Raw genomic sequence first — 111,006 nt, 5'->3', positions numbered from 1 at the left:
TCCAGTACGAGAAGAAGCTGCAATACCCCGTGCGCATCAAGACCCCCAACCCCAAGCTGGCCGCCTGGGTCATCAGCCAGTACGGCGGACCTGACGGCGAGCTGGGTGCCTCTCTGCGCTATCTGTCCCAGCGGTACGCCATGCCCTATCCCGAACTGAAGGGCCTGCTCACCGACATCGGTACCGAAGAACTGGGCCACCTGGAAATGATCGGTGCCATCGTCCATCAGCTCACCCGGGGGCTCACCCAGGAGCAGCTGAAGGAGGGGGGCTTCGCCCCCTACTTTGTGGACCACACCGCCGGGGTCTATCCCACCGCCGCCTCCGGCGCCCCCTGGAACGCCGCCAGCATCGGCGTCAAGGGGGATGTGATCTGCGACCTCACCGAGGATATGGCCGCCGAGCAGAAGGCCCGGGTCACCTATGACAACATCCTGCGCCTCAGCGACGACCCCGACGTCAGCGACGTGATCCGCTTCCTGCGGGAGCGGGAGATCGTCCACTTCCAGCGCTTCGGCGAGGCGGTGCGCCTGGCCAAGGAGAAGATGGACCAGAAGAACGTCTACTTCACCAACCCCGCCTTCGATACCGCCAAGAAATAACACAAGAGGCCGGCCCATCAGGGCCGGCCTCTTGTCATAGGAAGGGTGATTAGCCCACGCTCTCCAGGAAGCGCATCAGAATGGTAGCCACTTCCGCCCGGGTGGCGCTGCCCAGGGGATTGAGGGTGGTAGCGGTGCTGCCGGTGATCAGGCCCGCGCCGTTGGCCCACTGCATGGCCTCAACGGCATAGGAGCCGATCTGGCCGGCGTCGGTGTAGCTGCTCAGATCGTTGGACGCCGTCACATCATAGTTCTTGTAGGCGGCATAGCGATAGAGGATGGTGGCGATCTGCTCCCGGGTCATCATCTGATCGGGGGCAAAGGTGGTGTCGGACACACCGGTGACGATACCGGCGTCGGCAGCCCAGGCCACAGCATCGGCATACCAGGCATCCGCCGCAACGTCGGTGAAGGTGCAGTCGGCAGCCTCAGGCTTGCCCTCCAGGTTGTACAGTACCTGTACCAGCATGGCCCGGGACATCACGGTGTCGGGAGCGAAGGTGCCGTTGCCGGCGCCGTTCATGATGCCGTTTTCTGCCACATAGGACACCGCGTCGGCATACCAGGCGGAGGAGTCCACATCGTCAAAGCTGTAGGCCATATCCATGGAGTAGGTGGGCATTTTGTTCTCGGTCAGAACAGAGGGGGTAAACACGTCCTCCTCGGTCAGCTCACCGGCCTGGTCAGCCTTGACAAAGGCCCACAGTTCAGTGAGGATGGTCTTGGCGTTGGCAAAGGCCTCCTCGGAGACGCCCTTGGCCAGGGCAGTAGCGGCCTGCTCGGCCAGCTCCGGGTTCTTCTCATAGAGGGCGGTCATGGCCTCATCCACTGCCTCCTGCTGCTCGATGAGGGCCTTCTGGTAGTTCTCCCAGTAGAGCTTCACGTTGGCGCCATAGCGCTCCCGGTCATTGTCGCACAGGTCGTTGATGGCGGTAAATACCCAGTAGGCGGAAGTCTCAGCAGGGAAGTCCTCATCATCCAGCACTTCCTCGATGTCCTTGATGCTGGGGCTGTACTCGGTCTGGAAGATGTCGGAGGTGTCGGTCAGCAGGTTGCTGTAGTAGGGCAGGTAGACGGAGAACTCAGCCCGGGACATGGTCTGCCACTGGATGGTGGCCAGAGCCTCGGGCATATCGCTGCGGATCTCGAACACATGGCACTCGGCCTGGCGCTCGTTGCCGATGGCGGTGCCGTTGGGATTCTTCTCCGGGTTATTGTCGGCGGCATACTCAGTACCCTCGCCGCGGCAGGCCAGCAGCCGCAGCACCTCGTAGGTGGTCAGCTGATGATCGGCCTCAAAGAGCATATTGAAGGGGCCCTCGGGGGCAGCCTCACCGTCCCGCTCCACGGAAACGGACTGGGACAGCTCTTCGTTCAGGTAGTTGACGCCCTGCCAGTAACGGAAGTACTGGCCGTTGCCGAAGTCTTCGGAGCCGTAGGTCTTCTGGATGTCGATCTTGGTGATCTGGTCATCGGCCACCTTGCCCTGCTGAGAGGACACCAGGAAGCCGTTCTCCAGAGGCAGGGAGATCAGGTCGGCGGAGGCCACCACGTTCTCGGTGTCGGAGACGTCGATCTCGTTCATCACCACCATGTTGGGGTTGACGGACACCTTGTCGTCGGGCATCTTCATGGCCACATACTGGTGGCCGGACAGGGTCTCAAAGTCCCACACCTCGTTGGCATCGCTGATGGTGAAGGAGTTGCACTCGCCGGAGCCGTAGGTATCGATGATGGCGGCCAGCTTCTCCACGCCGTCCCGAGCGGAGTCTGCCGACATCAGGATCACGGAGGTGAGGGAGATCTCGCAGATGCCGGTATCCACCAGGGGATCGGCGGCTTTGGCATTGGCGTTATAGGAAGTGGACACGGTGGCGCTGACGGAGACGCCCTTTTCGTTCATGCCCACCTCGCCGTAGGCCTCACGCACCAGGTTGCCGTCCTCATCCACCACAGACTCGCCCTGCTCGATGGAGTCCCGCAGCACGGTATAGCGATAGGTATGGGAGGGATAGGGCATAGAGAAGCCGTATGTATCTTCATACATCTCTCCCTCGGCGTGATCGGCCGCCGGGCGCACCTCAAACACTTTGTCGTACAGCTTGCCGATGTCTTCCGAGCGGCCCACATAGGTAGAGCCGTTTTCTGACTGCTGGCTGCCTACATACAGACCACAGCAGGCACTGGCGCTGACGCCGCTGCTTACCACCAGGGAACCGGCCAGCAGTGCCGCTCCAAGCTGTTTCAACCGTTTCTGTTTCATTTGCTTCATCCCTTTTACAGATTTGCCATCGTCTCTTGGACGCGTTTCTGAGTATAGCACCACCCGCTGCATAAATCAAATATTATTTCATTAAATATTGCATAAAATTTCATACCACATCCAGGGCGTTTATCAGCTGAGGCATAAAAAAAGACCGCCCAGGTGATGAGGGCGGTCCTTTTTTGCCGGTCAGGAGAGCTTTACCTTGGCCACAATGACCTTCACAGGCACGGGGGACTCCAGGGCCACACGGGGGGCGTGGAGGTCCTGGGGCCAGACGATGTAGAAGGTGCCGGGCCGGACGGTGAGGGTGTCCCAGTCGGTGGTAAAGAACTGGATATCAGGGGTGTACTCGCTGAGCTGCTTCAAGGGGGCGTCGGGCAGGGAGTAGCCCATGCCCTCGGTGCCGGATACCACATACTGAATATCGGCGTAGTCCCGGTGGCACTCCAGTTTGCAGTCGGCGGGGAGCTTGGTGTCCACGTCAAACCGGGTGGCGTACACGTTGTCGCCGTCGATGTCCACTCTCTGGCCGGGGGTCAGGGTATCCGGGTCCACCTTGGCCAGCCACTCCAGGGCCTGCTGGAACCGCTGGCCCAGACCGTAATACAGGGGCGCGTTTTTCATTTTATCAATGACCATTGGGCTCACCTCCATGGTTGTTGTTTCCATCTTAGCCCCTGGGCGGCAAAAAGGCAACAGAAATTTGGACAAGCCGGGCGCTTCATGGTAGAATAGCAGGGACGGTTTCTTCTATCCCGCCCCGCCGCCGCATATTCTTCCTTGAAAAGGGGGGAGCGGTATGAAGCGGATCGGACAGTGGGCCCTGCTGTGGGTGCTGGCTCTGGCCACCGCCGGTTATCTGGTGTTCTGGCCGGGAGGCACGGTACAGACCGCGGGGCCTATGGACAGTGGACGGCCTGTTCTGGTGCTGGACGCCGGCCACGGCGGGGAGGACGGGGGCGCGGTGTCTCTCACCGGCGTGCCGGAGAGCCAGATCAATCTGGCCATCGTCCAGAAGCTGGACCTGCTGCTGGGGCTGTGCGGCCGGGCGCCGGTGGTGCTGCGGCAGGAGGACGTGTCTCTCCACGACTCGGAAGCGGATACATTAAGAGAGAAGAAGGTCTCTGACCTGAAAAACCGGGTGGCGATGGTGGAGGGGACGGAAAACGGGGTGCTGCTGAGCATCCATCAGAATATGTTCACCAACGCCAAGTACCACGGGGCACAGGTGTTTTACGCCCCCACCCAGGGGAGTCAGGAGTTTGCCGTCCACACCCAGGAGGTGCTGCGGCAGACGGTGGACCAAACCAATGAGCGCCAGGCCAAGCCCATTCCGGACACGGTCTACCTCATGAACCATATCACACGCCCCGCCATTCTGGTGGAGTGTGGCTTTCTGTCCAACCCGGAGGAGGAGGGCAAGCTGCGCTCGGAGGGCTATCAGCTCCAGCTGGCCGCCGCTCTCACCGGGGCGTGGCTGCAATATGAGGGCAATTTTACATCGTAACGCCGCCGTACAGGGCGGCTACACCAAAGAATAAAGGGAGGATCATCCACCCATGAAAGCAAAGACCATGTTTTACTGTACCGAATGCGGCAACGAGCTGCCCAAGTGGGCGGGCCAGTGCCCCGCCTGCAAGGCGTGGAACACCATTGTGGAGCAGCCCGCCGAGACCAAGCGGAAGAGCGCCGCGGCCGTGGCCACGGTGGGGGAGCGGCGGGGCAGCATCAAACCCCGGCTCATGGACGAGGTGGAGACCACCCGGGAGCTGCGGTTCCAGACCGGCATGAACGAGCTGGACCGGGTGCTGGGCGGCGGCGCCGTTCAGGGCTCCCTGGTGCTGGTGGGCGGCGCCCCGGGCATCGGCAAGTCCACCCTCATGCTCCAGATCTGCCAGAACCTATGTAAGTTTGCCAAGGTGCTCTACGTCTCCGGCGAGGAGTCCGAGCGGCAGATCAAGCTGCGTGCCGAGCGGCTGGGGGTGCGGGGGCAGGAGCTCTATCTGCTGGCGGAAACCAACCTGGACGACGTGGTGGAGGCGGTGACCGCCCTCCAGCCCGACGTGCTCATCGTGGACTCCATCCAGACCATGTACAACGGAGAGCTGTCCGCCGCCCCCGGCAGCATCGGCCAGGTGAAGGACTGCACCATGGCCCTGATGAATCTGGCCAAGGGCAGGGGGGTGACGGTGTTTGTCATCGGCCACGTCAATAAGGAGGGCTCCATTGCCGGACCCAAGGTGCTGGAGCACATGGTGGACTGCGTGCTCTACTTCGAGGGGGAGCAGCAGAACTCCTACCGCATCCTGCGGGCGGCCAAGAACCGCTTCGGCGCCACCAACGAGATCGGGGTCTTCGAAATGGGGGACGCCGGTCTCACCGAGGTACCCAACCCCTCGGAGATGCTGCTGGCCGGGCGCCCCCAGGACACCCCCGGCACCTGCGTCACCTGCGTCATGGAGGGGGTGCGGCCGGTGCTGGCGGAGGTCCAGGCCCTGCTGGCCCCCACCAGCTTCAACGTGCCCCGGCGCACCTGCAACGGCTTCGACTTCAACCGGGCCAACCTGCTGCTGGCGGTGCTGGAGAAGCGGGGCGGGCTGATGGTCAGCTCCTGCGACGCCTACATCAACGTCATCGGCGGCCTCAACCTGGACGAGCCCGCCGCGGACCTGGCTATGGTGGTGGCTCTGGCCTCCTCCTTCCGGGACCGGCCGGTGCCCGGCGACCTGGCCGCCATCGGGGAGGTGGGCCTCACCGGCGAGCTGCGGTCGGTAAACGCCCTGGGCCAGCGGCTCAGCGAGGTCCACCGGCTGGGCTTCACCAAATGCCTGGTGCCCCAGCGCACCGGGGCCAAGCTGGAGGTCCCCGATGGGCTCCAGCTCATCAAGGTCCGCAACATCCGGGAGGCCCTGGCCTTTTTATAAGGTAGGGGAGCCGCCCAGAATTTTTGGATAAAAAGCAAGTCTCTCTTGCAAAAAGGGAGAAAATCGGATATACTACCAATATCCTAGAAATTTGGAGGTATTCCCTTTATGGCTCAGATTACCAAAGATACCATCATCGGCGATATCCTGGACATCGCTCCCGAGACCGCTCCCATCTTCCTGTCCATCGGTATGCACTGCCTGGGCTGCCCCTCTTCCCGCGGCGAGACCGTGGAGGAGGCCTGCATGGTCCACGGCGTGGACGTGGACGAGCTGCTGGCCAAGATCAACGCCAGCGTGGGCGCTGCTCAGTAACAACCGTAAAAAAGGAGCGGTCAGACCGCTCCTTTTTTCGTAGGAGGTGAAGGGATGCGTCCCATGGAACTGACTCCCCGGCTGCGCTCGGTGGCCCAGCTGGTGCCCCAGGGGGCCAAATTTGCCGACATCGGCACCGACCACGCCTATCTGCCGGTGTGGCTCCTTCAGCGGGGGATCATCACAAAGGCTCTGGCCTGCGACCTGCGGCAGGGGCCTCTGGACCGTGCCCGGGCCACGGCGGAGAAATACGGCCTGACGGAGCAGATGGACTTCCGGCTGTGCGACGGCCTGGCGGGGGTGCGCCCCGGCGAGGCCGACACCATCGCCATCGCCGGCATGGGGGGCGAGACCATCGCCGCCATCCTGTCCGCCGCGCCCTGGACGTGGCGGGAGGACTGTCTGCTGCTCCTCCAGCCCATGAGCGCCCAGCCCCAGCTGCGGCTGTGGCTCCAGGAGCACGGCTACACCATTGCCCGGGAAATCCTGACCCGGGAAGGGGATACCATTTATACGACCTTCCAGGTAAAGGCCGGACCCATGCCGGAGCTCACCGCCGGTGAGCTGTGGGCGGGCCGGCAGAGCAGGGGGGAGGCCGACCCTCTGCGGAGCGAATACTTAAACCGGCTCATTGACCAGACCGGCCGGGCGGTGGAGGGGCTGCGCCGCTCCACCCGGAGCGCCGACGCCGGGCGTCTGGACGAAATGGAGCGGGCCCACCGGGGCCTGCTGGAACTGCGAGAGGAGTGGCTGTCATGGCAACCGTAAGAGAGATCTATCAGTATCTGGATGGGCTGGCCCCTTTTTCCCTCCAGATGGACTTTGACAACGCAGGCTTTCTGGTGGGCCGGGGGGACCGGACCGTTGACAAGGTGCTGGTGAGCCTGGACATCACCGAAGAGGTGGTGGCTGAGGCCGCTCAGCTGGGGTGCCAGCTCATTGTGTCCCACCATCCGGTGATCTTTTTCCCCGCCAAGTCGGTGACTGACGCCACCCCTGACGGGCGTATCCTACTCTCCCTGGTGGAGCACAACATCGCCGCCGTGTGCGCCCACACCAACCTGGACGCGGTGTGTGGGGGTGTCAACGACGCCTTGGCCCGCAAGCTGGGTCTTACCAACATTGAGCAGCTCAAGCAGGACGGGGTGGATTCCTCCGGCCGGCCCTACGGCATCGGCCGGGTGGGCAACACCGCCGGAGTGCCCATGTACGCCCCCGCCTTCGCCGCCTTCGTGAAGGAGACGCTGGGGGCAAACGGGGTGCGCTTTGTGGATGCACGCCGCCCGGTGCGCCGGGTGGCCGTGGGCGGCGGTGCCTGCGCCGATATGCTCAAGGACGCTCTGGCTCTGGGCTGCGACACCTTTGTCACCGCCGATGTGAAGTACAACGGCTTCCTGGACGCCAAGGCTCTGGGGGTCAACCTCATCGACGCCGGCCACTATCCCACCGAGCAGGTGGTGGTGCCTGTGCTGGCCAAGTGGCTGACTGACGGCTTCCCCAAGGTGGAGGTGCTCACCACCCAGACCCATAAAGAGGTGTTTTCCTACCTGTGAGGGCTTGTCAAGCCACAGAAAAAGTGATAAACTAGATGCGCTGATTTTCGACGAGAAGGGAACGAGTACCAATGTCAGGACATTCCAAGTGGCATAATATTCAGAAGACCAAGGGCGCGGCCGACGCCAAGCGCTCCCAGATCTTCACCAAGATCGCCCGCGAGATGATCGTGGCCGTCAAGACCGGCGGCAGCGGCGACCCCAACAACAACTCCCGCCTGGCCACCGTTATCGCCAAGGCCAAGGCGGCCAATATGCCCAACGACAACATCAAGCGCACCATCGATAAGGCTCTGGGCTCCGGCAACACCGACAGCTACGAGAACGTGGTGTATGAGGGCTACGGTCCCTCCGGCGTGGCCGTCATCGTGGACGCCCTCACCGACAACCGTAACCGCACCGCCCCTGAGGTCCGTCACCTGCTGGACAAGTACGGCAAGGGCCTGGGTGCCACCGGCTGCGTGTCCTGGTCCTTTGACCGCAAGGGCGTCATCATCATCGAGAAAGAGGACCTGGACGAGGACACCGTCATGATGGACGCTCTGGACTGCGGCGCCGACGATATGCAGGTGGAGGACGAGGTCTTTGAGGTGTACACCGACCCCGATTCCTTCGGCACTGTGCTGGCCGCCATGGAGGAGAAGGGCTACACCTTCGTTCAGGCCGCCGTGGAGATGGTGCCCCAGAACTACGTCAAGCTGGAAAATGAGGACGACATCAAGAACATGGAGAAGCTCATTGACCTGCTGGAGGACAACGACGACGTTCAGAACGTCTGGCACAACTGGGATCAGGGCTGAGTTTATAAAAAAGGAGCCTGCCGCATTTGCGGCAGGCTCCTTTTCTCATGGAATATATTCCAAATGCCGGCAGATCCATTTGCCCGCCTTGCTGCCCAGCACCAGGGCGATGGGCAGGGGAATGACTGCAAAGAGCAGAAGAAAAACCAGCGGATTCCAGGAGGCGGCATACAGCAGGACGGAGTAGTCGGAGAAGTGTTCCAGCAAAAAGACGTAAAACCGAAACATGAAATATACCGCCCACACCATGCAGAAGGCCTCCAGCTTGGAACTGTCCATTCCGGTGTGGACCCGGTCGGACTCCGGGATGGGACGGCCCTTGACCTCCCGCTCCAGCAGGGCGGCGTAATCCTCCAGGCCGCTGGCCTGGGCGGTGTCGGTGAAGCGCAGCTTGTCGTAGGCGTCTATGGCCGCCTGGAGCCGCTGCCGGAGGGAAAAGGCCGCCCTGGAGGCGTTCTTCTGAAAATCCTCGATCATGGCGCGGATCTCCTCCAGGGTGAAGCCCGCCTTCCGCAGGGTGGAGATGGCTTTCAGCCGGTCCACGTCGGCGGGGGAGAAGTCCAGCCAGGTCCGTCCGCCCCGGCGCTGGGCCAGGGGAACCACCAGTTTTTCCTGCACATAGAACCGCACCGCCCGCTCTGTCAGACCGGTCTGGGCGCATACTTCCTTCATTTTCATGGGCCATCCCTCCTTGGGTAAGGACAGTGTACCATCTGACGTAAGGGAAGAGTCAAGGGATTTTGCAAAAAAAGATGGCCCGGAGCTGCACGCTCCGGGCCATCATATCTGCAAGTAAGCCTGTAAGCCGGGTTCTGTCCTTTAAGACAGCCATCTATCTCGACGCACCGTTGCCGGTACGCTCAAGCCGCCTCCCCGGGACGGCCGGGCCGGCCTGTTGTCCCTCCACGGCGTTGCTCCGGATAGAGTTTACAGCGATGGACGCTTGGCACGCCATCGGGTGAGCTCTTACCTCGCCTTTCCACCCTTACTGGCCGGTCGCCTCCATCTGAAGGCGGTCCTGTTCCTAGTTTCGGAAAATGGGTGTATCACGTCGGCCTGCGGCCGCCGTGATGCATCCGCCTCCACATGGAGGCAACCGGCCAGCGGTCTATTTCTGTTGCACTTTTCCTAGGGTCGCCCCCGGCGGGTGTTACCCGTTATCCTTGCCCTATGGAGCCCGGACTTTCCTCACCCACGGGCCTTTCGCCCCGCAGGCGCGGCTGTCCAGCTTGCTTGCCCGACTATTTTACGCTATCTTGCCCGGATTGTCAAATCAAAAGCGCTCAGCGTTTGCATTTTCTCTTCAGGTGGGATATAATAAATTGGTTAAACTATGAAAAGGGAGGAACTGTTATGAAGCGTTCCACCATACAGGAATATCTGGCGGGTCTGAAGGGCAAGCGGGTGGCCGTCATCGGCATCGGCGTGTCCAACACCCCCCTGATCAAAATGCTGCTGCGGGCGGGTGTGAAGGTCACCGCCTGCGACAAAAAGCCCATGAGCGCCTTCGCCGGTCTGGCCGAGGAGCTGGAGAGCCTGGGCGCCACCCTGAAGCTGGGGGAGGACTACCTGGAGGACCTGGACTTTGAGGTCATCTTCCGCACACCCGGTATGCGGCCCGACCTGCCCCAGCTGGTGGCTGCCCAGCAGAAGGGGGCCATCCTCACCTCTGAGATGGAGGTCTTTTTCCAGGTCTGCCCCTGCCGCACCATCGCTGTCACCGGCAGCGACGGAAAAACCACCACCACCACCATCATCGCCGAGCTGCTCAAGGCGGCGGGAGAGACCGTCTATGTGGGCGGCAACATCGGCAAGCCCCTGCTGCCCGACGTGGACGGCATGGAGCCGGGGGACATCGCTGTGCTGGAGCTGTCCTCCTTCCAGCTGATGACCATGGACCGGAGCCCCAACATCGCCGTGGTCACCAACCTGGCCCCCAACCACCTGGACGTCCACAAGTCCATGGAGGAGTACATTGAGGCCAAGGAGAACATCTTCCTCCATCAGAGCGAACAGGATCTGCTGGTGGTCAACGCCGACAACGAGATCACCCACGGCTTTGCCGGGGAGGCTCAGGGCCGGGTGGCCATGTTCAGCCGCCTGTCCGAGCCCGCCCGGGGCGCCTTCCTGCGGGATGGGGCGATCTGGGTCCGCAACGAGATGCACGAGCGCCCGGTGCTGCCGGTAGCCGACATCCTGCTCCCCGGCACCCACAACGTGGAGAACTATATGGCGGCTATTACCGCCCTGGACGGCCTGGTGCCCGATCCGGTGGTGCGGGACTTCGCCCAGAAGTTTGCCGGAGTGGAGCACCGCATTGAGCTGGTGCGCACCCTGAACGGTGTGAAGTACTACAACGACTCCATCGCCTCCAGCCCCTCCCGTACCATTGCCGGCCTGCGCTCCTTCCACCAGAAGGTGATCCTCATCGCCGGCGGCTACGACAAGCACATCCCCTTCGACGTGCTTGGCCCTGAGATCATCGGCCATGTAAAGGAATTGTTCCTCACAGGTGATACCGCGGAGAAGATCAAGGCCGCCGTGGAGAACTGCCCTGATTACCTCCCCGCCGCCCTGCCCATCACCGTCATCGACGGCTTTGAGGAGGCGGTACTGGCCGCCCACAAGGCTGCCAAGCCGGGTGACGTGGTGATCCTGTCTCCCGCCTGCGCCTCCTTTGACAAGTTCAAGAACTTTATGGAGCGTGGCGCCGCCTTCAAGAAGATCATTTATGGATTGTCATAAATAGCCTCATAAGGAGGAGTTACATTTGGATATGAAAATTGTGCTGGAGACCCTGTGCGGCTGCACGGCGCCCTCCGGCTTTGAGACCCCGGCGGCACAGGCCGCCCAGGCCCTGCTGGCCCCCCTGGTGGATGAGACCAGCATCGACCGCATGGGCAACCTGATTGGTGTGCGCCGCTGCGGCAAACCGGACGCCGGGAAGGTTCTGCTGGACGCCCATCTGGATGAGATCGGCCTCATCGTCACCGGGGCGGAGGAGGGTTACCTCCGGTTCCGCACCATCGGCGGGGTGGACCCCCGGATGCTGCCCGGCCGGGAGGTGACCATTCTGACTCAGCCCCCCATGGTAGGCATGGTGGCCAGCCCCGGCCCCGAGCAGGATGACGAGAGCAAGTCCGTGCCCATCGCTGAACTGGTGATAGACGCCGGTCTGACCCAGGAGCAGGCGGAACAGCTGGTGGGCACCCCCATGGTGTACCGGGGCTCCTGCTTCCCTCTGGGGGAGGACCAGATGTGCGGCAAGGCCATGGACGACCGGTCCTGCTTCGCCATTCTGCTGCGCTGCATGGAGCTGCTGAAGGATAAGGAACTGGACATGGATGTGTACGTCATGGGCTCCACCCGGGAGGAGGTCTCCGGTGTGGGCGCCACCGTGGGCACCTGGGCGGTGCAGCCCGACTGCTGCATCGCCGTGGACGTGACCCACGGCCGCACCCCTGACGGCCCCGCTGACAAGACCTTTGTGCTGGGAGGGGGACCCGCCATCGGTGTGGGCCCCAACATGGCCCGCTGGATGACTCAAAGGCTGCTGGACAAGGCACAGGAAAGGGAAATTCCTTTCCAGCAGGAGGTCATGAGCGGCCACACCGGCACCAACGGCTGGGAGATGCAGATCAGCCGGGAGGGCGTGGCCACGGCGGTGCTGTCCCTGCCCCTGAAATATATGCACAGCCCCATTGAGGTGCTGTCTCTCACCGATCTGGAGCACACCGCGGCCCTGCTGGCCGCCTTTGTGGAGGATCTGGGAAAGGAGGGGCAGCTGTGAAGGAACTGCTGAGAAAACTGTGCGCTCTGCCCGGCGTGTCCAGCTGGGAGGACCAGGTGCGGGACTGCGTGATGGAGGTGGCCGGTCAGTACGCCACCGAGCTGCGTGTGGACGCCATGGGCAATGTCATTGCCTTCAAGGAGGGCGCCAAGGCCACCGGCAACAAGCTGCTGCTCACCGCCCATATGGACGAGGTGGGCCTGATGGTGCGCGCCATCACCGACGAGGGCTACCTGAAATTCGACACGGTGGGCCACATTGACCGCCGGGTACTGCTGGGCAAGCGAGTGCTGGTTGGGCCCAGGCTGCTGCCCGCCGTGGTGGGCTTGAAGGCCTACCATCTGGTGAGCCGGGACGAGGAGAAGAACGTCCCCAAGCTGGACGAATTCTACCTGGACATTGGAGCCAAGAGCAAGGAAGAGGCGGAAAAGCTGGTCCGTCTGGGAGACGTGGCCGCCTTTGACAGCACTCCTGAGCTTTTTGGAAACGGCCTGCTGAAGGGCCGGGCCCTGGACAGCCGCATCGGCTGCGCCGTGCTGCTGTGGCTTATGCGGGAGGAGCTGCCCATGGACTGCACCTTCGTGTTCACCGCCCAGCAGGAGGTGGGGGCAAGAGGTGCCTTCGGCGCCGCCTTCTCGGTGCAGCCGGAGATTGCTCTGGTGCTGGAGGGAGCCTCCGCCGCCGATCTGGCCGGGGTGTCCGCCCACAAAAAGGCCTGCGCCCTGGGCAGGGGCGCTGTGCTCCCCATTATGGACAAGGGCGTTATCGTGGACCGGAAGCTCTTTGAGACCCTGCGGAAGCTGGCGGAGGAACAGAACATCCCCTGGCAGCTCCGGGAGGCCACCACCGGCTCCGGCGACGCCATGGCGGTCCAGCGGGCCGCTTCCGGCGTGCGTACGGCGGTGATTGCCGCCCCCGTGCGCTACCCCCACACCCCTGCCACCCTGGCCAGCGCCGAGGATATCGAGGCCATGCTCCAGCTGACCCGGGCATTCATCAACCATCTGTCCAAGGAGGACTGACCATATGGATATTTTAGAGATCATGCAGGCCCTCAACGCCTGCCACGGCCCCTCCGGCAACGAGGGCCAGGTGGCTGCCGCCATCCGGACCCTGGCCGCCCCCTATGTGGACGAGATCACCACTGACGCTCTGGGCAACCTGATCTGCCACAAGCAGGGCACCGGCCCCCGGGTGATGTTTGCCGCCCACATGGACTCCATCGGCTTCATCATCACCCACATCGACGAGCATGGCTACCTGCGCTTCGGCCAGGTGGGCGGCCTGTCCGCCCACGACCTGCCCGGCACCCCCGTCCGGTTCCGCAACGGCACCCGGGGCGTGGTGGCGGTCCAGGGAAAGGTGGAGCCCAAGGACTGGAAACTGGATCACCTTTACATTGATATCGGCGCCAAGGATCAGGCCGATGCCAAGACCATGGTGCAGGTGGGGGACACCGCCGTATTTGACACCACTCCCTTTGTCAGCGGCCGCAAGATTTTCTCCCCCTATCTGGATGACCGCATCGCCTGTGCCATCCTGCTCTCAGCCATGGAGCGCATCAAGCACGCCGGCAACGACCTGTACTTTGTCTTTACCGTTCAGGAGGAGGTGGGCCTGCGGGGCGCCCGCACCGCCGCCTACGGCATTGCCCCTGACTACGGCATCGCCGTGGACGTGACCGACTCCGACGACATCCCCGACGCTCCCCACGAGTGCTCCAGCGTGGCGGGGAAGGGCGCCGCCATCAAAGTGATGGACAGCTCGGTCATCTGCCACCCGGCGGTGGTGAAAACCCTGGAGGATCTGGCACAGGCAAGGAATATTCCTTACCAGCGGGACATCCTCCGCTTCGGCGGTACCGATGCCGGCGCCATCCATCAGAGCCGCTCCGGCGTATACACCGGCGGCATCTCGGTGGCCACCCGGTACGTTCACACCCCCATGGAGGTGGCCGACCTGGACGACATCGAGGCCTGCGTGGCCCTGACCGCCGCCTTCGCTCAGGCCAAGCTGGAGGCGTAATTTCTCTGAAAATGGTGGGGCGTCTCCGACGTCCCGCCAAACCCACAAACCATAGATAGAACAGGATGGATCAAGGAAAATGTCTTTACAGATCAGCGACAAAGTAAAAGCCCTGGCGGCGCAGGCCCAGGCCGACCTGGCGGAGCAGTTTGCCCGCATCGACGCCATCGCCGAGGAGAACACCCAGAAGGTGCTGGCTGCCTTCCAGAAGCACCGGGTGGCTGAGGCCCACTTCGCCGGTACCACCGGCTACGGCTACGACGATCTGGGCCGGGATACCCTGGACCTGATCTACGCCGACCTCTTCCACACCGAGGACGCTCTGGTGCGGGTGCAGTTTGTCAACGGCACCCACGCCATCTCCTGCGCCCTCTTCGGCGCCCTCAAGCCCGGCGACATTCTGGTGTCCGCCGTGGGCGCCCCCTACGACACCATGCTGGGGGTTATCGGCGTGGTGGACAAGGGCCCCGGTTCCCTGAAAAGCTACGGCATCGAATACAGGCAAGTAGATCTGGTTGACAACGCCCCCGACCCGGTGGGGCTGGCGGAGGCCGTACGTGACCCCCGGGTGAAGGCGGTGCTCATCCAGCGGTCCCGCGGCTACGCCACCCGTGCCTCTCTGTCGGTGGCCGAGATCGGCGCACTGGCCAAGGTGGTCAAGGACAATAACCCCAACGCTGCCGTGTTGGTAGACAACTGCTACGGCGAGTTCGTGGAGACCATCGAGCCCACCCAGGTGGGTGCCGATCTGGTGGTGGGCTCCCTCATCAAGAACCCGGGCGGCGGTCTGGCTCCCACCGGCGGCTACATCGCCGGACGCCATGACCTCATTGAGGGTGCCGCCATGCGGCTCACCACCCCCGGCATCGGCAAGGAGTGCGGCTCCACCTTCGGGGCCAACCGCAGCCTCTATCAAGGACTTTTCCTTGCCCCCCACACCACCGCCCAGGCCGTCAAGACCGCCGTCTTTGCCGCCCGGATCATGGAGCTGCTGGGCTACCAGGTGGAGCCCGCCTCTGACGCGGTGCGCCACGACATCATCCAGATGGTCCATTTCGGCTCTCCCGAGCCCCTGAAGAAGTTCTGCAAGGGCATCCAGTTCGGCGCTCCCGTGGACTCCTACGTCACCCCCGAGCCCTGGGATATGCCGGGCTACGACTGCCCGGTCATCATGGCCGCCGGCGCCTTCATCCAGGGCGCTTCCATCGAGCTGTCCTGCGACGCCCCCATGCGGGAGCCCTACACCGCCTACTTCCAGGGCGGCCTCACCTATGAGAGCGGCAAGGCCGGCGTTATGCTGGCGGTAGAGGAACTGCTCAAGGATTAAGGCATAGGACGAACCGGCCCCCGCATAGCCTGCCCTGAGGGGGTGAGGCCATGAGGCGGTCCTTGCGGATGTGGTCCCCCCGCCGCAGATTCCATGTCCGGCGGCGGGGGGGAGGCCTGCTGCTGGCGGCTGCGGTGGGAATCGGTCTGGCGCTGCTGGTGATCTGGCTGCTGGACGCCGCCCTGCGGCCCGCCGTCACCACCCTGGCCACCGTTCAGGCCCAGAACAAGATCACCGGCATCGTCAACGACGCGGTGACCGCCACCCTGGCCGACCAGGGGGTGGCCTATGCCGACCTGGTGACGGTGGAGCGGGACGAGAGCGGCAAGGTATCCCTGCTGGCGGTGGACTCTGTCAAGCTGAATACCTTGCGTACGCAGATTCTGCAAGAGGTTCTGGAACAGGTGGAGGGACTGGACGCCCAGGAGCTGGGGGTGCCGCTGGGCAGCCTCACCGGCTTCTCCACCGCCTCCGACTGGGGGCCCACGCTGCCAGTGGGTGTACTGACGGCGGCGGTACCCAAAGCGGAGTTCTCCAACCGGTTTACCGCCCAGGGCATCAACCAGACCCTGCACCAGATCATGCTGGACATTACAGTGGAGGTCACCCTCCTCATCCCCGGCGGGCGGGCAGAGACCAGCGTCACCGCTCAGGTGTGTGTGGCCGAGACCCTGCTGGTGGGGGAGGTGCCAGACACCTATCTGGGGCTGCCCGCTGCCGGTTCGTAAGAAAAGCGTAAGACACGGCCTCTTTTCCCTGTGGTATGATAAGGGAAAAGGAGGCGATTGTATGGACGACCTGCTGTGGTATCTGGAGATTACGCTGGATTATATCAAACAGATGCTGCCCTGTATGGCCATAGCCGCGGGCTGTTTTCTGGCCCTGCTGCATCACAGAAGGCGGGGGCTGTACCGCCGGGGGCTGCAAAGCGGCGTGGTGCGGGAGATCGGCCTCTTGGCGTTTGTGCTCTTTTGCGCCGGACTGGCGGCCCTGACGGTCTTTCCCGCAAACTTCTGGACGGTATCCCACTGGCAGGAGGCCTTTCAGGGGCTGCGGCCCTTTTTCCCCATCACGCCCCTGAGCGAATCGGTGCAGTATATTGGATGGACACCCTATTTTCTGGATAGTTTCCAGACCATTGGCAGCTGGACCTTCTATATGGCGGCGGCCAACGCCCTGATCTTTGTGCCCATAGGCTTCTTTGCCAACCTGCTGTGGCGGAAACCCCGGTGGTGGAAGGGGCTGGTGGTGGGCTTCTGCGTGTCCCTTACCATCGAGTTTTTACAGCTGTTCGTCAACCGCTCCACCGATGTGGACGACCTGATCCTCAACACCACGGGGGCTTTCCTGGGCGGGCTCATTGCTCTGCTGCTGGGCAAGCTGGCCCCCAAACTCACCCGAAAATTCCAAGTGGAGGTCCGCCATGGACGAGAAACAGGAGATCCAAAGCCTGCGCCGGGAGCTGGAGCAGGCCAACTATGAATATTACGTGCTGGACAACCCCAGCATGAGCGACTACGACTTCGACCACAAGCTGCGCCGCCTGGAGGAGCTGGAGGCCAAGTACCCCGAGCTGGTGACCCCCGATTCGCCCACCCAGCGGGTGGGTGGCAAGGTAGCCGACGGCTTCGCCGAGGTCCACCACCGGGTCCCCCTGGAGAGCCTCCAGGACGTGTTCTCCTTTGAGGAGCTGGCCGACTTCGGCCAGCGGGTCCAGGACGCCCTGACAGGCGGGGTGGAGTACGACGTGGAGCCCAAGGTGGACGGGTTGTCGGTGGCGCTGGAGTACGAGAACGGCCTCTTTGTCCGGGGCGCCACCCGTGGTGACGGCCAGGTGGGGGAGGACGTGACCGAGAACCTCAAGACCATCCCCTCCATCCCCCTGCGTCTGCCTGAGGCCCTGCCCTCCCTCATCGTCCGGGGCGAGGTGTTCATGCCCAAGAAGAGCTTTGAGCAGCTCAATGCCGACCGGGAGCTGCGGGGCGAGGCCCTCTTTGCCAACCCCCGCAACGCCGCCGCCGGTTCTCTGCGGCAGCTGGACCCCAGGATCGCCGCCTCCCGCAAGCTGGACATCCGGGTGTTCAACGTCCAGTGGGCCGAAGGGAAGTCCTTCACCACCCACACCGAAACCCTGGAATACTTGGGGGAACAGCGCTTTAAAGTAATTCCCCATTACACCTGTCATTCCATCCAGGAGGCGGCGGAGCGCATTGCCGCCCTGGGGGACGGCCGGGAGGAGTTCCCCTTTGACATCGACGGCGCGGTTGTAAAGGTAAATAACCTTGCAGACCGAACCACCCTGGGTTCCACCGCCAAATTCCCCCGGTGGGCCGCTGCCTACAAGTATCCCCCCGAGCAGAAGGAGAGCGTGGTGGAGGACATTGTGGTGCAGGTGGGACGGACCGGTGTCCTTACGCCCAAGGCGGTTGTAAAGGCGGTGCGCCTTGCAGGTACTACCGTCACCAATGCCACCCTTCACAACCAGGACTTCATCACCGAGAAGGACATCCGCATTGGGGACACGGTGCTGGTTCAGAAGGCGGGAGAGATCATCCCCGAGATTGTGTCGGTCATTAAGGACAAGCGCCCTGAGGGCACGGTACCTTATCATCTGCCCGACCACTGCCCGGTGTGCGGGGCTCCCGTGGCCCGGGATGAGGACGGGGCCCACATCCGCTGCACCGGCGCCGAGTGCCCCGCCCAGCGGCTGCGGCACATCGTCCACTTCGCCAGCCGGGACGCCATGGACATCGAAGGTCTGGGCCCCGCCGTGGTGGAGAGCCTGGTGGGTGCGGGACTGGTGAAGGGTCCCGGCGACCTGTACAGCCTTACCGCCGACCAGGTGGAGCCTCTGGAGCGGATGGGAAAGAAGAGTGCGGAAAACCTGATGGCCGCCATCGAGAAGTCCAAATCCGCCGGGCTGGGGCGGCTGCTCTTTGCCTTCGGCATCCGGCAGGTAGGGCAGAAGGCGGGCAAGGTGCTGGCCGCCCGGTTTGGCACTCTGGACGCCCTCATGAACGCCGGTGAAGAGGAGCTCACCGCCGTGCCCGATATCGGCGGCATTACGGCCCAAAGCCTGCTGGACTGGTTTGCCAATGACCAGAGCCGCCACCTCATCGAGGCCCTGCGGCAGGCGGGGGTGTCCTTCGACAGCACCGAGGCCCCGGTGGGGGACAAGCTGGCGGGCAAGACCTTCGTACTCACCGGCACCCTGCCCACCATGGACCGGAAGGAGGCCGCCGCCCTCATCGAGGCCCAGGGGGGCAAGGTGAGCGGCTCGGTGTCCAAAAAGACCAGCTATGTGGTGGCGGGGGAGGCCGCCGGGTCCAAGCTGCAAAAGGCCAACGACCTGGGCATCCCGGTGCTCACCGAGGAGGAGCTGCTGGCTCTGCTGGGACAGGAATAAGACAGAAAAGGGTTCCGCCCGTACTAAATTTAGTACAGGCGGAACCCTTTTTTCAGGCCTTGTAACGCCAGTTTAGGAGCTTGTTCGGTTCTGCTTCTTCTTTTCTCTGATCAGCGCAGCCAGCAGAATTATGACACCAAACAAGTATCCGAAGGACAACGCACCGATCGATACCATTCCGAGACTCAATTGGTAAAAACAAAAAACCATAAGAATCATGCTTCCAACAATAACAACTGCCGGGAAGATAAGCGTGCCAACAGGTCCCAGACGTCTGGTTCCGGCATAACAGAACAAGCAATAAACGAGAAACCGACGCAAAAACATCCAGGTAAAGTATTGTTCATATGCAGTGTTGAAATAATGGAGGATTTCTGCGGGCATTCCTTGTTCCATAGCAAGCATATGCCCCGGCACCATGTGCGTAAGCACCAAAGACCAAATGACAAGTCCAATCCCAACGATTAAGTAATGGATTCCTTTTTGTCTTACCGTATTGCTGCGAAGAAGCAGAAACCATATCAACAGTCCCCAAAGCCACAATGCGTTTGCTCCATAGGTGTTTTCGATAGAAGGAAAAACAGACGAAGCATAGAAAGACGATATGGCACCATATTGTCCCATAAATCGTTCTGCGAAAATGAAAACAACCCCAAATCCCAGATTTCTCAGCCCTTCCAATAGCAGAACTGCTATGGGAATACATAATGCACTAAGCTCTATTCTCTCTGGCTTGATGCACTTTGTGATCCATAAAACGAAAACCACAGCCAATCCCAGACCAGCAAATGCCCAGGAGACGAGTGCTCCCGTGATATTACTGACTGCAAAAAACAGCAATAGTGTGATAGGGAGCGCCCACGAATTTCTCCCTTTGGCTGGTAACTGCTTCCCACATTTTCCGCAAAATACTGCATCTAATCCGGCGGGAGCACCGCACTGTGGGCAAAACCCCCCTGTTTGTTCTCGCATCTCTTTATTTCCTCCATCTCTCATATCGATTGAATGGGCACCTTTTAATATCCACAAACTTACACAATTACCCTTATATAGGATACTCTTAAAGTGCGAATGAATCAAGTATATTGCTGAATTCCTTCCTGTTTCGCTAAGCATATTGACCCGTGGGGCTCCGGCGGCGGTTTTGTTCGCCAACCGCCGCCCTTGACGCTCCGGCCCAAAACTGCTACAATATTTTGGATCCTGATCACCAAGGAATAGAAGGGAGCGGGCGGCATGGTGCTGGCGGTAGACGTAGGTAATTCCACCACCACGGTAGGTCTGTTTAACGGGGAGGGCAAGCTGCTCTTCCGGGCCACCCTGGAGACCTCCCGGAACAAGACCCGGGACCAGTGTGCCATTGACCTGCTGGGCGTGTTCGGACTCTACGGCGCCGACGTGAAGGCGGTGGATGGGACCATCCTGTCCAGCGTGGTGCCTCCGCTCACCGCCGTCTTTACCGATGCCCTCACCCGGCTCACCGGCAAGACGCCCATGGTGGTGGGGCCCGGCATCAAGACCGGGCTTAACATCAAAGCCGAGATCCACAATCAGCTGGGCAGCGACATCGTGGCCTCGGCGGTGGCGGCCATTGCCGCCTATCCCAGCCCCATCGTCATGGTGGACCTGGGTACCGCCACCTCGGCCTCCCTGATCGTGGGCAGCGTGTATGAGGGATGCGTCATTATGCCGGGCCTGACCCTGGCGCTGGAGGCCATGTGGGACCGGGCGGACGCCCTGCCTCCCATTTCTTTGGAGACCACCGCCCCGGTGGAGCTGCTGGGCCGCACCACCGAGGAGGCCATGCGCTCCGGCGCTCTCTACGGCCACGCCGCCATGCTGGACGGCGTCATCGACCGGATGGAGGCGGCGGCGGGCAGCCCCGTTACCGTGGTGGCCACCGGCGGCAGCGCGCCCCGTATCCTGCGCTACTGCAAGCGCACCGTCCACTACGACGCCGACCTGGTGATGCGGGGGCTCTACCTGCTCCACCAGAAGAACAGCCGGAAGCCCAGGAGGGCCTGACCTGGTACTCAACGGCACATTGCCGTGGGTAAATAAACGTGCGCTGCATCCTCAGACAGGAGCGGCAGCAGGAGGGAAGTAACCATGAGAGCAAACGAAAAAACCAGACGCCTGACCGGACTGGCCTTAATGACGGCCATTATCGTGGTCCTGCAGGTAGTCGCCAGCTTTGTCAAGTTCGGCCCCTTCTCCATCACCCTGGCCCTGGCCCCCATCATCATCGGCGCGGCCCTGTACGGCGCGGGCGCAGGCGCCTGGCTGGGCGCTGTGTTCGGTGTGGTGGTGCTCATCGCCTGTATTGCAGGCTGGGACTACGGCGGAAACGTCCTCTTTACCGCCAACCCGCTGCTCACCGCCGCCCTGTGTATTGTCAAGGGCGCTGCCGCCGGCTTTGTGTCCGGCCTGGTGTTCCGGGGCCTGTCCCGCCGCTCCCCCATGGGAGCCGCCATCACCGCCGGTATCGTCTGCCCGGTGGTGAATACCGGCATCTTCTGTGTGGGTCTGGCCGTGTTCTTCTACGACATCCTGGTGGCCTGGGCCGGTGGTACTGACTTGATCTACTACATCATCTTTATCATGACCGGCGTCAACTTCCTGCTGGAGCTGGCCATCAACCTGGTCCTCAGCACGGTGATCGTCCGGGTGGTGGGGGCCAGAAAGCGGTCCTGACATCCCAATATGCCAGCGGGCGGCCTTCGGGCCGCCCGCTTTTTCTGCTTGTCGGTAGTCCATTTTGCATTTTGAGGCTTGTGCTCATTCAAAAACCAGGAAGTTTTTCAAATAAGGACTTGCAATTCTGCAAGTCGACGCATATAATATGTCAAGAAAACGGATACAAGGGAGAGATTCCATTGAAAGAGCTGTCCAGGATCGCGGAGGCCGTCCAGGCGTCCACCACCATGGCCATTGACGCCATGTTCAAGCAGATGAAGGCCGACGGCATCGACGTCATCGGTTTCGGCGCCGGTGAGCCCGACTTTGATACCCCCGACGCCATCAAGGAGGCGGGTATTGCCGCCATCCAGAACAATGTGACCCGCTACACCCCCGCAGCCGGTACCGTGGAGCTGCGTCAGGCGGTGTGCGACCGCATGAAGGCCGACTACGGCCTGGACTACAAGCCCGCCCAGGTGGTGGTGAGCAGCGGCGCCAAGCACCTGGTGTACCTGGCTCTGCGTGCCATCGTCAACCCCGGCGACGAGGTCATTCTGCCCGCGCCCTACTGGGTCAGCTACATTGAGCTCATCAAGATGGTGGGCGGCGTGCCCGTGGTGGTCACCGCCACCGAGGCCGAGCACTTCAAGCTCACCGCCGACAAGCTGGAGGGGGCCATCACCGACAAGACCAAGGCCATCATCCTCAACAACCCCTCCAACCCCACCGGCATGATGTACAGCAGGGAGGAGTTGGAGGCTCTGGAGGCGGTGTGCGCCAAGGCCGACCTGTACGTCATCTCCGACGAGATCTACGCCTGCCTGGTGTACGACGGCCGGGAGTTTACCAGCTTCGCCTCCCTCAGCGAGGACGCCAAGGAGCGCACCATCCTCATCAATGGCGTGTCCAAGGCCTACGCCATGACCGGCTGGCGCATCGGCTACGCCTGCGCCAACGCCAAGATCGCCAAGATCATGGCCAACTACGTCAGCCACTCCACCGGCTCCCCGGTGGCCATCTCCCAGAAGGCCTCTGCCGCCGCCCTCAGCGGTCCCCAGGATGAGGTGCTCACCATGAAGAAGGCCTTTGAGGAGCGCCGCAACTTCATCGTCAAGGAGATGAACGCCATCCCCGGCGTCAGCTGCATCATGCCTGAGGGCGCCTTCTATGTGATGATGAACCTGAATGAGCTCATCGGCAAGACCATCCACGGCGTGGAGATCACCAACGACGACGTGTTTGCCGACGCCTTCCTGAAGTACGGCCTGGTGGCCGTGGTGCCCGGCTCCGGCTTCGGCGCCCCCAACTTCGTCCGCTGGTCCTACGCCACCTCTATGGACAACATCAAGGAGGGCCTGGCCCGTCTGAAGAAGTTCCTGGCGGAGTAAGTTCCGCCCTGTGAAAAGAGACCGCCGTCGGCGGTCTCTTTTTTATCGGCCCGGCGGGGAATCGGGGAATGACAAAATCCCCGCCAATCCGCCTCAGGCCGTTGACTTCCTGCCATAGGGGTGGGTATAATGTAAGGTACGCATTCAATAAGGAGTGAACTGTCCATGAGAATGGTGCTGGCCATCATTTTGTGCAAGATCCTGCGCTTCGTGGGCAAGCTGGTAGGGAAGGGCAGCAGCCTGCCCGGCCAATTTGCCTTAAAACTGTGCCCTGACGTACTGCGGCGGGTAAAGCTGCCCTCCTACGTCATCGCCGTCACCGGCTCCAACGGCAAGACCTCCACCGTGGAGATGATCGCCTCGGTGCTGCATGCGGCGGGGAAGGACGTGGTGTACAACGCCGAGGGCTCCAACCAGATCGAGGGCGTCACCACCCTCATCCTCACCCACTGCACCCTGGGCGGGAAGATGAAGGGGGACGTGCTGCTGCTGGAGAGCGACGAGCGCTACGCCCGCTACAGCTTCAAGTGGTTCCATCCCACCCACTTTGTCATCACCAACCTGTACCGGGATCAGCTTACCCGCAACGGCCATCCAGAGTGGGTGTACGACGCCATCCTGCCCGCCATCCACGACGACACCACCCTGGTGCTCAACGCCGACGACCCCCTGGTGTCCTGCTTCGCCCAGGGCCACGACAAGGTGAAGTGGTTCGGTCTGGAGGCCTGGGAGGGGGCTACCAAGGAGCATCACGGCGTGTACCATGACGGCGCCCGGTGTCCGGTGTGTAAAGGGAAAATGGAGTATACCCTTTACCATTACAATCAGGTGGGCCATTACCGCTGCACCGCCTGCGGCCACCACCGCCACGAGCCCGACTTTGCCGCCACCGGCCTGGACCTGAAGGAGGGCAAGCTGGTGCTGGACGGGGATACCGAGATTGCCCTCAGCTTCCGCAGCATCTACAACGTGTACAACATCCTGGCGGCCTGGTCCCTGTGCCGGCTGTGCGGGGTGGACAAGGCCACCATCGCCAGTGTGCTGGGCAGCTACATCCTGAAGAACGGCCGGATGGTCACCTTCACTCTGGGGGGGCACCACGGCACCCTGCTCACCAGCAAGCACGAGAACTCGGTGGCCTACGACACTAACCTGCGGTATATCAAGGACACCGGCAAGGACTGCTCGGTACTGGTCATCGTGGACGCCATCAGCCGCAAATACTTCACCGGCGAGACCAGTTGGCTGTGGGACATCGACTTCGACCAGCTTTCCGCCCCTCATGTGAAGCGTGTGGTGCTGTGCGGCAAGTATGTCAACGACTTGGCCCTGCGGTTTGACTGCTCGGCGGTGCCCCAGGACAAGATCACCTGCCTGGACACCGTGGCCCAGGCAGCGGAGCTGCTGGAGCAGGACGGGGAAGAGGACCTGTATGTGGTCACCTGCTTCTCCGACCGGGACAAGCTGCTCAGCCGGGTCCAGCGGACGGAATAAGGAGGGGTGGATATGAATATCAAACTGCTGCATCTCTACCCCGAGGCCATGAGCCTGTACGGGGAGTACGCCAATCTCACGCTGCTGTCCCGCTATCTCACCTGGCGGGGCGCTGAGGTGGAGGTCAAGGCCGTGGGCTGTGACGAGGCTCCCGACTTTACCGGGGCCGACCTCATTTACATGGGGGCTGGCACCGAGCGCACCCAGAAGGCCGCTCTGGGCTGGCTGACGCCTTATAAAGACGCTCTGAAAGAGGCGGCGGAGGGTTCTCAGGTGCTCTTCACCGGCAACGCCATGGAGCTGCTGGGTGCCTCCATCACCGACCAGAAGGGGACGGTGTATGAGGGCCTGGGCTTTGGGGGCTTTGCCACCGTGGAGACCGACAAGCGGGTGCCCCACGACGCCATCGCCAAGACCGACCTGTTCCCGGAGCCGGTGGTGGGCTTTATGAACAAGTGCTCCCACACCAGTGGGGTAGAGACCCCGATCTTTGAGGCCATGACCATGGGCATGGGCAATGAGAAGGAGGTTGGCCCTGAGGGTTTCCGCCACGGCAACGTGGTGGGCACCCACATCACCGGGCCGGTGCTGGTGAAGAATCCGGCCTTCCTGGCCTGGATTGCGGAGCGCATCCTGGAAAACAGGGGAGAGACCCTGCCGGTGCCGGCGGACAAGCCGGACTGGCTGATCCATGCTGAAAAGGCCTACCAGGTCACCCTGGAGGAGCTGTCCGCGCTGGCGAACAAGTGAAGATAGAAAAAATGGCCGCCATTTGGCGGCCATTTTTTGTTGTAAAGCTCTCCTCATAAGGAAGCAGAGGGCTGGATTAGGTTTACAAATTTGGACTAATGTGATAGAGTGTTTTTGGTTCTCACCAGAACTAAATTTTCTAGCAGGTTTTCTTTATATAAAGGAAAATTACAAAACTGTAATAAAAGAATGGAGGCGTTACATGAGTATCGAAGGTTTTGATCTTGTTACTGATACAACAAGATTAAGCATTTTTATGGTTGCTGCTGCTGTTGCAGCGGTAATATTGTTTATTATTTCAATAAAGAACGATGAAAAAATAAAACTTAGATTTGTTTTTTCAGTAATATCATTTTCTTTATCAATAACTCTTATAATTTTCTGCTATTCATTGGGAAAGCAAACAGAAACAGCTATTGCAAAAACAGAGAGTGAATTAAATGATGCAAGATTAAAATACGATAATTTGCTTAATAGGAAAAACGAAATTGAGCAAGATCGAGATGGAATAAAGGAAGAACTAGAAGAACAAAACACAGAATTATTTTTTTGGAGAGAAAACGCGGTTATAGTTACTACTACAGGAGAAAAATACCATAGATTTGACTGTAAATATGTAAGAGATAGACCGATATATATTTATAACGTAGAGAATGCAATATACAAAGGGTATACAGCTTGCATGATATGTGATCCTCCAACGAGGTGATTTTCTGTCAGGTGATGGTGAACGGCCAGCGGGTCAGCAAAGGGCACACGCACAGAGGGCGGGTCTCAGACCCGCCCTCTGTTATTCACTCTTTTTGATCTTTTTTCGCGCCTTTCCAAGGGGATTGGCCTTGGCGGCGGCACGGAGGTTCTCGTTGTCCACGTGGGTATAGATCTGGGTGGTGTTCAGGTTCTCGTGGCCCAGCACCTCCTGCAAGGTCCGCACGTCCACGCCGTTTTGCAGCATCAGGGTGGCGGCGGTGTGGCGCAGCTTGTGGCTGGAGTAGAGAGACGGGTCCAGGCCCGCCTTCAAAAGCCGCTGTTTTACCATATAATGGACAGCAGCCGTGGTCATGCGGGTGTGGGAGCGGGTGAGGAAGAGGGCGTTTTTGTCCGCCGCCGCCTGGTTGTTGCGCTCGGCCAGCCAGTCGTCCAGAGCGTCCCGGCAGGCCTCGTTGAGGAAAATCATCCGTTCTTTGTTGCCTTTGCCCAGCACACGGAGCTGCTCCTGCCGTACATCGGTCAAGTTAAGGCCGACTAACTCTGAAATGCGCAGCCCACAGTTAAGAAACAGGATCAAAATGCAGTAATCTCTGGCCCGGTTGGGCTCGTCCACGGCCTCCAGCAGCATAATGGACTCGTCCAGGGACAGATACCGGGGCAGGGATTTCTTCAGCCGGGGGGAATCCAGGTCCTGCATGGGATTTTCGCCGATCAGTTTGGCCTTGCTGGAGAGATACTTATAAAAGGAGCGGATGGCGGCGATCTTGCGGGCCCGGGCGGAGGGCTCCAGGCCGTAGCCGGAAGTGGGGCTGTTGGCGTGCTTGACCCGGTCACGGCTGAGGTAGCTCATGTAGCTGTACACGTCACTGAGATTCACCGAACGGGCCAGATCCAGATCCAGGTCGTCAATGTCGATCTGATCCAGCGGCGTGTCACGGGGCACCCGGCCTTTTTCCAGCTTGATGTAGCGGAAGAAGTTGCGCAGATCCAGATAGTATTCGTCCACGGTTTTCTTGGAGTGGCCCTGAATGGTCTCGTGGTAGACCAGGAAGTTGCGGAGCAGCTCAGGAGCGGTCAATTTGTAGTCATTGTGGTCCATGGGGGCTTTCCCCCTCCTCTCAACTCAACAAAATTTTTATTTTGTTGAGTTCGTAGTTGAGGTCCGGAGGGGTCCCTCCAGCCGGCCCCGGCCAGGCCTCAGACGGCCCGGCTCCGCCGGCGGCTGCTGCAACAAAATAAAAAATGCTGTTGTATGTGTTTTGTTTGTCAGTTCCGAACAGACACGCCCGGTTCAGGCGGGCCGATGTGGGCATCTGCCCCTACGGCGATTGTGGGCCTGTTCGGTTTATGACAACGATACCATCCCGGCGGACCTTTGTCAATCCGCCGGACTGCCGCCGGTCAGCAGCGTCTGCATCCGTTTGACTCGCTCCGCTGTTTTTTCCTGCCGCAGACTGGTTCCGTCAAAGCAAACCGGCACGCACCGCTCCAGCACCCGGTCATGAATACGGCTGTCGTCCCGGTCGGCGTTTTTCAGCTCCTCCAGCGTCAGATTGGTGGTCACCACCATGGGCCGCCCGGACAGATACCGGCGGTTGACGATCTCGTACACCTGTTCCCGGGCGTAGGGCGTCCGGCGCTCCACGCCGAAGTCGTCCAAAATGAGCAGCCCACAGGTGGTCAGCGAGTTCAGATACCGCACCCGCTCCTCGCCGCTCATGCCGAACAACTGTACCAGCGCGTCCCCCAAGGTAATCATCTGCACCACCACCGCCTGCTCTGTCAGGGCGTTGGCAATGCAGGCGGCGGCGTAGGTCTTGCCCGTCCCCGACGGGCCCCAGAACAGCAGGCCCATGTTCTCCCGGCACATCTCGTCCCAGTGCTCCACATACTGCCTGGCCCAGGCCAGCTGAGGCACCGCCCCGCAGTCCCGTTCAAAGGTGGCTTGTTTCAGCTCCTGAGCGGACTGGAACATCTGCTCCCGCCGCTTGGCGGCCCACCTGATCCTGCTCTGCTCCAGTGCCTCACGTTTCAGCGCCTCCCGATCCCATGTCTCCATTATAAACTCTCCCCCTCTCTATATTGATAAGAATAGTTGTTCTCTTTTTGTGGTTCCCTCAGGTTGTTAGGGGACGCTTTTCCGCCCTGGTCATGGTCCGGTTTCCGACCGGGACCCGGTCGGTTTTTCGGCCCGCTCCCGGTCAAAAAAGTGTCCTCGGGCAGGGACAAAAAAATTTGGCTGGCCCCCCCCCTCCTTGGCGTCACCCGCCGGATCAGGCCCGCCTGTTCCAGTTCCCTCAGCCGCTTCTTGACCACTGTGGTTCCCCGCCCCAGCGCCGACGCCAGCCTGGCGATGGGATAGCGCACATACACCCACCCCTCCTCTGACCACCAGCCGTTCTTCTGGGACAGGGTTGCCCGGTCCAGCAGCAGAGCGTAGAGCAGCAGGGCCGTCCCCGACAGATCCAGCTCCAGCAGCGGCCTGGGCAGGGGCAGATAGTTGGTCAGCGCCCCCTCCCTGCCGTAGCGTACCAGCTTCATGGACCTCCCCCCTTTCACCTGTAGTGTGTTTGGGGGGATTTGTTGTATGTTTTGGTACATCCAGCGGCAAAAAAAGACCTTCCCCACAGGGAAGGTCTTTGAAATAGCTATGAGATTACCCCTCCAGGGCAAAGAGGGCGGCGCCCAGAGCGCCGTTGAGCTGGGCCCGGTCGGAGACGATGAGCTCCACCCCCAGCTCCCGCTGGATGGCCTCCACCACGCCCCGGTTCTTGGACACGCCGCCGGTCATCATATAGTTGGGCTCGCCCCCCAGGCGGCGGCACAGGGCGGCGGTGCGGGAGGCCACCGACTGGTTCAGGCCGTGGATGATGTCCCCCCGGTCCTTGTTCTGGGCGATGAGGGACACCACCTCCGACTCGGCAAAGACGGTGCACATGGAGGAAATGGCGATGTCCTCCTTCCACTCCAGCCCGGCCCAGCTCATCTCCTCCATGGACAGCTCCAGGGTGCGGGCCATCAGCTCCAGGAACCGTCCGGTACCGGCGGCACACTTGTCGTTCATCAGGAAGTTGACCACGTTGCCCTGGCCGTCCAGCCGGATCACCTTGCTGTCCTGGCCGCCGATGTCGATGATGGTGCGGACGGAGGCGTCCAGGAAGTAGGCCCCCTTGGCGTGGCAGGTGATCTCGGTGATGGACTTGTCCCCCATCTGGATGGCGGAGCGGCCGTAGCCGGTGGTGACGGTGGCGGCAATGTCCGCCTCGGTGAGCCCCGCCTGTTTGAGGGCCTGCTCCAGGGCACGCTCCGCCCCCGCCGAGGCCCCCGCCCCGGTGGGCAGGATCACCCCCGCCACCAGCTGGCGGTTGCGGTCCAGAATGGCCACATCCGTGCTGGTGGACCCGCTGTCGATGCCCACATAATACAGTCCGCCGCTCATGGCGTTGCCTCCTTTTTTCGCCGTGGTTTGTGCCGGGACCATGGTCTCGGCAAAGGCCTCCAGCCGGGTACTGAGCTGTCCGCTGCTCCCCGCCGTATAGTCCGACTCCAGCTTGAGCATGGGCACGGTGAGCTCATGGCGCAGGCCGGAGTATTCAAAGCCGTAGTAGTCGCAGAATTTTACCGTGTGGTACACCACACCCTTGAGATGGGGATCGTTCACCAGCTGCCGCCGCCCGGCGGCGTCGGTCATCCGCATACAGGGGATCTGCTCCAGCAGAGCCCCGGCGTACCAGCCCATCAGGGAATCAAAGTCCCCGCCCTCCGGCGGCGTGGCCACGCTGCGGTTGTGAACGCAGGTGTCGTTGCGTACCGGCAGGGGGAGCGCTTCCTCCATGGCCTCAAAGAGCTTGTCCCCTACCCTGCCTCCCAGCACGCTGAGGTAGGGCTCCGTGGGCCGGTCCAGAGGCTGGAAGGCCGCCCGGAAGGCGGTTTCGTCAAACTTGGTGCCCTTGTAGGCCCCGTAGGCCTTCGCCAGGGCCAGCAGCTCCCCTTTCATCCGGGTTTTGGCGCAGTCGCCCCCGCAGTGGAGCAGGTCCATCAGGTAGAGGAAGTCCAGCTTGCCGTGCTGGAGCAGGATGTCGTACACGCTGCGGATCACGTCGCAGCAGTTGACCAGCACCAGCTCTCGTACCTGCCCGGACAGGCAGGCCTCCAGCACCGCCTTGCCGAAGCCGCACAGGTTGGGATGGCCCAGCTGGTCGCTGAGGGGAAAGGAGTCGGGCATCTGGTCCAGCACCACGCACTCGCCCCCCAGGGCGCGCAAAAGTTCCACCGGGGTGTATTTACAGATATAGTGGGTCATGCCTGTCCCCCCTTTCCCTGCTTGAGCAGCTCCACAAAGGCCTCCATGCGGGTGGCCAGCTGGCCCTCGCCGCCGTGGCTGCGGTCGCAGCCGTCGCCGTCCAGTACCAGGGTAGGGATGCCGGCGGCCTCAAAGGTCTCCTTAGCCAGCTGCGCCCCGCCCAGGGTGTGCTTGCAGCCCCAGTGGCAGAACCACACCGTACCGTCGGCCTTGAGCTGGCGGGCGGCCTCCACCCCCTTCTCGATGCGCCGGGACACCGGGCCGTTGAAGGCGGAGTACACCACCCGCTGGGCCATAGCCTCATAGGGATCGGATGAAAAGGTGGGCTGGATGCCCTCAAAGCACATATCGCACCCCACGATCTGCACGTCCCGGTTGAAGTCGGTGACCTGCCGCAGGGGGGCCACCCAGAAGGGGGTGGTGTGGTGCCACAGCAGCCGCACCCCCTCCGCCGGTCCCGCCTGCTCCACATCCTTCAGGCACTGGAGGGTGAAGGCCTCGGTCTCCGGGGTACCCAGCAGAATATGGAGGGCGAAGGCGGCGAACATCTCCCCTGTCATCTCGCAGGGGATGCACTTGTCCGCCTTCAGGGTCATATAGCGGTGGTAGTTGGCAAGGCTCCGGTTGCTGCGCTCCACCGTCTCCTCCAGCGCGGACTGACTCAGTTTTTGGCCGGTCTGCTGCTCCAGAAAGGCCGTCATGTCCCGCAGCTGGCCGGCCACATAGTCCACGGCGCTCTGGTCGGTGCGGTAGGGCACGTCCACCATGAAGTGGGGCACGTCAAAGTACTCCGCCAGCCGCCGGAAGGTGAGCAGATTGGCGTCGCAGGCCAGGGTGGTGGACAGAATGAACCGGGGCTTGGGCATCAGGCCCTTCTCCGCCGCCCCGATGAAGATCTTATGATAGGAGCAGAAGGTCTCGGGCAGGCCCTCGCTCTCAGCGTAGCGGAGGAAGGCCCCCTCCGCCTGGGTGCCGGACAGGAAGCAGCCGAAGCCCTCGCAGGAGTAGGGGGACAGCCCCAGCACCTGGATGGGCTCACAGGGCAGAAACAGGCTGACCATGGCCGCCTTGTCCGGGTGGGCCAGGGGCGCGATCATGGAGTTCATGGTCTGGACTGCCACCATCTGGGCGGATTTGGCGGTCAGCTTGCCGGGGGCCAGCTTTAATTGCAGGTTTTTGGCCCGGTAGCCGGTGGTGAGCCATTTCCGGGCCTTTTCCGGGTTTTTGTCGCACAGGGCCTGGATCCAGGCCCCGAAGGATGTGACGATGTCTTTCATGGGAAACCTCGCTTGGGAAGAAATGAATGGGGGCTGGCGCTCCCTCAGGGTTTGCAGATGCCGCAGGGAGCATACCCCTGATCGATGAGATCCTGCCGGGAGCCGGTGTAGTCCTGGCGGTTGGCATCGCTCATGGAGGCCACCCCAGAGCAGTCGGGCTCATGGAACTTCATGGAGTTGGTGTTGAGTACATAGGTCCCCTGCTCCTCCGCCGAGCCGCTGGTGGTCTGAGCGGGAATGGAGGGCTGGGGCACCTCCTCACCGCCGGCGGCGCTGGCTCCGGTGGCGTAGTCGATGGTAATGCCGGGCTGCACGTTGTAGGCGTACACGCAGAAGGTGACCCCTTCCCCGCTGTCCTCCACGCTGTAGGCCTCCATCAGCACCCCGGAGGCCACCAGGTTGTCCCCCTCAAAGACGGGGGTCACCCGGTAGAGCACATGGTTGTCGGTCTCCTTCACATAGTCGGCCACCATGTTCTCAAAGGGCAGCATCCCGTCCACGTTCATGTACCGGGTGCCGGTGATGAGGTTCTTCTCGTTGGCGTTCTCGCCGGTGAGCTGAAAGCCGATCAGGTGGCAGCGGTTATAGAGGTACTGCCCGTCATACTCCACGTTGATCCAGCCGCTGGGCTTCACCGAGCTGATGCTCTCCCGGTCCTCGGTGGGCATGAGATCGGACCCCACGCAGGCGTAGGCCACCCCGCACCGGCCCAGCTCGTCCAGGTCGCTGTAGGACTCAAAGGAGTTGGTGGTGTAGTCGTCCTCTGTAAAGTAAGGAACATTGTCATTGACCGCCACATAGGGATCGCCGCTGTAATCGGGCAGGCTGGTCAGGTCGTAAGAAGCGGCGGGGGCGGAACTGGGGACAGGTTCATTCCCTTTACAACCACTGAGGGTCAAGGCACACAGCAGAGTCAGCGCCAGCAGAGCGGCAGAAATTCGTTTCATTTGGTGTAGACCTCCTTGGTCAGGTTTTTGTGGGAGGAGCCGGAAAAGTCGGCGGTGGAGACCAGCCGGAACCCTGCCGCCGCCGGGTCAAAATCCAGATACTGGTCTGCGGGATAGGTCCGATTCCATCTGTAAAGGAGAATCCCCTCCGCCCTGTCCAGCACCTGGGCCAGAGGGGGAAACTCGGCAAAGCAGATCTCGCCCGGGCCCGCCCGGAGCAGAAAGTCCTCCGCCGGGCACAGGTTTGCAGGGGCGGGATCGAACTGTTTGGCGGTGTAGGGGCTCACCCACAGAGGGCTCTCCCCCGCCGCCGTCAGTAAATCGGCCCGCAGCAGCCGGTCCATGCTCTGCCGGCGGCCGTTGAAGGCCATGCCGTTTTTGTCGTCCACGCACAATGCCAGGATCATGGCGGTCCCTCCTTCCAAAAAGGCAGAGAGCGGAGCCCCGCTCCGCTCTCCGTTTCTGTGGGTTGGCTTACTGCACGCCGGTGAGGGCGCGCATGACAGTGTAGGTCTGCTGATCCAGACCCTTCTTCATCTGCAGGGCCTCGTGGATGTCGTAGTCCACATAGGACTCGCCGTCCATGGCCACCACCCGGCAGGTCTTGCCCTCGGCCAGCAGCCGCACGGCCTCATAGCCCATGTAGGTGGCCGCCACCCGGTCCCGGAGGGAGGGCGCGCCGCCCCGCTGGACGTGGCCCAGGATGGTGACGCGGGTGTCCAGAGCGGTGGCCTCGTGGATATGCTGGGCGATGTCGTAGGCGCCGCCCTTCACGCCCTCGGCCACGATGATCATGAAGTGGGTGCGGCCCGCCAGACGGGCCCGGCGGATGGGCTCGATCAGGTCCTCCTCGTAGTTGACCACCTGCTCGGGCACCACCACGGCGGTGGCGCCGCAGGCCACGCCCACGTTGAGGGCCACATGGCCGGCGTGACGGCCCATGACCTCCACCACGGAGCAGCGCTCATGGGACTGCATGGTGTCCCGCAGCTTGTCGATGGACTCCAGGGCGGTGTTGCAGGCGGTGTCAAAACCGATGGTGTAAGTAGAGCAGGCGATGTCGTTGTCGATGGTGCCGGGGATGCCGATGACGCTCAGGCCCTTGTCGGCCAGGGTGAGCAGGCCCCGGAAGGTACCGTCGCCGCCGATGCCCACCAGGGCGTCCAGACCCAGCAGCTTGCAGGTGGCAGCCGCCCGCTCCCGGCCCACCTCGGACTTGAAGTCCTCGCTGCGGGCGGAGTAGAGCATGGTGCCGCCCCGGCGGGACAGGCCGCTGACGCTGTCAAAGTCCAGGGGAACAAAGTCGCCGTTGATGAGGCCGTGATAGCCACGGCGGATGCCGATACACTCAATACCCATATGGATGGCGGTACGAACCACCGAACGGATGGCTGCGTTCATGCCGGGGGCGTCGCCGCCGCTGGTAAATACGCCGATACGCCGAACTGCCTTTTCCATGACAATTTCCTCCTTAAATTCCCGTTTGGTCCCTGTTTATACCTTCAATTCCGCGGTCTTGCCCTCCAGGGCGTGGGGATAGCGCTCCAGCACCGGCTCCACCTCTTCCTTGAGGAACTCCTCCACCTGCTCCGGGCAGCGGCCGATGTAGCGGCTGGGCTCCAGATGGGCGGTAAGCTCCTCCCGGCTGAGCATGGCGAAGGCCGGATCGGCAGCAATGAGGTCGATCAGGTTGTTGGACAGGCCCAGGTCCTTCACGTTGGCGCCGGCCTGCTGGCTGAGGACGCGGATACGCTCGTGGAGATCCTGCCGGTTACCGCCCTTCTTGACGGCGTCCATCATAATGTTCTCGCTGGCCATGAAGGGCAGCTCCTCCAGCACGTGCTTCTCGATGACTTTCTCATGGACCACCAGGCCGTCGGCCACGTTGGCCCAGATGTTGAGGATGGCGTCCACCGCCAGGAAGGCCTCGGGCACGCTGAGGCGCTTGTTGGCGGAGTCGTCCAGGGTGCGCTCGAACCACTGGCTGGCGGCGGTAACAGCGGGGTTGACCGCGTCGGCCATGACGTACCGGGCCAGGGCGCAGATACGCTCGCAGCGCATGGGGTTGCGCTTATAGGGCATGGCGGAGGAACCGATCTGGTTCTTCTCAAAGGGTTCCTCCACCTCCTTCAGGTGGCAGAGCAGCCGCAGGTCGGTGGCGAACTTGCTGGCGGACTGGGCAATGCCGGACAGGGTGGAAACCACCTGATAGTCCACCTTCCGGGAGTAGGTCTGGCCGGACACGGCGGCGGTGGCGTCAAAGCCCATCTCGGCGGCGATCTTGCGGTCCAGCTCACGGCACTTGGCGTGGTCGCCGTCGAAGAGCTCCAGGAAGGAGGCCTGGGTGCCGGTGGTGCCCTTGCAGCCCAGCAGCTTCAGGTTGGCGATGCGGTACTCCACGTCGGCCAGATCCAGCAGCAGCTCGTTCATCCACAGGGTGGCCCGCTTGCCCACGGTGACCAGCTGGGCGGGCTGGAAGTGGGTGAAGCCCAGGGTGGGCAGGGCCTTGTACTGCCGGGCAAACCTGGCCAGCTTGTCCAGCACCCGCACCAGCTCATCCCGGATCAGGCACAGGCCCTCCCGCATGAGGATCACGTCGGTGTTGTCGCCCACATAGCAGCTGGTGGCGCCCAGGTGGATGATGGGCATGGCCTTGGGGCAGGCCTCGCCGTAGGTGTGGACGTGGGCCATCACGTCGTGGCGCAGCTTCTTTTCGTACTGGGCGGCCTTGTCGTAGTCAATGTCGGTGAGGTGAGCCTCCAGTTCGGCCACCTGCTCCGCAGTCACCGGCAGGCCCAGCTCCATCTCGGCCCGGGCCAGGGCGACCCACAGCCGCCGCCAGGTGGAGAACTTCTTGTCCGGGGAGAAAATATACTGCATCTGGTCGCTGGCGTAGCGGGAAGAGAGGGGACTTTCATAACGGGCGTGATCCATGCAAAAAACCTCTTTTTCGTAAAATCGACTCTACATAGTATACTATAAAACCGCCGCCGCCACAAGAAAAACTTCCTGGGGCGGTAAGGCTTGTCAGCGGCGGTATTCGGGTGTAAACTGAGGACAAAACCACACGAAGGAGGCACAAGCCATGCTCAGTGACTTTGCGTTTCACACCGAGCGGCGGACCCAGGCCGAGTGCAAGGCCCTGCTGAAGGCCCGCAGGACCCAGCTGGCGGGCTTGCAGCAGCGGCTGCAGCAGGCGGGCCTGCCGGTGATCGTTCTGCTGGAGGGCTGGAGCGCCGCGGGCAAGGGCCGCACCATTCAGTCTTTGATCCGGGAGCTGGACCCCCGGTTCTTCAAGGTGATCAGCGTCAATTCCCCCACCGATACCGAGAAGCGCTGGCCCTTCCTCAAGCGCCACTTTGAGACCATCCCCGCCCAGGGCAAGGTGCTCTTTCTGGATACCGGCTGGATGGAGGAGACTGTCCGGGCCTATTTGCACGGGGAGCTGTCGGAGGACGAGTACCAGGCCCGGCTGGAGAGCATCAACATTTTTGAGCGGCAGCTGGCCGCCGGAGGGTATCTGCTGGTGAAGCTCTTCCTCCACATCGACGCCCAGAGCCAGAAGGAGCGGCTGGACAACCTGGCCGCCGACAAGGACACCGCCTGGCGGGCCACCGAGGCCGACCGGCGGCAGAACAAGAATTACGACAAGCAGCTGGCGGTCTTTGACGGCTATCTGGCTGCCACCGACAAGCCCTGGGCCCCCTGGAAGATCATCGACAGCACCCAGGCCGTCCAGGCCAACCTGGCGGCGGCAGACTGGCTCCACGACCAGATCTGCGCCGCTCTGGAGGCCCGGCCCGTCCCCGTCCACCCCTCCTATCAGTGGCCTCTGGCCCCCACCCTGCCCCTGGCCCAGGTAGACCTGGACAAGGAGTTGGAGGAGAAGGACTACCGCAAGCAGCTGAAAAAGTGCCGCAAGAAGCTGGCCGCCCTCCACAACGAGCTCTACCGGAAGAAGGTGCCGGTGGTGGTGGTGTACGAGGGCTGGGACGCCGCCGGCAAGGGGGGCAACATCAAGCGGCTGGCCTCCGCCCTGGACCCCCGTGGGTATGAGGTCCTCCCCATCGCCGCCCCCACCAAGGACGAGCTGGCCCGCCACTACCTGTGGCGGTTCTGGACCCGGCTGCCCAAGACGGGGCACATCGCCATCTTTGACCGCAGCTGGTACGGCCGGGTGATGGTGGAGCGGCTGGAGGGCTTCTGCACCACCGACGACTGGCAGCGGGCCTTTGACGAGATCAACGAGTTCGAGCAGGAACTGGTGAGCTCCGGCATGGTGGTCATCAAGTTCTGGGTGCAGATCGACAAGGACACCCAGCTGGAGCGGTTCAATGAGCGGCAGGCCGACCCGGCCAAGCAGTGGAAGATCACCGAGGAGGACTGGCGCAACCGGGACAAGTGGGACGCCTACGAGGTGGCGGTGAACGAGATGCTCCAGCGCACCAGCACCACCTTCGCCCCCTGGCACATCCTGGAGTCGGTGGACAAGAAATACGCCCGCATCAAGGCCATGAAGATCGTCATTGAGGCCCTGGAGCGGGCTCTGGAGCAGCCGTAACAACAAAACGGGAACCGCAAAAGCGGTTCCCGTTTTTTCTGTCAAAATGGGGGCAGCTGGATCTGATAGCCGCCGCACCGGACATAGGCCACCTGTTCCAGATCCAGAGGTGTGTCAAAAACCTGCACCGCGCAGCCGTTCATGTCGGGTGCACCTTTATTCAGGGCAGAGACGGTACTCCCGTCCTTGAGCACCACCTCCATAGGTCCCACACCGGGCCATATCCTGGGGTCATTGGACTGGGTGGCAGTATAGCGGGCGGTGAGGCTCAGTGGGGTAAGGGTCATTTCCTCCAGCGTAATGGTAAAGTCGTAGGTCTCGTTGGTCCAGGTCATCCCAGCCACGTCCAGCTCCAGGCTGGTCCCCTGACCGCACAGCCCAAGGTCCAGTACGAACTCGCCCTCAAAGATGGAGGTATAGTCCTTGTCCGGCGTCTGAAGCCACAGCCCGTGGAGGGTGAGATACAGGGGCTGATCCCCGTTAAAGACGGTGCCGTCCGGGTCGGAGGCCAGCCACAGCACCAGGTCCTTTTCGTTGTCAGTAGGATCGTCGTCGGGCAGCACGTCCAGCGAGGATGTGTAGTCCAGCTTGGTGCCGTCAGCCGCCTTCAGGGAGAGGAAGTGCTCCTGTTCTGGGCTAAACAGCTGATAGTAGCCCTCCTCCTCGGTGTAGTCGGGCAGGACTACCCCCTCCGGGGCCTGGATGTGCAGGCGCAGATAGCAGAATTGCCGGTCCGCCAGGATGGCCACCGGGGTAATGGTGGCTCCGTTGCTGGTGACCCCGCCCTCAAAGGCGGCCCCCATCTGGTCCACTGCCTCCAGCTGGGCGGAGGTGAGGGGCTGGGCGTCGTCGGTAAAGTAGTCCTGGAACATCTCCCCCGCCCCCAGGACGCGGCTTACCGCCAGGGCAGACACGGTGAGGACCGCCGCCACGGCGGCCGCCGTCAGCAGCCGCACCGGCAGCCGGCGCCGTTTGGTTTTCTTGTCTGTCATTCGTTTCATGGTCATCTCCCTGATTCGAGACGAGGAATAGGGGTTCTCTTCGTCCAGGTCCAGAGGCTGGGCTTGGTAATCCTCCAGCAGGTCGAACCAGTCACGCTTCATGTACATATCCCTCCCTCGTCAACTGTTCCTTCAGCTTCATTCGTCCCCGCCGCAGCTTGGTCTTGACGGTGGACAGATTCAAGTCCATCCGTTGGGCGATCTCCGGCATGGTCTGGGCGTAATAGTAATAGCGGAGAAAGATCTCCCGCTCCTGGTGGGGCAGGGCGTCCACCGCCGCCCGCACCAGCTGCCCCTCCTCCGCCCGGGCCAGCTGATCTGCCGGGTCGGCCTGGCCGGGGATCTCCAGAGCCTCCCCCTCCAGGGGCAGGGTCCGCCCCGTCTGACGCAGCCTGTTGCGGGCCTTGTGCCGGGCCACGGCGGCCAGCCATACCTTGATCTGGCCGGGCCGCAGGTCCTCCGCCTGGTCCCAGGCAGCCAAAAATACGTCGGACACCACCTCTTCCCCGTCCTCCAGCGGCATGGCGCGGCCCAGAATGTGCCACACCACGGCAGAGACATAGGGCAGATAGGCGTCCATCAGGGCCTCCAGCCCCGCCGGGTCTCCCGCCCGCAGTTGTCTGATGATGGTCGTCTCTCTCATAAGGTCACTCCTTCGGGAAGTGGAAAGCGCTTTCGTCTATCATATCACCACAGAGTCCGGAAAAGTTTCAGCAAATTTGGTTGACAACTGTCTACCATTGTGTTATGCTCCAATCAGAAGAGGTAGACAACTGTGCACCAATGGAGGGATGCCCTATGAAGATCCACCTGTCCGACGGCGAATGGAAGCTGATGGACCGCCTGTGGGAGGACGGTCCGGCCACCATCACCCAGCTGACCCACGCGCTGGAGGGGGAGACCGGCTGGTCCAAGCACACCATCATCACCATGCTCTCCCGGCTGGAGGCCAAGGGGGCGGTGACCCACCATGAGGAGGGCCGGGCCAAGGAGTATACCCCCCTGCTCCCCCGCCAGCAGGCGGAGGAGACCGCCACCCGCCACTTCCTGGACAAGGTGTACGGCGGCAGCCTGGGGTTGATGATGAGCGCCCTGGTGGACAGCCGGGCGCTGACCCAGGAGGACATTGACCAGCTCTCCGCCATTCTGGAGCAGGCAAAGGAGGAGTCGTCATGAAAGAAGTGATCCTCACCGCGTCGGTGTTGATCCTGGCCCTGATCCTCTTCCGGTTTCTTTTCCGCACCGCCATCCCCCGCCGGGTACAGTACGCCCTGTGGGCGCTGGTGCTGGTGCGGCTGCTGGTGCCGGTACAGCTGCCAGCCCTGCCCGTTGTTTCGGTGCTGGATGTGAGCCAGCAGGCCGGGCAGCAGCTCACCGCCGTATTGGAGCGGCCGGTGGAGGTCCCCACCCAACCGGCCGCCGAACCGATTCCGGATAACACCCAGACCCAGGTGATCCAGGACATCCCCACCGCCGGAGAGAGCAACGCCGTTCTCCCCGCTCCCACCGTCTCCCTGGCCCAGGTGCTGGATGTGGTGTGGAAGGTGGGCATGGCCGCCATGGCCGCCTTCTTCCTCCTTGCCAACCTGCGGTTCCGGCTGAACCTGCGCAAGAGCCGGGTGCCCTTCCCGGTGGAGGGCTGTCCCCTGCCGGTGTATCTCAGCGACCGGCTCTCCTCCCCCTGTCTGGTGGGGCTGGCGCGGCCCGCCATCTACCTGACCCCCACCGCCGTCCAGTCGGACCGTCTGGACTATGTGCTCCTCCATGAGCGCACCCACGCCAAACATCTGGACCCCCTGTGGGCCCTGCTGCGGTGTGTGTGCCTCACCATCTACTGGTTCCACCCCCTGGTGTGGGCGGCGGCCCTTCTGTCCCGCACCGACTGCGAACTGGCCTGCGACGAGGGAGCCATGGCGGAGCTGGACCACAGCGGGCGGCTGGCCTATGGCCGCACCCTGCTGGCCCTGGTGCCGGTGCGGGGCAGACCGACCAATCCCCTGCTGGCCGCCACCACCATGACCTCCGGCAAGCGGCAGATGAAGGACCGCATCACCCGCATCGCCCACCAAAAGCGCCCCATCCTGGCCGCTGTGCTGGCGGCGGTGCTGCTGGCAGGTCTGGCGGCGGCCTGTACCTTCTCGGGACCCCGGACCGCTGTATATGAGGATGGGATCTTCACCCTGTCCCTTTCCGACCTGTCCCCCTATTCCGCCCCCGCCGTGCCCCAAAATCCCACCGTCGAGCAGCACTTCGACCTGGACTCCTATGGTGAGGACGGCGAAACCCCACCCTGGACCATGCGGGAGGGTCCCAGGAGCGAAAACGCCGGCGCCATGCTCTTCCTACAGCGCAAGCAGTCCGGAAGCATGGATGGGCTGCAGGAGACCTACCAGCTGTTTTACTACCTGGACCTGATGGGCACCGACGGTTTCATCACCTCCTACCCCGGCGTGCCGTCGGAGCGGCAGGATGAATGGTTCTACGACCTGTTTGCCGTGGACGAGGAAGGAAACCGGTCCCTGCTGGCGGAGACCTACGGCAGCGCCGGCGGTCAGCTGCTGACCCAGGACCTGAACGGGGACGGGAAGGAGGAGCTGATCACCGACCGGCAGCTTCTCCTCCAGTGGGAGGATACCCTCTATGCCGTGAACTACGCCGACCTGCTGGCCCAGCGCTGGCCCGCCTTCCGCACCCTGGAGGGGGCCAGACTGTCCGCCAGAGGCAGCTGTATCCTGCTTTCCGGCACGATGGAGGATGAAACCGGCACCACCACCTCCTTCCTGCGCACCCTCACCTTCAGCGGTGACACCCTCACGGTGGACCAGCCTGCCGCCGGGAACGGGGAGCCTGTCGCCGTTCCCCTGGAGGAGCTGACGGTGTATGAAGAACTCAGCGATCCCCAACCCGAGCCCTGGAGGGAGTCCACCCGGTTCGGCTCCAATTTCGACGACCAGTTCTACTTCGGCATCTACACCCTGGAGGACGGCACCTGCGTCCCCCGGATCACCCTGGAGAATGATGACGTGGTGCCCTCCTTTGACCGTCTCCCCCTGGGGGTTGTGTCCGGCAACCGGTGGCTGGACGACTTTCCCGCCCTGCTGGGCTACCAGGGCCTGCTGGCGGGCTGGAGCAATGACTCCAAGGAGGTCAACTGGACCATCGACCTGTACCGGTGGAACCAGGAGGAAGGTCTGGTCCGTTTCCTGCGGGCAGAGAGTACCCTCCTGGGAAATGTCCGCATCCTGGACCTGAACGGGGACGGAGACTGTGAGCTGATCACCGACAAGCAGCTCTTCTTCCGCCAGGACGGGACCATCTACACCGTCACCTATGCGGACTTTTTAAAGGAGCACTGGCCTGCCTTCCGCAGTCTGGACACCGCCGCCGCCGACCCGCTGGAGGGCTGCGTGGTGCTGGCGGGCACCTGCCAGGACGAAAACGGCCAGACCGTCTCCTTCTTCCGGCAGCTCTATCTGGAGGACTCCGGCCTGATCCTGGGGGATTGACCCCAATGAGAAAAGGCGGGCGGCCATGTGGCCGCCCGCCTCTTTGCGTCTCTATGAAACGCCCTATGTCTCCCGCCAGCCCCCCAGCACATGGAGGTACCGGATGGCCCGAAAGGCGTAATTCCCCAGGGGCTTCCGGTCCACGTCGTAGGAGTGGGCGGCCACCAGGGTATTGCGCAGGGTGGGCCGTGCCCCCACCTGGACCACCACGGCGGTATGGGTGAATACGTCCCCCTGGGGGCTGAGCTGGACGATATCCCCCGGCAGCAGCAGGTCAAGACCGGTCTCCACGGCGTAGGGGCCGGGGCGCGCCTGGGTCTGGGTCAGGTAGCGGTAGAGAAACTCCACTCCGGTCCAGGCCGGGGCCTTGTTGTTGGCGTCCAGGTAATACCATCCGTATTCCGGGGTATAGTCCATCACCCCGATGCCGGCGTACAGGCACTGGGAGGCGAAGCTGGTGCAGTCGCCCCCCACCTCCTCATAGTCGTAGTAGGCCGGGTTGCGGCCAAAGGCCCAGCGGTGGGCGTAGCGCACGGCGGCACGGCGGTCGTATGGAACAGGCTCCCACATAACAATTCTCTCCCTTCCCGCTATTCTATGCGGCAGCGGGTCAGGGTGCAAAAAAAGGAGAGGGTCTCCCCTCTCCTTTTCTGTGGTGATTTTGTTGGATCAGGCCTTGCCGTCGCAGCCCAGAACGTAAACCAGCTTGTGCTTCACCAGCTCCTTGATGGCGGCACGGGCGGGCTTCAGGTACTCACGGGGGTCGAACTTGTCGGGATGATCGTTGAAGAACTTGCGGATGGTGCCGGTCATGGCCAGGCGCAGGTCGGAGTCGATGTTGATCTTACACACAGCGCCCCGGGCGGCCTGACGCAGCTGCTCCTCGGGGATACCCACGGCGTCGGGCATCTTGCCGCCGTTCTCGTTGATCATCTTCACGAATTCCTGAGGCACGGAAGAGGAGCCATGGAGCACGATGGGGAAGCCGGGCAGACGCTTCACGACCTCGTCCAGGATGTCGAAGCGCAGGGGCGGGGGAACCAGCTCGCCCTTCTCATTGCGGGTGCACTGAGCGGCGGTGAACTTGTAAGCGCCGTGGCTGGTGCCGATGGCAATGGCCAGGGAGTCACAGTTGGTCTTGGAGACAAACTCCTCCACCTCTTCGGGACGGGTGTAGTGGGAGTCGGCGGCGGACACGTTGACCTCGTCCTCCACGCCGGCCAGAGCGCCCAGCTCGGCCTCGACGACGACGCCGTGATCGTGGGCGTACTCAACCACCTTCTTGGTGATCTCGATGTTCTCAGCGAAGGGCTTGGAGGAGGCGTCGATCATGACGGAGGTAAAGCCGCCGTCGATGCAGCTCTTGCAGGTCTCGAAGCTGTCGCCGTGGTCCAGATGCAGGCAGATGGGCAGGCCGGTCTCAATGATGGCGGCCTCAACCAGCTTCACCAGATAGGTGTGGTTGGCGTAGGCGCGGGCGCCCTTGGAAACCTGGAGGATCAGGGGGGCGTTGACTTCCTTGGCAGCCTCGGTGATGCCCTGGACAATCTCCATGTTATTGACATTGAAGGCGCCGATGGCGTAGCCGCCGTTGTAGGCCTTCTGGAACATTTCCTTAGTAGTTACGAGAGGCATAGTTGTCATCTCCTTTTCTTGATGCACCATGATTTTAACAGGTCTCCTTGATAATTTCAAGAGGACGTGGTATGATATTCCCGCAAAATCTAAATTTGTAAAAAATTTTTCATTCAACAGGAGGCAACTTTCATGAGTGAACTGAGAGGCGCTTGCATCATCGGCCAGTCCGGCGGCCCCACCGCCGTCATCAACGCCAGCGCTCTGGGCGTGATCCGTACCGCCCTGGACACCGACTGCATCACCCGGGTGCTGGGCGCCGCCCACGGCATCAAGGGCGTGCTGGACGATAAGCTGTATGATATGGGCCAGGAGGACGCCGCTGAGCTGGATCTGCTCAAGTACACCCCCTCCTCCGCCCTGGGTTCCTGCCGCTATAAGCTGGCCGACCCCGACAAGGACGACACCGACTATAAGCGTATCCTTGAGATCTTCAAGAAGTACGACGTGCGCTACTTCTTCTATAACGGCGGCAACGACTCCATGGACACCTGCAACAAGATCTCCAAGTATATGCAGAAGGTGGGCTATGAGTGCCGCATCATGGGCGTGCCCAAGACCATCGACAACGACCTGAACGGCACCGACCACTGCCCCGGCTTCGCTTCCGCCGCCAAGTATATCGCCACTTCCTGCGCCGAAGTGTGGCAGGACGCCCACGTCTATGATACCGGCATGGTCACCGTCATCGAGATCATGGGCCGTCACGCCGGCTGGCTGGCCGGCTCCGCCGCCCTGGCCTCCCTCACCGGCTGCGGCCCCGACCTGGTCTACCTGCCTGAGACCGACTTCGACATGGATCAGTTCGTCAAGGACGTGACCGACATCTACAACAAGACCGGCAAGTGCATGGTGGCCGTGTCCGAGGGCATCCACTATGCCGACGGCCGCTTCGTGTCCGAGGCTGAGACCTCCGCCACCGACGGCTTCGGCCACGCTCAGCTGGGCGGCCTGGCTGTCAAGCTGGCCGACATCATCAAGAACAAGACCGGCGCCAAGGTCCGCGGCATCGAGCTGTCCCTGCTGCAGCGCTGCGGCTCTCACGTGGGCTCCAAGACCGACATCGACGAGGCCTTCCTGGCCGGTAAGACCGCCGTGGAGGCCGCTGTGGCCGGCACCACCGACAAGATGGTGGCCTTCCAGTGCACCCGCGACGGCGGCTACAAGTGCGAGACCGTGCTGCAGCCCCTGGACATCGTGGCCAACTTCGAGAAGAAGGTGCCCCGCGAGTGGATCAACGAGGCCGGCAACGGCGTGAAGCAGGAATTCATCGACTACGTCCTGCCCCTCATCCAGGGCGAGGCCAACGGCCCCAAGGAGCACTCTCTGCCCCGCTTTGCCCGCCTGAAGAAGGTCCTGACCGTCGATATGTAATCCAACGACAGAAAAGAGCCGTTCCCACCATGGGAACGGCTCTTTTTATATACTGATAAAAAAGAAGAGGCGGCAGTGCCGCCTCTTCCCTGTTTTCCTTAAATCTTGGCGCAGATGAGATCGCCCATCTGCCTGGTGCCGATGGGGGTGACACCCGGCTCGGCGATGTCGGCGGTGCGCCAGCCCTCGGCCAGCACAGCGTCCACAGCGGCCTCCACCGCATCGGCCTCGGCGGCCAGGTGGAAGGAGTAGCGGAACATCATGGCCACCGACAGAATGGTGGCGATGGGGTTGGCCTTGTCCTGACCGGCGATGTCGGGGGCGGAGCCGTGGATGGGCTCGTAGAGGCCGGGAGCGGTGTCGCCGATGGAGGCGGAGGGCAGCAGGCCGATGGAGCCGGTGACCATGCTTGCCTCGTCGGACAGGATGTCGCCGAACATATTCTCGGTGACCACCACGTCAAACTGGCCGGGATCACGGACCAGCTGCATGGCGCAGTTGTCCACCAGCACGTCCTCGTACTGAACGTCGGAATACTCCTCCGCCAGACGGTGCATGACAGAGCGCCACAGGCGGGAGGTTTCCAGCACGTTGGCCTTGTCCACGGAGGACACCTTCTTGCGGCGGAGCCGGGCCAGCTCAAAGGCACGGCGGCCGATGCGCTCGATCTCCTTCTCGGAATAGGCCATCCGGTCGGCACACTCCACGCCCCGGTCGGGGGTGTCGTACTTCTCCCGCCGGCCGAAGTAGATGCCGCCGGTGAGCTCACGGACCATCATCAGGTCGATGCCCTTCTCGGCGGTCTCCTTCTTCAGGGGGCAGGCGTCCGCCATGGCAGGCCGCAGGGCGGCGGGGCGCAGGTTGGCGTACAGGCCCAGGTCCTTGCGGATGGCCAGCAGGGCGGTCTCGGGCCGCTGCTCGGCAGGCTTATCGCTCCCCCACTTGGGGCCGCCCACCGCGCCCAGCAGCACGGCGTCGCAGGCCTTGCACTTCTCAGCGGTGCCGTCGGGGTAGCTCTTCCCCACCGCGTCGGTGGCGCAGCCGCCCAGCAGCACGTCCTCATAGGTAAAGGTATGGCCGAATTTCCTGCCCACGGCCTCCAGCACCTTGACGGCCTCACCCACTACCTCGGGGCCGATGCCGTCGCCCCGGATCAAAGCGATTTTGTAATTCATTTCGCCACACCTCGCGCTTTCAGGGAGTTAAGCAGGCCGCCGGCCTGGATGATGTTGTCCACGAAGGCCGGGAAGGGCGCGGCCTGCCAGGTCTTGCCCTGGGTCTCGTCGGTGATGGTGCCGGTGGCAAAGTCCACGCTAACGGTGTCCCCCGCCTGGATGGCGGCGGCAGCCTCGGGGCTCTCCATGATGGGCAGACCGATGTTGATGGCGTTGCGGTAGAAGATGCGGGCGAAGGAGGGGGCAATGACGCACTTCACGCCGCAGGCCTTGATGGACAGGGGCGCGTGCTCCCGGGAGGAGCCGCAGCCGAAGTTGGCTCCGGCCACGATGATGTCGCCCTGCTCCACGGTGGAGGCGAAGTTGGCGTCAATGTCCTCCATGCAGTGGGAGGCCAGGGATTTCTCGTCGGGGGCGTTGAGGTACCGGGCGGGAATGATCACGTCGGTATCCACGTTGTCGCCGTACTTATATACTTTCAAGGATGTCACCCTTTCTTATTTGGTGCCTTGGGACCCGCCGCAGGCGGGACGCGCCAAGTGGCGCGTGCAAGCGTTTTGCTCTGCAAAACCTTGCCGCAGGGGCAATTCACTTGCCCCGAGGAAGAAAAATATGGGGGCCCGAACGCTGTTTACAGCGTTCGGGGATCGGCGACCACGCCCGCCACCGCGGAAGCGGCGGCCACGGCGGGGCTGGCCAGAATGATCTCGGAGGACACGGGGCCCATGCGGCCCACGAAGTTGCGGTTGGTGGTGGAGATGGCCCGCTCGTTGTCGGAGAGCACGCCCATATGGCCGCCCAGGCAGGGGCCGCAGGTGGGGGTGGACACGGCGCAGCCCGCCTCGATGAAGGTCTGGATCAGGCCCTCGGCCATGGCGTCCAGGGTGATCTGCTGGGTGGCGGGGATGACGATGCACCGCACCCCGCCGGCCACCTTACGGCCCTTGAGCACCGCTGCCGCCTGCCGCAGGTCGTCCAGACGGCCGTTGGTGCAGGAGCCGATCACCACCTGGTCGATGTGGGTGCCCTCCACCTGGTCGATGGTGCGGGTGTTGGAGGGCAGATGGGGCAGGGCCACCGTGGGCTGGAGGGTGTTCAGGTCAATGACGATCTCCTGGTCGTACACGGCGTCGGGGTCGGCCTCCACCGCCTCCCACTCACGGGTGACACGGCCCTTCAGGTAGGCACGGGTCTTGTCGTCCACCGGGAAGATGCCGTTCTTGGCGCCCGCCTCAATGGCCATGTTGGCGATGGTGAAGCGGTCGTCCATGGATAGCTCCCCTACCCCTTCCCCGGCGAACTCCAGGGACTTGTACAGAGCGCCGTCCACGCCGATCATACCGATCAGGTGGAGGATCACGTCTTTACCGGACACATAGGGCTGGAACTTGCCGGTGAGGGTGACCTTGATGGCGGCGGGCACCTTGAACCAGGCAAGGCCGGTGGCCATGCCGGCGGCCATGTCGGTGGAGCCCACGCCGGTGGAGAACATACCCACCGCGCCGTAAGTACAGGTGTGGGAGTCGGCGCCGATCATGCACTCACCGGGGGCGGTGAGGCCCTTTTCCGGCAGCAGAGCGTGCTCCACACCCATGCAGCCCACGTCATAGAAGTGGGTGATGTCAAATTCCTTGGCAAATTCCCGGGCCTGGGCGCACAGCTGGGCGGACTTGATGTCCTTGCAGGGGGTGGAGTGGTCCAGCACCAGGGCGATCTTGTCTTGATCAAATACCTGAGTCAGTCCCGCCTTGCGGAACTCGGTGATGGCGACGGGCGCGGTGATGTCGTTGCCCAGCACCAGGTCCAGCTTGGCCTCCACCAGCTGGCCGGGTACCACCTGGTCCAGTCCGGCGTGGCGGGCCAGGATCTTTTGGGTCATGGTCATTCCCATACGAGGGCGCCTCCTTATTTCTTGTTGGTATCAGCATACCATACCCCCTTGCCAGAAGAATGTAAACCATGCTACAATCTTACCGTAAGGGCAGGGCTTGTCCCCGTCCGCCCGAAAGGAGGAAACCGCCATGCTGCGCAACATCTGGACGCCTCTGGCCGACGGCCAGCCCATTCTGCACAAGGAGCCGGGAGAGCTGATCTATCTCCAGGACACCCGGGCGGATTGCTTTTATTATATTGTATCGGGCACCGCCAAGTGCTTCATCAGTTCCCCCGAGGGCGAGGAGCGTATCCTCACCCTCCCCCATGCCGGCGAGCTGATGGGCGAGGCCGCCTTCTTTGACGGCCAGCCCCGGGTATCCTCCGCCATGGCGGTGACCAGATGCCAGCTGGTGGCGGTGGACCGGCAGCACCTGACCCAGGTCTTTGCCGCCCATCCCGATCTGGCCATCGCCATGCTGGAGGACCTGGCCCGCCGTGTGCGGATGCTGTCGGGCCATGTGGACGGGGACTTTCTCCAGGCAGACAAGCGCATCGCCCGCCACCTGCTGACCATCCTGCCCTGGCCGGAGGATACGGTGCGCTGCACCCATGAGGAGATCGGCGCCTCCGTGGGCGTGAGCCGGGTAACGGTAAGCCGGGTGCTGGGCGAGTTCGATAAAAAGGGCTGGATCAGGACGGGCTACAAGAGCCTGAAGCTGACAGACCGCCGGGGCCTGGAGGGCTTTTTGCAGGATGAACACTGAAAAACGAAACGCGTGGGTCTCCGTAATGGGAGTCCCACGCGTTTCGTCGTAAGAGGGAATGGAAAGGTATCTTTACCAGTGGGCCTGGACCTCTTCCGCGTACTTGTCGCTGAAGATGGCCATGGCCGAGAGAATGGTGTCGTAGATCAGCACCGCAAGGAAGACGATCATACAAATGGCTTCCACATAGTAGAAGGGGGCCAGGGGGAAATGCAGGATGTCGGATACCGCGCCCTTGGTCACCTGCCGGGCTGCCCGGAAGAAGGTGGCGTAGGTCATCAGGCCGGCCAGCACGGTGGAGAGCACATTGCACAGGAAAAAGGGAATGAACTTGCTGCGGCCGGGAAAACGCTCGATGAGCAGCGTCATATGGATGTGGGTCTTATGGACCTGGCCGTAGGCGAAAGAGGCGAACACGGTACACATCAGGGTACACTGAGAGATCTCGTAGGCGCCCAGGATGGACTGACCGGTGATCTTGTTCATGATCACGTCCGCCACGTTGAGCAGCATCAGGAAGGCCACGCCGATGAAGCTGACCACGGCAAAGCCGTTGGCGGTCTTGTTCAATACCAAACCAAATTTTTTCATCACAATACCTCCCTACCCTGCCAGCAGACTCGGCACAAAGGTGGCGATACTGGGGAAGATCACCAGCAGGATGATGGTGACAAACAAGGTTCCGATGAAGGGCAGGATGCCTTTGAACACCGTGCCCAGGGATATCTTCTTGTCGATGCCCTTTACCACAAAGCAGCACATACCAACCGGCGGCGAGATGGAGCCGAAGTTCATAACCAGGATCACATAGATGCCGAACCAGATGGCGTCGAAGCCCAGGGCGGTGACGATGGGGTAGAAAATGGGCACGGTCATCATCATCATGGCCATTGCGTCCATGATCATGCCCAGGAACACATAGATCAGGGTGATGAGCAGCAGGATCAGATACTTGGAGACGTGCATACTCTCGATGGTGGAGGCCAGGGTCATGGGCAGCTGGGTGATGGCCAGGAAGCTGCTGAACACGCTGGCGCCAATGACGATGAGGAAGGTCATGGCGAAGGTGCGGGTGCATTCCTGGAGGGCGCTGAAAATGTTCTCCTTATTAAAGGTACGGCCGGGGAAGATCATCATCAGCATGGCCAGGAAGGAGCCGATGGCGGCGGACTGGGCCACGGAGAACCAGCCGGAGAACATACCGCCCAGCACGATGCCGAACAGGAACACCACGCCCAGGATCTCCTTCAGGGAGCAGATGCGCTCCTTCCAGGAGCACTTGGAGGTGGCGGGGGCCAGACCGGGGCAGATCTTGCACCAGATCACGATGGTGACCACGCCCAGGGCGGCCTGGAGGATGCCGGGCAGGATACCGGCGGAGAACAGGGCGTTGACCGACGTGGTGGTGAGCACCGCGTACAGGATCATGGGGGTGCTGGGGGGAATCAGAATACCAAGGGTGCCGCCGAAGGCGATGGAACCGGCGGAGAGGCGGTCGTCATACCCGGCCTTCCGCATTTCGGGCAGAGCCACGGTGCCCATGGTGGCGCAGGTGGCGGGGGTGGAGCCGCAGATGGCGCCGAAACCGGCACAGGCGGCCACAGTGGCGCCGGCCAGGTTGCCCGGCACACGGGAGAGCCACTTTTTACTGAAGTCGAACAGGCCTGAGGACAGCCTGGCCCGGTAGGCAAAGTTGCCCATGAGGATAAACAGGGGTACGACGATCATGCTGTAGCTGCCCGCCTGGGTGGAGGGCACAGTGGAAAGAACGGAGATGGCTGCCTTCACGTTGGTCATGGCCGCAAAGCCGATGAAGCCTACGGACATGAGCGCCATGCCGATGTTCATTCCCATGAAGATCAGCACCAGCAAAGCCGCAATGCCGATCAAACCGACGATGGTTGCATCCACAGGGAAATCCTCCTATCTTCGTAGTTGATACCCAAGGGGTCTGCCCTACTCGGCATATCTGTCATAAGCTGCCTGGCAGGACTCATAGTATTCGTAGGCGTCAAAGCTGTCGGTGGAATACTGCTCCGCCCAGCTGGACGCATAGGCGCCGGCCACCTGCTGGAAGCGCTCACGGTCCTCCTCGGGGATCTCAGCCATGACGCAGCCGCTGTCCAGCAGATCCTGCATATTCCCCTCCGCCGTGGCGTCCCACATCTCGGCAAACTTGAGGGAGGCATCCAGACCGGACCACTCCTCAAAGACCGCCTGATACTCCGGGGGCAGGGAGTTCCAGGTATCCTTGTTCATAATGGTCACAAAGGGAGCCTGGAACATCTCCACATCCAGCACGGACTTGGTCACCTCGCCCAGGCTGTAGTCGGCCACGCCGGTGGGCTCCAGCGCATAGCCCTGGATGTTGTTCTTGGAGATACCGTCGTAGATGTCGTTGGGAGACATGGAAATCACATTGCAGCCCAGGTCGCCCAGCACCTCGGCGATGCCGCCGCTGGGAGAGCGGATGGACAGGCCGTTCAGGTCGTCCAGGGAGTCGATTTCGGTGTTGGTGTACACGTAGTTCACCGGGTTGGGGAACATGACCAGGACCTTATAGTTGGACCACTCATCCCGCATCTCGGGGTACTGCTCCCACAGGTCCCACAGAACCTTGGTGCCCTGGACGCAGCTCTGGGCGCCCTGGCCGGGCACGGAGATCACGTCGGTCAGGGGGTACTGTCCGTAATAGAAAGAGGTAAACAGCCAGCCGATGTCGCAGGCGCCGTCGGACACCATGTCAGCCACGTCGGTGGAGGAAGCCAGAGTGCCGGAGCCGAAGAGGCTGATCTTCACATGGCCGTCGGTTTTGGCTTCGATATCGTCAAACATGGCCTGGAACTGGCGGCCGATGGGGGTGTCGGCAGCCGTGTGCATGGAGAAGGTCAGATGATAGTAATCTTCTGTACTTCCCTGCTCCTTGCTTCCGCAGGAGGCCAGGGCAAAGGTCAGCGCGAGGGCGAGGATCAGTGCAGATATTCGTTTCATATCATTTCTCCTGTCTGAGCTGTTCGTCTGGCGGCGGGCCGGTTTACTCGATGGTCAGCAGTACCGCGCCGGATTTCACCTTGTCGCCCACCGCAACCTTGACTTCCTTGACGGTGCCCTCCTTGGGGCAGGGAATGGGCTGCTCCATCTTCATGGCCTCCATAGTGCCCAGGATATCGCGGACTTTCACGGCGTCGCCGGCCTTGACGTTGAGGGCGATGATGGTACCGGGAATACGAGCTTTCACATCCATGATTGATTCCTCCTGAATAATTATTCATATTGTACTGTAACTGTCAATGGTAACCTATACCAGGTGAATGGTGGTGACGAAGATACCGGCGGCAATGGCCGAGGTGATGACGCCGGAGATGTTGGCGCCCATGGCCACCGGCAGAATGATGGCGAAGGGGTTTTCATCCTGGGCGGCGTGCTGGGCCAGCTTGGCGGTGGTAGGCACGCAGGACACGCCTGCGATGCCGATGGTGGGGTTGAAGTCCTCCTTCCTGGCCTTGTGGACCAGGTAGACGATCCAGCCGCCGATGAGGCCGCCCACGGCGGACACCGCCAGGGCCAGGATACCGATGACCAGGATCACGATGACCGTGGGGTTGAGGATGGTGGACGCCTCGCACAGCACGCCCAGGATCAGCCCCAGGAAGAAGGTACCGAAGTAGGACAGGCCCTCCTCCAGCAGCTCGGTATATTTGTTGATCTTGGCCTCCTTGACGGCCATACCGATGAAGAAGGACAGGATCAGGGGGGCGGCCACCGGCAGCAGCAGGCAGAGCACCGCACAGGTGATGATGATGAACAGGAACTTGGACTTGCGGGAGACCTCGGGCACGTCCACGTACATATCGATGCCCCGGTACTTTTTGGGCACCAGCGCCTTGATGATGTAGGGATAACCGCCGTAGGTCAGGCTCAGATAGAGGTATGCGATGATGGAGATGGGAACGAAGAGTTCAGGGGCCATCATCAGCGAGGAGAAGAGCACCATGGGGCCGTCTGCGCCGCCAATGGTGGCCATGGCGGCGGACTGCTCAGGGGTCAGGCCGAAGCCCATAACGCCCACCAGCAGGGCCACGAAGGTGCCCATCTCGGCGAAGATGGCGATGATCATGGAGCTCCAGGGCTTGGCCAGCAGGAAGCTGATCTCACTGCGGGCGCCGATGCCCATAAACACCAGACAGGCGATGAGGCCGTTGGAGAAGGTCAGGTTGTAGATGGGCTGCAGGAAGTTGATCTGCATGGTGTCCACAATGGCGGCCGCGTCGGAGACCAGGGGGTCCAGCAGCAGGTTGCCCACCGACCCGGAGGTCAGGAACATGGTGCCGCAGTTGACGGCGATCATGCCCAGGCCCATAGGCACCATGATGAGGGGTTCCAGGGTGCGCTTGAAGCCCAGCACCGCCAGCACCACGCCGAAAATGATCAGCACGATACGGGCCACGGCAATGGTGGGATCTACGGCAAAGAAGGTCCCAATACCGGGAAACAGCTGTAAAAAGAATTCCATGTTAGCCTTCCTCCTCCCCTTCGTCCTCCGCGCCCTCTGAGCGCCCGGTCAGTTTGCTGATGCCCACGATGATGGCCACCACCAGCAGCGAGATCACTGCGGTCAGACCGTATGTCATTAAGGTATAAGGGATAATGCCCATACTTCTCCACCTCTCACAGCGGCATATTGCCGCGGGGGTGCGGCTGCCGTTCCTTCTGCTCCAGCAGTTCCAGCGCCTCCATCAGGAAAGCGCGGGTCTGGGCGGGGTGGATCACCAGATCCACAAAGCCACGGGCGGCCGCCATATAGGGGGTTGCAAACTGCCGGGAATAGAGTTCGATCTTCTCCGCACGGGCGGCCTCCGGGTCCTCCGCGGCCTGGATCTCCTTGCGGAACACCACATTGGCGGCGCCGGCGGCCCCCATCACCGCGATCTCGGCGGTGGGCCAGGCGTAGACAAAGTCGGCGCCCAGGTCCTTGGAACACATGGCCAGGTAGGAGCCGCCGTAGGCCTTGCGGAGCACCACCGTCAGCTTGGGCACCTCGGCCACCGAGTAGACGTACAGCAGCTTGGCTCCGTGGCGGATGATGCCGGCGTGCTCCTGGTCGGCGCCGGGCAGGAAGCCGGGCACATCCACCAGGTTGACCAGCGGCACATCAAAGGCGTCGCACAGCTGGATGAACCGGGCCGCCTTGTCCGAGGCGTTGATGTCCAGGCTGCCGCCCATGGAGAAGGGCTGGTTTGCGATGACCCCCACGCTGCGCCCGCCGATGCGGCCGAAGCAGGTGACGATGTTGTCGGCGTACCAGGGCTGCAGCTCCATGCAGCTGTCCGGGTCCAGAATGGCGTCGATGACGTCGTGAACGTCGTAGGGCAGATTGGAGTGGTCGGGAATCACCCCGTCCAGCTCCGGGCGGTTCTCATCTCCCGGCACATAGGGCATCCGGGGGGGCTTCTCCCCCGCCCTGGAGGGCAGGTAGCCCAGCAGCTTCCGCACCGCCTGGAGGGCCTCCTCCTCGCTTCCGGCAGCCAGGTGGGCCACGCCGGAGACCGTGGTGTGGGTGTCGGCTCCGCCCAGCTCCTCGCCGGAGATTTCCTCGCCGGTGGTGGCGGCAATGACGGAGGGGCCGGTGATGAACATCTGGCTCTCCTTGTCCACCATGATGATGAAGTCGGTAAGCGCCGGAGAGTAGACCGCGCCGCCGGCGCAGGGGCCCATGATCACCGAGATCTGGGGGATGCGGCCGGAGCAGCGGGCATTGCGGTAGAAGATCTGGCCATAGCCGGACAGGGCGTCCACCGCCTCCTGGATACGGGCTCCCCCCGAGTCGCACAGGCCCACCACCGGACAGCCGGCGGCCAGGGCCATATCCATGATCTTGCAGATCTTGGCGGCGTGCATCTCACCCAGAGAGCCGCCCTGGGCGGTGAAGTCCTGGGCGTACACAAACACGGTGCGTCCGTCCACCTTGCCGTAGCCGGTGACCACGCCGTCGGCGGGGATGTCCTTCTCCCCCATGCCGAAGGCGGTGCAGCGGTGGCGCACAAAGCGGTCCACCTCCGTGAAGGTGCCCTTGTCCAGCAGCATCTCAATGCGCTCCCGGGCGGTCTGTTTGCCTAGCTTATGCTGCTTGTCCACGGCCTTGGGGCCGCCGCAGGCCAGCACTCTGGCGCTCTCCGCCTCCAGCTGGGCGATCTTTTCCGATGTGGTCATGGGCTCACTTCCTTTCGCACAGTTCCAGCAGTACGCCGTGGGTGGCCTTGGGATGGAGGAAGGCGATGCGGGCGCCGCCGGCGCCATAGCGGGGAGTCTGATCAATCAGGCGGACCCCTTTCTCCTTCAATTCCGCCAGGGCGGCGTCAATGTCGTCCACCCGGATGGCGATGTGCTGGATGCCCTCGCCGTTCTTCTCGATGAAGCGGGCAATGGGGCCGTCGGGAGAGGTACTCTCCAGCAGCTCCAGCTCACTGTCGCCGCAGGGGAGGAAAGCAACCGTTACCTTCTGCTCCTCCACCACCTCTGTACCCTTGCTCACAAGGCCCAGGGTCTGCTCGTACCACTGGATGGCCGCCTCCAGATCCTTGACCGCAACGCCTACATGATCAACTCTCGTGCATTCCATAACCGGAACCTCCCATGTTTATCTGCCGTACAAACTCCTCTGCCCACTGATAGGGGCTTCCCTTTCGCGCTTGAAAGGTCTCCATGGCCTGCCGGAAATCCGCCCCCTCCAACAGGGGCGCCAGCAGCCGTCGTTCCATACCGTCCCGGATCTGGGTGAGCAGCTCGCTTTGCAGCCGAATTGTCCGGCGGCGTGCCAACTCGCCGGAGTCCTCCAGCTGCCGGAACCGCTCCTCCATGGCCCGGCACAGCTCTGCAACGCCCTGATTCTGGGCGGCGGACACCAGAAGCACAGGCAGTTCCTGCTTGTCCTCCTCGCCCAGACTGAGCATGGTCCGCAGTTCATTTGCGGTGCGGTCCGCCCCGGGCCGGTCGGCCTTGTTCACCGCGAACAGGTCGCCGATCTCCAGGATGCCCGCCTTGATGGCCTGAACGTCGTCCCCCAGGCCGGAGACCGTCAGCACCAGCACCACGTCGGCGGTCTCCACCACCGCCACCTCGGACTGGCCTACGCCCACCGTCTCCACCAGGATCAGGTCAAAGCCGCAGGCGTCCAGCACATGGATGGCACCGGAGCTGGCGGGCGACAGGCCGCCCAGCCTGCCCCGGGTACCCATGGAGCGGATGAACACGCCCTCGTCCAGGGTCAGCTCCCCCATCCGCACCCGGTCGCCCAGGATGGCTCCTCCGGTGAAGGGACTGGTGGGGTCCACCGCCAGGATGCCCACCCGCAGGCCGGCCTGCCGCCAGCACTTGGTCAGGGCGTTGGTCAGGGTGCTCTTTCCGGCCCCCGGCGGGCCGGTGATGCCGAATACCCGGGCGCGCCCCGTCCGGGGCCAGACCTGGTCCAGCACCGCCCGGGCAGTGCCTCCCCCCTCCTCTACTCCGCTGATGAGTCGGGCTGTTGCCCGCTTGTCACCGGCGCGGGCCCGGGTCAGGAGGGCATCCCAGTCCCGGGTCATTCCTTGGCTCCGCAGCGCTCCCGCAGGAAGTCCACCGTCTCGGAGGTGGGGGTGCCGGGGGTAAAGACCTCGGCCACACCGGCCTGCTTCAGGCCGGGAATGTCCTCCTCGGGGATCACGCCGCCGCCAAAGACCAGAATATCGTCCGCGCCCTGCTCCCGCAGCAGCTCAATGACCCGGGGAAACAGGTAGTTGTGGGCGCCGGAGAGCAGAGACAGCCCCACGGCGTCCACATCCTCGGCGATGGCCGCCGCCACGATCTGCTCGGGACTCTGGCGCAGGCCGGTGTAAATGACCTCAAACCCGGCGTCCCGCAGCGCGCGGGCTACTACCTTGGCCCCCCGGTCATGGCCGTCCAGACCGGGCTTGGCAATCAAAACGCGGATCTTCTTCTCACTCATCTCAAAGCACCTCCATGGGGCGATACTCCCCAAATACCTTCCGCAGTTCTCCACAGATCTCGCCTTCGGTGCAGTACACCCGGGCGCAGTCCAGAATGTAGGGCATCAGGTTGCCGGTGCCCTGGGCGGCGGTACGCAGGGCCTCCAGGCGCTGACGCACCAGCACGTTGTCACGGCCCGCCTTCATGGCCTGAAGCTTTTTGATCTGGTTTTCGGCCACCGAGGAATCGATGTGCATCAGGCCCTTGACCGGAGGCTCTTCGATGGTGAATTTGTTGACGCCCACCACGATCTGCCGGCCGGATTCCACCTGCCGCTGATACTGGTAGGAGCTTTCGGCGATCTCCCGCTGGATGTAGCCCTGCTCCACCGCCTTCACCGCGCCGCCCATCTCGTCGATCTTGGCGATATAGGCCTCGGCGGCGGCCTGGAGCTCATCGGTCATGTGCTCCACATAGTAGCTGCCGGCCAGAGGGTCGATGGTGTCGGCCACGCCGCTTTCGTAGGCCACGATCTGCTGGGTCCGCAGGGCGATGCGCACCGAGTCCTCCGTGGGCAGGGCCAGGGCCTCGTCCCGGCTGTTGGTGTGCAGGGACTGGGTGCCGCCCAGTACGGCGGCCAGGGTCTGGATGGCCACACGCACGATGTTGTTGTCGGGCTGCTGGGCGGTGAGGGTGGAGCCGCCTGTCTGGGTGTGGAAGCGGAGCATCATGGACCGGTCCTTCTTGGCGTGGAAGCGATCCTTCATGATCTTGGCCCACAGCCGGCGGGCGGCCCGGTACTTGGCCACCTCCTCCAGCAGGTTGTTGTGGGCGTTGAAGAAGAAGGACAGCCGTCCGGCGAAGTCGTCCACGTCCATGCCGGCCTCCAGGGCAGCCTCCACATAGGCAATGCCGTCGGCCAGGGTGAAGGCGATCTCCTGAGCGGCGGTAGCCCCCGCCTCCCGGATATGGTAGCCGGAGATGGAGATGGTGTTCCACTTGGGTACGTTCTGGGCACAGAACGCAAAGGTGTTGGTGATCAGCCGCATGGAGGGGGCCGGAGGGAAAATATAGGTGCCCCGGGCGGCGTACTCCTTGAGGATATCGTTCTGGATGGTGCCCTTCAGGGCGGAGGCGGGTACTCCCTGCTTCTCCGCCGCGGCGATGTAAAAGGCCAGCAGCACCGCAGCAGGGGCGTTGATAGTCATGGAGGAGCTCACCTTATCCAGGGGGATGCCCTGGAACAGCGTCTCCATATCCGCCAGAGAGTCGATGGCCACGCCCACCTTGCCCACCTCGCCGTGGGCCATGGGGTCGTCCGAGTCGTAGCCGATCTGGGTGGGCAGGTCAAAGGCGATGGAAAGCCCCGTCTGTCCCTGCTCCAGCAGATACTGGTAGCGCTTGTTGGATTCCTCCGCCGTGGCAAAACCGGCGTACTGGCGCATGGTCCAGAAGCGGCCCCGATACATGGTGGGCTGGATGCCCCGGGTAAAGGGGTACTGGCCGGGGTAGCCCAGCTTCTCCTCATAGCTGCCCGCCGCATCTTCCGGCGTGTACAGCCGCTCCACCGGGATGCCGCTGCTGGTCTCGAAGTCAGTCCGGCGTTCCGGGTTCTTTTCCAAAGCCTTTGCCACGGTCCCGGCTTCCCACTGTTGCTTCCCGTTCATTTCATACACTCCTTCTGCTCTGCTGGTAGTCCGGCTCAGGCCAGGAACGAGATGACCAGCATCTTGGCCACAATGTCGCCGGTGTTCTTGCTCTCACGGCCCTGTTCAGGGCTGAAATGGATGGAGTCGCCGGCGTGGAGAACGTGCCGGGCGCCGTCGTCGGTGGTGACGGTCATCTCCCCTTCCACGATGTAGTACAGCAGCTCCTTGGGGGACTTGGCCATCTTGGCGCCGCCGCCGGGCTGGAAGTGGGACAGGCCCAGGGTGATGTGGCCGTCCACATCGGCGGCGTCGTGGAGCCGGGTGGCCAGCATATCATAATGACCGGCAGCCTCATAGGGCTTGGCCTGATCGGCCATTGTCACAAAATAACTCATGTTGTATTCCTCCTGTTATTGAATGGTCTCCACGACCGTGGCCATGCCCATGCCGCCGGCAATGCAGAGGGTGGCAAGGCCATAGCGCAGGCCGCGCTTGTTCAGTTCGTGCACCAGCGTCACCAGGATGCGGCTGCCCGAGGAGCCGATGGGATGGCCCAGGGCGATGGCGCCGCCGTTGACGTTGATGATGTCGGTCCGGTTCTCCAGCCCCAGCTGGCGGATACAGCCCAGAGACTGGGCGGCAAAGGCCTCGTTGAGCTCGATGAGCTGGATGTCATCCAGGGTCAGCCCGGCCATCTCCAGAGCCTTCCGGGTGGCAGGCACGGGGCCCAGTCCCATAAAGCGGGGGTCCACACCGGCGGAGGCCACGCTGACGATGCGGGCCAGAGGTTTGAGCCCCAGCTCACCGGCCAGCTGGGCGTCCATCAGCACCAGCATGGAGGCGCCGTCGTTGCGCCCGGAGGAGTTGCCCGCCGTCACGGTGCCTTCGGGCGGAAGGAAGGCGGGTTTCAGCCGGGAGAGGGCCTTCATAGAGGTCTCCCGGGGAAATTCGTCGGTATCGAAGGTGATATCGGGCTTTTTGCGGCCCTGGGGCACCGTCAGGGGAACGATCTCATCCCGGAATCGGCCGGAGGCGATGGCGGCCCGGGCCTTCTCCTGGGAAGCCAGGGCAAAGCGGTCCTGCTCCTCCCGGCTGATGTTCATTTTGGCGGCAATGTTCTCCGCCGTGATGCCCATGTTGAACCGTCCGTAGATGTCCTGGGGCTGGGAACAGAACTGGGCCTCGGTGAGGGAGTCCTTCAGCTGGGTATTTCCCGTCCCCACGCCCCAGCGGGCGTCGGACAGATAGAAGATGGCGTTGGACATACTCTCGGTGCCGCCGGCCAGTACCACCCGGTCCTGTCCGGTGCGTATGGCGTTAAAGCCGCAGTTCACCGCCAGCATACCGGAGGCGCAGGCACACATGACGGTGCTGGCCGGTACCGACTCGGGAATGCCCGCCTGGAGGGCGGCCACCCGGGCGGTGTTGGAGCAGTCGGAGGACTGGCGGCAGTGGCCCAGAAAGACCTCGTCCACCTGCCCCGGCTCCAGGCCGGTGCGCTCCAGGGCGGCGGTCATCACCGCTCTGGCCAGCGCGTCGGCCTTCAGGGGCTTCAGGCTGCTTCCAAAGGAGCCTACCGCCGTGCGGCAGGCGTCTACGATCACCACATCTCTCATGGCGGACCTCCTAAATGGTGGTATCGATTAGATCGCCGGTGGCCCGCAGCACCTGGAACAGCAGGTGATCCCGCCTGGCGCACAGCTCTTCCCGGCTGCGTCCGGCATAGTCGTAAAAGCCCTTGCCGGTCTTGACCCCCAGCTCCCCCTTGTCCACATGGTCAAAGAGGGCCGCCGGGTGCTTGCTGGTCTCGGGCATGACATAGCTGCCGTTGACGATATTGCTGGCGCTGATGTCCAGGCCGGTAAAGTCGTACCGCTGCACCAGGCCCAGCACCATGCCGCGGGGCATCAGAGAGGCCTTGACCGCCAGATCCAGCTGCTCGGGGGTGCAGACGCCCTGCTCCAGCAGGTAGAACACCTCGGTGTTCAGCAGAATCTGGAGCCGGTTGATGATGTAGCCGGGCACATATTTCTCCAGCCGGACCGGCTTTTTGCCGCAGGCGCGCAGCAGGGCCAGAATGGTCTCCATGGTCTCCTCGGAGGTCTCCTCCCCTTTTGCCACCTCCACCAGAGGCAGGATCTGGGGGGGCGCGAACCAGTGGGCGGCGGCAAAGTTGGCTTTGCGGCCCTCAGGGGCCAGCTTGAAGGGGTCCAGCGAGGAGGCGTTGGACACCAGGATACCCTCCGGGGGCAGCAGCTCGTCCACCTGGGCAAAGACGGAGCGCTTGATCTCCGGTTTTTCCGCCACGGTCTCCTGGACGAACTGAACTCCGTCCAGGGCCTCGGCCAGCACATCGGTAAAGCTGACCCGGCGGTATACGGCGTCTGCCTCCTCCACGGAGAGCAGATCTTCCCGCACATAGGTGTCCAGATTGGCCAGCAGCATCTCCCGTGCCTTGTCCAGAGCGGGCTTGCTGATGTCGTACAGGCGCACTTCCCGGCCGCTCATGGCGTAGCTCTGGGCGATGCCGGGACCCATGGTGCCCGCGCCCAGTACCGCGATGCGCTTGATATCTTCCAGTTTCATTGCCGGTATCCTCCCCTGTACATCAGACGTGCTTGGTCAGACCCAGAATGGACCGGGCCTCGTCGGGCGTTGCAATGCTCCGGCCGGCCAGCTCGCCCAGCTTAATGGCACGCTCCACCAGGGAGACGTTGGTGGCCAGCACGCCCTTCTCCATAAGGATGTTGTCCTCCAGGCCCACCCGCAGGCCGTCGCAGCCCTCGGCCAGGCCGATGAGCATACAGGGCATATGGTCCCGGCCGATGCCGGTGATGGACCAGGTGGAGCCGGGCTGCATCTTGGGCAGCAGGTAGGCCAGGGAATCGGCGTTGCCCCGCATACCGCCCGCCACGCCCAGCACGAACTGGTAGTGGATGGGGCCCTTGAGCACGCCCTTCTTCACGTAGTAGTCCACGTTGCCCATCATGCCGCCGTCGAAGATCTCGCATTCGGGCTTGATGCCCAGCTCCTGCACGTCATGGCCCAGCTGCTCCAGGAAGGCGGGGGTGTTGGTGAACACATAGCTGTTGGCCCAGTTCATGGTGCCGGGGTCGTAGGAGCACATCTCGGGCTTGAGGATGGGCAGGTGGGCCCGCCGTACGTCCTCGGGCCACTTGGAGCCGGAGGTGGTCAGGTTGAGCACCGGGTCCACCCCGGCCTTGGCGCACTCCTCCCGGACCAGATCCACCACCTGGCAGAAGCGCTTGGTGTCCATGGAGTTGATGCCGTTCTCGTCCCGGACGTGGATGTGGATCACCGCGGCGCCGGCCTTGGCGCAGGCCACGGCGTCCGCTGCGATCTCCTCCGGGGTGATGGGCACATAGGGGGTCTGGGCCTTGGTGGTGCCCGCGCCGCACAGAGCAGCGGTAATGATCAGTTTCTTTCCCATGTCGGCTGCCTCTTCTCTGTTAGCCGACCGCGGTCAGGCCGCCGTCGGGATAGATAATATTGCCGGTCACAAAGTCGGAGGCGGGGCTGGCCAGGAACACGGCAGGACCCACGCAGTCCCGAGGCACGGCCATCCGGCGCATGGGCAGGGCTTCGGCCTGCTGCTTGCGGTAGGCGTCGCCGCCCCGCTGCTCGATGACGGCGGTCATCATGGGGGTCTCGGTAACGGTGGGGGCAATGGCGTTGACGGTGATGCCGTGGGGGCCGAACTCGGAAGCCAGCTGACGGGTCATCATGTCCACGGCGCCCTTGGTGCTGCAATAGGCGGCGTTGCCGGGGGCGCGGGTGGCGATCTTGCCGCGGACGGAGGAAACATTGATGATCTTGCCGTAGCCATGCTCCATCATCTGCTTGCCGAAGTGCTTGCAGCACATCATGACGCCGGCCACGTTGACGCTGAGCATCTGCTGGAACACCGCCATGTCAAAGTCCTGGGCGGGGAACTTCTTGTTCAGGCCCTGGGAGTTGACCAGGATATCCACCTGGCCCATGTCCTTGACGGTGGCGGCCACCAGCGCCTGCACGCTCTCCTCGTTGGAGGCGTCCACGGTGTACCAGCTCACGTCCTTGCCGCAGGCTTCCTTGATCTCGGCGGCGGCCCGGATCAGGGACTCCTCCTTCCGGCTGGCGATGGCCACCTTGGCGCCGGCCTCGGCCAGACCCTGGGCGATGGCCTGGCCCAAGCCGCCGGCGCCGCCCACCACTACTGCGTTTTTACCCGCGAGAGAAAACAGTTCCATGTTCATTCTCCTCCTCAATCGTTGCCGCTCTCAAAGCGGAAGTCGCCGTCGGGATCGGTGATGGCCAGCACACGGACGATACATCCGTCGCCGCCCTTCCACCGCCAGGGGAAGGCCATGAAGAAGCACCGCTTGCCGGTGATCTCATCCAGCTGGCCGCCCACGTTCTCGATGCCGGGGATGTGGCCCTTGACCATCAGGTTCTTGTGGGCGTCCTCCCACAGGGGGAAGTCCACCTTGGGGTCCCGGCCGTAGGTCTGCTTCCACTCCTCAATCAGGTGGGGCTGGGTGGGGCCAAGGCCGTGGTCCACCAGCTTGGTGGCGATGGGGTGGTCGTTGGCCTGGCAGCCGTAGCCCACCAGCTTGACCTTGTGCTCCACCAGCCAGTTGGCGCCGGCGCCGTTAATGCCGCAGCCGTAGGCGAAGTAGTCGTCACAGTCGGCCCACTTGTGATGGAAGCCGGTGTTGATCATCACGATGTCCCCTTCCTGGATCTTGGGGGTGGCGGCCTCCAGATCCTCGGGAGTGATGATGCCCCACTTCTCTTTGGGGATGGAGACGCACACGCCGGTGCCGCACAGCTGCCACAGGGGGTAGTCCATGATGTCGGGGGTGTTCTCGGTCACATGGAGGGGGGCGTCCATGTGGGTGCCCCGGTGCATGATTCCTTCCCAGTTGACCTCGTAAACGCCGTCCTTGGCGTGGAACTTCAGGACGTCGATATCAACGCCGGGATGGGAGGGCCACTCCGGCATGAACTGTCCGTAAGTATGGGTCAGATCGTAAACTTTCAGGCTCATAATTTCACTCCTTCCTCCCTCAGGCCTCGCCGGAGTCGATCCGGCAGGTACCATTGGGGTCGATCATTGCCACGAACCGGACGATGCAGGCGTCGCCGTGTTCAAACTTCCAGGGGGTAGCCACGAAGGTAGCCCGCTTGCCGGCGATCTCGTCGAGATCGCCGCCGGCCTGGATGATTAGGGGAATACCGGCGCCCAGCAGGGTCTTGCCGGCGATGTTCCACTTGCCGTGTTCCTTCTTGGGGTCCAGCCCGGTGGCCTTCTCGTACTCCCCCGCCAGCCGCTTCATCTGGGGGCCGCCCCGGTGGGGACCCATGGAGGTGGCCAGGGGGCAATCAACGAAGGGGGTGTCCACCGCTACCATGCGGCACTTCTTGTCCACCAGATACTGAGCGGCGTCCTCGGTGAGGCCGGGGGCCTCGCCGAAGTATTCCAGAGCGTCGGAATACTTGCGGTGCCAGCCGGTGTTGATGACCACGATGTCCCCTTCCCGCACAATACCGGCCTCTTCCAGGTCCCGGGCGGTGATGGTCTCATAGCTGCCCTTGGGTACGTCCAGCACCACGCCGTTGCCGAAGAAGCGGTCGGGCGAGATGGAGGCCAGGTCCGCCCCCCGCTGGATCAGGTGAATGGGAGCTACCATGTGGGTGCCGGTGTGCATGGAGGTGCTGGTCTTCCAGGCCAGCACGCCGTGCTGGGCGTGCTTGACGGCACGGACCATTTTCACATCCTCCTGGCCGGGATAAGACGGCACGCCGTGTCCCCAGACGTGGGAGAGTTCCAGCAGCTTCAGGCCGGTCCTCGGGTCAGTAACGAACGACATGAACACATTCCTCCTATTCGTTTGATGATGGATTTCGCACTAGTTCTCATGGACTATGGCCCTATCTTAACACCCTCACCACTGGGTCACTACGGAGAGTTGCTACAGTCGAAGCCTGTCGGTTTTGAGCATTTCCTACGAGAGCGGGCCGCTTTCCGCCGCTGTATCCGTCACAATCACAAAATGCTTGTGCTTTTTTTCACAAACTGCTATAATACCCCTCAGTACGTTTAACCGGTGTATGCAGGGAGGTGTGTGATCCATGAAACTGAGTATGTGGACCCTCTACGACTGGCTGGAAAAGAAGGGTTTCCAGCCTACCGCAGCCATTTCCGACGGAAAACCGCACATTGAGGGACTGCGCTTTCCCCAGAATGGACAGGAGTACGACCCTACCGGCGATTTTGCACAAATCGTCCCGGGCCGGGCCGCCTCGGGGGGCGGTTCCTTCCAGACCGCACTGGTGTGCGGGGTGGATATGGTGCTTCTGCCCTCGGCCAACGCCCAGCAGCTGTGCAACGAGGTCCTGGAGGCCTTCTCCTTTTTTGACCGGTGGGAGCGCCGTCTGCTGATGGCTCTGCTGGAGGGACGGAGCCTGCAGGATCTGCTGGACATTGCCCATCAGGTCTTTCAGCGGCCCATGTTCATCAAAAGCGACAGCAGCTGGGTGTTTGCCATCACCGGCGGCTATGACATCAGCGTCCACCCCGACTGGGCCCGGCTGGAGGACAGCGCGGTTACCAAGCAGTCGGATTTCAACGCGGTCAAGGCGGTGAGCCTGGACCCGGAGTTCCAGATGACCTTTTTGCAGCACTACCCCGCCATCCTCATGTCCCCCTTCTACCAGGGCAACGTGCTCCACGCCAACGTGTGGCTGGAGGACCGGCGGGTGTGCGAGATCGTGGCAGTGGAGAACGGCCGTCCCTTCGTCCAGGGGGATGTACACCTGATGTACCAGTTCTCCGCCATCGTGGAGCGGTATATGAAGTCCAACCGTCCCCTCTACCTCTCCCTGTCCGGCCTGTCCGCCTTCTTCGTGGATCTGATCGACGGCCAGCCGGTGACCCCCCTCAACTTCGATGTGGCCCGGAAAACCGCCAACTGGGGGGAGCGGGACGACCTGACGGTGGTGTGCATCGGCGGATGCAGCCAGTGCGAAACCCCCATTATGAGCGTGCTGCGGGAGCGGCTGATGGACACCCTGCGCTACAGCTGCACCTTCTCCTACAACAGCCAGATTGTCTGTGTGGTGGACGTGAGCAAAAATGACGGCTACGACGCCCTCATTCAGTTTCTCAGCGAGCTGATCCCTCAGGACGCCTTCCGCTGGGGAGTGAGCTATGAATTTACCGGCATCGAACAGGTTCCCGATCACTACCGGCAGGCCGCCCAGCTGCTCCAGCGGGCCTGCGCCGCCGGCAAAACCAGCCTGACCATGTATGAGGCGGTGCTCTCCCTGATGGAGGAGCGGCTCAACAGCCTGCCTGAGCTGCAAAGCCTGGTCCATCCCGACGTGCGGCGGCTCCAGCAGATCGACCGGCAGAGCGAGTCCCAGTACGTCAAGACCCTGCTGGAATATCTGATCTGCGGCGGCAACTACACCGACACCGCCCAGCGGCTGGGCCTGCACCGCAACAGTCTGATCTACCGCATGACCCGCATTCAGGAGATCATCCACTGCAATCTGGACGACCTGCACACCCGGAAAGTGCTCCTCTTTTCCCTGCTCATCTCCAACAACATTGGTGTTTAACCACAAAAGGGGCTTCCCCCACAGCCGCAGCTGTGGGGGAAGCCCCTGAATTTGTTGGAAGGCCTGAAAAAAGCGCGGTTCCCCCTGTACATTTCTGGCAGAAGCCGGTATAATATCATGTCTGCAAAACGCGAAATGACCCGAACTATGGGGAGGAATTGGATTTGTTCACCATCAAGAGCTACGTGTTTCCCGAGACCCTGGAGGAAGCTGACGAGCTGCTCCAGCGGGACACCCGGACCAGCGTCATCCTGGGTGGCTGCTGCTGGCTGAAAATGGGCCGCCGCCGCATTGGCCGCGCCATCGACCTGACCCGGCTGGGGCTGGACCAGATCGAAGTGAAGGACGGCTATCTGGAGCTGGGGGCCTCGGTCACCCTCCATCAGCTGGAGACCCAACCCGCCGTCACCTCCCGCTTTGACGGCATTCTGGGGGACTGTGTATCCCACATCGTGGGGGTACCCTTCCGCAACTGCGCCACCGTGGGAGGCTCTGTGTTCTCCCGGTTCGGCTTCTCCGACCTGACCTGCGCCCTGCTGGCGCTGGACGCCACCGTGGTGCTCCATCGGGGCGGCGAGCTCCCCCTGGCGGAGTTCATGGCCTCCCCCATCGCCTTCAACGATATCCTGCTGAAGGTACGCATCAAGGACGACGGCCGCCGGGCCGCCTATCAGAGCGTCCGCCGCTCCACCACCGACTTCCCCACCCTGGCGGCGGCGGTGAGCTGCCGGGGCGGCCAGTGGACCGTGTCGGTGGGCGCCCGTCCCGCCCGGGCAGTGCGGTGCGAAAGTGCCGCCGCCTGCCTCAACGAGGGCAAGGGGGCCGCAGCTGCCGGACAGGCCGCCGCTGAGGAGCTGACCTACGGCACCGACCTGCGGGCCGGGGCGGACTACCGGAAGAAGCTGGCCGCTGTACTGGTGCGCCGGGCGGCAGAGCAGTGCATGGAGGAGAACAAGGGATGAAAGTCAAGATCACCGTCAACGGGATGCTGTATAACAAGCACATCCCCAACGATATGATGCTGCTGGAGTTTCTGCGCAAGTACGGCTACGTCAGCGTGAAGCGGGGCTGCGACACCAGCAACTGCGGCCTGTGTACCGTTTGGGTGGAGGGCAAGCCGGTGCTGTCCTGCTCCTACCCCGCCGCCCGGGCCGACGGCCTTAACGTCACCACCCTGGAGGGCGTGAAGGAGGAGGCCACCTCCTTCGGTCGGTACATGACCGCCCAGGGCGCCGAGCAGTGCGGCTATTGCAGCCCCGGCTTCATCATGGCTGTGCTGGCCATGCGCCGGGAGCTCACCGACCCCACCGAGGAGGAAATCTCCAACTATCTGGCGGGCAACCTGTGCCGCTGCTCCGGCTACGCCGGTCAGACCCGGGCCCTGCGGGCCTGGCTCCACGACAAGCCCTGGGAGAAGGAGGGTCAGGCATGAATCTGAAATTCGTCAATCAGGCCATCCCCAAGCTGGACGGCGCCGCCCTCACCGGCGGCAAGGGCGTGTACACCGAGGACATGGTGCCCCGTGACTGCCTGGTGGTCCAGGTGCTCCGCAGCCCCCACGCCCACGCCCGCATCAAGTCCATCCGCAAGGACGCCGCCAGCCGGGTGCCCGGCATTGCCTGCATCCTGACCTGGGAGGACGTGCCCCAGATCCGCTATACCCTGGCAGGCCAGTCCTACCCGGAGCCCTCCCCCTACGACCGCTACATCCTGGAGCGCACCGTCCGCTATGTGGGCGACCCGGTGGCCATTGTGGCCGGTCGGGACAAGGACTGCGTGGCCAAGGCTATGGGCATGATCCAGGTGAAGTACGACATCCTGGAGCCGGTGCTGGACTTTGAGACCGCTCTGGACAACCCCATTGTGGTCCATTCGGAGGATGACTACTTCCATCACTTCGACATCGGCGGCGACCAGAAGCGCAACCTGGTGTCCAGCGGCTGCGACGCCGACGGCGACGTGGATGCCGCCATGGCCGCCTGCGACGTGGTGGTGGATCAGACCTACTACACCAAGGCCAACGCCCAGGCCATGATGGAGACCTTCCGCACCTATACCTATCTGGACCATAACCGGCGGCTCAACGTGGTATCCTCCACCCAGGTGCCCTTCCACTGCCGCCGTACCATTGCCCGGGCCCTGGGTCTGCCCAAGAACATGGTGCGGGTGGTGAAGCCCCGCATCGGCGGCGGCTTCGGCGCCAAGCAGACCCTGGTCAGCGAGCTCTTCCCCGCCCTGGTCACCCTCCGCACCGGCAAGCCCGCCAAGATCGTGTATACCCGGAAGGAGTCCTTCCAGGCCTCCAACAGCCGCCACCAGATGCGGGTCCACGTGAAAGTGGGCGCCATGAAGGACGGCACCATCAAAGCGGTGGATATGCACGCCCTGTCCAACGCCGGCGCTTACGGCGAGCACGCCTCCACCACCATCGGCCTGGTGGGCCATAAGAGCATCCCCCTCTACGCCCGGCAGGCCGCCTTCCGCTTCTCCTGGGACGTGGTGTACACCAACACCATGGCCGCCGGCGCGTTCCGTGGTTACGGCGCCACCCAGGGCTGCTTTGCCATGGAGTCCGCCATGAACGAGCTGGCGGAGAAGCTGAACATGGACCCGGCCCAGCTGCGGCTTATGAACCTGCCCCATGTGGGGGAAAATATGGCCGCCTACTACAACGAGCCCCTCACCAGCTGCAAGCTGCCCCAGTGCATTGAGCGGGGCATGGAGATGATCGGCTGGAAGGAGAAGTATCCCTGCGTCAAGGTGGACGACCACCGCGTCCGGGGCGTGGGTATGGCGGTGACCATGCAGGGCTCCGGCATCTCCGCCATCGACACCGCGTCAGTGACCATCAAGCTCAACGACGACGGCTACTACACCCTGATGACCGGCGCCACCGACATGGGCACCGGCTGCGACACCATCCTGGCCCAGATGGCCGCCGAGATTTTGAACTGCCCCATGGACCGCATTACCGTGGACGGGGTGGATACCGACCACTCCCCCTTCGATACCGGCTCCTACGCCTCCAGCACCACCTATGTCACCGGCATGGCGGTGGTGAAGGCCTGCACCGAGCTCAACGAGAAGATCGCCGCCGAGGGGGCCCGCCGTCTCAACATCCACCCCGAGCGGGCGGAGTTTGACGGGGACAAGGTGTACGACCGCACCAATCCGGAGATCTCCATCACCCTGGACAAGCTGGCCCAGGACCTGGTGGTGGGCGAGGGCACCCAGTGGCTCACCGCCACCGCCAGCCACTGCAGCCCCACCTCTCCCCCGCCCTTCATGGCGGGCTTTGCCGAGGTGGAGGTGGACCTGGAGACCGGCGAGACCAAGGTTGTGGACTATGTAGGCGTGGTGGACTGCGGCACCGTCATCAACAAGAACCTGGCCCGTGTCCAGGCCGAGGGCGGCATCGCCCAGGGCATCGGCATGGCCCTGCTGGAGGACATCAACTACGACCCCAAGGGCCAGATGGTCAACTCCACCTTCATGACCTACAAGATCCCCAGCCGCACCGACCTGCCGGAGATCCGGGTGGAGTTCCAGGAGAGCTACGAGCCCAACGGCCCCTTCGGCGCCAAATCCATCGGTGAGGTGGTCATCAACACCCCCTCCCCCGCCATCGCCCAGGCAGTATACAACGCCACCGGCGTGCGGGTGCGCTCTCTGCCCATCACCGCCGAGAAGATCCTCATGGGCATGGAACCCTGATCCAAGACACAAAAAACCGCTGCAATCCCTGTGGATTGCAGCGGTTTTTCTCTTGTGCTCAATGGACCGTGATGGACTGAGCAATGTCCTCGAAGTCGTCGTCATAGTCGCCGGATACGCTGGTGAAGGTAATGACATCCGTAAAGTCCTTGCCGAACAGATAGTACTGGGTGCCTATCATGTCCACGCCGTTCATGCCGACGCCATAGGAACAGATGATGGCGTCAACGCCCCCCACCGTGGTTTTCTCAAAGGACAGCATCCCGCTGTACCCGTTCAGGGAGGTGGCGTAGTAGTTGTCGATCACGTCCTCGTCGTAGTTGTCGATGCTGTCCGCTGAGGTTTTGAGGATGTTGATGTTGTCGGTCCGCGCCGGGTAGTCGGGGCAGTAGATGATGGGGAAGGAACCGCTCTCATCCACCTCATAGCCCTCCGGCAGCTCAATGGACACATGGTCGTAGGTATAGATATTTCCCACCAGACCGTCGCCGCCGGAGCAGCCGGCCAGCGCCGCCAGGCACACCAGCACGGCGGCCAACACACACAGGGTACGTCGTTTCATCGGGATCTCTCCTTTTCTCTTTCTGGGTCCTCTCTGCCTGATATGATACAACATTTCCCAACCCGAAGCAAGATGTACCGGCCATCCTCCCGCCTTTTCTTACAGGATGATGCAGATCAGCCCGCCGGAGCCCTCGTTGATGATGCGCTGGAGGGTCTCCTGCAGCTTGGACCGGGCGTCCTCCGGCATCCGCTTGAGCTTGGCGTTGAGGTCCTCGCTGACCAGCTCGTGGAAGGACTTGCCGAAGATGTTGGACTGCCAGATGGCCTTGGTGTCCCCCTCGAACTCCTGAAGCAGGAAGTTGACCATCTCTTCGCTCTGCTTCTCGTTGCCCACGATGGGAGAGACTTCGGTCTCGATATCAGCCCTTATCATATGTATGGAGGGGGCCGATGCTTTGAGACGCACCCCGTACCGGCCGCCCTGGCGGACGATCTCCGGCTCCTCCAGCACCAGCTCGTCGGTGCCGGGCACCACGATGCCGTAGCCGGTAGCCTTCACCTCCTCCAGAGCGCCCGCCACCTTGTCGTACTCGGCCTTGATCCGGGACAGGCGGCTCAAAAGCTCCAGCAGGTCCCCATCGTCGTGGATGGTGAAGCCGGACTGCTGGGACAGGGTGTCGTAGAAGAGACTGCGGGGCAGCTCCAGGTCGGCGGCGGCCAGACCGGTGCCCAGATTCATGGAGGTGACCTGGGCACGGCTCACCGTGTCGCACTCCCCCATGGCGGCCACCGTGCCCTCCACGTCCCGGATGCGGCGCATCCCCTTGGCGCTCTCCCGGATAGCGGCGTACAGTCCGTGTTTGATAGGGTGATCCCAGGGCAGGGCATCCACCCAGGGGGGCAGAAACAGATCCAGCTCCTTCACCGGGAACTCGTACAGCACCCCCTTGATGATGCCGGTCACTGCCTCCTCCTCCAGCTCCAGGCAGTTGACGCACACACAGGTCACATCGTACCGGGAGGCGATGTCCGCCCGGATGGCCTGAGCCCGCTCAGACCGGGGCTGGGCGGAGTTGAGCACCACCAGGAAGGGCTTACCCAGCTCCTTCAGCTCGGTGATGACCCGCTCCTCCGCCTCCAGGTAGTCCTCCCGGGGGATGTCGGTGATGGTGCCGTCGGTGGTGACCACGATGCCGATGGTGGAGTGCTCGGCAATGACCTTCCTGGTACCGATCTCGGCGGCCTCCGTCATGGGGATGGGCTCGGGGAACCAGGGTGTGGTCACCATCCGGGGCACGTCGTCCTCCAGAGAGCCCACCGCCCCGGGCACCAGATAGCCCACGCAGTCGATGAGCCGCACTTTGAAGGTGGCCCCGCTGTCCATGGTGACCTCCACCGCCTCCTCGGGGACGAATTTGGGCTCGGCGGTCATGATGGTGCGGCCCGAGCCGCTCTGGGGCAGCTCATCCTTGGCCCGCTCCCGGCGGTAGACGTTTTCGATGCCCGGAATGACCATGGTCTCCATGAACCGCTTGATGAACGTGGATTTTCCAGTCCGCACCGGCCCCACCACGCCGATATAGATATCTCCCTCGGTCCGCAGGGCGATATCCTCATAGAGCTTGCGTTGTTCCACTGGCAATTCCTCCTTCGGCCATGTTAAGCCGGCGTTTTCTCTACATAGGTATGGGGATAAGCCGTGGATTATTCATGGCGGACGGAAAAGGACCCCGCCGAAGCGGGGTCCTGAACGGTTACTGCATGGATTCCACGATGGCGTCGGCCAGGGACTCCAGCTCGGCGGCCTTGTCGGCGTGGAGCGAGGAGGCGATGGACAGCCGGTCGCCCAGAACAGTCATGTTCTTCAGTTCCTCATCCACGAACTTCTGCATCAGATCGCCGGACTTGGGGGCCCAGGAGCCGTTCTCAATGAGGGCGAAGGTGCGGTTCTGGAGGTTGAGGCCCTTCAGGTGCATGAGATAGTCGTGCATCACGGGGTAGATGCCCAGGTTGTAGGTGACGCTGGCCAGCACGATGTGGCTCAGCCGGAAGGACTCGCTGACCAGATAGGACACATGGGTATTGGACACGTCGTACACCCACACGTTGGTGACGCCCTTCTCGCACAGCTTGGCGGCCAGAGCCTGGGCGGCGGCCTCGGTGTTGCCGTACATGGAGGCGTAGGCGATCATGACGCCCTTTTCCTCCGGCTCGTAGCGGCTCCACTTATCGTACTTGTCGATGAAGTAGCCCAGATCCTTCCGCCATACGGGACCGTGGAGGGGGCAGATGTACTTGATCTGGTCCAGAATGGTGCCGGCCTTCTTGAGCAGCAGCTGGATGTGGGGGCCGTACTTGCCCACGATGTTGGTGAGGTAGCGGCGGGCGTCGTCGATCCAATCCCGGTCGAAGTTGACCTCGTCGGCAAACAGCTTGCCGTCCAGGGCCCCGAAGGAGCCGAAGGCATCGGCAGAGAACAGCACGCCGTTGGTGGTGTCGAAGGTAACCATGGCCTCGGGCCAGTGGACCATGGGGGCCGCCACGAAGGTGACGGTGTGTTTGCCGAAGGTCTGGGTGTCCCCCTCCTTCACCTCAATAAGCTCATGGCCGTCGATCTGGAAGCCGAACTGGCGCATGAAGAGGAAGGACTTCTCAGTGGAGATCACCTTCACCTCCGGCCAGCGCAGCAGGATCTCCTCGATGGAGGCCCCGTGGTCGGGCTCCATATGGTTGATGACCAGGTAGTCCAGGGGCCGCTCCCCCAGCAGGTGCTCCACGTTCTCCAGCAGCTGGCGGCAGGCGGACCAGTCCACGGTGTCAAACAGGACGGTCTTTTCGTCCAGCAGCAGATAGGCGTTGTAGCTGACGCCCCGGGGAATGGGATGGATGTTTTCAAACAGGTGGAGCCGGTGGTCGTTGGCGCCCACCCAGTACAGATCTTCCGTCACATTGCGGACACAATACATGATAGTCCCTCCTTCTTACTCAGGCTTCAATGAACATATCCTTGCCCTCGGCGCACTCGGGGCACACCCACTCCTGGGGCAGATTCTCAAACAGGGTGCCGGGAGCCACCTCGGCGTCGGGGTCCCCCAGCTCGGGGACGTACTCGTAGCCGCAGCCACCGCAGACATACCGCTTGCCGATGGGCTCGGGCTTGGGAGGCGCGGGGCGCTTCATCTTCACCATGGGAGGCGCGGGCTGCTTCTCCCCGGTGTCCAGGGCGGCGGCCAGCAGAGGCAGGATCTCGTTGACATCGCCCACAATGCCGTAGTCGCAGTTCTTGAAGATGGGGGCGTTGCCGTTCTTGTTGATGGCCACGATGGTGGAGGCATCCTTGATGCCCTTCAGGTGCTGGATCGCGCCGGAGATGCCGCAGGCGATGTACAGGTTACCCTTGAACTTCTGGCCGGACATACCCACATACCGGTCCAGGGGCACATACTTCAGAGTCTCAGCCACCGGGCGGGAGGAGCCAATGGCGGCGCCGGCAGCCTTGGCCAGATTCTCCACCAGCTTCATGTTCTTCTTGTCCCCGATGCCCTGACCGGCGGAAACCACACGCTCGGCCTGGCTGATGGGGGTATCCATGGGGATACCCACGGTAAAGTCGTGGCCGTCCTTCTTCAGGTGCTCCACCAGAGCGTTGACCTGATCGGCGGCGCTCCCCTCCTTCAGCAGGATGCGCTTGCGCACGCCGGTGACAGGGGCAGGCTTCTTGGGCCGGCTGGAGGAGCCGCCCTCGCTTTTGGGGGGCTTGCCCATGATGGCGGAGGAGATGACCACCCGCTGGATCTCGTTGGTGCCCTCGTAGATGGTGGTGATCTTGGCGTCCCGGTACATCCGCTCCACGTCCATGCCTTTGAGGAAGCCGGTGCCGCCGAAGATCTGGACGGCGTCGTTGGTGACCTCCAGGGCGATGTCGGAGGCATACATCTTGGCCATGGCGGACTCGGTGCCGTAGGGCTCGTGATGCTCCTTCAGGTCGGCGGCGGAGTAGACCAGCATACGGGCACAGCGGATTTTGGTTGCCATATCGGCCAGCTTGAAGCCGATGGACTGGTTGAAACCGATGGGCTTGCCGAACTGGACCCGCTCCTTGGCGTACTCCACGGCGGCCTCATAGGCCCCCTGGGCGATGCCCAGCGCCTGAGCCGCGATGCCGATACGTCCGCCGTCCAGGGTGGACATGGCGATCTTGAAGCCCTGGCCCTCCTTGCCCAGCAGGTTCTCCTTAGGCACCTTCACATCGTTGAAGATGAGCTCGGCGGTGGAGGAGGAGCGAATGCCCATCTTGTCGTAGTGGTCGCCGAAGGTGAAGCCCTCCCAGCCCTTCTCCACGATGAAGGCGGAGATGCCACGGGTGCCGATGTCGGGGGTGGTGACGGCGAAGACCACATAGGTGTCCGCCTTGGGCGCGTTGGTAATGAAGATCTTGCCGCCGTTAAGGAGCCAGTGGTCCCCCTTGTCCACGGCGGTGGTCTCGGTGCCGCCGGCGTCTGAGCCGGCGTTGGGCTCGGTGAGGCCGAAGGCGCCGATCTTCTCGCCGCGGGCCAACGGCACCAGATACTTCTGCTTCTGCTCTTCGGTGCCGTAGGCAAAGATGGGCCAGGAGCCCAGAGACACATGGGCCGACAGGATGACGCCGGTGCCGCCGTCCACCCTGGACAGCTCCTCCACCGCGATCGCGTAGCTCAGGGCGTCCAGCCCGGCGCCGCCGTACTCCTTGGGATAGGGGATGCCCATGAGCCCCATCTCCCCCAGCTTCTTAATGGCCTCGTCAGGGAATTGGTTCTCCTTGTCCATCAAGAAGGCCTGAGGTTTCACCTCCGCCTCGGCGAAGGCCCGGATCTTGGCCCGCAGGGCTTCGTGTTGCTCCGTGGTCTTGAACAGCATGGTGTCGTCCTCCTTATCTGTATTTAAAATCAATAATGAGAATCATTATCTTGTGAGACCATCCTAACACAGTGGAGTAAAGTATGTCAATAGGAATTATGGCATTTTAACAAAATATTTCCCATATGAGAACCAGGAATTAGAAGAACAGACAGCGCATCCCACATCAAATGGGACGCGCTGTCTGTTCATTGGGCGCAATATTGTTCTTTCAGCACCGCCATCAGGGCCCGAAGGCGGCTGTCTTTTATGGAATAGATGACGAATTGACCGTGCTTCTCCGCCTGGACCAGCCCCCCGTCCTTCAGTTTATGCAGGTGCTGGGACAGGGCGGGGCCGGTGATGTTGGGCACGCTCTCCCCCAGTTCCCCCACTGTCCTGGGACCGTCCAGCAGGGCGCACAGGATGAGCAGCCGGTTCTCATTGGCCATCTGGGTCATAAGTGAAGCGATGGTTTGGGCCTTTTCCCGCAGTTGTTCGTCCATATGCTTACCTCCGGCAGCCGGAGCAGGAGGCGCAGCCCTCCGAAGGAGCCTTGCCTGCCCGCAGGGTGCAGATCAGCTGGGTCATGGTGCCCATGGGGCAGAACACGCACCAGGTCCGGGGCTTAAACAATACCATGACAATGAGGCCTATGAGGGTAGAGGTGAGCATGACGGAGTAGAATCCGAAGGCGAACTGGGCCACCCAGGGAGCAAAGAGGGTACCGTGATAGGCCCAGTGCCAGGGCACCTGGACGGTCCAGAACAGCTTGACAAATTCTCCAATGTCTCTGGCCCCCGCCCCCACCAGGTAGGTGGTAAAGAGCATCTGGAAGAACATGAGAAAGAAAAAGATGAGAAAGCCATACCGAAAGGCTTTGGTCCGCATCCACCGGGGGGTGGGTTTATTCCGGGACAGTTTCAGCCGCCCGCCCAGCAGGGACAGAAACTGGCCCCGGTCGCAGTAGCGGTTGCAGTACAGCTTGCTGCCGCCAAAGATGGCGATGAGCAGGGGCAGACAGAAGAAGATCATGCCCAGCCAGGCAAAGAGAATGTTGAAGAACCCCAGTCCCAGATAGATGGGGGTGACGATCCACAGATAGTCGTACCAGTGTTTTTTCCTGTTCATGCGCCCACCTCCCGGTCCCGCAGTTCAATGGTACCTGCCGGGCACTCTTTGGCGCACTTGCCGCAGCCCACGCACTTGTCCCGGTCCACCTGGGCGACTACCCCATACCAGATGGAGATGGCCGACAGGGGGCATACCTTTACACAGCAGCCGCAGGCTACACAGTGGTTCCCCACAGCCGCGTAACGCTTGGATGCCATAGATCGTCCTCCCATTTAATTAAGTAATTAAGCAATTGCTAATATAGCAGAATCTCAACCAAAATGCAAGAGGAAAACAATATCCTGCTCTCTCCATGAAAAATGGCCGCCAATGGCGGCCATTTTCTCAGCTTATCGTTTTCTTGGGATGAGCAGCAGCTGTCCATCGGGCAGCTCCTCCTCTTCCAGGGCATTGGCCTGCATCACGTCCCGGGCGGTGGTGCCGTAGGCCTTGGCGATGTCCCACAGCCGCTCTCCCCCGCTCACCATCCGCAGCACGATGGAGGGCTGACCGGCGTGGTCAATGGGGGCATTCTCATCGAAGGACACGGCACTGACGGCGGCAGCCTTGCTGCCTGTAAGGGCCAGCCAGGCAAAGCGTACCGGGAACCGGACCTCCGCGCCCCCGGAGGCGGGAGCCCCGTACACCGGGGCGGTGCAGGAACACCGGCAGGAGCACCGTGCGCCCTCCGGCAGGTCCACCGGGCAGGACACGGGTATGGTGCGGGTGACAGCCACCGTCTCCCCCGACTCGGTGCGGCAGAGCAGATGGACATTGGCCTGAACGGTGAGGGATACCCGCTCTCCCTCCCGATTCTGGGTCACGTCCCCCATGGTCACATAGGCGTCCAGCACATCCTGGGGGGCCACGCCGGTCTCCAGCAGCTCCCGGACGGCCACCTCCCGCTCTCCCCGGTCGGCCACCCGGCTCAGGTCCATGGTCCGGGTCTGGGCATCCAGCTGATAGAGGGTGGAGTACACGTCGGTGAGCAGGGTGAGGCTCCGCTCCTCCCGGATCACCGCCTGGGCCAGCAGGCCCATGGACACGCTGATGGTGCGGCCGTCCCCGTCGTCCAGCTCACAGCTCAGGTCGGTGAGGATCAGCCCCACCTGACACATGGCCTCCTCCCCGGCGCCGTTCACCTCCATCAGCTGGGAGATGGGCAGCTCGAACTCCCCGGTGCTCAGCCCGCCGTCGGCACAGCGGAAGAGCACCTGGAGCCGGGCGGAGCCTTTGAAGATCAGCTTGCTGCCGATGACCTTGGCCTCCCCGCACTCCAGGGATACCCGCCACTTCAGCAGTGCTTCCGCCTCGGGGCGGCTGCCCGCCAGGGTAAGCTCGTCGCTGAATGGGAAGGGTTTTTCCTGTACACACACTGTCACACAGGTGTCACAGCTCTGACTGAGCTGCTCCACCCCCGCCTGCTCCGGGTCCAGCACCGAGGCGGGGGCCCAGTCAGCCACCGGTGCAAACACCTGTACGTCCACCACCAGGTCGGCCCGCACCAGCACCTTCCGGGGGTTGACCAGCCGGGCGTCCGCCCCCCGCAGCCGGGGCTGGGCCACCACCTTGCAGCCGGGGGTGATGTCGGGGGAATCGGCGGTGCAGGTGAAAGGCAGATCCACCTCCAGCCGCCGCAGACCCACCTCCCCGTCGGGCTGGCAGAGCAGCAGGGCGTGGATGGTGCCGGACAGCTCCACCCGGCCCTCCATGGCCTCCTTCCTATGGAGGCACACCACACCTTCGGTATCGCAGACCTCCAGCAGGTCCGGGCAGGCGTCGGGCACGATGCTCTCTACCGTCTCCTCCTGTGCCACAGCGGCGTCCAGCACCGTTTGAAACCCGTCCAGCGCCGTCCGTTCCAGTTCCAGTTCCATAGCGTTCCACTCCTTGTACGGGCCATTGCCCAGACTGATTGCTGCTAGGGCAATATATGTACAAGGTGGTCCGGCTATGACCGGCTTTCCGGCGCCAGGTCGGATTTTTTGATGCCGAATACCAGCCTCAGCAGGCTGCTGAGGGCTTTGGGGGACTTCACTACCACGATCTTCATACCTTATGCCTCCCTGTCAAGCCAATATCGTTTGAGCCAGCCAAAGCCCCGGCGGCCCATCCAGGCCCCGGCCACAAAGACCGCCAGAGTGCCCGGACGAAACAGCAGCACCGCGCCCGCACCGCACAGCGCCGCCGCGGCAAGGGCCTTCTTGCCCTCCAACGTCAAAACAGCCGCCTCCCTTCACTGGTTCTGTCCCAGTATACGCGCAGGAAGGCGGTTGTGTTCATGCCTCAAAGGCGGACGATAAAACAGGGGGCGGCTTTTGCCGCCCCACATGAGGTATTCAGTATGCTTTTATGGTTCCCGCTGGCTGCGGATCACCAGCACTGCCCCCTCCTCCACAGAAATCTCCATCACCGGCGCGGCGGGTTCGTTGCTGACGGTCAAAGTGTCCCCCCGGGTGATGAGCGCACTCTCCAGGGGGTATTTTACCCCACGCAGGGTAACGCCCTTTACAATCTTGTCCAGGGGAATGATAGACAGATAGTGATAGTGGGGCGTATCTTCCAGCGTAAGGCTGCCGTTTTCCAGAAAACGCACCTCGTTGTCCCCGTCGGCCATGACGGCTTTGCCGCCCCGGCGGGCGATCCACTCCAGCAGCACCAGATTGGAGGCGGTGTGGTCCAGCCGCCCGCCGGTGCAGCCACACAGCAGCAGCTCTTTGCATCCCTGTTCCAGGGCCCAGTGAGCCGCCGCCTGGAGGTCGGTAAAGTCCTTCTCCACCGGCAGGGTGGCATAAGGCACGTCCCCGGCGGGGCCGCCGCCGGAGTCCCAGTCCCCGATGAGGTAGTCCGGTTTCAGCCCGGCGGCCAGAGCGGTTTGCAGCCCGCCGTCGGCGCAGATCACCGTCCAGTCCTTTCCCTCCAGATACGCCCCCAGAAAAGCCAGGTCGGCGCAGGGGGCTGCGCCGACGATGAGGGCCTGTTTGGTTATTTTCTCTGCCATTCCGGCACTTCCTTTGCCTGCTGGTACAGCCGCACATAGCTCTGGTGACGGCTGGCCGGGATCTCCCCCGCTTTTACCGCCGCAAGGACTGCACAGCCTTTTTCCTTTACATGGGCGCAGCCGGTAAACCGGCACTGGTCCAGATAGGGAGCGAACTCCCGGAAGGTGTATTGCAGCTCCTCCGGCCGCCGCAGCTCCATCTCCTCGGTATCAAAGGAGGAGAAGCCGGGGGTGTCGGCCACGATGGCCCCGCTGTCCAGCCGGAACAACTCCACATGGCGGGTGGTGTGGCGGCCACGGCCCAGCTTGTCGGACACCTCGCCCACCCGAATATGGAAGTCGGGCTGGAGGGCGTTGAGAATGGAGGACTTGCCCACGCCGGAGTTTCCTGTAAAGGCAGAAACCTTTCCTGCGATTGCGGCAGAAAGGGCGTCGATGCCCTCCCCTGTCTCGGCACTCACCCGCAGGGTAGTGAAGCCCGCCCTGGTATAGGTGTCGTACAGGCTGTCCGCCCCGTCCAGGTCGCACTTGTTGAGGACGATGATGCTCTCGCAGTCCCGCCCCTCGGCGATGGACACCACCCGGTCGATGAGGAAGGGGTCGGTGACCGGAATGGCCCCGGAGGCCACCACCACCAGCTGGTCGATGTTGGCCACCGCCGGGCGCTGGAACTCATTTTTCCGGGGCAGAATGGCGTCCAGGATACCGCTCTCCCCTTCCAGGGGGGTGAACTCCACCCGGTCCCCCACCAGGGGGCTCACCTTCTGGTGGCGGAATTTGCCGCGACCCCGGCAGGCGGTGAGCCTGCCGGAGCCGTCGTCCACATAGTAGAAGCCGCTGAGGGCTTTTAAAATGATCCCTTCCATATCAGCCGAAGTCTTTGGGCTCGCTCAGGCTGAGCTGGCCGTCGAAGTAGACGCCGACGGTCTGGGTGCCGCTGCCCTTCAGGGGCACCGTCACCAGCTGCTGAACCGTATCCAGGGTCTTGCGGTACTGCTCCTGTCCGTCCACCGTGATCACCACCTCCACGCTGTCCCGATCCCGGGGCAGATTGACGGTGTAGGAGATGGTTTTCAGCTGGCTGCTGGGGGACTCGGTGGGCTGGTCGGTGGGCGGAGTGGACTCATTGGGATCGGTGCTGGGCTGGGTGGTGGGTTCGCCGACGGAGGGGTCGGAACCCTTGCTCACCCGCAGGCGGATGGTCTGGCCCTTCTCCACCTGGGTATTAGGATCGATGCTCTGCCAGCATACCCGGCCTGCCTCCACAGAGTCGTCATATACCTCCTCCACGGAGACCATCAGCCCCAGCTTGTCGGCGGCATCCCGGGCTTCCTGCTCCGTCATGGTCACAAAGTTGATGACGGTGGCCGTTTCCTCGTCCGGGCCGGTGCTCACTACCAGGGTCACCTTGTCCACGCCCTCCAGGCTGGCGTCGGCCTTGGGATCGGTGGAGATGACGTAATCCTTGGTCACGTCCTCGCTGGCCTCCTCCTGGATCACCAGGTTGCCCTTCTCCTCGCTGTAGCCCAGGGCGTTAAGCTCGCTGATGGCGATCCGCTTGTCGCGGTCCACCAGGTTGGGCATGACGCCCTCCTCCAGCTCGTCGGAGTCGCTGCCGTTACTCAGATCCACGGTAATGGTAGCGCCCGCCTGGGCGTTACGGCCGCTCTCCGGGTCCTGAGATACGATTTGACCGGCAGGCAGACTGCTGTCCACCGTATTGCCGACCACGATATGGAAGCCAGCCTCCACCACGTCGGAGTGCTGCTCGGCCTCCTCCACGGTCATGCCAATGAGCTTGGGCACATTATACTGGGTGGAACTGCCGCCGCCCAGGCCATTGAAGAAGGAGAACCACAGGAACACACCCATGCCCACCAGGAACAGAGCCACCGCACCGATGGCCAGGAAGATGGGCAGACGGCTGTTGGCACCCCGGACCTCCTCATAGTCATCCTCGTACCGCTTATTTTTGGTACGGCTGCGGGGGTCCTCCTCCCGCCGGGGACCTCTGGACCGGGTCCAGGTATCCTCCTCATAGCGGTCGGCGTGGGCGGGCTGGGTCCGCACATTGCTGGGGGTATTGGCCCCCAGCACCTGGGTAGGCTCATCCCCTTCGGTGACCAGCAGATCCGCCGGGGTATAGTCAAAGTTGATGGAGGGATTCTTGCGGAACTCCTCCAGGTCGGCCAGCATGGCGTCGGCGGAGATATACCGCTGGTTCACGTCGGAGGCCATGGCCTTCATGGTGATGGCTTCCAGAGCCTCGGGGATCTCCGGATCGATCTCTCTGGGAGACAGGGGGATGGAATTGATGTGCTGAATGGCCACTGCCACAGGGGAATCTCCCTCATAGGGCAGGCGGCCGGTGATCATCTCATAGAGCACCACACCGGCGGAGTAGATGTCGCTGCGGGCATCGATGTGGCTGCCCCGGGCCTGCTCGGGGGAGATATAGTGGACCGAGCCCAGGGCCTCCTGGGTCAGGGTAGCCTGTGCCGAGGAGGTGAGCCGGGCGATGCCGAAGTCGGCCACCTTCAGGGATCCGTCCCGCAGCACCATCACATTGTGGGGCTTGATGTCCCGGTGGATAATGCCCCGGCTGTGGGCGTGGGACAGGGCCTTCATGATCTGGGTGATGAAGTGAAGGGCCTCCCGCCAGGCCAGCTTGCCGCCCTTCTTCTGCATATACTGCTTGAGGGTGATGCCGTCCAGCAGTTCCATGACGATATAGTCCAGCTCGGGCGTGTGGGACACGTCGTACACCGCCATGATATTGGGATGGGACAGCATGGCAACGGCCTGAGACTCATCGTGGAAGCGGCGGCGGAACTCGGCGTCGGAGGCCAGCTCCTCCTTCAGGATCTTGATGGCCACCAGCCGGTTGAGCCGGTGATCCCGGCCCTTGTACACCACGGCCATGCCGCCGATGCCGATGCGCTCCAGAATTTCATATCGGTTGTCGAGTAATTTCCCTATGTACTGATCCATAGTTCATTACCCCCTTTTCAAAGGATCTGGAAGAGGACCGCCGTCACGTTGTCCGGCGCACCTCTTGAGATGGTGATGTCCAGCAGCCGCTGACAGCAGTCAGCCGGATCTCCCCCGTGGATGACCTCGTAGAGCAGCTCCTGGTCGGAGAGAATGTTGCTCAGCCCGTCGGAGCACAGCAGCAGGTAGTCTCCGCTGACCAGCTCCCGCTCATACAGGTCGGCCCGGATGCGCTCCTCCGCGCCCAGCGCCCGGGTGATCAGGTTCTTTCGGGGATGAGTGCGGGCCTGTTCCGGGGTGATATCTCCCCGGGCCACCATGTCCTCCACCACCGAGTGGTCCCGGGTGAGCCGGGTGATCCCCTCTTCGTTGATGTGGTAGGCCCGGCTGTCTCCGATGTTCAGCAGGTAGGCGGTGTTCTCCACCACCATCACCGCCACCATGGTGGTGCCCATACCGAAGCAGTCGGGATCGGAACTGGCCCGGCGGTATACCGCGCCGTTGGCCTCCTCCGCCGCACGGGCCAGCACCGCCGGCGGCGGGGTATCCGGCTCGCCCTGGGCGTGCTGGAGGGTATCCACGAAGGTCTCCACGGCAATGAGGCTGGCGATGTTGCCCGCCTTGGCGCCGCCCATACCGTCGCACACCACGCCCACAGCCAGGTGTTCCGACGGCACATCTAAGTAATACCCGTCCTGATTCTGGGTACGCACCACGCCTTTATCGGTGATGCCCCACGCTTTGATCATAGTGAATCAGCCTCTTTTCCAGCCGGTCGGCCCTGCTGCCCGGGCCTGCGGCAAAACAATGGAACTGGCGTTTAGCCAGTGCAGCTTAATCATCGGTATGCAGCATGGCCTTCCTGCGGAGCTGACCGCAGGAGGCGTCGATGTCCCCGCCCAGCTTGCGCCGCACCGTAGCAGTAATGCCGTGGGACTCCAGGCGCTTCTGGAACTGGGCCACCCGGCGGCTGGGCTTGAGAGGGCTCTCCGCCACATGGTTCAGGGGGATCAGGTTCACATGGCCCGGGGTGCCCTTCAGGTGACTGGCCAGCAGGTCAGCCTGCCAGTCGGAATCGTTCACCCCGTCCACCATGGCGTACTCATAGGAGATCCGCCGCCCGGTCTTTTCAAAATACCGGCGGCAGGTGTCAAAGAGCTTCTCCACGCCTACGCTTCTGTTCACCGGCATGAGCTTGCTGCGGGTCTCGTCGTCGGGGGCATGGAGGGATACCGATAGGGTTAATTGTAACTGATGTTCGGCCAGTTTGTCAATTTTTTCGACCAGACCGCAGGTGGACAGAGAGATGTGGCGCATCCCAATGTTGAGCCCGTCGGGGCTGTTGACCAGGGAGAGGAACCGCAGCACCGTATCGAAGTTGTCCAGGGGTTCACCGATGCCCATGAGCACAATATTGCTGATGGTGTGGCCGGAATCGATCTGCGTAAAGAGCACCTGGTCCAGCATCTCAGCAGGTGTCAAGTCTCTTACCTTGCCACCAAGAGTGGAGGCACAGAAGGCGCACCCCATGCGGCAGCCCACCTGAGAGGAGATACACACAGTATTCCCATGATGGTAGCGCATCAAAACGGTTTCAATGCAGTTTCCGTCGGATAAGCGCCATAAATATTTGATGGTGCCATCCAGAGCGGACACCTGCTTGCGCTCCACCTCCGGCGGACACAGGAGGCAGTCGGCCTTCAGCTTCTCCCGCAGGGCCTTGGACAGGTTGGTCATCTCATCGAAGGAGCGCACCCCCCGGTGGAGCCACTGAAAGACCTGTTTGGCCCGAAAGGCGGGCTCCCCCAACTCCTTCAAATAGGCGGTCATCTCCGCCAGATCCATAGATTTGATGTCAGTCATGCCTTCCTCCTCAGCTTGGCGAAGAAAAAGCCGTCGGTGCCGTGGCGGTGGGGCCAGCAGGTCACCATGCCCTCCCTGGCGCCTTCAAAGTCGCCGGGCACCTGAAAACGCTCTAATGTAAAGTCTTTATGCTTGTCTAAAAATGCCCGCACTACGTCCTCATTCTCCCGCTCCAGCAGGGTGCAGGTGGCATAGAGCAGCACACCGCCTGGACGGACGTAGCGGCACACATTGTCCAGAATGGCCTTCTGGACCCGGGGCAGCCCCTCCAGGGGCTTGGGGTCCTTATAGCGGATGTCCGGCTTCTTGCGGATGATACCCAGGCCGGAGCAGGGCACGTCGGCCAATACCAGGTCAAATCCGTCAAGGAATTCTTCTTTACACTCCCTGCCGTCCAGCACTTCCGCTGTAATACAGTCCAGGCCTAACCGCTTGGCTCCCGCCTGAATCAGGTCCATCTTATGTGGGTGGATGTCGCAGGAGACCACCTTTCCCTCGCCCCACATGGCAATGGCGGCGGCAAAGGACTTGCCGCCGGGGGCGGCGCAGGCGTCCAGCACGTCCATGCCTTCTCTGGGGTCGGCGGCCAGCACCGCCAGCTTGGCGGCGGCGTCCTGAATGTAAAAGAGGCCATCCCGGAAGGCGGTCAGCTCCTCCAGGCTGCCGGTGTGGGACAGCAGCAGGCAGTTTGGCAGCCAGGGGTGAGGCTGGACCTCCACTCCCTCCGTCCGGAGGGAATCGGTCACTTCTTCCACCGTGGCCCTGGTGGTGTTCACCTGGGCGCAGGTGGGCGGCTCCCCGTTGTTGGCCGCCATAAGGGCGGCGGCCTCCTCCCTGCCCAGCCGGCGGGTAAAGAGGTCGGCCAGCCACTGGGGATGGCTATACCGCACCGCCGGGTCCTCCGGCGGCTCCAGGCTGTCCTTCTGCCGCACCAGGGACCGAAGCACACCGTTCACCAGACCGGCGGACCGGGGATTCTTGGAGCCCTTCCGTGCCAGATCCACCGCCTCGCTGACGGCGGCGTGGTCGGGCACTCTGTCAAGGAATAACACTTGATAGGCCCCCAGCCGCAAGCTGTTGCGGACAGCGGGCTCCATCTTTTCCAGCTTCACCGTGGACAGCTTGCCCAGGTAGTAGTCCAGCAGCAGCCTGTTCTGGAGCACACCAAAGCACAGCCGGGTGGTCAGGGCTGCGTCCCGGCTGTCCAGTCCGGCGGTACGCAGGATCTTCTTCAAAAAGCCGTCCGACCAGGCGCCCTGCTGTTCGCAGGCCACCAGGGCCCGGAGGGCCGCTTCTCTGGCAGTCATATGTCAATCCCTCCGGCGGCTGTTAAAAGCCAGGATATAGCGCAGCAGCTGGGCAATGGACACCAGCAGAGCGGCCACATAGGTCATGGCGGCAGCCCCAAGCACCTTCTTGGCCCCACGCAGCTCCTGGTCGTCCAGCATATGGGTATCCTGCAAAGATTGGATGGCTCTGCGGGAGGCGTTGAACTCCACAGGCAGGGTGACCACCTGGAAGAAGGCGGCCACGGCAAAGAGCACCACACCCACGGCAAACAGGGGCCTGGAATACAGGACAAAGCCCAGGATAATGAGCAGGATGGAGATCTGGGAGCTGAAGTTACATACCGGGATGATGGCCCCTCTCAGTTTGATAGGACCGTACTCCTGGGCGTACTGGACGGCGTGGCCCGCCTCATGGGCGGCCACTCCCACCGAGGCGATGCTGGTGGAGCCGTACACCGCGTCGGACAGGCGGATGGTATTGGTCCGGGGATCATAGTGGTCGGTAAGCTTACCGGACACCCGGGTGATGCGCACGCCGTACACCCCGTGGGCCTTCAGTACCTCCTCCGCAGCCTGTGCGCCGGTAAGGCCCCGGCGGCTGGCAATGCGGGAATAGCGGTTGAAGGTGGACGACACGTTGATCTGGGCCAGCAGGGCGATGAGCATAGCTGGCACCAGAATGATCCAGTAATAGGTGTCAAAATAGTAGAAAAAGGGCATAATGACCTCCAGTCACATGACCTGGCCCCCGGTGAGGAACCAGAACAGATTGAGCAGGAATCCCGCCCCCATGGCGGTGGTGATCGCCGCTGTCAGCTTGGGTCTCCCCTCGGTGAGGGCGGCGGCGAACAGGAAGAACGGCAGGGCGCAGGACAGATAGCGTCCGGCGCTGAGCAGCCAGGACAGAGAGTAGTTGAGCACCAGGTAGACAAAGCCGTACAGGGTGTACATACCCCGGAACTTGTTCCGTGCCCATACCAGCAGGGCAAAAAATACCGGGAAGAGCACAATGGTGGGGATCCAAATCTGGTACCGCACCAGCTCCGTAGGGTAGCTCAGGGCGTTTTGCAGCACATACCACATGGTATCGGCAATGGGACAAAAACCCTGACTCCAGTGCTGCTGCATAACTGTAAAGGCAAATGGGTTGCCAGTTACAGACCAGTTGAGGGTCAAATAGATCAGGGTGCCCACAGCCGGCAGCAGTAGGGCGGGCAGTCTGCGGGCAATGGTTTTCCAATCAAAACGGCCCATATGCTCCACCAGCTCGGCCGCTGCCGCCCCAATGAGCAGGACGCCGTGCATCCTGGTCATGGCGGCCAACAGCCCCCATATCCCCGCCAGCCACCAGCGGTGGCGGCGGATGTACCACAGCCCTGCGGCGGTGGTAAGCAGGAACAAGCTCTCCGTCATAATGCCGCCGAAGAAGAAGGCGTAGGGATACACCGACAGAAAGAGCACCGTCCGCCGGGCGCCTTCCCTGCCCAGCTCAAAGGCGGCCAGTTTGTAGAGAAAGACGCAGCCCGCCCCGTAACAGACAAAGGAAATCAGCAGCCCCGCCGCCATAGTATTGCCCGTGATAAGGGAAATCACCCGCATCAGCCAGGGATACAAGGGGAAAAACACCAGAAACAGATTTTTCCCGTCCTCCACATAGCCGGAATAGCCCAGCTCCGCCAGATTGACGTAGTGCAGGCCGTCCCATTTCTTCCAGATCCACAGGAAGGCGTCGGGACCGGAGCCGGGATAAAGCACGAAACAGGCCACCAACCCCACCAGCAGGAAGATCAAAATACGGAATCCAAATGTAACGGCAAATGCCTTTACACATTCTCTGCTGTCAGGCATATAGCCCTTGGCTGCAAGTCCTTTGGCGGCCAGGGGCACCGGCACACCGGCCCGGCCCAGCCACCGCAGCACCAGGTACAAACCCAGGGCGGCCACCACGCCGGTGACCGCCAGGGTCCAGATCAGGTTCATTTCCCCTGCTCCGGCAGGGACAGCACGGTCCCCACCTCAATGGGATGGCCCCGCAGGTAGTCGGCGGCCTTCATGCGCTTGCCGCCGTCAGGCTGGATCTCCTCCAGCCGCAGCACGGTGCCCTCCCCGCAGGCCACCGCCAGGCCATCCTTCCCGGCGGCCAGAACAGTGCCCGGAGCAGTGTTGGTGCGCTCCTCAGAAACGACAGTTTTAAATACTTTACACCGCTTGTCTCCCAAGGTAGCCACGGCGGCGGGCCAGGGAATCAGGCCCCGGACCTGGTCGTGGAGCTGACGGGCGGTGCGGGTGAAGTCCATGGGGGACAGTTCCCGGCTCAGCATGGGGGCCAGGGTGGCCTTGTCATGGTCCTGAGGGGTGCGGGTAGCAGTACCAGCGTCAATCTGAGCCACCGTCTCCACCAGCAGCTGGGCCCCCAGCACAGCCAGCCGGTCGTGGAGGGTCACCACCGTCTCATCGGGATCAATGGGAGTGGCAGCCTGGGAGATGATGTCTCCGGCGTCCAGGTCGTGGGCCATGTGCATGATGGTCACGCCGGTCTCCTTATCCCCATTGAGCACCGCCCAGTTGATGGGAGCGGCGCCCCGGTAGTTGGGCAGCAGGGACGAATGGACGTTGATGCAGCCCTTGGGAGGCGCGGCCAGAATGTCGTCGGGCAGGATGCGGCCGTAGGCGGCCACCACAATGAGCTCGGGAGCCAGCTCCTGGATGAGAGCCAGGGCGGTACCATCCCGCAGCTTGGTGGGCTGATGCACCGGGATATCGTGGGCCAGAGCGCACTCCTTCACCGGCGGAGCCTGAAGCTTCATGCCCCGGTTCTTGGGCTTGTCGGGTTGGGTAAACACCCCGCAGATCTGGTGACCCGCCTGGATCAGGGCCTCCAGAGAGGGCACCGCGAAATCGGGCGTACCCATAAAGAGGATTCTCATGCGTCGTCCTCCTCCGCCATCAGCTCTTCCAGCTCCTCGCTGGTGTACAGGCGGCCTGCCAGCTCGGTAAACAGGTGGCCGTCCAGGTGATCCAGCTCGTGGCAGAAGCAGCGGGCCACGATCTCCTCGCCCTCCACCTCAAAGAAGTTGCCGTTGCGGTCCTGAGCCCGCACCTTGGCCTTCATGGGGCGCTTGACCACGCCCCAGCGGCCGGGGACGGACAGGCAGCCCTCAAAGCCCTCCTGCTCCCCTTCCCGGGCAATGATCTCCGGATTGACCAGCTCCAGCATCTCATCGTTGGCATCCACCACGATGACCGCCCGGCGGAGGATGCCCACCTGGGGAGCAGCCAGTCCGGCGCCGTTGGCCTTGGCCAGCGTCTCCTTCATGTCGTCCAACAGGTCGTGGAGTTTTTCATCAAACTGGGTCACAGGACGGCAAACCTTGTGCAGGGCGGGATCGCCGTCGGTGAGAATGGTACGCAGTGCCATAATGTTCTTCCTCCTAATCCAGTGGGTTCACGTCGGCAGTCACCGACACCCCTTTGTTTTCTTTATCGGTCTGGGCCGCCCGCAGCAGGGCGGCGATCATATCACGCACCGGCTTGGTGTTGGCGCAGGCCATGGTGAGCCGGTAGCGGTAGCGCTCGTTGATTTTGGCGATGGAAGCCGGGGCGGGACCCAGCAGCTGGACCTCCAATCCCTCATAGGCGGGCAGCCTCAGCCAGCCCTCCAAAGTACGCCGCAGCCGCATACAGGTCCGCAGCACCGCCGCCTCCAGCTTGCCTGAGGCGGTGAGCACGAAGAGATCCCGGAAGGGCGGGCAGCCCCGCAGACGCCGCAGGGCGATCTCCTGCTGATAGAAGCCGTCGTAGTCCTGGCGGGCGGCGCAGCGGATCACGTCGTTGTCGGGGGTATAGGTCTGAATGATGGCCCGTCCCCCCCGGGCTCCGCGGCCCGCTCTTCCCACCACCTGGGTGAGCAGAGAGAAGGTGCGCTCACCCGCCCGGTAGTCGTCTACATACAGGGACTGGTCGGCGTTGATGACACCCACCAGAGTTACGTTGGGAAAGTCCAGACCCTTGGCCACCATCTGGGTGCCCAACAGCACCGGGATGTTCTCCCCTTCAAACCGTGCGAACAGCTTCTCGTGGCTGTGGGTGGCCGAAATGGAGTCGGCGTCCATCCGCAGCACCTCCCGACCGGGCAAAGCCTCGGTCAGCTCCTCCTCTACCTTCTGAGTACCCGCCCCGATGAAGTTCAGGGTACCGCCGCAGGACGGACAGGCAGGGGGTAAAGGCTGGGAGTGACCGCAGTAGTGGCACATGAGCCGCCCGTTGGCCGAGTGGTAAGTGAGGTGGACGGAGCACCGGGGGCAGGTGGGTACCTCGCCGCACTCCCCGCAGCTCACCATCCGACTGGCACCCCGGCGGTTGAGCAGTAAAATGGCCTGCTCCCCCCGCTCAGCAGTATCTGCCAGGGCCCGGGTAAGCACGCCGCTCAGGTCAGTACCGTTGCCGGAGCGCAGCTCCCCCTTCATATCCACGATCTCTACCGGGGGCAGAGGCCGCTGATTGTACCGCTGTTTCAGGGTAAACAGCTGGTAGGCGCCCTGCCGGGCCTGGTACATGGTCTCAATGGACGGGGTGGCCGAGGCCAGCAGCAGCAGAGCCTTGTGCTGGACACAGCGGAACTTGGCCACGTCCCGGGCGTGGTACTTGGGCACGTTTTCCGACTGATAGGTCCCCTCCTGCTCCTCATCCAACACAATGAGGCCCAGGCCCTTCAGGGGGGCAAAGACAGCGGAGCGGGTACCGATGACCACCCGGGCCTCCCCCGCCTTGATGCGCTTCCACTCGTCGTACCGCTCCCCCGCTCTCAGGGAGGAGTGGAGCACGGCGATTTGCTCCCCGAAGTGGGAAGAGAACAGCCGCATCAGCTGAGGGGTCAGGGAGATCTCGGGCACCAGCACCAGAGCGGTTCTCCCCCGCCGCAGGGTTTCATAGATCAATTTCAGGTATACTTGGGTCTTGCCGCTGCCGGTGACGCCGTAGAGCAGCGCGGCGGCGGCCTTATTTCCGGCAGCCAAAGCGTTAAGGCCGTCAAAGGCGGCCTGTTGTTCGCCGTTGAGTACCGGCTCGGCCAGCTGCTCCACGCCCTCCACCTGTACCCGACGGTAGACCTCCCGCTTTTCCAGGGTGATCACCCCGCTTTTGGCCAGGGCGCGGAGGGTGGACGAACTGGCCCCGGTAAAGTAGCACAGCTCCTTGGTGGAAGCTTCACCGATGGCACACAGCAGCTCCACCACCGCATATTGCAGCGGGGCGGTTCGCCGCCGTGCGGCAGCCTGATCCAGGGCCTCCTGGGCGGGCATGGCCAGGGTGGCCACCTGTTCGGTCTTGTCCCCCACGCCCCGGGCGGCGCTGGTCTCCAGGGTGATGATCCCCTTGTCCCGCAGCAGCTTAAGGGCGGGATTGGGGTCTTTGGTGCCGAAGGCCTCCCGAATGGCGGTCACATCGGCGCAGCCGCCGTTTGCAAAGAGCAGCTCCACCACCTGCCGGGCGTGGTCCGACTTGCCGGCGGCCTCAAAGGCCGACTCCCGGTCCACCCCCTCGGCCACCTTCCACTGGTCCTGGAGTGCATAGTACAGCCCTGCCGGCAGCATGGCCCGGGCGGCGTCGTACACGGTGCAGAACCACCGTTCTCGCATCCACAGGGCCAGCTTGATGGCCTCACCGTCCAGCACCGGGCTGTCGTCCAGCACGGTGAGCACCGGCTTTAAGGACACGCCTGCCGGGCCCTGGGCCTCCAGGGCCAGTACAATGCCCTCAGTGCGGCGGTTGCCCGCGCCGAAGGGCACAATGACCCGCATCCCAGGCCGCAGAGTAACAGTTAGCTCGGCAGGCACGGCGTAGTCGTAGGGCTTGTCGATGGCGTAGGTGGCAGCCTTGAGGGCGATTTTCGCTACCATGTCCATCTCCTTCCCATTTCCCCTAGGCTTTGTTTGAATATTGGCGATATGCCCAGCGACGAGGAATTTTGGCCGCTGGCAAGCAATTTTTTTGCAGGAATCCTGACGGATTTCAAGGAAAAATAGTGCCGTCCAGGGGGCAAAAGGCCCGCCGATTGGGCTTGTTGACAATCTTCAAACAAGGCCTAAGGACAGCCCGAGGCAAGCGACAGGCCGGAAAGTCTGTCGCTTGCCTCTCATTCCTCTCATATCAGGCCTCTTCCTGGTTCAGCTCCACCTTACCCTCGGCCACCTCACGGATGGCGATGGTGACAGGCTTATCGTCCAGAGAGATGCCGGCGTCCTCCGCCTCGGTGGCCACCTGACGGGCCCGCTGGGCCACCACGTTCACCAGCATATAGCGGCTGGGCACCTGCTCCAGCAGTTTGTTCATAGGGGGTTCGAGCATCATATTCGATCAGACTCCTTCTACCAGATTCATGCGGTTTTTGGTGCGGCATCCCTCGGCGGTGAGGATGGAGATGATCTCCTCCGCCGCGTCGGACACCTTGTCGTTGACCACCAGATAGTCGTAATTGGGGATCTCCCGGTATTCCTCCCGGGCCTTCTGGAGCCGGCCCTGGATGACCTCCTCGCTGTCGGTGGCCCGGCGGTGCAGCCGGCGGGACAACTCCTCAAAGGAGGGGGGTACGATGAAGATACACACCGCGTCGGGGCACTTGGCACGCACCTTGGCGGCGCCCTGGACCTCGATGTCCAGCAGCACGTCGATACCGGCATCCAGCTTCTCCCGGATCACCCGCAGAGAAGTGCCGTAGTAATTATGGACATATTCGGCGTATTCCAACAGCTCGTCGTTGGCGATCATCCGCTCAAATTCCTCGCGGGCGACGAAGTTGTAGTTCACTCCGTTCTCCTCGCCCACCCGGGGCTGCCGGGTGGTGAAGGACACGGAAAAATGGATGTCCTTGCGTTCGCTGAGCAGCTCGGCGATCACGGTGCTCTTTCCGACTCCCGAGGGGCCGGACAGCACGATGAGCGTGCCCCGTTCCTTTTTCTTTCCCATCAAGGCGCTTCTTCCTCCTCTGCGGCTTCTGTCTCTTTTCCGCCCAGTCGGCCTGCCACCGTCTCCGGCTGGAGGGCCGAGAGCACGATGTGGTCGCTGTCCATGATGAGCACCGCCCGGGTACGCCGTCCATAAGTGGCGTCGATCAGGTTGCCCTTATCCCGGGCCTCCTGCACCATACGCTTGATGGGGGCGGATTCCGGACTGACGATGGCGATAAGCCGCCCCGCCGATACCATGTTGCCAAAGCCGATGTTGATCAGTTTCATGGGGCCGCTCCTTACTCGATGTTCTGGATCTGTTCCCGGATCTTCTCGATCTCGGCCTTGATATCCACCACATAGCCGGCGGTCTCAATATCACTGCACTTGGAGCCAATAGTGTTGGCCTCCCGGTTGAACTCCTGAATCAAAAAGTCCAGCTTGCGGCCGATGGCGCCGCCCTGGCTCAGCATATGGTCCAGCTGGGACAGATGGCTGCGCAGGCGGACAGTCTCCTCGTCCACCGCCACCTTGTCGGCATAGATGGCCGCCTCGGTGAGAATGCGGCTCTCGTCGATCTGAGTGTTCTGGAGCACCTCGTTCATCCGGGCCACCAGCTTGGCCCGGTAGTCGGCCACGATGCCGGGAGAGCGCTTCTCCACCTTGGACACCAGGCCCTCGATGGTGGCCGCCCGGGACCGGACGTCCTGGCACAGCTTCTCCCCTTCCCGAGTCCGCATGGCGTCAAAGTCATCCAGCGCCAGATCCAGCACCGTACAGATATCGGCAGACAGGGCCTCCAGGTCCTCCTGGGTCTTTTCCACCAGGAACACGTCCTGGAACCGTGAGAGCAGGGATACAGAGATGTCGTCCCGCAGGCCATAGGTATCCCGCAGGTCCTTGAGGGCGGCATAATAGCCGTCGGCCACAGGCTTGTTCACCGAAATGGCCACGTCGCCATTGGCGGAGGGGCCGATGGTGATATACACGTCCACCTTACCCCGGGAAATCCGGCTCTGCACCCGGCTCTTCACCGCGTCCTCGGCAAACACATAGATGCGGGGCAGCTTGACGGTGCAGTCCAGATAGCGGTTGTTCACCGAGCGCAGCTCCACCGTGATGGGACGGCCGTTCAGGTTGGCCTCTCCCCGGCCGTAGCCGGTCATACTCTTGACCAAATGGGGTTCCCCCTGTTCGTATGAAAGTATTTAATCCTATTTATTATAATGTCTGCTGAATAAACCGAAAATCGGTTTATTCCCGCGGCAGTAGCCGCACAATTCCATAAAAACGGCTCAAGGGAGCCGCTTTTATGGAATTCAGCCATTGTTATAATGCGTATTTTCACTGGTGCGTCTCAACGCACCAGTGGAAGGCGCAAGGTTTTTGGACAACTTCGTCCAAAAACCTTGCGCCTGAACAAAGCTATTTGGCCTTGAAAGCTTTAGCTTTCAAGACTTCCAGCTTTGTTCATTACGCATTATTATATCAGACTACCGATTCTTCCGCAAGCCCCTGTCCACCCGGGCCACATAGAAGGCAATGAGCTTGGAAAAGCCGATGTCATAGATGACAAAGCCGATGTTGCCGGCAGCAAAGACCATCCAGCTCTGGCTGAGGGCGGCGGGCAAAAAGGGCAGAAAGAGGGCCTTCAGCCCGAACCACAGCACCGCCAGGGCGATGTTGCAGCAGACCAGCTTGCCCACCCATTCCAGTACCCGGCTGGGCAGCCGCTCCAACAGGCTCTTCACCATAGGCCACAGGCCGAAGAAGATCAGGTAGAGCAGCGCCACACTCTTGCTGGGGATGAGGAGCAGACCCAGGATACCGGTGGCGCCGTAGCAGAAAAACCCGGCGGCCAGGCTGGCGGACACCACCGCCCCTGCCGGAAACACCCCCGCCACCGCCACCAGCGCCAGCTTTCCGCTGGGGGCCAGGAAGGCCAGGTAGAGGGAAATCAGGGACAGGCCGGTGAGCAGGCCCACCAGCGCTGTCCGGCCCGCGCCGCCGCGATAAGAACCACGCCCTGCCATGGCTCAGTTCCCGCAGCCGCCGCACAGGCAGTTGAGACACATACAGGCGGTACACATATCGCAGGCGTCGGGGCCGCCGCCGTAGCCGTAGGGCCGGTAGGCCTGGCCGCCCTGACGCATCATCATCAGGGCCTGACGGTATTCGGCGTTGGAGGGGTCCATGTTGCAGGCCATCTGGATGTGCTGGGTGGCCTCGTCCAGCCAGCCCTTCCGGTAGGCCAGAGAGCCGGTGAGGAAGTGCCACTCGGCATCCTGGTTGGGGGCGGAGCGGAGCAGCTGCTCGGCCCGGCTCAGATCCCCCATATTGATGGCCTGGCGGACCTGGTTGTACAGGCTGGAGCCCTGGGAGGAGGAGCCGTAGGACTGCTGATAGCCGCCCTGATAGCTTCCACCCTGGTGGCCGCCGCCGGAGCGCATCTTGGTGATGGCGTCGTAGGCCTCGTTGATCTCCTTCATCTTCTCCTCCGCCAGATCGGCCAGAGGGTTGTTCTGATAGTTGTCGGGATGGTACTTCCGGGCCAGTTCCCGGTACGCCCGCTTGATCTCGTCGTCGCTGGCGTCGGGCTTTACACCCAATACGCTGTAAGGATCGCTCATGTATGTTTTCTCCTGTCTGTATGATTGGCGGCCTTCCATTGGCCGGTAAAAACCAGTTCTTCCACGGCGGGCAGGCCCAGATAGAGGATGTTCTCCACCGTCTCCTGCCAGTGGCCCAGCTCCAGCAGGGCCATGGCGGACCGGGCCAGATTGAGGGAGTGACGCAGAGTGGTGCGCATGGTCTCCCGTCCCTCCTCCGGTCTGCCGTCAAAGCGGGTCAGGATGGGATTGTAGGAGCCGGTACGCTTGTCCTCCTCCAGATCGTCCCAGGCGTCCACCAGGTAGATCCACCGTCCGATGTGGTAGAGCAGCTGTTCCATGGCCCGGTCCCGGGCCCGGTCCCCTGAGGGGGGCGCGGCAGCGGTGAGCAGCCGGGCAAAGGTGTCCGCCGTCCGGTCGATGGAGGAACACTTCTCCCCTTCCAGCGCCTGCAGCTCCGTCAGACATTGGCGCACCTGGCCGTCAAAATCAGGCCGGGCGACGGCAGCCTTCCGGTAGCCACGGCGGAGCATTCGAGAGAGCAGCCGGGCAGTCAGCCCCTTCCAGAACCCGCTGTCGTCCACCGTATCCCGCAGCTTCCAGTAGCTGAGGATGGTACCGGCATCGGCGGCTGCGTCCACTCCGTCAGAGAGGACGCAGTTCTTTTTCCTGCACCACAGCCGGGCGGGACATCGCCTGGAGGCAGGCTCCGGCTTGGCCCCGTCCAGCAGCATGGCCAGGAAGGTGAAGTCGTAGTTGAGGAACATCCGGGCCAGAAAGCCGTGGCGCTTGCCCAGGGCGTGGCATACCCCGCAGTAGAGGGCCTCATAGTCCCGGTTCTGGCGCACCTTCAGTTCGTCCCGCCAGGGACGCACATAGCCGAACATCAGTCAGCGGGGTTGATGGCGGTGATGCAGAAGGTAATGGAGCGGTTGCGGCGGACCTGCCGGTCCAGCAGCACCGCCAGCAGCACGCCCAGGGCAAAGCCGATGCCGCCCACCGCGGCGCTGATGCCGCTGCTCAGCTGAAAGGCAGCGCAGATGAAGTAGCCCAGGAAAAACAGGATAAAAGGCACCAGATAGACCACCACAGCCGCCTTCAGAATGCCGCCGGTGGAGGACTCCACCCGCACCATGTCGCCGGGCATGGCCCGCACCGGGTTGGCCGCCATGACGGCCACGGTGGAGCTGACCATCAGCTCGCTGCATCCGCCGCCGCACTTGGAGCAGTCGTGGCCGCAGGCGGACTGACGCTTCACCGCCACCTCCGCCCGGCCATCGGGAAATACTTTGGTTACTTTTGCAGTTTGAATCATGGGATCACCTTGGTTTTTCTCTTTATTCTGTGACAGGAATCTAGGTCAGAGACACGGATATGGCGTATTCGCCCACCACGCCCACGCTGCTGCTGCCGTCCAGATAGACCTTGACCGGGACAGTGCGGCTGCCGGTGGAGGGATCGGTGTTGGACAGGTCGGCTACGATCCGAAGCTGGGACTCGGTGATCTCATTGACCTCCTCCTCCGGGCCCCGGATGAGGACGCTGCACGACTTGGTGATGGCCTCCGCCTCATAGCCCTCGGGCGTGTTGATGATCTCGATGTTGTCCACCTTCATGGTGCGGGTAGCCAGACCCTGAATGGTCACCGTCACATTCACTTCGGTAATGCCGCTGACGTTGGTCAGCTCCGGGGAGAGCTCAATCTCCTTGGTAAACACATTGGTGCCGTATACGTCGGCCAGTTTGATATCACCCAGGGAGATTTCCTTCAGGCCCTCCACATCAGCCTGATCGCCGGACACCATGATGGTGTCGGTGGGGCTGAAGGTCACCTTGGCGTCGGCCGCCGTAGCGCCGCCGCCCTCGATGAGGTTGACGGTGAGGGGTACCTCCTTGAGCACCTCTACCGGCAGGGTCACCAGAACGGTCTGGGGATCGGCCTTGATATTGATGCCTGTGACAGGATTGCCGTTGGAATCGATGAGGGTCACCGGACACTGCTCGCTGTAGGTGCTGGTCAGGTCCTGCTGAGCCACGGTCACCTGGGCATACTGCACCTCGTTGACCAGCTCCTCCTGGCCGCTGATGGTAATGGTCTCCGGAGTGATGGAGAACTCGCCCCGCTGATAGCCCTCAGCCACACTGCCCTCAAAGACCGCCTGTACTGGCACATCCTTTTCCGTCCAGCGGGACACGGTAAAGTCCACAGTGGAGGGGCTTGTATACCGCAGATCGATGGCGTCGGTGGAGGTGATGGACCGGGGATAGTTGATGATACGGGTGGTGATGGGAATGGATTGCTCACCCGGTTCGGTAATACCGGACACATCGATATTCACCGTCACATCCCCCTGGGACAGGCGGTTGAACACCTCCCGGCGGGCCTGGATGTTGAGGCTCACCGTCTGATCGGCTCCCTGGGAGATCATCAGGCCCCGCTCTTCCAGCACGTCCAGGCCGCTGAATACCACCTGTACGTTGCGGACGGTACCGGTGGTCAGGGGGTTGGCCTCCTTGCCCACATAGATCCAAAGGGCAAAGGCCAGCAGCAGGGAGACCAGAATATAGAACCACTTGGAATCAGTGATCTTTCTCACCATTCAGCTTCTCCCCCTTTCCGCCCCGGAACAGCGACATGAATTTGAACTTGGACGGAGCTTCGGTCTGTTCCTGCTCGGGCATAAGCTCATTGCGGAGCAGCCGTTCCAGGGTTTCGGGGGCCAGATGCCGCTTGAGCATCCCGCCCACCGCCACCGAGATGGAGCCGGTCTCCTCCGACACGATGGCCACCACCGCGTCGGTGTGCTCGCTGGCGCCGATGCCCGCCCGGTGGCGCATACCCAGCTCCCGGGACAGATTCACGTTGCCCGACATGGGGAGCATACAGCCCGCGCCCACGATCCGGCCGCCCCGGACGATGACGGCGCCGTCATGGAGGGGGGCCTTGTTCCAGAAGATGTTTTTCAGAAGCTCGGCGCTCACCGAGCAGTCCAGGGCAGTGCCTGTCTTGATGGCATCATCCAGCATATTCTTCCGCTCAAACACCATCAGCGCGCCGGTCTTGGACTTGGACAGAGAGGCGTAGGCCTCCACCGTCTGGGTGATGGCCCCATCCAGCTCGTTGCGTTCCTCAGCGTGGGTAAAAACCTGGCCCAGGCTGGTACGGCCCATCTGCTCCAGGAAGCGGCGGATCTCCGGTTGGAAAATGACCACCAGAGCCACAACGCCCCATTCCACCACCCTGCCCAGCAGGAAATTAACGGTGTTAAGCTGAAGCAGGCTGGAGGCCCACAGGGCCACAATGAGCACCAAAATGCCCTTTGCCACCGCCCCGGAGCTGGTGCGGCGGATGAGCATAATGAGCTTATAGATGATAAACGCCATAATCAGGATGTCGATGATATCGAAGATCCCGATGGGGGTCACCATCCCTTTGAGCTGCTGCAGCAGATATAAAATGCCTTCCATACTCCCACGTCTCCCGCTCTCCGGCGGCGCCGGTCATTGCTCCCTGGCCGGTCCTGTTGAACCGACCTACTTTAACCAATTTATTATACTGTATTCCCCTGTGATTGACAAGGGTAAGCAAGATCAATTTTCTGTGAATTCCGCTCACCGTTCCCTCAGATCCGACGGGGTCCGACGCTTTCCTGGCAGCAAAAAACCCTCCGGGCCGAGGGCCTTGGAGGGCATTTCGCTCAGCGGGAGGACCGGACCAGCCGGGAGACCTCCCACACAAACCGGTCCACCTCCGCCGCCGTGTTGAAATCGGAGACACTGGCCCGGACGGTGCCCGCCTCCAGAGTGCCGGCGTTTTCATGGGCCAGGGGGGCGCAGTGGAGCCCCGCCCGCACCGCGATGCCCCGGCGGCTCAGGGACTCCCCCACCGCCTCGCAGTCCATCCCCTCCACCTGGAAGGAGAGCACGCCGCTCTGACAGGCCGGGTCCCGTGCCTGAAAGGCTTTTACATGGGGCAGCCGGGCCAGACCTTGGGCTGCCCGTCGGATAAGGGCCCCCTCCCGTTTGCCGATAGCCTCCGGGGTGCGGGCGGCCACATAGCGCAGCCCCGCCAGCAGTCCGGAAATGCCGGGCAGATTGTGGGTCCCCGCCTCCAGCCGGTCTGGCAGATAGTCGGGCATGGTCTGGAGGGCGGAGGCGCTGCCGGTACCACCCTGGATCAGGGGGACCGCCTCCCCGGCGCAGAGGAGCAGCCCGGTCCCCTGGGGGCCGTACAGCCCCTTGTGGCCGGGCATGGCGATGAAGGCCGCCCCCAGCTTCTCCTGCCGCACCGGCAGACAGCCGGCAGACTGGGATGCGTCCACGATGAGGGGAATCCTCCGGCGGCGGCACAGGGCGGCAATCTCCTCCATGGGCAGGATGAAACCGAACACATTGGAGACGTGGGTGCACACCACCGCCGCCGGGTCCGCCTCCAGCCCCGCCTCAAAAGCGTCCAGCAGCCCCTGCCGGTCAAACAGAGGGGCTTTGGCTACCATGATCTCCGCCCCCAGGGCGTGGAGCGGCCGGGTGACGGCATTGTGCTCCCAGGGGGAGATGAGCACCCGGTCCCCCGGCTTCACCAAGGAACGGATGGCGATGTTCAGGCCGTGGGTGGCGTTGAAGGTAAACACCACCTGCTCGGGGCTTTCCATGCCGAAGAGGTCGGCCGCCGCCTGACGGCAGGCAAAGGCGGTCTCCGCCGCCCGGCGGGCGGGCAGATGACCGCCCCGGCCGGGGCTGGCCAGATTTCCCACCGCCCAGGCCGCCGCCCGGGCCACAGCGGGGGGCTTTTGCAGGGTGGTGGCTGCACTGTCCAGATAGATCACAGCCCCACCTCCCGGTAGCCGCCGTCCTCCGCCTGGAGGAAAATCCGTTTAGGGTTGAGGCCCGCCCGGTTCAGGATCACCAGGGCGTTGGTAAGGCTGCGCTCGGCCACCTTGACGGAGTGGCTGCACCCCTCCCGGTCGATGAGTTTTGGGGATCGAAGAATGCGGGCCGTGATCCCCGCCCGCTCCAGCGCGGCGGCTGTCCGCTGGGCATAGGTCAGGGAGCGGCAGACAATGAGATAATAGACCATAAAAAACGCTCCTCTCGCACCAGCATATGTGCAAGAGGAGCAAAGGGTGAACCGTGCATTTAAATGGACTCCAGCAGACAGACAGCGTGGGCGGCCATGCCCTCCCCAGACCCGGTAAAGCCCAGGCCCTCCTCGGTGGTGGCCTTGACGCTGACCTGATCCACGTCCAGTCCCAACCGGGCAGCCAGATTGGCCCTCATCTGGGAAATGTGAGGGGCCAGCTTGGGCTTCTGGGCCAGGATGGTAGCGTCAATGTTGCCCACCCGGTACCCGGCCTGGGTGAGGCGCTCCCCCACCCGCTCCAGCAGCACCAGGCTGTCCGCCCCGGCGTAGGCCGGGTCGTTATCGGGGAACAGCTTGCCGATGTCCCCCAGGGCCGCCGCCCCCAGCAGGGCGTCCATAATGGCGTGGGTCAGTACGTCGGCGTCGGAGTGGCCCAGCAGCCCCTTCTTCCAGGGAATGTCCACCCCGCCCAAAATCAGCTTCCGGCCCTCCACCAGCTTATGTACGTCATATCCGTGTCCGATTCTCATATTTCTTCCCTCCAGGCCAGCAGGGCCTCAGCCATAGCCACGTCCTCCGGCGTGGTCAGTTTCAGGTTGCAGTAATCGCCCTGGGTCAGAGCCACCCCGATACCCAGCCGCTCCACAGCGGAGCAGTCGTCAGTGAGGGCGGCATCCGCCTCCAGTGCCTTGGTGAGGGTCCCTCGAATCAGATCCCGTTGGAACACCTGGGGGGTCTGGACGGCGTAGAGCACCGACCGGTCGGGGGTGGACTCCACCAAACCGTCCCGGGCCACCTTTACTGTATCCTTCACCGGCACAGCGGGGGCGGCGGCGCCGCACTGGGCTGCCCGGCGGATCACTTCCTCCAGTACCTTCTGGCTCACCAGAGGACGGGCGCCGTCGTGAATGGCGGCCAGCTCAATGGAGCGGCTCAGCTCCTCCACCCCGGCCAGTACCGACTGGGTGCGGGTCTCCCCGCCCCGTACTACCTTTCGCACCTTGGACAGGGCGGCATCCCGGCACAGACCGCTGATGGGCACGATCAAATCCTCCCGGGTGACCACCACGATCTCGTCAATGAGGGGGCAGTTGTCCAGGGCCCGCAGGGTACGGATGATCACCGGCACCCCGTCCAGAGGGAGCAGCACTTTGTCCTGCCCCATCCGGGTGGAGCTGCCCGCCGCAGGCACCACCGCGCCGCAGCGGAGGGATTCCGGCCTGTCCCGATGAAACAGCCGGGAGAATATGCCTGCCATGTTGGTTCCTCCTTCTACAAAAAAGGAGCCTGCCGGCCCCTTTTTATCGCTTGATATGGGCGGGGCGGTTGGCCGTCCCTCCGTTGTATCCTATTACGCCATAGCGGTATTGATGCGCTTTTCCACGTCCTCATAGCTGGCGTTCTGGGAGAGCACGATCTCTGAGATCAGAATCTGTTTGGCGGAGTGGAGCATCTTGCGCTCTCCGGTGGAGAGGCCCCGCTCCTCATCCCGGTGGGTCAGTCCCTTTACCACCCGAGCCACTTCCAGCAAATCCCCGCTTTTCAGCCGGAGCATATTTTCCCGGTAACGGCGGTTCCAGTTGGGGGTCATATCCACCTCGATGTCGGGAATGGCGGCAATGACGCGGTCCGCCTCCTCTCCGTTGATCACCGGGCGCACACCGATCTCCTCGCTGTTCTCCGTGGGGATCATGACCAGCATCCCGCCCACGGGCAGCTTGAGAATGTAGTACTCCCGTACGACACCGTTGATTTTCTTCTGCACGATGCTGTCCACAATACCAGCACCATGCATCGGGTGAACGATTTTGTCCCCTACCTGAAACACGATCCCACCTCCAAGCAGATCCGTCCGGTTCCTATACACTCCTCACCTTGTTTTATCCGATACAAGTTTATTATAGACCGGATTTCAATGCTTTGCAAGTAAAATCCCTTGCGTCTGTGTAAAAAAGCGGGGAATCCGGGCGAAAAAGCCTCCGCTGTGCTGCTCTGTGGTCCAAAATGCAATGAACACATCCACCAGCGAAGCTGGTGGTTGTCACTATGCGGGCATAGCCCTCTGTTCCTCGCGGACGCGTGCAACGCGTAATACGGTCTGCCAGCTGCGTAAGGACTGTTACTTGCCGCCCGTAAACGGGCTGTTAGATGGGATTCTCAGTTGCTCTCCCATCTCGTCCTCTTTTAGCTGATTCCTCACATACTCGGCAATTCGGCTCTCGTTTTTCCCTACCGTGTCCACATAGTATCCTCTGCACCAAAATTCTCGGTTCCGGTACTTGTATTTCAGCTCGCCGAATTGCTCATACAGCATTGTGCTGCTCTTCCCTTTCAGATACCCCATAAAGTGCGATACTGACATTTTCGGTGGTATCTCTACAAACAGATGGATGTGGTTGGGGCACGCTTCCGCTTCTATGATCTTTACCCCTTTCCACTCACATAACTGCCGCAGTATTTTTCCTATTGCCGCTTTCTTTTCTTGGTAAAATACCTTCCTCCGATACTTTGGCGCAAATACGATATGATATTTGCAATTCCACCGGGTATGGGATAAACTATTGATGTCATTCAGTCCCATCTGGATGTCCTCCCTTTGCTATCGTTTGTGCAGTTGGCAGACCGCACTCCTATTATAGCAAAGGGAGTTTTTTTATCTTTTTCATCGCCTTAGGCTTTTTTGAACCACTCGCCTAGCGAGTGGTTTTCTTTATACAAAAAACCGGGGACGCCATCACTGGCGTCCCCGGTTGGGTGACGGAATTACTCCTCCTCGGGAGCAGCCTCCTCGTCGCCGCCCTCCAGCAGAGCGCGGATGGACAGGGAAACCTTCTTGTGGTCGTAGTCGATGTCGATGATCTTCACGTCCACCATCTGGCCCTCGCTCAGCACGTCGCCGGGCTTGTCAATGCGGTGATCGGCAATCTGGGAGATGTGGATCAGACCGTCCACACCGGGCACGATCTCGGCAAAGGCGCCGAAGGTCATCAGCTTGACCACGCGGACATTGGCCACGTCGCCGGGCTGATACTTGCTGGTGAAGACCTCCCAGGGGTTCTGGGAGCGGTCCTTCATGCCCAGAGAGATCTTCTTCTTCTCGGGGTCGAAGGAGATGACATACACCTCAACAGTGTCGCCCACGGAGACGACCTCGGAGGGGTGCTTGATGCGGGACCAGGACAGCTCGGAGATGTGGACCATGCCGTCCACGCCGCCGATGTCCACGAAGGCGCCGTAAGAGGTCAGGCTCTTCACGGTACCGGTGTAGCGCTTGCCCTCCTCGATGTTGGCCCACACCTCAGCGGCCTTGGCGGCACGCTCCTCGGCCTCGACGGCGCGGATGGAGCCCACCACGCGCTTACGGGCGCGGTTGACCTCGGTGATGCGCAGGCGCACCTTCTGCTTGACCAGCTGGCTCATGGGAGTATCCCGGGGCAGGCCGGTCTGGGAAGCGGGCACGAAGACGCGCACGCCCTTGATGGACACGACGACGCCGCCCTTGTTCTCCTCGGTGACCACGCCCTCGACGGTGGTGTGATCCTCCTTGGCCTGCTCCACGTCTTCCCAGCTCTTCACGGTGTCAAGGCGCTTCTTGGAAAGGGTGACAACACCCTCCTGGTCGTTCACGCGCATGACGTAAGTCTCGATCTCATCGCCAACCTTTACCAGGTCCTCGACCTTGACCGTAGGGTCGTCGGTCAGTTCGGACACCGGTATGTAGCCGGCGTGCTTGGTGCCAAGATCCACATAGATCTCAGTGGGCGTAATGCCAGTGACAACGCCCGTGACCTTCTCCCCTGTATTTAAAGTCTTGATCGATTTCTCCAGCATTTCAGCGAAGGATTCCTCGATCTCAATGTTTTCGTCGCTCATTTTGTCATAGACCTCCTTTATAATCCACTCAGGCGTGGACGCGCCCGCAGTGATTCCAATAGAAGCCTTCCGGTACAGGGTGGAAGGTTCCAACTCTGCCGCCCGTTCGATCCAAACGACCATGGGACAGAGCGCTTTGCATAACTCGGCCAGCCGTTTGGTGTTGGAACTTTCCCGCCCACCGATGACGACCATAGCATCGCTTTTGGCGGCCAGCGCCTGAGCCTCAGACTGCCGTTTATACGTAGCATTACATATTGTATCAAAAATTTTTAAATTTGTACACTCTTTTTTTGCTTTTTTTACGCACTCTGCCCAGATAAAGTGCGTGGAGGTGGTTTGGGACACCATGGTGATGGGCAGTTCCCGCCGTTTGGGGTCCTCCTCCAGCCACTGGGCCAGAGCCTGTTCCCCTTCCAGCACAACAGGATGGGCACACCAGCCGGCGATGGCAGCCACCTCCGGGTGGTCGGGCATCCCGATAATGAGCACCTGCCTGCCCTCCCCCTCCGCCTCCTCCACAATGCGGTGGATGCGGGAGACATTGGGACAGGTAGCGTCGATCACGGGACAGCCACGCTCCTCCAGGGCCTTGTGGACCGCCCGCCCCTCCCCGTGGGAGCGGATGATGACGGCAGTACCGGGCGGTACCTGGTCGGGAGACTGGATCAGCGCCACGCCCTGCTCCTTCAGATAGTCAATGACGCTGCCATTGTGGATGATGGGGCCCAGCATGGCACAGGGCCTGCCGTTTTTAGCTGCCTGCTCCGCCAGTTCTACCGCCCGCCGGACGCCGTAGCAAAATCCGGCGGACCGGGCCAGTTCCACCCTCATCGCCCCGCCTGAGGCTTCAAAGCCTCGATGCGGACCATCAGGTCCTCGGCGATGCTCTTGTACTCCTCCGGCGTGGGGCGCTTGCCGGCGGTTTTGGGGTAATAGGGCTCTCCAATGACCACCGGATTCCAGCGGAACCAGCGCTTTTCCGCCGGCATATAGATGGGCACGATGGGCACTCCGGTGCGGGTAGCCAGCATGGCGGCGCCCGTCTTGGCATCGCCGAAGTCACCGTCCTGATGACGGGTGCCCTCGGGGAACATAAGCAGCAGCTCCCCATTTTTCAGATACTTCATGGCGGTCTTGATGGCTCCAATGTCGGCCTGACCCCGCTTGACGCCGAAAATGCCGCCGTGCTTCAGGATCCAGCCGATGATGGGCCAGTGCATGACCTCCTCCTTGGCCATGACGTGGATCTGGTGCTTCAGACCCAGGGCGTAGGCCACGAAGAGAGGGTCGCTCATCCGGGTATGGTTGGCGCACAGCAGAGCGCCCCCCTCCGGAAAGTTCTTCTTGTTGATGCAGCGGGTGGGTTTGAAGATACGAAAGGCCGGCCAGAGAACGATATAGGCCAGGATATAGATGATATTCATGCCTGCAACTGCTCCTTTGCAATCTGAATCAGCAGGTCCAAGCTTTGTTGCAGGTCCAGCTGGGTGGTATCGGCCAGAACCGCATCCTCCGCCTGACGCAGAGGCGCGGCAGAGCGGGTGCTGTCCTTCTCATCCCGCTCCTTCACGTCCCGCAGCACCGCTTCGTAATCGGCGCTCTGGCCCCGCTCCTTCAGCTCCAGCCAGCGGCGGCGGGCCCGCGCCTCGGGAGCGGCGGTGAGGAAGATCTTTACGTCAGCCTGGGGCAGCACCACAGTGCCGATGTCCCGGCCGTCCATGACCACGTCGTGCTCCTGAGCCAGTTTCCGCTGGCGGTCCAGCAAAAAAGCACGGACCTCGGGTATGGCGGACACGCAGGAGGCGTACCGGGAGATCTCATGCTGCCGGATGGCCTGGGATACGTCCTCTCCATTGAGGTACATCCGCTGTTCCCCGTCCTCCCCGTAGCCCAGACCGATGTCCAGGCCGGGCAGCAGGGCGATCACCGCCTCTCTGTCCTCCGGGTCTGCGCCGGTACGGAAGGCCTGCAGGCCCACGGTACGGTAGATGGCGCCGGTATCCACATATAAATACCCCAGCGCCTTGGCCAAAGCCCGGGCCAGGGTGGACTTGCCCGCCCCGGAGGGGCCGTCAATGGCAATGCTCCTGTGCTTGGTCATATCACTCTGCCTCCTTGGAGGGACGGACGAACTCCGCTGCGCCTCGTCCCGCCGCCCGGCCGGTGGACCAGGCGATCTGCAAATTAAAGCCGCCGGTGTAGGCGTCTACATCCAGCACTTCCCCGGCAAAAAAGACCCCAACCGCCTTCTTGGAGGCCATGGTATGGGGGTCTACCTCAGAAGTTTTGACGCCGCCGGCAGTGACAATAGCCTCGGCGATGGGCCGGGGTCCGGAAATATCGATGCGAATGCACTTAAGGGTCTCCACCAACCGGCGGCGCTGCTGCTTGGTTACCGAGTTGGCCTTCAGGTCGCCGGGAATGCTGGTCAGCTCCAGCACCACCGGCACCATGAGCCGGGGCACCAGCCCCTCCAGCACATGGCGGAAATCCTTGTTGGCACCCTCCCCCAGGTCCCGGAGCACCCGGGCGTCCAGCTTCTCCTGGTCCAGGGCGGGTTTCAGATCCAGCAGGATATAGTAGTGCTCCTTCCCCATGTCCCGCATATGGGCGGAGGCGGAGAGGATTAGGGGCCCGGTGATACCGAAGTGGGTGAAGAGCATCTCCCCCTGCTCGGCATACACCGTCTTTTTCTTGCTGTTTTTCACCTGGATGGCCACGTTCCGCAGGCTGAGACCCTGCATCTGGGCGCAGAAGGCCTGCTCCGTCACCAAAGGTACCAGAGAGGGCCGTGGCTCCACGATGGTATGGCCCAGCACCTTGGCAAAGTCGTAGCCGTCGCCGGTGGAGCCGGTGAGCGGATAGGACACGCCGCCGGTGGCCACCACCGCCGCTTTGCAGGGATAGGTCCCCTTCTCCCCTTTCACGCCGGTGATGCATCCCTCCTCCAGGATCAGGCCGACAGCCCGGTCCTGAACGATGTCCACCCGGGCCTTCCGCAGGGCACGCAGCAGGGCGTCGATGATGTCGGCGGCCTTGTCGGACTGAGGAAACACCCGGTTACCCCGCTCCACCTTCAGGGGCACACCCAGACCTTCAAAAAAGGCTTCCGCCTCCTCGGGAGTAAAGCGGGTGGCGGCGCTGGTCAGGAACCGGCTGTTGCCGGGAATATTTTGCAGCAACTCCTGCACCGTGCAGTGGTTGGTCACGTTGCACCGGCCCTTGCCGGTGATGTACAGCTTGCGGCCCAGCTTAGGGTTGCGCTCCAGCAGGGTAACGGACACGCCCTGCTCCGCGGCGGCCAGGGCCGCCATACACCCGGCGGCGCCGCCGCCAATCACGATGATCTCACTCAAGGGTTTTCGTCCACCTTCTCATAGACCTCATACTCGTCCCAGATCCGTTCCAGACTCTCAAAGGTACGAGAGAGGTCGTCGTTCTTCTTCCGGCCGATGGCCACGATCAGGGCGTTGACCAGGCTGAGGGGGGCCACCAGGGAATCCACGAAGGAGGCCATGTCGCTCTTGGCCAGCAGGGTGATGGTGGAATAGGGAGCCAGCGGGGATGCCGCCGAGTCGGTAATGGCAATGGCCTCCGCCCCCCGGTCGTGGGCAAACTGCATGGCCTTCACTGTCCGGCGGGAGTACCGGGGGAAGCTGATACCGATGATCACGTCCTCCGGCCCGATGTGAAGCAGCTGTTCAAAGACCTCGCTGCTGGAGGTGGTGTGGATGATAGTCACATTGTTGAAGATCAGGGTAAAATAGAACCCCATAAAGCTGGCGATGGCGGCAGCGGAGCGCACACCCAGAATATAGATGTGGCGGGCCTTGACGATGGCGTCCACCGCACGCTGGAACTGGGTCTGATCGGTCTCCTCCATGGTCAGGCGAATCTTCTCAATGTCGGACTGCATCACCATGGACAAAATGTCGTGGTCTCCGATGCGGTCGTTGGTCACCTCGATGCGCTGGATAGAGGTGAGCTTGCTGCGGATCATCTCCTGCAGGGCCTTCTGCATGGCGGGATAGCCGTCGTAGCCCAGCTCGGCGGCAAAGCGCACCACGGTAGACTCGCTCACCTTCACCGTCTTGCCCAGCTTGCTGGCCGTCATGAAGGCGGCCTTGTCGTAGGACTCCAGGATGAAGTTGGCGATGAGCTTCTGCCCCTTGGAGAAGGTATTCATTTCAGATTGAATGGTAGAGAGAATATCTTTCGGCATAACCAGTACCTCCCGGCGTTCTGATCCCTGTCGACATAACGCCGTTAACCTTGATGACAAAGAATCCCGGTCCATCCCCCGGTGTGACCGTGGACAGACCGGACAGAAAGACGGCCGCGCAGCCGCGGTACGTCCCTTGATTCAGTAAACATTATCATACTGGTTTTCCGAAAGAAAAGCAATCCCCTTTTTGCAAGAATTCTATCATTTCCTGCAAAAAGTCCCTCAGGCTCTGGGTGGGACCTGCTCCAGCAGGGCCACTTCCTCCCTGCTGAGGACTCTCCAGCGGCCCGGCTTCAGCTCTCCCAGGGTGAGGGCTCCCTCCCGCACCCGGCGCAGGCGGGTGACCTGGAGTCCGGCGGCGGCGCACATCCGCCGCACCTGCCGGTTGCGCCCCTCATGGATGGTGACGGACAGAATCCCCTCCCCCGCTCGCTCCACTTGGGCGGGACTGAGGGGCACGCCGTCCAGCTCCATGGGACCCCGCAGCACCGGCAGAGCGGCGGGGATATCTCCTTTCACCCACACCAGATACTCCTTCTCCACCTCATGGCTGGGATGGATGAGCCGCTGGGTCAGCTCCCCGTCGTCGGTGAGGATGAGCAGGCCCTCCGAATCCAGGTCCAGCCGGCCCACCGGCCATACCCGGACGCCGCAGTTCTGTACCAGGTCGGCCACCGTTTTCCGTCCCTTCTCGTCGGACAGGGTGGTAACATAGCCCCTTGGCTTGTTGAGCATCAGATAAGTACGCTTTTCAGGACCCTTCAGAGGCCTGCCGTCCACCCGGATATCGTCTTTGTCCGGGTCGGCCTTATCGCCTACAACGGCAGGCTTGCCGTTCACTGTCACCCGGCCCGCCGCCAGCCAGCCCTCCGCCGCCCGGCGGGAGCAAACGCCGTTGGCCGAGAGTATTTTTTGCAGCCGTTCTTCCACCGGCAGTCTCCTTTCCGCAGTTGAGGCCTGCCGTAAAACGGCAGACCTCTTCTGTATTGTGTCAAATTCATCCAAACAGCCGCTGCCACCACCGGAGAGGGGCCACGTTGTTGACCGCCCCCGTCTGGTAGAGCAGGGGCAGCCGGCCGATCTCATCCCCGTTCAGGGTGAGTGTGAGGCTCCCCGCCGGGAATCCGGCCTCCACCGGGGCCTCCACCTGCTCCGGCAGATCCACTGTCCGCTGGACGGTCTCTCCCTGAGCCAGCGGGTAATAAAAGTCGGACACGGTGCTCACCCGAGTGAAAGGGCACAGACTGCCCGTCACCGGAATGTGGGTCCACTCCCCCGCCGACGCCGCCAGGGTCCGGGGATAGGTGGCAAAGCCGTAGTCAAAGAGGGCGGCGTGATCGGCCCAGTCGTTGGGGGCGTTGAGGGTAACGGCGATGAGCTCCTGGCCATCCCTCAGGGCGCTGGACACCAGGGTCCGTCCCGCCTTGTCGGTGTAGCCCGTTTTCAGGCCGGTGCACCCCTCATACCGCCACAGCAGTTTGTTGTGGTTGGTCAGGCTCCGCCCGGCAATGAAGACAGACCGGGTGGAAACGATGGTCCGCAGTTCCTCCCGCTCCAGTACCGCCCGGGCCAGGATGGCCATATCGTAGGCGGTGGAGTAGTGGTCCGGGTCATCCAGACCGTTTGGATTTGCAAAGTGGGTGTCGTTCATGCCCAACTGGGCGGCCTTTTTGTTCATCTCCGCCACGAAGCTCTCCACGTCTCCCCCGCAGTAGCCTGCAATGGCCAGGGCCGCGTCGTTGCCCGAGGAGAGCATCAGCCCGTAGAGCAGAGCCTCCAGGGTGACCTTCTCCTCCGGCTTGAGGTACATGGAGGAGCCCTCCGCCCCCGTCCACTCACGCTTGATGGTTACCGTGGAGGACAGGTCGGGATGGAGTTCCACCGCCACCAGGGCGGTCATCAGTTTGGTGATGCTGGCGATGCTCCTCTGTTCCCGGGCGCTTTTCTCGTAGAGCACCCGCCCGCTCTCTTTGTCCATCAGGATGGCTGAGGAGGCGGACAGGGTGGGTTCTGCCCCGAAAACGGGCAGGACCAGCAGAGACAGGACCAGCAAAAGGGCGCACCAGCGTTTCAAAACAGCATCACCTCACGTTGATGCCGTTAGTATACGCCCTCAAACCCCGGTTTATCCGTGCCGTTCTGGGCGGCCTTCTCTGCCTTTTTCTTCTCCTGCTGCTTCTCAATGAAGTCCGTGATCTTGTCGATGGCCTCGGGCACCATCTCCACCACCCGGTCCACAGTGGTAGCGGCGGGAGGCGCCACAGGCAGCAGCTTCACCGAGCCGTCCTTGACCACCAGGAAGCCCACCGGGATCAGGTTGATGCCCGCCCCGGCGCCGCCGCCGAAGCAGCTGTTGTCCTCCGGCTTCTTGTGCTTACTGCCAAACTCAGTACCGCCGGAGCCCACACCCACGCTGAGCCGGGAGATGGGGATGATGGTCACCTCGCCGGTGACGATGGGCTGGCCCACAATGGTGTTGGCGTCTGCGATCTCACGGACCTTGTCCACGATCTCGCCCATCAGATCTCCGATAGGATGCTTTTCCATAGCTTAAACCGCCTCTTTCTGTGTTTCCTGCCGGGATTTGCTCCCGCTTTTTTGTTTGGAAAGGATGGGCAGTACCTTGGATGCCACCCGGACGCCCAAGGCAAGGATCTGCCCGATGGTCAATGTGGCCGCCGCCCGCAGATATACAGTGGGATGCTCAGTGGTAAAATCCACGTTGGTGCGGATGCGCCACTCCTTCACCTTGAAATTTTGCTCCACCAGGGGCCAAAACATACCGATGGCCCCGTTGAGTCTGCCGTAATTCACCGCCGTCTTGGCCGGATCGGCGGAGGCAACAACCACGTCCAAATAAAACTGGTCAATGCGGATCTTCCGCCGCAGCTGCCCGGCGGCATCGGTCACCACCGGCAGCAGTTCTTTCACCAGATCAAAGATTTCTCCCGCCGTCTTGGGCTTCTTTGGAGGCTTGGACTTTTTTTGCTTGGATGCCTTGGCTTTTTTTGCCTTGGCCGGTTTGGGCTGTTTGGCCTTCCGGGGAAAGAGGGTCACCCGCACCGGCCCTGCCAGCAGCCGAACGGTAAAGGTCTTTTGGGCGTACTCCGCCCATACCCCCACCCGGATCAGGCTGAGCAGCACCAGCGCCAGGACCACGATCCCCAGAACCAGCAGCACAATCATGCCCCAGACTCCTCCTCAGACTTGGCCAGCTCCCTGGCGGCTTCCTCGATC

At 62.4% G+C, this 111,006-nt stretch carries 115 protein-coding genes and 1 other RNA gene (2 of these 116 cut by a window edge); 30 read left to right on the top strand and 86 right to left on the bottom strand.

Features of this window, described 5'->3' with window-relative positions; translation table 11 throughout:
- Positions 1–602 carry the 3' portion of a manganese catalase family protein gene (locus B5G40_RS02910; RefSeq protein WP_087269566.1) on the top strand. The gene continues 4 nt to the left of window position 1, outside the view, so the window shows 602 of its 606 coding nt (coding positions 5–606); its start codon lies off the left edge, out of view; its stop codon occupies positions 600–602.
- 49 nt (positions 603–651) lie between these two features.
- Here the strand turns inward: B5G40_RS02910 and B5G40_RS02905 are convergent, their stop codons facing one another.
- Positions 652–2,865 carry a C69 family dipeptidase gene (locus B5G40_RS02905; protein WP_158099471.1) on the bottom strand — a complete coding sequence of 738 codons (2,214 nt, stop codon included), beginning with the start codon at positions 2,863–2,865 and terminating at the stop codon, positions 652–654.
- 189 nt (positions 2,866–3,054) lie between these two features.
- The gene (locus B5G40_RS02900) at positions 3,055–3,507 is read right to left on the bottom strand and encodes a YhcH/YjgK/YiaL family protein (RefSeq protein ID WP_242955426.1); all 453 of its coding nucleotides are present in this window, start codon (positions 3,505–3,507) and stop codon (positions 3,055–3,057) included.
- A 160-nt stretch (positions 3,508–3,667) separates the two neighbouring features.
- On the opposite strand from B5G40_RS02900, the gene B5G40_RS02895 reads away from it, so the two are divergent.
- The 6 genes from B5G40_RS02895 to B5G40_RS02870 all read left to right on the top strand — a co-directional run bounded on the left by B5G40_RS02895 (position 3,668) and on the right by B5G40_RS02870 (position 8,460).
- Positions 3,668–4,375: an N-acetylmuramoyl-L-alanine amidase gene (locus B5G40_RS02895; RefSeq protein ID WP_087269572.1), complete on the top strand. Its 708-nt coding sequence runs from the start codon at positions 3,668–3,670 to the stop codon at positions 4,373–4,375.
- Between the two features lie 52 nt (positions 4,376–4,427).
- Complete coding sequence (gene radA, locus B5G40_RS02890) at positions 4,428–5,792, top strand: DNA repair protein RadA (protein WP_087269575.1); 1,365 nt, start codon at positions 4,428–4,430, stop codon at positions 5,790–5,792.
- A 108-nt stretch (positions 5,793–5,900) separates the two neighbouring features.
- Positions 5,901–6,107 carry a DUF1858 domain-containing protein gene (locus B5G40_RS02885; protein WP_087188762.1) on the top strand — a complete coding sequence of 69 codons (207 nt, stop codon included), beginning with the start codon at positions 5,901–5,903 and terminating at the stop codon, positions 6,105–6,107.
- A 54-nt stretch (positions 6,108–6,161) separates the two neighbouring features.
- Positions 6,162–6,875, top strand: a complete 714-nt coding sequence (locus B5G40_RS02880) for a tRNA (adenine(22)-N(1))-methyltransferase (protein ID WP_087188763.1) — start codon at positions 6,162–6,164, stop codon at positions 6,873–6,875.
- Complete coding sequence (locus tag B5G40_RS02875) at positions 6,863–7,660, top strand: Nif3-like dinuclear metal center hexameric protein (protein ID WP_087269578.1); 798 nt, start codon at positions 6,863–6,865, stop codon at positions 7,658–7,660. The genes B5G40_RS02880 and B5G40_RS02875 overlap by 13 nt, the downstream gene beginning before the upstream one ends.
- A 71-nt stretch (positions 7,661–7,731) precedes the next feature.
- On the top strand, positions 7,732–8,460 hold the full coding sequence (locus B5G40_RS02870) for a YebC/PmpR family DNA-binding transcriptional regulator (RefSeq protein ID WP_087269581.1): 729 nt from the start codon (positions 7,732–7,734) through the stop codon (positions 8,458–8,460).
- 45 nt (positions 8,461–8,505) lie between these two features.
- Here the strand turns inward: B5G40_RS02870 and B5G40_RS02865 are convergent, their stop codons facing one another.
- Together B5G40_RS02865 and rnpB are read right to left on the bottom strand one after the other, a co-directional pair.
- Complete coding sequence (locus tag B5G40_RS02865; RefSeq protein WP_087269584.1) at positions 8,506–9,138, bottom strand: MerR family transcriptional regulator; 633 nt, start codon at positions 9,136–9,138, stop codon at positions 8,506–8,508.
- Between the two features lie 107 nt (positions 9,139–9,245).
- An RNA gene (gene rnpB / locus B5G40_RS02860) (RNase P RNA component class A) lies at positions 9,246–9,696 on the bottom strand.
- Positions 9,697–9,813: 117 nt separating this feature from the next.
- Between rnpB and murD the strand changes: the two genes are divergently transcribed.
- From murD to ligA, 8 genes are all read left to right on the top strand, one after another.
- Entirely contained in the window at positions 9,814–11,205 is a 1,392-nt protein-coding gene (gene murD, locus B5G40_RS02855) for a UDP-N-acetylmuramoyl-L-alanine--D-glutamate ligase (RefSeq protein ID WP_087330286.1), read from the top strand.
- 31 nt (positions 11,206–11,236) lie between these two features.
- Positions 11,237–12,250, top strand: coding sequence for a M42 family peptidase (locus tag B5G40_RS02850; RefSeq protein WP_087398726.1), 1,014 nt, complete (start codon positions 11,237–11,239; stop codon positions 12,248–12,250).
- The gene (locus tag B5G40_RS02845) at positions 12,247–13,272 is read left to right on the top strand and encodes a M42 family metallopeptidase (protein WP_087398701.1); all 1,026 of its coding nucleotides are present in this window, start codon (positions 12,247–12,249) and stop codon (positions 13,270–13,272) included. The genes B5G40_RS02850 and B5G40_RS02845 overlap by 4 nt, the downstream gene beginning before the upstream one ends.
- 4 nt (positions 13,273–13,276) lie before the next feature.
- Entirely contained in the window at positions 13,277–14,275 is a 999-nt protein-coding gene (locus B5G40_RS02840) for a M42 family metallopeptidase (protein ID WP_087398700.1), read from the top strand.
- A 79-nt stretch (positions 14,276–14,354) separates the two neighbouring features.
- Positions 14,355–15,602 (top strand): aminotransferase class I/II-fold pyridoxal phosphate-dependent enzyme, encoded by a 1,248-nt coding sequence (locus B5G40_RS02835; protein ID WP_087398699.1) that lies wholly within the window; start codon positions 14,355–14,357, stop codon positions 15,600–15,602.
- 50 nt (positions 15,603–15,652) lie between these two features.
- Positions 15,653–16,330 carry a sporulation protein YunB gene (gene yunB, locus B5G40_RS02830; protein WP_087330277.1) on the top strand — a complete coding sequence of 226 codons (678 nt, stop codon included), beginning with the start codon at positions 15,653–15,655 and terminating at the stop codon, positions 16,328–16,330.
- A gap of 61 nt (positions 16,331–16,391) precedes the next feature.
- Complete coding sequence (locus B5G40_RS02825) at positions 16,392–17,084, top strand: VanZ family protein (protein ID WP_087398698.1); 693 nt, start codon at positions 16,392–16,394, stop codon at positions 17,082–17,084.
- Complete coding sequence (gene ligA / locus B5G40_RS02820; protein WP_087398697.1) at positions 17,026–19,008, top strand: NAD-dependent DNA ligase LigA; 1,983 nt, start codon at positions 17,026–17,028, stop codon at positions 19,006–19,008. Before B5G40_RS02825 ends, ligA begins: the two co-directional genes overlap by 59 nt.
- 72 nt (positions 19,009–19,080) lie before the next feature.
- On the opposite strand, the gene B5G40_RS02815 is transcribed toward ligA, so the two are convergent.
- Positions 19,081–20,004: a zinc ribbon domain-containing protein gene (locus B5G40_RS02815; protein WP_143383356.1), complete on the bottom strand. Its 924-nt coding sequence runs from the start codon at positions 20,002–20,004 to the stop codon at positions 19,081–19,083.
- 240 nt (positions 20,005–20,244) lie between these two features.
- Here B5G40_RS02815 and B5G40_RS02810 point away from each other — a divergent pair, with 240 nt between their 5' ends.
- From B5G40_RS02810 to B5G40_RS16580, 6 genes are all read left to right on the top strand, one after another.
- Entirely contained in the window at positions 20,245–21,033 is a 789-nt protein-coding gene (locus tag B5G40_RS02810) for a type III pantothenate kinase (protein WP_087330268.1), read from the top strand.
- Positions 21,034–21,117: 84 nt separating this feature from the next.
- Positions 21,118–21,702: an ECF transporter S component gene (locus tag B5G40_RS02805; protein WP_087398695.1), complete on the top strand. Its 585-nt coding sequence runs from the start codon at positions 21,118–21,120 to the stop codon at positions 21,700–21,702.
- A 182-nt stretch (positions 21,703–21,884) separates the two neighbouring features.
- The gene (locus B5G40_RS02800; RefSeq protein WP_087398694.1) at positions 21,885–23,075 is read left to right on the top strand and encodes a pyridoxal phosphate-dependent aminotransferase; all 1,191 of its coding nucleotides are present in this window, start codon (positions 21,885–21,887) and stop codon (positions 23,073–23,075) included.
- Positions 23,076–23,240: 165 nt separating this feature from the next.
- Complete coding sequence (locus B5G40_RS02795; RefSeq protein WP_087398693.1) at positions 23,241–24,569, top strand: Mur ligase family protein; 1,329 nt, start codon at positions 23,241–23,243, stop codon at positions 24,567–24,569.
- Between the two features lie 12 nt (positions 24,570–24,581).
- The gene (locus B5G40_RS02790) at positions 24,582–25,319 is read left to right on the top strand and encodes a hypothetical protein (RefSeq protein WP_087398692.1); all 738 of its coding nucleotides are present in this window, start codon (positions 24,582–24,584) and stop codon (positions 25,317–25,319) included.
- 202 nt (positions 25,320–25,521) lie between these two features.
- Positions 25,522–26,028, top strand: a complete 507-nt coding sequence (locus B5G40_RS16580) for a hypothetical protein (protein WP_143383355.1) — start codon at positions 25,522–25,524, stop codon at positions 26,026–26,028.
- An 81-nt stretch (positions 26,029–26,109) separates the two neighbouring features.
- Here B5G40_RS16580 and B5G40_RS02785 read toward each other — a convergent pair whose 3' ends face one another.
- From B5G40_RS02785 to purB, 9 genes are all read right to left on the bottom strand, one after another.
- Positions 26,110–27,129 carry a tyrosine recombinase XerC gene (locus B5G40_RS02785; RefSeq protein WP_087398691.1) on the bottom strand — a complete coding sequence of 340 codons (1,020 nt, stop codon included), beginning with the start codon at positions 27,127–27,129 and terminating at the stop codon, positions 26,110–26,112.
- A 279-nt stretch (positions 27,130–27,408) separates the two neighbouring features.
- The gene (locus tag B5G40_RS02780) at positions 27,409–28,089 is read right to left on the bottom strand and encodes an ATP-binding protein (RefSeq protein ID WP_087398690.1); all 681 of its coding nucleotides are present in this window, start codon (positions 28,087–28,089) and stop codon (positions 27,409–27,411) included.
- On the bottom strand, positions 28,089–28,571 hold the full coding sequence (locus B5G40_RS02775) for a replication initiator protein A (RefSeq protein WP_242959148.1): 483 nt from the start codon (positions 28,569–28,571) through the stop codon (positions 28,089–28,091). Before B5G40_RS02775 ends, B5G40_RS02780 begins: the two co-directional genes overlap by 1 nt.
- A 115-nt stretch (positions 28,572–28,686) precedes the next feature.
- Entirely contained in the window at positions 28,687–30,333 is a 1,647-nt protein-coding gene (locus B5G40_RS02770) for an acyl-CoA dehydratase activase (RefSeq protein ID WP_087398689.1), read from the bottom strand.
- Positions 30,330–31,610, bottom strand: a complete 1,281-nt coding sequence (locus B5G40_RS02765) for a 2-hydroxyacyl-CoA dehydratase subunit D (protein ID WP_087398688.1) — start codon at positions 31,608–31,610, stop codon at positions 30,330–30,332. The genes B5G40_RS02770 and B5G40_RS02765 overlap by 4 nt, the downstream gene beginning before the upstream one ends.
- Before the next feature lie 44 nt (positions 31,611–31,654).
- Positions 31,655–32,557, bottom strand: a complete 903-nt coding sequence (locus tag B5G40_RS02760; protein ID WP_087398687.1) for a DNA/RNA non-specific endonuclease — start codon at positions 32,555–32,557, stop codon at positions 31,655–31,657.
- Entirely contained in the window at positions 32,554–32,964 is a 411-nt protein-coding gene (locus B5G40_RS02755; RefSeq protein WP_087398686.1) for a hypothetical protein, read from the bottom strand. Before B5G40_RS02755 ends, B5G40_RS02760 begins: the two co-directional genes overlap by 4 nt.
- 67 nt (positions 32,965–33,031) lie before the next feature.
- Complete coding sequence (locus B5G40_RS02750) at positions 33,032–34,015, bottom strand: ATP-dependent 6-phosphofructokinase (RefSeq protein WP_087398685.1); 984 nt, start codon at positions 34,013–34,015, stop codon at positions 33,032–33,034.
- 36 nt (positions 34,016–34,051) lie between these two features.
- Complete coding sequence (gene purB / locus B5G40_RS02745) at positions 34,052–35,491, bottom strand: adenylosuccinate lyase (protein ID WP_087398684.1); 1,440 nt, start codon at positions 35,489–35,491, stop codon at positions 34,052–34,054.
- 151 nt (positions 35,492–35,642) lie between these two features.
- Here purB and pap point away from each other — a divergent pair, with 151 nt between their 5' ends.
- A complete protein-coding gene (gene pap, locus B5G40_RS02740; RefSeq protein WP_087398683.1) occupies positions 35,643–37,118 on the top strand; it encodes a polyphosphate:AMP phosphotransferase in 1,476 nt (491 codons plus the stop codon).
- A 41-nt stretch (positions 37,119–37,159) separates the two neighbouring features.
- Here pap and B5G40_RS02735 read toward each other — a convergent pair whose 3' ends face one another.
- Positions 37,160–38,221, bottom strand: a complete 1,062-nt coding sequence (locus B5G40_RS02735) for a hypothetical protein (protein ID WP_087398682.1) — start codon at positions 38,219–38,221, stop codon at positions 37,160–37,162.
- Positions 38,211–38,762 (bottom strand): RNA polymerase sigma factor, encoded by a 552-nt coding sequence (locus B5G40_RS02730; RefSeq protein WP_087398681.1) that lies wholly within the window; start codon positions 38,760–38,762, stop codon positions 38,211–38,213. Before B5G40_RS02730 ends, B5G40_RS02735 begins: the two co-directional genes overlap by 11 nt.
- A 155-nt stretch (positions 38,763–38,917) precedes the next feature.
- Here B5G40_RS02730 and B5G40_RS02725 point away from each other — a divergent pair, with 155 nt between their 5' ends.
- Together B5G40_RS02725 and B5G40_RS02720 are read left to right on the top strand one after the other, a co-directional pair.
- The gene (locus B5G40_RS02725) at positions 38,918–39,295 is read left to right on the top strand and encodes a BlaI/MecI/CopY family transcriptional regulator (RefSeq protein ID WP_087327158.1); all 378 of its coding nucleotides are present in this window, start codon (positions 38,918–38,920) and stop codon (positions 39,293–39,295) included.
- A complete protein-coding gene (locus B5G40_RS02720; protein ID WP_087398680.1) occupies positions 39,292–41,625 on the top strand; it encodes a M56 family metallopeptidase in 2,334 nt (777 codons plus the stop codon). Before B5G40_RS02725 ends, B5G40_RS02720 begins: the two co-directional genes overlap by 4 nt.
- A 63-nt stretch (positions 41,626–41,688) precedes the next feature.
- Here B5G40_RS02720 and B5G40_RS02715 read toward each other — a convergent pair whose 3' ends face one another.
- Positions 41,689–42,195, bottom strand: a complete 507-nt coding sequence (locus B5G40_RS02715; RefSeq protein ID WP_087398679.1) for an amidase domain-containing protein — start codon at positions 42,193–42,195, stop codon at positions 41,689–41,691.
- Positions 42,196–42,294: 99 nt separating this feature from the next.
- Positions 42,295–43,260 (bottom strand): class II fructose-1,6-bisphosphate aldolase, encoded by a 966-nt coding sequence (fba, locus tag B5G40_RS02710; protein WP_087389440.1) that lies wholly within the window; start codon positions 43,258–43,260, stop codon positions 42,295–42,297.
- Positions 43,261–43,392: 132 nt separating this feature from the next.
- Here fba and B5G40_RS02705 point away from each other — a divergent pair, with 132 nt between their 5' ends.
- Positions 43,393–44,634, top strand: coding sequence for a 6-phosphofructokinase (locus B5G40_RS02705; RefSeq protein ID WP_087398678.1), 1,242 nt, complete (start codon positions 43,393–43,395; stop codon positions 44,632–44,634).
- Positions 44,635–44,732: 98 nt separating this feature from the next.
- On the opposite strand, the gene leuB is transcribed toward B5G40_RS02705, so the two are convergent.
- From leuB to leuC, 3 genes are all read right to left on the bottom strand, one after another.
- Positions 44,733–45,809: a 3-isopropylmalate dehydrogenase gene (gene leuB / locus B5G40_RS02700; RefSeq protein ID WP_087398677.1), complete on the bottom strand. Its 1,077-nt coding sequence runs from the start codon at positions 45,807–45,809 to the stop codon at positions 44,733–44,735.
- Positions 45,806–46,291, bottom strand: coding sequence for a 3-isopropylmalate dehydratase small subunit (locus tag B5G40_RS02695; RefSeq protein ID WP_087187950.1), 486 nt, complete (start codon positions 46,289–46,291; stop codon positions 45,806–45,808). Before B5G40_RS02695 ends, leuB begins: the two co-directional genes overlap by 4 nt.
- Before the next feature lie 149 nt (positions 46,292–46,440).
- Complete coding sequence (leuC, locus tag B5G40_RS02690; protein WP_087398676.1) at positions 46,441–47,700, bottom strand: 3-isopropylmalate dehydratase large subunit; 1,260 nt, start codon at positions 47,698–47,700, stop codon at positions 46,441–46,443.
- Between the two features lie 130 nt (positions 47,701–47,830).
- On the opposite strand from leuC, the gene B5G40_RS02685 reads away from it, so the two are divergent.
- Positions 47,831–48,448, top strand: a complete 618-nt coding sequence (locus tag B5G40_RS02685) for a Crp/Fnr family transcriptional regulator (RefSeq protein WP_087398675.1) — start codon at positions 47,831–47,833, stop codon at positions 48,446–48,448.
- A gap of 72 nt (positions 48,449–48,520) precedes the next feature.
- Here B5G40_RS02685 and B5G40_RS02680 read toward each other — a convergent pair whose 3' ends face one another.
- From B5G40_RS02680 to B5G40_RS02600, 18 genes are read right to left on the bottom strand one after another with little or no spacing between them, the layout of a single operon-like run.
- Entirely contained in the window at positions 48,521–49,039 is a 519-nt protein-coding gene (locus B5G40_RS02680) for a TRAP transporter small permease (RefSeq protein WP_087398674.1), read from the bottom strand.
- Positions 49,040–49,051: 12 nt separating this feature from the next.
- Entirely contained in the window at positions 49,052–50,359 is a 1,308-nt protein-coding gene (locus B5G40_RS02675) for a TRAP transporter large permease (protein ID WP_087398673.1), read from the bottom strand.
- A 45-nt stretch (positions 50,360–50,404) separates the two neighbouring features.
- The gene (locus B5G40_RS02670; protein ID WP_087398672.1) at positions 50,405–51,439 is read right to left on the bottom strand and encodes a TRAP transporter substrate-binding protein; all 1,035 of its coding nucleotides are present in this window, start codon (positions 51,437–51,439) and stop codon (positions 50,405–50,407) included.
- Between the two features lie 43 nt (positions 51,440–51,482).
- Positions 51,483–51,692, bottom strand: a complete 210-nt coding sequence (locus B5G40_RS02665) for an acetyl-CoA carboxylase biotin carboxyl carrier protein subunit (protein ID WP_087398671.1) — start codon at positions 51,690–51,692, stop codon at positions 51,483–51,485.
- A 54-nt stretch (positions 51,693–51,746) separates the two neighbouring features.
- A complete protein-coding gene (madB, locus tag B5G40_RS02660; RefSeq protein WP_087398670.1) occupies positions 51,747–52,961 on the bottom strand; it encodes a Na+-transporting malonate decarboxylase, carboxybiotin decarboxylase subunit in 1,215 nt (404 codons plus the stop codon).
- Between the two features lies 1 nt (position 52,962).
- Positions 52,963–53,103, bottom strand: coding sequence for a hypothetical protein (locus tag B5G40_RS17070; protein WP_164496939.1), 141 nt, complete (start codon positions 53,101–53,103; stop codon positions 52,963–52,965).
- A 13-nt stretch (positions 53,104–53,116) separates the two neighbouring features.
- Positions 53,117–54,658 (bottom strand): acyl-CoA carboxylase subunit beta, encoded by a 1,542-nt coding sequence (locus B5G40_RS02655; RefSeq protein WP_087398669.1) that lies wholly within the window; start codon positions 54,656–54,658, stop codon positions 53,117–53,119.
- Between the two features lie 4 nt (positions 54,659–54,662).
- Complete coding sequence (gene mce / locus B5G40_RS02650; protein WP_087398668.1) at positions 54,663–55,067, bottom strand: methylmalonyl-CoA epimerase; 405 nt, start codon at positions 55,065–55,067, stop codon at positions 54,663–54,665.
- Positions 55,048–56,028: a methylmalonyl Co-A mutase-associated GTPase MeaB gene (meaB, locus tag B5G40_RS02645; RefSeq protein ID WP_087398667.1), complete on the bottom strand. Its 981-nt coding sequence runs from the start codon at positions 56,026–56,028 to the stop codon at positions 55,048–55,050. Before meaB ends, mce begins: the two co-directional genes overlap by 20 nt.
- Positions 56,025–56,429: a cobalamin B12-binding domain-containing protein gene (locus B5G40_RS02640; RefSeq protein WP_087398666.1), complete on the bottom strand. Its 405-nt coding sequence runs from the start codon at positions 56,427–56,429 to the stop codon at positions 56,025–56,027. Before B5G40_RS02640 ends, meaB begins: the two co-directional genes overlap by 4 nt.
- A gap of 1 nt (position 56,430) precedes the next feature.
- A complete protein-coding gene (locus B5G40_RS02635; protein WP_087398665.1) occupies positions 56,431–58,077 on the bottom strand; it encodes an acyl-CoA mutase large subunit family protein in 1,647 nt (548 codons plus the stop codon).
- 35 nt (positions 58,078–58,112) lie between these two features.
- Positions 58,113–58,454 carry a cupin domain-containing protein gene (locus B5G40_RS02630; protein WP_087398664.1) on the bottom strand — a complete coding sequence of 114 codons (342 nt, stop codon included), beginning with the start codon at positions 58,452–58,454 and terminating at the stop codon, positions 58,113–58,115.
- A 15-nt stretch (positions 58,455–58,469) separates the two neighbouring features.
- A complete protein-coding gene (locus B5G40_RS02625) occupies positions 58,470–59,675 on the bottom strand; it encodes a thiolase family protein (RefSeq protein WP_087398663.1) in 1,206 nt (401 codons plus the stop codon).
- 10 nt (positions 59,676–59,685) lie between these two features.
- Positions 59,686–60,645, bottom strand: a complete 960-nt coding sequence (locus B5G40_RS02620) for a 3-hydroxyacyl-CoA dehydrogenase family protein (protein WP_087398662.1) — start codon at positions 60,643–60,645, stop codon at positions 59,686–59,688.
- A 22-nt stretch (positions 60,646–60,667) separates the two neighbouring features.
- The gene (locus tag B5G40_RS02615) at positions 60,668–61,510 is read right to left on the bottom strand and encodes a 3-keto-5-aminohexanoate cleavage protein (protein ID WP_087398661.1); all 843 of its coding nucleotides are present in this window, start codon (positions 61,508–61,510) and stop codon (positions 60,668–60,670) included.
- A gap of 19 nt (positions 61,511–61,529) precedes the next feature.
- Positions 61,530–62,309: an SDR family NAD(P)-dependent oxidoreductase gene (locus B5G40_RS02610; RefSeq protein ID WP_087398660.1), complete on the bottom strand. Its 780-nt coding sequence runs from the start codon at positions 62,307–62,309 to the stop codon at positions 61,530–61,532.
- Between the two features lie 14 nt (positions 62,310–62,323).
- The gene (locus tag B5G40_RS02605; protein WP_087398659.1) at positions 62,324–63,109 is read right to left on the bottom strand and encodes a cyclase family protein; all 786 of its coding nucleotides are present in this window, start codon (positions 63,107–63,109) and stop codon (positions 62,324–62,326) included.
- Positions 63,110–63,128: 19 nt separating this feature from the next.
- On the bottom strand, positions 63,129–63,932 hold the full coding sequence (locus B5G40_RS02600; RefSeq protein WP_087398658.1) for a cyclase family protein: 804 nt from the start codon (positions 63,930–63,932) through the stop codon (positions 63,129–63,131).
- A gap of 262 nt (positions 63,933–64,194) precedes the next feature.
- On the opposite strand from B5G40_RS02600, the gene B5G40_RS02595 reads away from it, so the two are divergent.
- The 4 genes from B5G40_RS02595 to B5G40_RS02580 all read left to right on the top strand — a co-directional run bounded on the left by B5G40_RS02595 (position 64,195) and on the right by B5G40_RS02580 (position 69,399).
- The gene (locus tag B5G40_RS02595) at positions 64,195–65,685 is read left to right on the top strand and encodes a PucR family transcriptional regulator (protein WP_087398657.1); all 1,491 of its coding nucleotides are present in this window, start codon (positions 64,195–64,197) and stop codon (positions 65,683–65,685) included.
- A 164-nt stretch (positions 65,686–65,849) separates the two neighbouring features.
- Entirely contained in the window at positions 65,850–66,647 is a 798-nt protein-coding gene (locus B5G40_RS02590) for an FAD binding domain-containing protein (RefSeq protein WP_087398656.1), read from the top strand.
- Positions 66,644–67,117, top strand: coding sequence for a (2Fe-2S)-binding protein (locus B5G40_RS02585; RefSeq protein ID WP_087398655.1), 474 nt, complete (start codon positions 66,644–66,646; stop codon positions 67,115–67,117). The genes B5G40_RS02590 and B5G40_RS02585 overlap by 4 nt, the downstream gene beginning before the upstream one ends.
- A 2-nt stretch (positions 67,118–67,119) precedes the next feature.
- Positions 67,120–69,399 carry a xanthine dehydrogenase family protein molybdopterin-binding subunit gene (locus B5G40_RS02580; protein WP_087398724.1) on the top strand — a complete coding sequence of 760 codons (2,280 nt, stop codon included), beginning with the start codon at positions 67,120–67,122 and terminating at the stop codon, positions 69,397–69,399.
- Positions 69,400–69,457: 58 nt separating this feature from the next.
- Here B5G40_RS02580 and B5G40_RS02575 read toward each other — a convergent pair whose 3' ends face one another.
- From B5G40_RS02575 to scpB, 47 genes are all read right to left on the bottom strand, one after another.
- Entirely contained in the window at positions 69,458–69,961 is a 504-nt protein-coding gene (locus B5G40_RS02575; RefSeq protein ID WP_087398654.1) for a hypothetical protein, read from the bottom strand.
- Positions 69,962–70,060: 99 nt separating this feature from the next.
- Complete coding sequence (spoIVA, locus tag B5G40_RS02570) at positions 70,061–71,539, bottom strand: stage IV sporulation protein A (protein ID WP_087398653.1); 1,479 nt, start codon at positions 71,537–71,539, stop codon at positions 70,061–70,063.
- Positions 71,540–71,657: 118 nt separating this feature from the next.
- Positions 71,658–72,869 carry an FprA family A-type flavoprotein gene (locus tag B5G40_RS02565; protein WP_087398652.1) on the bottom strand — a complete coding sequence of 404 codons (1,212 nt, stop codon included), beginning with the start codon at positions 72,867–72,869 and terminating at the stop codon, positions 71,658–71,660.
- Positions 72,870–72,888: 19 nt separating this feature from the next.
- A complete protein-coding gene (locus tag B5G40_RS02560; protein ID WP_087398651.1) occupies positions 72,889–74,799 on the bottom strand; it encodes an acyl-CoA dehydrogenase family protein in 1,911 nt (636 codons plus the stop codon).
- Between the two features lie 188 nt (positions 74,800–74,987).
- Entirely contained in the window at positions 74,988–75,284 is a 297-nt protein-coding gene (locus tag B5G40_RS02555) for an ArsR/SmtB family transcription factor (protein ID WP_242959144.1), read from the bottom strand.
- A 4-nt stretch (positions 75,285–75,288) separates the two neighbouring features.
- Positions 75,289–75,909, bottom strand: coding sequence for a 4Fe-4S binding protein (locus B5G40_RS02550; protein ID WP_087398650.1), 621 nt, complete (start codon positions 75,907–75,909; stop codon positions 75,289–75,291).
- Positions 75,906–76,109 (bottom strand): 4Fe-4S dicluster domain-containing protein, encoded by a 204-nt coding sequence (locus tag B5G40_RS02545; RefSeq protein ID WP_087327117.1) that lies wholly within the window; start codon positions 76,107–76,109, stop codon positions 75,906–75,908. The genes B5G40_RS02550 and B5G40_RS02545 overlap by 4 nt, the downstream gene beginning before the upstream one ends.
- Positions 76,110–76,241: 132 nt before the next feature.
- Positions 76,242–77,768: a DUF3794 and LysM peptidoglycan-binding domain-containing protein gene (locus tag B5G40_RS02540; RefSeq protein ID WP_087398649.1), complete on the bottom strand. Its 1,527-nt coding sequence runs from the start codon at positions 77,766–77,768 to the stop codon at positions 76,242–76,244.
- Between the two features lie 74 nt (positions 77,769–77,842).
- Complete coding sequence (spoVM, locus tag B5G40_RS16575) at positions 77,843–77,944, bottom strand: stage V sporulation protein SpoVM (protein WP_140399822.1); 102 nt, start codon at positions 77,942–77,944, stop codon at positions 77,843–77,845.
- A gap of 3 nt (positions 77,945–77,947) precedes the next feature.
- Positions 77,948–78,112 carry a hypothetical protein gene (locus tag B5G40_RS16810; RefSeq protein ID WP_158098701.1) on the bottom strand — a complete coding sequence of 55 codons (165 nt, stop codon included), beginning with the start codon at positions 78,110–78,112 and terminating at the stop codon, positions 77,948–77,950.
- Positions 78,113–78,241: 129 nt separating this feature from the next.
- The gene (locus B5G40_RS02535) at positions 78,242–78,892 is read right to left on the bottom strand and encodes a thiamine diphosphokinase (RefSeq protein ID WP_087398648.1); all 651 of its coding nucleotides are present in this window, start codon (positions 78,890–78,892) and stop codon (positions 78,242–78,244) included.
- Entirely contained in the window at positions 78,877–79,758 is an 882-nt protein-coding gene (gene rsgA, locus B5G40_RS02530; RefSeq protein WP_087398647.1) for a ribosome small subunit-dependent GTPase A, read from the bottom strand. Before rsgA ends, B5G40_RS02535 begins: the two co-directional genes overlap by 16 nt.
- Position 79,759: 1 nt before the next feature.
- On the bottom strand, positions 79,760–81,883 hold the full coding sequence (pknB, locus tag B5G40_RS02525; RefSeq protein ID WP_087398646.1) for a Stk1 family PASTA domain-containing Ser/Thr kinase: 2,124 nt from the start codon (positions 81,881–81,883) through the stop codon (positions 79,760–79,762).
- A 17-nt stretch (positions 81,884–81,900) separates the two neighbouring features.
- A complete protein-coding gene (locus B5G40_RS02520; RefSeq protein WP_087398645.1) occupies positions 81,901–82,632 on the bottom strand; it encodes a Stp1/IreP family PP2C-type Ser/Thr phosphatase in 732 nt (243 codons plus the stop codon).
- Between the two features lie 85 nt (positions 82,633–82,717).
- The gene (rlmN, locus tag B5G40_RS02515) at positions 82,718–83,746 is read right to left on the bottom strand and encodes a 23S rRNA (adenine(2503)-C(2))-methyltransferase RlmN (RefSeq protein ID WP_087187935.1); all 1,029 of its coding nucleotides are present in this window, start codon (positions 83,744–83,746) and stop codon (positions 82,718–82,720) included.
- Positions 83,743–85,053 (bottom strand): 16S rRNA (cytosine(967)-C(5))-methyltransferase RsmB, encoded by a 1,311-nt coding sequence (gene rsmB, locus B5G40_RS02510; RefSeq protein ID WP_087398644.1) that lies wholly within the window; start codon positions 85,051–85,053, stop codon positions 83,743–83,745. The genes rlmN and rsmB overlap by 4 nt, the downstream gene beginning before the upstream one ends.
- A gap of 3 nt (positions 85,054–85,056) precedes the next feature.
- On the bottom strand, positions 85,057–85,755 hold the full coding sequence (locus B5G40_RS02505; RefSeq protein ID WP_087187933.1) for a zinc metallopeptidase: 699 nt from the start codon (positions 85,753–85,755) through the stop codon (positions 85,057–85,059).
- Between the two features lie 12 nt (positions 85,756–85,767).
- Positions 85,768–87,015 carry a glycosyltransferase family 39 protein gene (locus B5G40_RS02500; protein WP_087398643.1) on the bottom strand — a complete coding sequence of 416 codons (1,248 nt, stop codon included), beginning with the start codon at positions 87,013–87,015 and terminating at the stop codon, positions 85,768–85,770.
- Positions 87,012–87,962 (bottom strand): methionyl-tRNA formyltransferase, encoded by a 951-nt coding sequence (gene fmt / locus B5G40_RS02495; RefSeq protein ID WP_087398642.1) that lies wholly within the window; start codon positions 87,960–87,962, stop codon positions 87,012–87,014. Before fmt ends, B5G40_RS02500 begins: the two co-directional genes overlap by 4 nt.
- Entirely contained in the window at positions 87,959–88,453 is a 495-nt protein-coding gene (def, locus tag B5G40_RS02490; protein WP_087327086.1) for a peptide deformylase, read from the bottom strand. The genes fmt and def overlap by 4 nt, the downstream gene beginning before the upstream one ends.
- Positions 88,454–88,466: 13 nt before the next feature.
- Positions 88,467–90,932 (bottom strand): replication restart helicase PriA, encoded by a 2,466-nt coding sequence (gene priA, locus B5G40_RS02485; protein ID WP_242959142.1) that lies wholly within the window; start codon positions 90,930–90,932, stop codon positions 88,467–88,469.
- 250 nt (positions 90,933–91,182) lie between these two features.
- Positions 91,183–91,383 carry a DNA-directed RNA polymerase subunit omega gene (gene rpoZ, locus B5G40_RS02480; protein WP_087187928.1) on the bottom strand — a complete coding sequence of 67 codons (201 nt, stop codon included), beginning with the start codon at positions 91,381–91,383 and terminating at the stop codon, positions 91,183–91,185.
- Between the two features lie 6 nt (positions 91,384–91,389).
- A complete protein-coding gene (gene gmk, locus B5G40_RS02475) occupies positions 91,390–91,998 on the bottom strand; it encodes a guanylate kinase (protein ID WP_164496874.1) in 609 nt (202 codons plus the stop codon).
- Complete coding sequence (locus B5G40_RS02470) at positions 91,998–92,267, bottom strand: extracellular matrix/biofilm regulator RemA (protein ID WP_087187926.1); 270 nt, start codon at positions 92,265–92,267, stop codon at positions 91,998–92,000. The genes gmk and B5G40_RS02470 overlap by 1 nt, the downstream gene beginning before the upstream one ends.
- Positions 92,268–92,278: 11 nt before the next feature.
- Positions 92,279–93,145 (bottom strand): YicC/YloC family endoribonuclease, encoded by an 867-nt coding sequence (locus tag B5G40_RS02465; protein WP_206407203.1) that lies wholly within the window; start codon positions 93,143–93,145, stop codon positions 92,279–92,281.
- A gap of 327 nt (positions 93,146–93,472) precedes the next feature.
- The gene (locus tag B5G40_RS02460) at positions 93,473–94,012 is read right to left on the bottom strand and encodes a hypothetical protein (RefSeq protein WP_087187924.1); all 540 of its coding nucleotides are present in this window, start codon (positions 94,010–94,012) and stop codon (positions 93,473–93,475) included.
- Positions 94,013–94,015: 3 nt separating this feature from the next.
- Positions 94,016–94,609 carry a J domain-containing protein gene (locus B5G40_RS02455; protein ID WP_087327075.1) on the bottom strand — a complete coding sequence of 198 codons (594 nt, stop codon included), beginning with the start codon at positions 94,607–94,609 and terminating at the stop codon, positions 94,016–94,018.
- Positions 94,606–95,475 carry a DUF5685 family protein gene (locus B5G40_RS02450; protein ID WP_087327073.1) on the bottom strand — a complete coding sequence of 290 codons (870 nt, stop codon included), beginning with the start codon at positions 95,473–95,475 and terminating at the stop codon, positions 94,606–94,608. Before B5G40_RS02450 ends, B5G40_RS02455 begins: the two co-directional genes overlap by 4 nt.
- Complete coding sequence (locus B5G40_RS02445; RefSeq protein ID WP_087187921.1) at positions 95,475–95,903, bottom strand: SoxR reducing system RseC family protein; 429 nt, start codon at positions 95,901–95,903, stop codon at positions 95,475–95,477. The genes B5G40_RS02450 and B5G40_RS02445 overlap by 1 nt, the downstream gene beginning before the upstream one ends.
- A gap of 40 nt (positions 95,904–95,943) precedes the next feature.
- Positions 95,944–97,188: a CdaR family protein gene (locus B5G40_RS02440; RefSeq protein WP_087327071.1), complete on the bottom strand. Its 1,245-nt coding sequence runs from the start codon at positions 97,186–97,188 to the stop codon at positions 95,944–95,946.
- Complete coding sequence (gene cdaA, locus B5G40_RS02435; protein ID WP_087187919.1) at positions 97,169–98,056, bottom strand: diadenylate cyclase CdaA; 888 nt, start codon at positions 98,054–98,056, stop codon at positions 97,169–97,171. The genes B5G40_RS02440 and cdaA overlap by 20 nt, the downstream gene beginning before the upstream one ends.
- 230 nt (positions 98,057–98,286) lie before the next feature.
- Positions 98,287–99,414 carry an aminotransferase class V-fold PLP-dependent enzyme gene (locus tag B5G40_RS02430; protein WP_087398639.1) on the bottom strand — a complete coding sequence of 376 codons (1,128 nt, stop codon included), beginning with the start codon at positions 99,412–99,414 and terminating at the stop codon, positions 98,287–98,289.
- Positions 99,411–99,665 carry a DUF3343 domain-containing protein gene (locus tag B5G40_RS02425; protein WP_087389409.1) on the bottom strand — a complete coding sequence of 85 codons (255 nt, stop codon included), beginning with the start codon at positions 99,663–99,665 and terminating at the stop codon, positions 99,411–99,413. Before B5G40_RS02425 ends, B5G40_RS02430 begins: the two co-directional genes overlap by 4 nt.
- A gap of 59 nt (positions 99,666–99,724) precedes the next feature.
- A complete protein-coding gene (ispF, locus tag B5G40_RS02420) occupies positions 99,725–100,198 on the bottom strand; it encodes a 2-C-methyl-D-erythritol 2,4-cyclodiphosphate synthase (protein WP_087398638.1) in 474 nt (157 codons plus the stop codon).
- Entirely contained in the window at positions 100,195–100,926 is a 732-nt protein-coding gene (gene ispD / locus B5G40_RS02415) for a 2-C-methyl-D-erythritol 4-phosphate cytidylyltransferase (RefSeq protein WP_087398637.1), read from the bottom strand. The genes ispF and ispD overlap by 4 nt, the downstream gene beginning before the upstream one ends.
- A gap of 93 nt (positions 100,927–101,019) precedes the next feature.
- The gene (locus B5G40_RS02410; RefSeq protein WP_087327057.1) at positions 101,020–101,496 is read right to left on the bottom strand and encodes a CarD family transcriptional regulator; all 477 of its coding nucleotides are present in this window, start codon (positions 101,494–101,496) and stop codon (positions 101,020–101,022) included.
- A gap of 291 nt (positions 101,497–101,787) precedes the next feature.
- Positions 101,788–102,249 carry an IS200/IS605 family transposase gene (tnpA, locus tag B5G40_RS02405; protein ID WP_162614482.1) on the bottom strand — a complete coding sequence of 154 codons (462 nt, stop codon included), beginning with the start codon at positions 102,247–102,249 and terminating at the stop codon, positions 101,788–101,790.
- A 182-nt stretch (positions 102,250–102,431) separates the two neighbouring features.
- Positions 102,432–104,375: a bifunctional 4-hydroxy-3-methylbut-2-enyl diphosphate reductase/30S ribosomal protein S1 gene (locus B5G40_RS02400; protein ID WP_087398636.1), complete on the bottom strand. Its 1,944-nt coding sequence runs from the start codon at positions 104,373–104,375 to the stop codon at positions 102,432–102,434.
- Positions 104,372–104,968: a lysophospholipid acyltransferase family protein gene (locus tag B5G40_RS02395; RefSeq protein WP_087398635.1), complete on the bottom strand. Its 597-nt coding sequence runs from the start codon at positions 104,966–104,968 to the stop codon at positions 104,372–104,374. Before B5G40_RS02395 ends, B5G40_RS02400 begins: the two co-directional genes overlap by 4 nt.
- Positions 104,965–105,645: a (d)CMP kinase gene (gene cmk / locus B5G40_RS02390; RefSeq protein WP_087398634.1), complete on the bottom strand. Its 681-nt coding sequence runs from the start codon at positions 105,643–105,645 to the stop codon at positions 104,965–104,967. The genes B5G40_RS02395 and cmk overlap by 4 nt, the downstream gene beginning before the upstream one ends.
- Before the next feature lies 1 nt (position 105,646).
- Positions 105,647–106,900, bottom strand: coding sequence for an NAD(P)/FAD-dependent oxidoreductase (locus B5G40_RS02385; protein WP_087398633.1), 1,254 nt, complete (start codon positions 106,898–106,900; stop codon positions 105,647–105,649).
- Positions 106,897–107,766, bottom strand: coding sequence for a MurR/RpiR family transcriptional regulator (locus B5G40_RS02380; protein ID WP_087268553.1), 870 nt, complete (start codon positions 107,764–107,766; stop codon positions 106,897–106,899). Before B5G40_RS02380 ends, B5G40_RS02385 begins: the two co-directional genes overlap by 4 nt.
- Positions 107,767–107,991: 225 nt before the next feature.
- A complete protein-coding gene (locus tag B5G40_RS02375) occupies positions 107,992–108,699 on the bottom strand; it encodes a pseudouridine synthase (protein ID WP_087398632.1) in 708 nt (235 codons plus the stop codon).
- Between the two features lie 67 nt (positions 108,700–108,766).
- The gene (locus tag B5G40_RS02370; protein ID WP_087398631.1) at positions 108,767–109,843 is read right to left on the bottom strand and encodes a D-alanyl-D-alanine carboxypeptidase family protein; all 1,077 of its coding nucleotides are present in this window, start codon (positions 109,841–109,843) and stop codon (positions 108,767–108,769) included.
- A 26-nt stretch (positions 109,844–109,869) separates the two neighbouring features.
- A complete protein-coding gene (locus tag B5G40_RS02365; protein ID WP_087327036.1) occupies positions 109,870–110,316 on the bottom strand; it encodes a GerW family sporulation protein in 447 nt (148 codons plus the stop codon).
- A 3-nt stretch (positions 110,317–110,319) separates the two neighbouring features.
- Positions 110,320–110,955: a DUF2953 domain-containing protein gene (locus B5G40_RS02360; RefSeq protein WP_087398630.1), complete on the bottom strand. Its 636-nt coding sequence runs from the start codon at positions 110,953–110,955 to the stop codon at positions 110,320–110,322.
- Positions 110,952–111,006 carry the final stretch of an SMC-Scp complex subunit ScpB gene (gene scpB / locus B5G40_RS02355; RefSeq protein ID WP_087268538.1) on the bottom strand. It continues 611 nt past the right edge of the window, so the window shows 55 of its 666 coding nt (coding positions 612–666); its start codon lies off the right edge, out of view — the gene reads right to left on this strand; the stop codon is at positions 110,952–110,954. The genes B5G40_RS02360 and scpB overlap by 4 nt, the downstream gene beginning before the upstream one ends.

The sequence above is a fragment of the Flavonifractor sp. An9 genome, assembly GCF_002161245.1.
GTDB classification, from domain to species: domain Bacteria; phylum Bacillota; class Clostridia; order Oscillospirales; family Oscillospiraceae; genus Flavonifractor; species Flavonifractor avicola.
Note: the sequence above shows the minus strand (reverse complement) of the source record. Positions and strands in the feature narration are given on the sequence as shown.

What these genes read in the sequence shown, in the direction of transcription:
- pknB (WP_087398646.1), bottom strand. Translation starts at nt 81,883, where the DNA reads ATGGATCAGTACATAGGGAAATTACTCGACAACCGATATGAAATTCTG.
- B5G40_RS02540 (WP_087398649.1), bottom strand. Translation starts at nt 77,768, where the DNA reads ATGGAACTGGAACTGGAACGGACGGCGCTGGACGGGTTTCAAACGGTG.
- B5G40_RS02575 (WP_087398654.1), bottom strand. Translation starts at nt 69,961, where the DNA reads ATGAAACGACGTACCCTGTGTGTGTTGGCCGCCGTGCTGGTGTGCCTG.
- B5G40_RS02655 (WP_087398669.1), bottom strand. Translation starts at nt 54,658, where the DNA reads ATGACCACATCGGAAAAGATCGCCCAGCTGGAGGCGGAGAGCGCCAGA.
- B5G40_RS02735 (WP_087398682.1), bottom strand. Translation starts at nt 38,221, where the DNA reads ATGAAGCGTGACTGGTTCGACCTGCTGGAGGATTACCAAGCCCAGCCT.
- B5G40_RS02790 (WP_087398692.1), top strand. Translation starts at nt 24,582, where the DNA reads ATGAATATCAAACTGCTGCATCTCTACCCCGAGGCCATGAGCCTGTAC.
- B5G40_RS02535 (WP_087398648.1), bottom strand. Translation starts at nt 78,892, where the DNA reads ATGGCAGAGAAAATAACCAAACAGGCCCTCATCGTCGGCGCAGCCCCC.
- B5G40_RS02380 (WP_087268553.1), bottom strand. Translation starts at nt 107,766, where the DNA reads ATGCCGAAAGATATTCTCTCTACCATTCAATCTGAAATGAATACCTTC.
- B5G40_RS02760 (WP_087398687.1), bottom strand. Translation starts at nt 32,557, where the DNA reads ATGAAACGAATTTCTGCCGCTCTGCTGGCGCTGACTCTGCTGTGTGCC.
- B5G40_RS02445 (WP_087187921.1), bottom strand. Translation starts at nt 95,903, where the DNA reads ATGATTCAAACTGCAAAAGTAACCAAAGTATTTCCCGATGGCCGGGCG.
- B5G40_RS02685 (WP_087398675.1), top strand. Translation starts at nt 47,831, where the DNA reads ATGCTGCGCAACATCTGGACGCCTCTGGCCGACGGCCAGCCCATTCTG.
- B5G40_RS02805 (WP_087398695.1), top strand. Translation starts at nt 21,118, where the DNA reads ATGAGAGCAAACGAAAAAACCAGACGCCTGACCGGACTGGCCTTAATG.
- B5G40_RS02365 (WP_087327036.1), bottom strand. Translation starts at nt 110,316, where the DNA reads ATGGAAAAGCATCCTATCGGAGATCTGATGGGCGAGATCGTGGACAAG.
- B5G40_RS02775 (WP_242959148.1), bottom strand. Translation starts at nt 28,571, where the DNA reads ATGAAGCTGGTACGCTACGGCAGGGAGGGGGCGCTGACCAACTATCTG.
- fba (WP_087389440.1), bottom strand. Translation starts at nt 43,260, where the DNA reads ATGCCTCTCGTAACTACTAAGGAAATGTTCCAGAAGGCCTACAACGGC.
- B5G40_RS02815 (WP_143383356.1), bottom strand. Translation starts at nt 20,004, where the DNA reads ATGAGAGATGGAGGAAATAAAGAGATGCGAGAACAAACAGGGGGGTTT.
- B5G40_RS02560 (WP_087398651.1), bottom strand. Translation starts at nt 74,799, where the DNA reads ATGCTGTTCAAGACCACGGAGCAACACGAAGCCCTGCGGGCCAAGATC.
- B5G40_RS02395 (WP_087398635.1), bottom strand. Translation starts at nt 104,968, where the DNA reads ATGAATATCATCTATATCCTGGCCTATATCGTTCTCTGGCCGGCCTTT.
- B5G40_RS02425 (WP_087389409.1), bottom strand. Translation starts at nt 99,665, where the DNA reads ATGGTCTATTATCTCATTGTCTGCCGCTCCCTGACCTATGCCCAGCGG.
- B5G40_RS02620 (WP_087398662.1), bottom strand. Translation starts at nt 60,645, where the DNA reads ATGAAACTGGAAGATATCAAGCGCATCGCGGTACTGGGCGCGGGCACC.
- B5G40_RS02625 (WP_087398663.1), bottom strand. Translation starts at nt 59,675, where the DNA reads ATGAGAGATGTGGTGATCGTAGACGCCTGCCGCACGGCGGTAGGCTCC.
- B5G40_RS02750 (WP_087398685.1), bottom strand. Translation starts at nt 34,015, where the DNA reads ATGGAAAAGGCAGTTCGGCGTATCGGCGTATTTACCAGCGGCGGCGAC.
- rpoZ (WP_087187928.1), bottom strand. Translation starts at nt 91,383, where the DNA reads ATGATGCTCGAACCCCCTATGAACAAACTGCTGGAGCAGGTGCCCAGC.
- ispD (WP_087398637.1), bottom strand. Translation starts at nt 100,926, where the DNA reads ATGGCAGGCATATTCTCCCGGCTGTTTCATCGGGACAGGCCGGAATCC.
- tnpA (WP_162614482.1), bottom strand. Translation starts at nt 102,249, where the DNA reads ATGGGACTGAATGACATCAATAGTTTATCCCATACCCGGTGGAATTGC.
- mce (WP_087398668.1), bottom strand. Translation starts at nt 55,067, where the DNA reads ATGGAATGCACGAGAGTTGATCATGTAGGCGTTGCGGTCAAGGATCTG.
- B5G40_RS02360 (WP_087398630.1), bottom strand. Translation starts at nt 110,955, where the DNA reads ATGATTGTGCTGCTGGTTCTGGGGATCGTGGTCCTGGCGCTGGTGCTG.
- B5G40_RS02505 (WP_087187933.1), bottom strand. Translation starts at nt 85,755, where the DNA reads ATGCCCTTTTTCTACTATTTTGACACCTATTACTGGATCATTCTGGTG.
- leuC (WP_087398676.1), bottom strand. Translation starts at nt 47,700, where the DNA reads ATGGGAATGACCATGACCCAAAAGATCCTGGCCCGCCACGCCGGACTG.
- murD (WP_087330286.1), top strand. Translation starts at nt 9,814, where the DNA reads ATGAAGCGTTCCACCATACAGGAATATCTGGCGGGTCTGAAGGGCAAG.
- B5G40_RS16580 (WP_143383355.1), top strand. Translation starts at nt 25,522, where the DNA reads ATGAGTATCGAAGGTTTTGATCTTGTTACTGATACAACAAGATTAAGC.
- B5G40_RS02640 (WP_087398666.1), bottom strand. Translation starts at nt 56,429, where the DNA reads ATGAGTGAGAAGAAGATCCGCGTTTTGATTGCCAAGCCCGGTCTGGAC.
- B5G40_RS02720 (WP_087398680.1), top strand. Translation starts at nt 39,292, where the DNA reads ATGAAAGAAGTGATCCTCACCGCGTCGGTGTTGATCCTGGCCCTGATC.
- B5G40_RS02850 (WP_087398726.1), top strand. Translation starts at nt 11,237, where the DNA reads ATGAAAATTGTGCTGGAGACCCTGTGCGGCTGCACGGCGCCCTCCGGC.
- B5G40_RS02670 (WP_087398672.1), bottom strand. Translation starts at nt 51,439, where the DNA reads ATGAAACGAATATCTGCACTGATCCTCGCCCTCGCGCTGACCTTTGCC.
- B5G40_RS02665 (WP_087398671.1), bottom strand. Translation starts at nt 51,692, where the DNA reads ATGGATGTGAAAGCTCGTATTCCCGGTACCATCATCGCCCTCAACGTC.
- B5G40_RS02905 (WP_158099471.1), bottom strand. Translation starts at nt 2,865, where the DNA reads ATGAAACAGAAACGGTTGAAACAGCTTGGAGCGGCACTGCTGGCCGGT.
- B5G40_RS02865 (WP_087269584.1), bottom strand. Translation starts at nt 9,138, where the DNA reads ATGAAAATGAAGGAAGTATGCGCCCAGACCGGTCTGACAGAGCGGGCG.
- rsgA (WP_087398647.1), bottom strand. Translation starts at nt 79,758, where the DNA reads ATGGAAGGGATCATTTTAAAAGCCCTCAGCGGCTTCTACTATGTGGAC.
- B5G40_RS02450 (WP_087327073.1), bottom strand. Translation starts at nt 95,475, where the DNA reads ATGTTCGGCTATGTGCGTCCCTGGCGGGACGAACTGAAGGTGCGCCAG.
- B5G40_RS02870 (WP_087269581.1), top strand. Translation starts at nt 7,732, where the DNA reads ATGTCAGGACATTCCAAGTGGCATAATATTCAGAAGACCAAGGGCGCG.
- B5G40_RS02470 (WP_087187926.1), bottom strand. Translation starts at nt 92,267, where the DNA reads ATGAAACTGATCAACATCGGCTTTGGCAACATGGTATCGGCGGGGCGG.
- B5G40_RS02630 (WP_087398664.1), bottom strand. Translation starts at nt 58,454, where the DNA reads ATGAGTTATTTTGTGACAATGGCCGATCAGGCCAAGCCCTATGAGGCT.
- B5G40_RS02705 (WP_087398678.1), top strand. Translation starts at nt 43,393, where the DNA reads ATGAGTGAACTGAGAGGCGCTTGCATCATCGGCCAGTCCGGCGGCCCC.
- B5G40_RS02500 (WP_087398643.1), bottom strand. Translation starts at nt 87,015, where the DNA reads ATGAACCTGATCTGGACCCTGGCGGTCACCGGCGTGGTGGCCGCCCTG.
- B5G40_RS02520 (WP_087398645.1), bottom strand. Translation starts at nt 82,632, where the DNA reads ATGATCAAAGCGTGGGGCATCACCGATAAAGGCGTGGTGCGTACCCAG.
- purB (WP_087398684.1), bottom strand. Translation starts at nt 35,491, where the DNA reads ATGGATCACGCCCGTTATGAAAGTCCCCTCTCTTCCCGCTACGCCAGC.
- B5G40_RS02885 (WP_087188762.1), top strand. Translation starts at nt 5,901, where the DNA reads ATGGCTCAGATTACCAAAGATACCATCATCGGCGATATCCTGGACATC.
- B5G40_RS02465 (WP_206407203.1), bottom strand. Translation starts at nt 93,145, where the DNA reads ATGACCGGCTACGGCCGGGGAGAGGCCAACCTGAACGGCCGTCCCATC.
- B5G40_RS17070 (WP_164496939.1), bottom strand. Translation starts at nt 53,103, where the DNA reads ATGGGCATTATCCCTTATACCTTAATGACATACGGTCTGACCGCAGTG.
- B5G40_RS02635 (WP_087398665.1), bottom strand. Translation starts at nt 58,077, where the DNA reads ATGAACGGGAAGCAACAGTGGGAAGCCGGGACCGTGGCAAAGGCTTTG.
- B5G40_RS02825 (WP_087398698.1), top strand. Translation starts at nt 16,392, where the DNA reads ATGGACGACCTGCTGTGGTATCTGGAGATTACGCTGGATTATATCAAA.
- gmk (WP_164496874.1), bottom strand. Translation starts at nt 91,998, where the DNA reads ATGGGAAAGAAAAAGGAACGGGGCACGCTCATCGTGCTGTCCGGCCCC.
- cmk (WP_087398634.1), bottom strand. Translation starts at nt 105,645, where the DNA reads ATGACCAAGCACAGGAGCATTGCCATTGACGGCCCCTCCGGGGCGGGC.
- B5G40_RS02835 (WP_087398699.1), top strand. Translation starts at nt 14,355, where the DNA reads ATGTCTTTACAGATCAGCGACAAAGTAAAAGCCCTGGCGGCGCAGGCC.
- yunB (WP_087330277.1), top strand. Translation starts at nt 15,653, where the DNA reads ATGAGGCGGTCCTTGCGGATGTGGTCCCCCCGCCGCAGATTCCATGTC.
- rsmB (WP_087398644.1), bottom strand. Translation starts at nt 85,053, where the DNA reads ATGACTGCCAGAGAAGCGGCCCTCCGGGCCCTGGTGGCCTGCGAACAG.
- B5G40_RS02785 (WP_087398691.1), bottom strand. Translation starts at nt 27,129, where the DNA reads ATGGACCACAATGACTACAAATTGACCGCTCCTGAGCTGCTCCGCAAC.
- B5G40_RS02460 (WP_087187924.1), bottom strand. Translation starts at nt 94,012, where the DNA reads ATGGCAGGGCGTGGTTCTTATCGCGGCGGCGCGGGCCGGACAGCGCTG.
- B5G40_RS02765 (WP_087398688.1), bottom strand. Translation starts at nt 31,610, where the DNA reads ATGAAAGACATCGTCACATCCTTCGGGGCCTGGATCCAGGCCCTGTGC.
- pap (WP_087398683.1), top strand. Translation starts at nt 35,643, where the DNA reads ATGCTCAGTGACTTTGCGTTTCACACCGAGCGGCGGACCCAGGCCGAG.
- def (WP_087327086.1), bottom strand. Translation starts at nt 88,453, where the DNA reads ATGGCACTGCGTACCATTCTCACCGACGGCGATCCCGCCCTGCACAAG.
- B5G40_RS02810 (WP_087330268.1), top strand. Translation starts at nt 20,245, where the DNA reads ATGGTGCTGGCGGTAGACGTAGGTAATTCCACCACCACGGTAGGTCTG.
- B5G40_RS02795 (WP_087398693.1), top strand. Translation starts at nt 23,241, where the DNA reads ATGAGAATGGTGCTGGCCATCATTTTGTGCAAGATCCTGCGCTTCGTG.
- B5G40_RS02550 (WP_087398650.1), bottom strand. Translation starts at nt 75,909, where the DNA reads ATGAACAGGAAAAAACACTGGTACGACTATCTGTGGATCGTCACCCCC.
- ispF (WP_087398638.1), bottom strand. Translation starts at nt 100,198, where the DNA reads ATGAGAATCGGACACGGATATGACGTACATAAGCTGGTGGAGGGCCGG.
- spoVM (WP_140399822.1), bottom strand. Translation starts at nt 77,944, where the DNA reads ATGAAGATCGTGGTAGTGAAGTCCCCCAAAGCCCTCAGCAGCCTGCTG.
- B5G40_RS02600 (WP_087398658.1), bottom strand. Translation starts at nt 63,932, where the DNA reads ATGTCGTTCGTTACTGACCCGAGGACCGGCCTGAAGCTGCTGGAACTC.
- B5G40_RS02730 (WP_087398681.1), bottom strand. Translation starts at nt 38,762, where the DNA reads ATGAGAGAGACGACCATCATCAGACAACTGCGGGCGGGAGACCCGGCG.
- B5G40_RS02455 (WP_087327075.1), bottom strand. Translation starts at nt 94,609, where the DNA reads ATGAGCGATCCTTACAGCGTATTGGGTGTAAAGCCCGACGCCAGCGAC.
- B5G40_RS02605 (WP_087398659.1), bottom strand. Translation starts at nt 63,109, where the DNA reads ATGAGCCTGAAAGTTTACGATCTGACCCATACTTACGGACAGTTCATG.
- leuB (WP_087398677.1), bottom strand. Translation starts at nt 45,809, where the DNA reads ATGAATTACAAAATCGCTTTGATCCGGGGCGACGGCATCGGCCCCGAG.
- meaB (WP_087398667.1), bottom strand. Translation starts at nt 56,028, where the DNA reads ATGACCCGGGACTGGGATGCCCTCCTGACCCGGGCCCGCGCCGGTGAC.
- B5G40_RS02615 (WP_087398661.1), bottom strand. Translation starts at nt 61,510, where the DNA reads ATGGGAAAGAAACTGATCATTACCGCTGCTCTGTGCGGCGCGGGCACC.
- cdaA (WP_087187919.1), bottom strand. Translation starts at nt 98,056, where the DNA reads ATGGAAGGCATTTTATATCTGCTGCAGCAGCTCAAAGGGATGGTGACC.
- B5G40_RS02545 (WP_087327117.1), bottom strand. Translation starts at nt 76,109, where the DNA reads ATGGCATCCAAGCGTTACGCGGCTGTGGGGAACCACTGTGTAGCCTGC.
- B5G40_RS02680 (WP_087398674.1), bottom strand. Translation starts at nt 49,039, where the DNA reads ATGAAAAAATTTGGTTTGGTATTGAACAAGACCGCCAACGGCTTTGCC.
- B5G40_RS02585 (WP_087398655.1), top strand. Translation starts at nt 66,644, where the DNA reads ATGAAAGTCAAGATCACCGTCAACGGGATGCTGTATAACAAGCACATC.
- B5G40_RS02400 (WP_087398636.1), bottom strand. Translation starts at nt 104,375, where the DNA reads ATGAGGGTGGAACTGGCCCGGTCCGCCGGATTTTGCTACGGCGTCCGG.
- B5G40_RS02440 (WP_087327071.1), bottom strand. Translation starts at nt 97,188, where the DNA reads ATGGTGAGAAAGATCACTGATTCCAAGTGGTTCTATATTCTGGTCTCC.
- B5G40_RS02555 (WP_242959144.1), bottom strand. Translation starts at nt 75,284, where the DNA reads ATGGACGAACAACTGCGGGAAAAGGCCCAAACCATCGCTTCACTTATG.
- B5G40_RS02595 (WP_087398657.1), top strand. Translation starts at nt 64,195, where the DNA reads ATGAAACTGAGTATGTGGACCCTCTACGACTGGCTGGAAAAGAAGGGT.
- B5G40_RS02840 (WP_087398700.1), top strand. Translation starts at nt 13,277, where the DNA reads ATGGATATTTTAGAGATCATGCAGGCCCTCAACGCCTGCCACGGCCCC.
- madB (WP_087398670.1), bottom strand. Translation starts at nt 52,961, where the DNA reads ATGGAATTCTTTTTACAGCTGTTTCCCGGTATTGGGACCTTCTTTGCC.
- B5G40_RS02565 (WP_087398652.1), bottom strand. Translation starts at nt 72,869, where the DNA reads ATGTATTGTGTCCGCAATGTGACGGAAGATCTGTACTGGGTGGGCGCC.
- B5G40_RS02880 (WP_087188763.1), top strand. Translation starts at nt 6,162, where the DNA reads ATGCGTCCCATGGAACTGACTCCCCGGCTGCGCTCGGTGGCCCAGCTG.
- B5G40_RS02610 (WP_087398660.1), bottom strand. Translation starts at nt 62,309, where the DNA reads ATGGAACTGTTTTCTCTCGCGGGTAAAAACGCAGTAGTGGTGGGCGGC.
- ligA (WP_087398697.1), top strand. Translation starts at nt 17,026, where the DNA reads ATGGACGAGAAACAGGAGATCCAAAGCCTGCGCCGGGAGCTGGAGCAG.
- radA (WP_087269575.1), top strand. Translation starts at nt 4,428, where the DNA reads ATGAAAGCAAAGACCATGTTTTACTGTACCGAATGCGGCAACGAGCTG.
- B5G40_RS02780 (WP_087398690.1), bottom strand. Translation starts at nt 28,089, where the DNA reads ATGGAGACATGGGATCGGGAGGCGCTGAAACGTGAGGCACTGGAGCAG.
- B5G40_RS02770 (WP_087398689.1), bottom strand. Translation starts at nt 30,333, where the DNA reads ATGACCCACTATATCTGTAAATACACCCCGGTGGAACTTTTGCGCGCC.
- B5G40_RS02875 (WP_087269578.1), top strand. Translation starts at nt 6,863, where the DNA reads ATGGCAACCGTAAGAGAGATCTATCAGTATCTGGATGGGCTGGCCCCT.
- priA (WP_242959142.1), bottom strand. Translation starts at nt 90,932, where the DNA reads ATGGTAGCGAAAATCGCCCTCAAGGCTGCCACCTACGCCATCGACAAG.
- rlmN (WP_087187935.1), bottom strand. Translation starts at nt 83,746, where the DNA reads ATGACTGACATCAAATCTATGGATCTGGCGGAGATGACCGCCTATTTG.
- B5G40_RS02715 (WP_087398679.1), bottom strand. Translation starts at nt 42,195, where the DNA reads ATGTGGGAGCCTGTTCCATACGACCGCCGTGCCGCCGTGCGCTACGCC.
- B5G40_RS02895 (WP_087269572.1), top strand. Translation starts at nt 3,668, where the DNA reads ATGAAGCGGATCGGACAGTGGGCCCTGCTGTGGGTGCTGGCTCTGGCC.
- B5G40_RS02900 (WP_242955426.1), bottom strand. Translation starts at nt 3,507, where the DNA reads ATGGTCATTGATAAAATGAAAAACGCGCCCCTGTATTACGGTCTGGGC.
- B5G40_RS02725 (WP_087327158.1), top strand. Translation starts at nt 38,918, where the DNA reads ATGAAGATCCACCTGTCCGACGGCGAATGGAAGCTGATGGACCGCCTG.
- fmt (WP_087398642.1), bottom strand. Translation starts at nt 87,962, where the DNA reads ATGAGAATCCTCTTTATGGGTACGCCCGATTTCGCGGTGCCCTCTCTG.
- B5G40_RS02755 (WP_087398686.1), bottom strand. Translation starts at nt 32,964, where the DNA reads ATGATCCTGGCATTGTGCGTGGACGACAAAAACGGCATGGCCTTCAAC.